Source organism: Azospirillum lipoferum 4B (genome assembly GCF_000283655.1).
In the GTDB taxonomy this organism is placed as follows: Bacteria; Pseudomonadota; Alphaproteobacteria; order Azospirillales; family Azospirillaceae; genus Azospirillum; species Azospirillum lipoferum_C.
Window position 1 is genome coordinate 1,050,907 of the sequence record NC_016622.1, and the last position, 114,124, is coordinate 1,165,030.

At 68.1% G+C, this 114,124-nt stretch carries 97 protein-coding genes and 1 pseudogene (2 of these 98 running past the window's edge); 56 read left to right on the forward strand and 42 right to left on the reverse strand.

Going from position 1 to position 114,124, the window contains the following annotated elements; genetic code table 11:
• Positions 1-844: the 5' portion of a diacylglycerol/lipid kinase family protein gene (locus tag AZOLI_RS04810; RefSeq protein ID WP_014247461.1), read on the reverse strand. The gene continues 50 nt to the left of window position 1, outside the view; the window shows 844 of its 894 coding nt (coding positions 1-844); its start codon is at positions 842-844; its stop codon lies beyond the left edge, outside the window.
• A gap of 307 nt (positions 845-1,151) precedes the next feature.
• On the opposite strand from AZOLI_RS04810, the gene AZOLI_RS04815 reads away from it, so the two are divergent.
• The 7 genes from AZOLI_RS04815 to AZOLI_RS04845 all read left to right on the forward strand — a co-directional run bounded on the left by AZOLI_RS04815 (position 1,152) and on the right by AZOLI_RS04845 (position 8,883).
• Positions 1,152-2,213, forward strand: coding sequence for an enoyl-CoA hydratase/isomerase family protein (locus tag AZOLI_RS04815; protein WP_014247463.1), 1,062 nt, complete (start codon positions 1,152-1,154; stop codon positions 2,211-2,213).
• A gap of 252 nt (positions 2,214-2,465) precedes the next feature.
• Positions 2,466-2,939 carry a MarR family winged helix-turn-helix transcriptional regulator gene (locus AZOLI_RS04820; protein WP_012974024.1) on the forward strand — a complete coding sequence of 158 codons (474 nt, stop codon included), beginning with the start codon at positions 2,466-2,468 and terminating at the stop codon, positions 2,937-2,939.
• A 299-nt stretch (positions 2,940-3,238) separates the two neighbouring features.
• Complete coding sequence (locus tag AZOLI_RS04825) at positions 3,239-4,534, forward strand: cation:proton antiporter (protein ID WP_014247465.1); 1,296 nt, start codon at positions 3,239-3,241, stop codon at positions 4,532-4,534.
• Positions 4,535-4,741: 207 nt separating this feature from the next.
• Positions 4,742-5,971, forward strand: coding sequence for an ABC transporter substrate-binding protein (locus AZOLI_RS04830; RefSeq protein WP_014247466.1), 1,230 nt, complete (start codon positions 4,742-4,744; stop codon positions 5,969-5,971).
• Between the two features lie 109 nt (positions 5,972-6,080).
• Positions 6,081-6,968, forward strand: a complete 888-nt coding sequence (locus tag AZOLI_RS04835) for a branched-chain amino acid ABC transporter permease (RefSeq protein ID WP_044550493.1) — start codon at positions 6,081-6,083, stop codon at positions 6,966-6,968.
• A 4-nt stretch (positions 6,969-6,972) separates the two neighbouring features.
• Positions 6,973-7,977 (forward strand): branched-chain amino acid ABC transporter permease, encoded by a 1,005-nt coding sequence (locus AZOLI_RS04840; RefSeq protein ID WP_014247468.1) that lies wholly within the window; start codon positions 6,973-6,975, stop codon positions 7,975-7,977.
• A gap of 243 nt (positions 7,978-8,220) precedes the next feature.
• Positions 8,221-8,883 carry a phasin family protein gene (locus tag AZOLI_RS04845; RefSeq protein ID WP_014247469.1) on the forward strand — a complete coding sequence of 221 codons (663 nt, stop codon included), beginning with the start codon at positions 8,221-8,223 and terminating at the stop codon, positions 8,881-8,883.
• A gap of 117 nt (positions 8,884-9,000) precedes the next feature.
• Here the strand turns inward: AZOLI_RS04845 and AZOLI_RS04850 are convergent, their stop codons facing one another.
• Together AZOLI_RS04850 and AZOLI_RS04855 are read right to left on the reverse strand one after the other, a co-directional pair.
• A complete protein-coding gene (locus AZOLI_RS04850) occupies positions 9,001-9,840 on the reverse strand; it encodes a 23S rRNA (adenine(2030)-N(6))-methyltransferase RlmJ (protein WP_014247470.1) in 840 nt (279 codons plus the stop codon).
• 93 nt (positions 9,841-9,933) lie between these two features.
• Positions 9,934-10,629 carry a transglycosylase SLT domain-containing protein gene (locus tag AZOLI_RS04855; protein ID WP_014247471.1) on the reverse strand — a complete coding sequence of 232 codons (696 nt, stop codon included), beginning with the start codon at positions 10,627-10,629 and terminating at the stop codon, positions 9,934-9,936.
• 591 nt (positions 10,630-11,220) lie between these two features.
• Here AZOLI_RS04855 and AZOLI_RS04860 point away from each other — a divergent pair.
• Positions 11,221-12,564: a tetratricopeptide repeat protein gene (locus AZOLI_RS04860; RefSeq protein WP_014247473.1), complete on the forward strand. Its 1,344-nt coding sequence runs from the start codon at positions 11,221-11,223 to the stop codon at positions 12,562-12,564.
• Between the two features lie 30 nt (positions 12,565-12,594).
• Here the strand turns inward: AZOLI_RS04860 and AZOLI_RS04865 are convergent, their stop codons facing one another.
• From AZOLI_RS04865 to AZOLI_RS04875, 3 genes are all read right to left on the reverse strand, one after another.
• The gene (locus AZOLI_RS04865; protein ID WP_014247474.1) at positions 12,595-13,770 is read right to left on the reverse strand and encodes a glycosyltransferase family 4 protein; all 1,176 of its coding nucleotides are present in this window, start codon (positions 13,768-13,770) and stop codon (positions 12,595-12,597) included.
• Positions 13,771-13,899: 129 nt separating this feature from the next.
• Positions 13,900-15,435 carry a hypothetical protein gene (locus AZOLI_RS04870; protein WP_014247475.1) on the reverse strand — a complete coding sequence of 512 codons (1,536 nt, stop codon included), beginning with the start codon at positions 15,433-15,435 and terminating at the stop codon, positions 13,900-13,902.
• Between the two features lie 94 nt (positions 15,436-15,529).
• Positions 15,530-15,754 carry an anti-sigma factor family protein gene (locus AZOLI_RS04875; RefSeq protein ID WP_014247476.1) on the reverse strand — a complete coding sequence of 75 codons (225 nt, stop codon included), beginning with the start codon at positions 15,752-15,754 and terminating at the stop codon, positions 15,530-15,532.
• 354 nt (positions 15,755-16,108) lie between these two features.
• On the opposite strand from AZOLI_RS04875, the gene AZOLI_RS04880 reads away from it, so the two are divergent.
• Positions 16,109-16,969: an SDR family oxidoreductase gene (locus tag AZOLI_RS04880; protein ID WP_014247477.1), complete on the forward strand. Its 861-nt coding sequence runs from the start codon at positions 16,109-16,111 to the stop codon at positions 16,967-16,969.
• Between the two features lie 94 nt (positions 16,970-17,063).
• Here the strand turns inward: AZOLI_RS04880 and AZOLI_RS04885 are convergent, their stop codons facing one another.
• The 3 genes from AZOLI_RS04885 to AZOLI_RS04895 all read right to left on the reverse strand — a co-directional run bounded on the left by AZOLI_RS04885 (position 17,064) and on the right by AZOLI_RS04895 (position 18,496).
• Positions 17,064-17,537 carry a sigma-70 family RNA polymerase sigma factor gene (locus tag AZOLI_RS04885; protein ID WP_014247478.1) on the reverse strand — a complete coding sequence of 158 codons (474 nt, stop codon included), beginning with the start codon at positions 17,535-17,537 and terminating at the stop codon, positions 17,064-17,066.
• A 169-nt stretch (positions 17,538-17,706) separates the two neighbouring features.
• Entirely contained in the window at positions 17,707-17,940 is a 234-nt protein-coding gene (locus AZOLI_RS04890; protein ID WP_162487987.1) for a hypothetical protein, read from the reverse strand.
• A gap of 88 nt (positions 17,941-18,028) precedes the next feature.
• A complete protein-coding gene (locus tag AZOLI_RS04895; protein WP_197541523.1) occupies positions 18,029-18,496 on the reverse strand; it encodes a GNAT family N-acetyltransferase in 468 nt (155 codons plus the stop codon).
• Positions 18,497-18,765: 269 nt separating this feature from the next.
• Here AZOLI_RS04895 and AZOLI_RS04900 point away from each other — a divergent pair, with 269 nt between their 5' ends.
• The 6 genes from AZOLI_RS04900 to AZOLI_RS04925 all read left to right on the forward strand — a co-directional run bounded on the left by AZOLI_RS04900 (position 18,766) and on the right by AZOLI_RS04925 (position 27,032).
• Positions 18,766-21,264 (forward strand): glycogen/starch/alpha-glucan phosphorylase, encoded by a 2,499-nt coding sequence (locus AZOLI_RS04900; protein ID WP_014247479.1) that lies wholly within the window; start codon positions 18,766-18,768, stop codon positions 21,262-21,264.
• Positions 21,265-21,656: 392 nt separating this feature from the next.
• On the forward strand, positions 21,657-22,697 hold the full coding sequence (locus AZOLI_RS04905) for an aspartate-semialdehyde dehydrogenase (protein WP_014247480.1): 1,041 nt from the start codon (positions 21,657-21,659) through the stop codon (positions 22,695-22,697).
• Positions 22,698-22,776: 79 nt separating this feature from the next.
• Positions 22,777-23,121 carry a phage tail protein gene (locus AZOLI_RS04910; RefSeq protein ID WP_244442525.1) on the forward strand — a complete coding sequence of 115 codons (345 nt, stop codon included), beginning with the start codon at positions 22,777-22,779 and terminating at the stop codon, positions 23,119-23,121.
• Positions 23,122-23,271: 150 nt separating this feature from the next.
• Positions 23,272-24,879: a peptide chain release factor 3 gene (locus AZOLI_RS04915; RefSeq protein WP_014247482.1), complete on the forward strand. Its 1,608-nt coding sequence runs from the start codon at positions 23,272-23,274 to the stop codon at positions 24,877-24,879.
• Positions 24,880-25,087: 208 nt separating this feature from the next.
• Positions 25,088-26,659 (forward strand): sensor histidine kinase, encoded by a 1,572-nt coding sequence (locus AZOLI_RS04920; protein WP_014247483.1) that lies wholly within the window; start codon positions 25,088-25,090, stop codon positions 26,657-26,659.
• Positions 26,652-27,032 carry a response regulator gene (locus AZOLI_RS04925; protein WP_014247484.1) on the forward strand — a complete coding sequence of 127 codons (381 nt, stop codon included), beginning with the start codon at positions 26,652-26,654 and terminating at the stop codon, positions 27,030-27,032. The genes AZOLI_RS04920 and AZOLI_RS04925 overlap by 8 nt, the downstream gene beginning before the upstream one ends.
• Before the next feature lie 38 nt (positions 27,033-27,070).
• On the opposite strand, the gene AZOLI_RS04930 is transcribed toward AZOLI_RS04925, so the two are convergent.
• From AZOLI_RS04930 to AZOLI_RS04945, 4 genes are all read right to left on the reverse strand, one after another.
• Positions 27,071-27,997 (reverse strand): transglutaminase family protein, encoded by a 927-nt coding sequence (locus AZOLI_RS04930; protein WP_014247485.1) that lies wholly within the window; start codon positions 27,995-27,997, stop codon positions 27,071-27,073.
• A gap of 4 nt (positions 27,998-28,001) precedes the next feature.
• The gene (locus AZOLI_RS04935; RefSeq protein ID WP_244442526.1) at positions 28,002-30,620 is read right to left on the reverse strand and encodes a circularly permuted type 2 ATP-grasp protein; all 2,619 of its coding nucleotides are present in this window, start codon (positions 30,618-30,620) and stop codon (positions 28,002-28,004) included.
• Between the two features lie 201 nt (positions 30,621-30,821).
• The gene (locus AZOLI_RS04940) at positions 30,822-32,861 is read right to left on the reverse strand and encodes a di-heme-cytochrome C peroxidase (protein ID WP_014247487.1); all 2,040 of its coding nucleotides are present in this window, start codon (positions 32,859-32,861) and stop codon (positions 30,822-30,824) included.
• A 182-nt stretch (positions 32,862-33,043) separates the two neighbouring features.
• On the reverse strand, positions 33,044-36,397 hold the full coding sequence (locus tag AZOLI_RS04945; RefSeq protein WP_014247488.1) for a DUF2126 domain-containing protein: 3,354 nt from the start codon (positions 36,395-36,397) through the stop codon (positions 33,044-33,046).
• A 291-nt stretch (positions 36,398-36,688) separates the two neighbouring features.
• Here AZOLI_RS04945 and AZOLI_RS04950 point away from each other — a divergent pair, with 291 nt between their 5' ends.
• Together AZOLI_RS04950 and AZOLI_RS30285 are read left to right on the forward strand one after the other, a co-directional pair.
• Positions 36,689-37,576, forward strand: coding sequence for a hypothetical protein (locus AZOLI_RS04950; protein WP_244442527.1), 888 nt, complete (start codon positions 36,689-36,691; stop codon positions 37,574-37,576).
• Between the two features lie 34 nt (positions 37,577-37,610).
• Complete coding sequence (locus tag AZOLI_RS30285) at positions 37,611-38,489, forward strand: lysozyme inhibitor LprI family protein (RefSeq protein ID WP_014247490.1); 879 nt, start codon at positions 37,611-37,613, stop codon at positions 38,487-38,489.
• 43 nt (positions 38,490-38,532) lie between these two features.
• Here the strand turns inward: AZOLI_RS30285 and AZOLI_RS04965 are convergent, their stop codons facing one another.
• Complete coding sequence (locus AZOLI_RS04965; RefSeq protein ID WP_014247491.1) at positions 38,533-39,312, reverse strand: SDR family oxidoreductase; 780 nt, start codon at positions 39,310-39,312, stop codon at positions 38,533-38,535.
• Between the two features lie 106 nt (positions 39,313-39,418).
• On the opposite strand from AZOLI_RS04965, the gene AZOLI_RS04970 reads away from it, so the two are divergent.
• A complete protein-coding gene (locus AZOLI_RS04970) occupies positions 39,419-40,333 on the forward strand; it encodes a LysR family transcriptional regulator (RefSeq protein WP_014247492.1) in 915 nt (304 codons plus the stop codon).
• An 18-nt stretch (positions 40,334-40,351) separates the two neighbouring features.
• On the opposite strand, the gene AZOLI_RS04975 is transcribed toward AZOLI_RS04970, so the two are convergent.
• Complete coding sequence (locus AZOLI_RS04975) at positions 40,352-41,248, reverse strand: aldose 1-epimerase (RefSeq protein ID WP_014247493.1); 897 nt, start codon at positions 41,246-41,248, stop codon at positions 40,352-40,354.
• A gap of 278 nt (positions 41,249-41,526) precedes the next feature.
• Here AZOLI_RS04975 and AZOLI_RS04980 point away from each other — a divergent pair, with 278 nt between their 5' ends.
• Positions 41,527-44,199, forward strand: coding sequence for a serine/threonine-protein kinase (locus AZOLI_RS04980; RefSeq protein ID WP_162487988.1), 2,673 nt, complete (start codon positions 41,527-41,529; stop codon positions 44,197-44,199).
• Between the two features lie 76 nt (positions 44,200-44,275).
• Here AZOLI_RS04980 and AZOLI_RS04985 read toward each other — a convergent pair whose 3' ends face one another.
• Positions 44,276-44,845, reverse strand: a complete 570-nt coding sequence (locus tag AZOLI_RS04985; protein ID WP_014247496.1) for a peptidylprolyl isomerase — start codon at positions 44,843-44,845, stop codon at positions 44,276-44,278.
• Between the two features lie 188 nt (positions 44,846-45,033).
• On the opposite strand from AZOLI_RS04985, the gene AZOLI_RS04990 reads away from it, so the two are divergent.
• From AZOLI_RS04990 to AZOLI_RS05005, 4 genes are read left to right on the forward strand one after another with little or no spacing between them, the layout of a single operon-like run.
• Complete coding sequence (locus tag AZOLI_RS04990; protein WP_014247497.1) at positions 45,034-46,704, forward strand: YdbH domain-containing protein; 1,671 nt, start codon at positions 45,034-45,036, stop codon at positions 46,702-46,704.
• Positions 46,705-46,712: 8 nt separating this feature from the next.
• A complete protein-coding gene (locus AZOLI_RS04995; protein ID WP_197541524.1) occupies positions 46,713-46,976 on the forward strand; it encodes a YnbE family lipoprotein in 264 nt (87 codons plus the stop codon).
• The gene (locus AZOLI_RS05000) at positions 46,976-47,344 is read left to right on the forward strand and encodes a YdbL family protein (RefSeq protein WP_014247499.1); all 369 of its coding nucleotides are present in this window, start codon (positions 46,976-46,978) and stop codon (positions 47,342-47,344) included. Before AZOLI_RS04995 ends, AZOLI_RS05000 begins: the two co-directional genes overlap by 1 nt.
• A complete protein-coding gene (locus AZOLI_RS05005) occupies positions 47,341-49,362 on the forward strand; it encodes an O-linked N-acetylglucosamine transferase family protein (RefSeq protein ID WP_014247500.1) in 2,022 nt (673 codons plus the stop codon). Before AZOLI_RS05000 ends, AZOLI_RS05005 begins: the two co-directional genes overlap by 4 nt.
• Here the strand turns inward: AZOLI_RS05005 and AZOLI_RS05010 are convergent.
• The 6 genes from AZOLI_RS05010 to AZOLI_RS05035 form a co-directional block, all read right to left on the reverse strand.
• Positions 49,353-50,078, reverse strand: a complete 726-nt coding sequence (locus AZOLI_RS05010; RefSeq protein ID WP_014247501.1) for a hypothetical protein — start codon at positions 50,076-50,078, stop codon at positions 49,353-49,355. The two genes, AZOLI_RS05005 and AZOLI_RS05010, sit on opposite strands and share 10 nt — an antisense overlap.
• A gap of 125 nt (positions 50,079-50,203) precedes the next feature.
• On the reverse strand, positions 50,204-52,570 hold the full coding sequence (locus tag AZOLI_RS05015) for an LPS-assembly protein LptD (RefSeq protein WP_014247502.1): 2,367 nt from the start codon (positions 52,568-52,570) through the stop codon (positions 50,204-50,206).
• Between the two features lie 155 nt (positions 52,571-52,725).
• On the reverse strand, positions 52,726-54,147 hold the full coding sequence (locus AZOLI_RS05020) for a homospermidine synthase (RefSeq protein ID WP_014247503.1): 1,422 nt from the start codon (positions 54,145-54,147) through the stop codon (positions 52,726-52,728).
• 143 nt (positions 54,148-54,290) lie between these two features.
• Positions 54,291-55,574, reverse strand: coding sequence for a type III PLP-dependent enzyme (locus tag AZOLI_RS05025; RefSeq protein WP_014247504.1), 1,284 nt, complete (start codon positions 55,572-55,574; stop codon positions 54,291-54,293).
• Between the two features lie 438 nt (positions 55,575-56,012).
• The gene (locus AZOLI_RS05030) at positions 56,013-56,576 is read right to left on the reverse strand and encodes a 1,2-dihydroxy-3-keto-5-methylthiopentene dioxygenase (protein WP_014247505.1); all 564 of its coding nucleotides are present in this window, start codon (positions 56,574-56,576) and stop codon (positions 56,013-56,015) included.
• 95 nt (positions 56,577-56,671) lie between these two features.
• Positions 56,672-57,892, reverse strand: a complete 1,221-nt coding sequence (locus AZOLI_RS05035; protein ID WP_014247506.1) for an MFS transporter — start codon at positions 57,890-57,892, stop codon at positions 56,672-56,674.
• A gap of 552 nt (positions 57,893-58,444) precedes the next feature.
• Here AZOLI_RS05035 and AZOLI_RS05040 point away from each other — a divergent pair.
• Genes AZOLI_RS05040 through der form a run of 3 tightly spaced genes read left to right on the forward strand, consistent with a single transcriptional unit; the run spans position 58,445 to position 61,917 of the window.
• Positions 58,445-59,089, forward strand: a complete 645-nt coding sequence (locus AZOLI_RS05040; protein WP_014247508.1) for a tetratricopeptide repeat protein — start codon at positions 58,445-58,447, stop codon at positions 59,087-59,089.
• A gap of 9 nt (positions 59,090-59,098) precedes the next feature.
• On the forward strand, positions 59,099-60,481 hold the full coding sequence (locus AZOLI_RS05045; RefSeq protein ID WP_014247509.1) for an outer membrane protein assembly factor BamB family protein: 1,383 nt from the start codon (positions 59,099-59,101) through the stop codon (positions 60,479-60,481).
• A gap of 41 nt (positions 60,482-60,522) precedes the next feature.
• On the forward strand, positions 60,523-61,917 hold the full coding sequence (der, locus tag AZOLI_RS05050; RefSeq protein WP_014247510.1) for a ribosome biogenesis GTPase Der: 1,395 nt from the start codon (positions 60,523-60,525) through the stop codon (positions 61,915-61,917).
• A 307-nt stretch (positions 61,918-62,224) separates the two neighbouring features.
• Here der and AZOLI_RS33150 read toward each other — a convergent pair.
• A pseudogene (locus AZOLI_RS33150) lies at positions 62,225-62,355 on the reverse strand (IS3 family transposase); the annotation flags it as partial.
• A gap of 110 nt (positions 62,356-62,465) precedes the next feature.
• On the opposite strand from AZOLI_RS33150, the gene AZOLI_RS05055 reads away from it, so the two are divergent.
• Genes AZOLI_RS05055 through AZOLI_RS05090 form a run of 8 tightly spaced genes read left to right on the forward strand, consistent with a single transcriptional unit; the run spans position 62,466 to position 68,317 of the window.
• Positions 62,466-63,602, forward strand: coding sequence for a PepSY-associated TM helix domain-containing protein (locus tag AZOLI_RS05055; protein WP_014247512.1), 1,137 nt, complete (start codon positions 62,466-62,468; stop codon positions 63,600-63,602).
• On the forward strand, positions 63,595-64,053 hold the full coding sequence (locus AZOLI_RS05060; RefSeq protein WP_014247513.1) for a hypothetical protein: 459 nt from the start codon (positions 63,595-63,597) through the stop codon (positions 64,051-64,053). Before AZOLI_RS05055 ends, AZOLI_RS05060 begins: the two co-directional genes overlap by 8 nt.
• Complete coding sequence (locus tag AZOLI_RS05065; RefSeq protein WP_014247514.1) at positions 64,050-64,367, forward strand: hypothetical protein; 318 nt, start codon at positions 64,050-64,052, stop codon at positions 64,365-64,367. The genes AZOLI_RS05060 and AZOLI_RS05065 overlap by 4 nt, the downstream gene beginning before the upstream one ends.
• Positions 64,368-64,376: 9 nt before the next feature.
• Entirely contained in the window at positions 64,377-64,928 is a 552-nt protein-coding gene (locus tag AZOLI_RS05070) for a DUF6162 family protein (protein ID WP_014247515.1), read from the forward strand.
• A complete protein-coding gene (locus AZOLI_RS05075; protein WP_014247516.1) occupies positions 64,925-65,845 on the forward strand; it encodes a metal ABC transporter solute-binding protein, Zn/Mn family in 921 nt (306 codons plus the stop codon). The genes AZOLI_RS05070 and AZOLI_RS05075 overlap by 4 nt, the downstream gene beginning before the upstream one ends.
• Positions 65,842-66,570 carry a metal ABC transporter ATP-binding protein gene (locus AZOLI_RS05080; RefSeq protein ID WP_014247517.1) on the forward strand — a complete coding sequence of 243 codons (729 nt, stop codon included), beginning with the start codon at positions 65,842-65,844 and terminating at the stop codon, positions 66,568-66,570. The genes AZOLI_RS05075 and AZOLI_RS05080 overlap by 4 nt, the downstream gene beginning before the upstream one ends.
• The gene (locus tag AZOLI_RS05085) at positions 66,567-67,457 is read left to right on the forward strand and encodes a metal ABC transporter permease (RefSeq protein ID WP_014247518.1); all 891 of its coding nucleotides are present in this window, start codon (positions 66,567-66,569) and stop codon (positions 67,455-67,457) included. The genes AZOLI_RS05080 and AZOLI_RS05085 overlap by 4 nt, the downstream gene beginning before the upstream one ends.
• Positions 67,454-68,317: a metal ABC transporter solute-binding protein, Zn/Mn family gene (locus tag AZOLI_RS05090; protein ID WP_014247519.1), complete on the forward strand. Its 864-nt coding sequence runs from the start codon at positions 67,454-67,456 to the stop codon at positions 68,315-68,317. The genes AZOLI_RS05085 and AZOLI_RS05090 overlap by 4 nt, the downstream gene beginning before the upstream one ends.
• 28 nt (positions 68,318-68,345) lie before the next feature.
• On the opposite strand, the gene AZOLI_RS05095 is transcribed toward AZOLI_RS05090, so the two are convergent.
• From AZOLI_RS05095 to map, 8 genes are all read right to left on the reverse strand, one after another.
• Entirely contained in the window at positions 68,346-70,307 is a 1,962-nt protein-coding gene (locus AZOLI_RS05095) for a MacB family efflux pump subunit (protein ID WP_044549729.1), read from the reverse strand.
• Positions 70,304-71,530, reverse strand: a complete 1,227-nt coding sequence (locus AZOLI_RS05100; protein ID WP_014247521.1) for an efflux RND transporter periplasmic adaptor subunit — start codon at positions 71,528-71,530, stop codon at positions 70,304-70,306. The genes AZOLI_RS05095 and AZOLI_RS05100 overlap by 4 nt, the downstream gene beginning before the upstream one ends.
• Positions 71,524-73,932: a TonB-dependent siderophore receptor gene (locus AZOLI_RS05105; RefSeq protein ID WP_014247522.1), complete on the reverse strand. Its 2,409-nt coding sequence runs from the start codon at positions 73,930-73,932 to the stop codon at positions 71,524-71,526. Before AZOLI_RS05105 ends, AZOLI_RS05100 begins: the two co-directional genes overlap by 7 nt.
• Before the next feature lie 213 nt (positions 73,933-74,145).
• The gene (locus AZOLI_RS05110; RefSeq protein ID WP_014247523.1) at positions 74,146-75,093 is read right to left on the reverse strand and encodes a FecR family protein; all 948 of its coding nucleotides are present in this window, start codon (positions 75,091-75,093) and stop codon (positions 74,146-74,148) included.
• Complete coding sequence (locus AZOLI_RS05115) at positions 75,093-75,599, reverse strand: sigma-70 family RNA polymerase sigma factor (protein WP_014247524.1); 507 nt, start codon at positions 75,597-75,599, stop codon at positions 75,093-75,095. The genes AZOLI_RS05110 and AZOLI_RS05115 overlap by 1 nt, the downstream gene beginning before the upstream one ends.
• Positions 75,600-75,881: 282 nt before the next feature.
• Entirely contained in the window at positions 75,882-76,331 is a 450-nt protein-coding gene (locus tag AZOLI_RS05120) for a cupin domain-containing protein (RefSeq protein WP_014247525.1), read from the reverse strand.
• Positions 76,328-76,915 (reverse strand): NUDIX hydrolase, encoded by a 588-nt coding sequence (locus AZOLI_RS05125; protein WP_014247526.1) that lies wholly within the window; start codon positions 76,913-76,915, stop codon positions 76,328-76,330. The genes AZOLI_RS05120 and AZOLI_RS05125 overlap by 4 nt, the downstream gene beginning before the upstream one ends.
• Positions 76,912-77,721, reverse strand: a complete 810-nt coding sequence (map, locus tag AZOLI_RS05130; protein ID WP_014247527.1) for a type I methionyl aminopeptidase — start codon at positions 77,719-77,721, stop codon at positions 76,912-76,914. Before map ends, AZOLI_RS05125 begins: the two co-directional genes overlap by 4 nt.
• Before the next feature lie 205 nt (positions 77,722-77,926).
• Between map and radA the strand changes: the two genes are divergently transcribed.
• From radA to AZOLI_RS05150, 4 genes are all read left to right on the forward strand, one after another.
• On the forward strand, positions 77,927-79,375 hold the full coding sequence (gene radA, locus AZOLI_RS05135) for a DNA repair protein RadA (RefSeq protein ID WP_014247528.1): 1,449 nt from the start codon (positions 77,927-77,929) through the stop codon (positions 79,373-79,375).
• Between the two features lie 42 nt (positions 79,376-79,417).
• Positions 79,418-80,107 carry a CvpA family protein gene (locus tag AZOLI_RS05140; RefSeq protein ID WP_014247529.1) on the forward strand — a complete coding sequence of 230 codons (690 nt, stop codon included), beginning with the start codon at positions 79,418-79,420 and terminating at the stop codon, positions 80,105-80,107.
• Positions 80,108-80,215: 108 nt separating this feature from the next.
• Positions 80,216-81,664 (forward strand): amidophosphoribosyltransferase, encoded by a 1,449-nt coding sequence (gene purF, locus AZOLI_RS05145; protein WP_014247530.1) that lies wholly within the window; start codon positions 80,216-80,218, stop codon positions 81,662-81,664.
• 81 nt (positions 81,665-81,745) lie between these two features.
• A complete protein-coding gene (locus AZOLI_RS05150) occupies positions 81,746-82,453 on the forward strand; it encodes an SDR family NAD(P)-dependent oxidoreductase (protein ID WP_014247531.1) in 708 nt (235 codons plus the stop codon).
• 70 nt (positions 82,454-82,523) lie between these two features.
• Here AZOLI_RS05150 and AZOLI_RS30995 read toward each other — a convergent pair whose 3' ends face one another.
• The 3 genes from AZOLI_RS30995 to purM form a co-directional block, all read right to left on the reverse strand.
• On the reverse strand, positions 82,524-82,667 hold the full coding sequence (locus AZOLI_RS30995; protein ID WP_014247532.1) for an aa3-type cytochrome c oxidase subunit IV: 144 nt from the start codon (positions 82,665-82,667) through the stop codon (positions 82,524-82,526).
• Between the two features lie 124 nt (positions 82,668-82,791).
• Positions 82,792-83,445 carry a phosphoribosylglycinamide formyltransferase gene (purN, locus tag AZOLI_RS05155; RefSeq protein ID WP_014247533.1) on the reverse strand — a complete coding sequence of 218 codons (654 nt, stop codon included), beginning with the start codon at positions 83,443-83,445 and terminating at the stop codon, positions 82,792-82,794.
• A gap of 22 nt (positions 83,446-83,467) precedes the next feature.
• Positions 83,468-84,529, reverse strand: a complete 1,062-nt coding sequence (gene purM / locus AZOLI_RS05160) for a phosphoribosylformylglycinamidine cyclo-ligase (protein WP_014247534.1) — start codon at positions 84,527-84,529, stop codon at positions 83,468-83,470.
• Positions 84,530-84,626: 97 nt separating this feature from the next.
• Between purM and AZOLI_RS05165 the strand changes: the two genes are divergently transcribed.
• The 7 genes from AZOLI_RS05165 to AZOLI_RS05195 all read left to right on the forward strand — a co-directional run bounded on the left by AZOLI_RS05165 (position 84,627) and on the right by AZOLI_RS05195 (position 92,048).
• A complete protein-coding gene (locus AZOLI_RS05165; RefSeq protein ID WP_014247535.1) occupies positions 84,627-86,039 on the forward strand; it encodes a DUF2066 domain-containing protein in 1,413 nt (470 codons plus the stop codon).
• Complete coding sequence (locus tag AZOLI_RS05170) at positions 86,036-86,596, forward strand: CDP-alcohol phosphatidyltransferase family protein (RefSeq protein WP_014247536.1); 561 nt, start codon at positions 86,036-86,038, stop codon at positions 86,594-86,596. Before AZOLI_RS05165 ends, AZOLI_RS05170 begins: the two co-directional genes overlap by 4 nt.
• Positions 86,593-87,660, forward strand: a complete 1,068-nt coding sequence (locus tag AZOLI_RS05175; protein ID WP_014247537.1) for an AI-2E family transporter — start codon at positions 86,593-86,595, stop codon at positions 87,658-87,660. The genes AZOLI_RS05170 and AZOLI_RS05175 overlap by 4 nt, the downstream gene beginning before the upstream one ends.
• A 13-nt stretch (positions 87,661-87,673) precedes the next feature.
• Positions 87,674-88,396 carry an HdaA/DnaA family protein gene (locus tag AZOLI_RS05180; protein WP_014247538.1) on the forward strand — a complete coding sequence of 241 codons (723 nt, stop codon included), beginning with the start codon at positions 87,674-87,676 and terminating at the stop codon, positions 88,394-88,396.
• 21 nt (positions 88,397-88,417) lie between these two features.
• Positions 88,418-89,197: an SDR family oxidoreductase gene (locus AZOLI_RS05185; protein WP_014247539.1), complete on the forward strand. Its 780-nt coding sequence runs from the start codon at positions 88,418-88,420 to the stop codon at positions 89,195-89,197.
• A 207-nt stretch (positions 89,198-89,404) separates the two neighbouring features.
• Positions 89,405-89,887 carry a MarR family winged helix-turn-helix transcriptional regulator gene (locus tag AZOLI_RS05190; protein WP_014247540.1) on the forward strand — a complete coding sequence of 161 codons (483 nt, stop codon included), beginning with the start codon at positions 89,405-89,407 and terminating at the stop codon, positions 89,885-89,887.
• A gap of 796 nt (positions 89,888-90,683) precedes the next feature.
• Positions 90,684-92,048, forward strand: coding sequence for an ATP-binding protein (locus AZOLI_RS05195; protein WP_014247541.1), 1,365 nt, complete (start codon positions 90,684-90,686; stop codon positions 92,046-92,048).
• A gap of 75 nt (positions 92,049-92,123) precedes the next feature.
• Here AZOLI_RS05195 and hutG read toward each other — a convergent pair whose 3' ends face one another.
• Positions 92,124-92,948 (reverse strand): N-formylglutamate deformylase, encoded by an 825-nt coding sequence (hutG, locus tag AZOLI_RS05200; protein ID WP_014247542.1) that lies wholly within the window; start codon positions 92,946-92,948, stop codon positions 92,124-92,126.
• A 368-nt stretch (positions 92,949-93,316) separates the two neighbouring features.
• Here hutG and AZOLI_RS05205 point away from each other — a divergent pair, with 368 nt between their 5' ends.
• The 5 genes from AZOLI_RS05205 to AZOLI_RS05225 are packed head-to-tail and all read left to right on the forward strand — an operon-like array spanning position 93,317 to position 98,313.
• A complete protein-coding gene (locus AZOLI_RS05205; protein WP_014247543.1) occupies positions 93,317-93,820 on the forward strand; it encodes a hypothetical protein in 504 nt (167 codons plus the stop codon).
• A gap of 31 nt (positions 93,821-93,851) precedes the next feature.
• Positions 93,852-95,075, forward strand: coding sequence for a membrane protein (locus AZOLI_RS05210; protein WP_014247544.1), 1,224 nt, complete (start codon positions 93,852-93,854; stop codon positions 95,073-95,075).
• Between the two features lie 43 nt (positions 95,076-95,118).
• On the forward strand, positions 95,119-96,360 hold the full coding sequence (locus AZOLI_RS05215) for a glycosyltransferase family 4 protein (RefSeq protein ID WP_244442528.1): 1,242 nt from the start codon (positions 95,119-95,121) through the stop codon (positions 96,358-96,360).
• Positions 96,353-97,333, forward strand: coding sequence for a Wzz/FepE/Etk N-terminal domain-containing protein (locus AZOLI_RS05220; RefSeq protein WP_014247546.1), 981 nt, complete (start codon positions 96,353-96,355; stop codon positions 97,331-97,333). Before AZOLI_RS05215 ends, AZOLI_RS05220 begins: the two co-directional genes overlap by 8 nt.
• The gene (locus tag AZOLI_RS05225) at positions 97,330-98,313 is read left to right on the forward strand and encodes a glycosyltransferase family 2 protein (RefSeq protein ID WP_014247547.1); all 984 of its coding nucleotides are present in this window, start codon (positions 97,330-97,332) and stop codon (positions 98,311-98,313) included. Before AZOLI_RS05220 ends, AZOLI_RS05225 begins: the two co-directional genes overlap by 4 nt.
• On the opposite strand, the gene AZOLI_RS05230 is transcribed toward AZOLI_RS05225, so the two are convergent.
• The 3 genes from AZOLI_RS05230 to AZOLI_RS05240 form a co-directional block, all read right to left on the reverse strand.
• Positions 98,223-98,690 carry a helix-turn-helix domain-containing protein gene (locus AZOLI_RS05230; protein ID WP_014247548.1) on the reverse strand — a complete coding sequence of 156 codons (468 nt, stop codon included), beginning with the start codon at positions 98,688-98,690 and terminating at the stop codon, positions 98,223-98,225. The genes AZOLI_RS05225 and AZOLI_RS05230 overlap by 91 nt on opposite strands.
• A gap of 134 nt (positions 98,691-98,824) precedes the next feature.
• Positions 98,825-99,619, reverse strand: a complete 795-nt coding sequence (locus tag AZOLI_RS05235; protein ID WP_014247549.1) for a glycosyltransferase — start codon at positions 99,617-99,619, stop codon at positions 98,825-98,827.
• Entirely contained in the window at positions 99,616-102,462 is a 2,847-nt protein-coding gene (locus AZOLI_RS05240; RefSeq protein ID WP_244442529.1) for an SLBB domain-containing protein, read from the reverse strand. The genes AZOLI_RS05235 and AZOLI_RS05240 overlap by 4 nt, the downstream gene beginning before the upstream one ends.
• 345 nt (positions 102,463-102,807) lie before the next feature.
• On the opposite strand from AZOLI_RS05240, the gene AZOLI_RS05245 reads away from it, so the two are divergent.
• Positions 102,808-103,842: a histone deacetylase family protein gene (locus AZOLI_RS05245; RefSeq protein WP_014247551.1), complete on the forward strand. Its 1,035-nt coding sequence runs from the start codon at positions 102,808-102,810 to the stop codon at positions 103,840-103,842.
• Positions 103,843-103,930: 88 nt separating this feature from the next.
• Positions 103,931-104,566, forward strand: coding sequence for a putative metalloprotease CJM1_0395 family protein (locus AZOLI_RS05250; RefSeq protein WP_014247552.1), 636 nt, complete (start codon positions 103,931-103,933; stop codon positions 104,564-104,566).
• A gap of 30 nt (positions 104,567-104,596) precedes the next feature.
• Here the strand turns inward: AZOLI_RS05250 and aguB are convergent, their stop codons facing one another.
• On the reverse strand, positions 104,597-105,505 hold the full coding sequence (gene aguB / locus AZOLI_RS05255) for an N-carbamoylputrescine amidase (RefSeq protein WP_014247553.1): 909 nt from the start codon (positions 105,503-105,505) through the stop codon (positions 104,597-104,599).
• A gap of 546 nt (positions 105,506-106,051) precedes the next feature.
• Between aguB and AZOLI_RS05260 the strand changes: the two genes are divergently transcribed.
• Positions 106,052-106,567, forward strand: a complete 516-nt coding sequence (locus tag AZOLI_RS05260; RefSeq protein ID WP_014247555.1) for a MarR family winged helix-turn-helix transcriptional regulator — start codon at positions 106,052-106,054, stop codon at positions 106,565-106,567.
• A 45-nt stretch (positions 106,568-106,612) separates the two neighbouring features.
• Here AZOLI_RS05260 and AZOLI_RS05265 read toward each other — a convergent pair whose 3' ends face one another.
• Positions 106,613-107,929, reverse strand: coding sequence for a pentapeptide repeat-containing protein (locus AZOLI_RS05265; protein ID WP_014247556.1), 1,317 nt, complete (start codon positions 107,927-107,929; stop codon positions 106,613-106,615).
• A gap of 177 nt (positions 107,930-108,106) precedes the next feature.
• Here AZOLI_RS05265 and phoU point away from each other — a divergent pair, with 177 nt between their 5' ends.
• Both phoU and AZOLI_RS05275 read left to right on the forward strand, forming a co-directional pair.
• Positions 108,107-108,826: a phosphate signaling complex protein PhoU gene (phoU, locus tag AZOLI_RS05270; RefSeq protein ID WP_014247557.1), complete on the forward strand. Its 720-nt coding sequence runs from the start codon at positions 108,107-108,109 to the stop codon at positions 108,824-108,826.
• A 492-nt stretch (positions 108,827-109,318) separates the two neighbouring features.
• A complete protein-coding gene (locus AZOLI_RS05275; RefSeq protein WP_014247558.1) occupies positions 109,319-111,580 on the forward strand; it encodes an anthranilate synthase in 2,262 nt (753 codons plus the stop codon).
• A 53-nt stretch (positions 111,581-111,633) separates the two neighbouring features.
• Here AZOLI_RS05275 and AZOLI_RS05280 read toward each other — a convergent pair whose 3' ends face one another.
• Positions 111,634-113,010 (reverse strand): ATP-binding protein, encoded by a 1,377-nt coding sequence (locus AZOLI_RS05280; RefSeq protein WP_014247559.1) that lies wholly within the window; start codon positions 113,008-113,010, stop codon positions 111,634-111,636.
• Positions 113,007-113,708 (reverse strand): response regulator, encoded by a 702-nt coding sequence (locus AZOLI_RS05285; protein WP_014247560.1) that lies wholly within the window; start codon positions 113,706-113,708, stop codon positions 113,007-113,009. Before AZOLI_RS05285 ends, AZOLI_RS05280 begins: the two co-directional genes overlap by 4 nt.
• 168 nt (positions 113,709-113,876) lie before the next feature.
• Here AZOLI_RS05285 and AZOLI_RS05290 point away from each other — a divergent pair, with 168 nt between their 5' ends.
• Positions 113,877-114,124 carry the 5' portion of a hypothetical protein gene (locus AZOLI_RS05290; protein WP_014247561.1) on the forward strand. It continues 31 nt past the right edge of the window, so 248 of the gene's 279 nt are visible here — the first part of the coding sequence; the start codon lies at positions 113,877-113,879; the stop codon falls past the right edge of the window.

Sequence of the window (114,124 nt, forward strand, 5' to 3'; positions counted from 1 at the left end):
GCGGCGCGTGCAGCTTCCGGATCTCGCCGTCGTTGACCATCTTCACGCGATGGCGGCGGCTGTGGACCGTCAGGCTGGTGACCGCATAGGTATCGAGCGCCTCGTCCTGCTTCCAGGATCCGGCGACCAGCCGTCCCATCAACCGGAGCATGGCGAAGGCGTTCCGTTCGCGGGCGACATAGACCCCCAATTTTCCGGCATCCAGCGATTGCCGCGTCAGGACCAGACCGAAACCGTCGTCGTAGATATTGTTGGAGACGACCAGGATCGGGGTGCGCATCCGTTTCGGCCCTTCGCCCCAGTCCAGGCGCACATCCAGCAGCGGCAGCTTGTACAGCGTCTTTGCCAGGGCCAGCGCGGCGCCCGGCCATTTCAGCAGCCGGTGCAGCTTGCGCTGGCGTTCCCGCTCCTGCACCACCTGGGGATAGAAGCCGAGGATGGAGCTGTTGGTGTAGGGCTCGCCATTCACCTCGGCGACGTCGATGACGCGGACCCGGCCGGCGGCCAGGGCCTCTGCCGCGGCCTCGAGTTCAAGTGGGATATGAAGATCACGCGCCAAGAGGTTGAGAGTGCCCAGCGGAATCACCCCCAAGGGCTTTTCTGTGGGCAGCGCCAGCTTCACCGCGCTGTGCAGCGTGCCGTCGCCGCCGCCGACCACCACCATCTCGGCGTCCGACTCCAGCACCCGCTGGATCGTCTCCGTGCATTGGGCACCGTCGACGGTGTGCAGGTCCACCTCGGCGCCACGCCGCTCGAAGGCGGCACGGATCGCCTGCCTGGCGCCGTCCAAGGGGCGGTCGACCAGGGAGCCGGCCTGCTGGTTCAGAATGATACCGACCTTCATGGCTGACCGGCCGGGTTGTGAAGCGGCATTGCGTCGAACCTTCTGTGGATCTGCGTCTCGTGGCTGTGTCGATCAGATGAGAGCGTGAGCGCAACGGTCCAAGGGGGGCGAAGTTCCTTAAACGGTCTTGCGGCGGCTTTTGCGAACATCCGGCACCGTATGGCCGATTTGACAGGGGCGCAGGCTCCCGTATCATCTGCGGCGGCCACAAGCTTTGCCCGATGTATCAGGGGATGCATCAGGGGAGGACGGAGCGGGTGGCCCGCCGCCGCCCGATTTCCAACGATAATCGAGAAAATACAAGACGATGAGCGACGCTGCTGAGATTCTGTTCGAACGTCGGGGCGCCATCGGCCTCGTCACGCTCAACCGGCCTAAGGCCCTGAACGCCCTGACGCTGGGCATGATCAGGCTGTTCGATCCGCAGCTGCGGGCCTGGAACGCCGACCCGGAGGTCAAGGCCGTCGTGATCCGCGGCGCGGGCGAAAAGGCCTTCTGTGCCGGCGGCGATGTCGTCAGCCTGTACGAGGCCGGCAAGGCCGCGAAGGAGGGGCGCGGCGACACGACGCCGGTCCGCGCCTTCTTCAGCGAGGAATATGTGCTGAACCGGTTGATCAAGCGGCTGACGAAGCCATATGTCGCGCTGATCGACGGCATTTCCATGGGCGGCGGCGTCGGCCTGTCGGTTCACGGCAGCCACCGCATCGTCACCGAACGCACCCTGTTCGCGATGCCGGAGACGGGCATCGGCCTCTATCCCGATGTCGGCGGCACCTATTTCCTGCCGCGGCTGCCGGGGCAGGTCGGCATCTGGCTGGGCCTGACCGGCGACCGGCTGAAGGCGGCCGACATGCTGGCCATCGGCGCCGCCGACGCCTTCGTGCCGAGCGGCAAGATCGACGCGCTGGTCGACGATCTGGCGGCCGGCGTTCCGGCGGACGAGGCGGTGGCGGCCCATCGCGGCGAAGCCGGCGAGGTGTCGGTGACCGCGATCCGCGCCGCCGTCGACCGCTGCTACGGCTTCGACAGCGTCGAGGCGATCGTCAAGGCGCTGGAGGCCGAGGGGACCGAATGGGCGGCCGGGCAGCTCGCCACGCTGCGCCGCGTCTCGCCGACCAGCCTGAAGGTGACGCTGGCCGCCCTGCGTCGTGGGGCGAAGCTGGACTTCGAGGCGTGCATGGTGCAGGAGCTCCGTCTCAGCCTCGCCTGCCTTGCCGGGGATGACTTCTACGAAGGCATCCGCGCCGTCCTGGTCGACAAGGACAAGAACCCGAAATGGAAGCCGGCCGCCCTGGCAGACGTCGGGCCTTCCGATGTGGAGCGTCATTTCGCCGAGCCTGCGGGCGGCGATCTGGTGTTCCGCGACTGACCGGAAAGGGCGAAAGGAGCGGCCCCGGTGCGGTCTCAGGGGCCATTCCGTTCCGGTTATGCCGGGGTGTCCACCCGGTCGAAAGCAACCGGATGGGAGCGCCCGGCGAAAGGGGCCTGTACAGACGGGTTGTGCCGGACTTTTTCCGGAATTATTAGGATGATTGCCGACGAATGATCGGTTAATCTCGCCTTAAGGTCCCGGTATCGTCCTTGCGCGGGGAACGGCCGGTTTGAGCCAAAGGAGACCGCGGTGCGCAAACCCTATTACGAGAGCATTCTGTTGATCGAGCGGCTTCACCGCCATTTTCTCGAAGTGCTCAAGACCGAGCTCGACCGGCTTGGGATTCAGGACATCAACAACGTTCAGAGCCTGATCCTCTATAACATCGGTGAAGACGAGATGACGGTCGGCGAACTGACCGCGCGCGGCTATTACCTGGGTTCCAACGTCTCCTACAATGTCAAGAAGATGGTCGAGAACGGCTATCTCGGACAGGAGCGCTCTCCGCACGACCGCCGGTCAGTCCGTGTCCGCCTGTCGGAAAAGGGCCTCGACCTGCGCGAAAAGATCAGCGTCATGTTCGAACGTCATCTGGCCGCTCTGGAAAAGGCCGGTTTCAGCGACGAGGAATTGACCAAGGCGAACGAGACCCTGCGCAAGCTGGAACGCTTCTGGTCGGCCTCGCTCGACTACAGCGGCTTTCCGATGACGTCCGCGGCCTGAAACAGGCCGGGTATTCCGATGGCCCCCGCGGTTCCGGCTCCCGCGGGCGGCATCCAGGCACGCCTCCCATCCCTTTGCGCCCCTTTCCGTCGGTCCGGGCGCTTCCTGTCGAAGACCGGCGGGGCGGGGCAGGGAAGCAAAGCCGAACGAGCCGGTATCTTCGCAGTCTTTCCGCAGTGTTCCATTTTTGTCGCTGAACCCATCCGCGCCTTTGCGCGTTGACGGGATCGGGCTCCTGCGCGCCTTGGGCGTCGTCCCGACGGCCGGCGGCGTCGGGGCATGACTGGAACAGGCGGCGCATGTCCTACATCGTTCTCATGGTTGGACTCGGTTTCCTGATCCTGCTGGTGGCCTGGCTGCCGATGGTGCTGAAGGAACTGCCGCTGTCGCTGCCGATCATCTGCGTCGCGCTGGGAGTCGCGGTGTTCAGCCTTCTGCGGCTGGACAACCCGGAGCCGCTGGCCTTTCCGGAGGCGACGGAGAAGCTGACGGAACTGATCGTCATCATCTCGCTGATGGGCGCAGGGCTGAAGCTGGACCGCCGCATCGGCTGGCGGCGCTGGATCATCACATGGCGGCTGCTGGCCATCACCATGCCGCTGTCGATCCTGATGATCGCGCTGATCGGCTGGTACTGGCTGGATTTCCCGCTGGCGGCATCGATCCTGCTGGCAGCGGCGCTGGCGCCCACCGATCCGGTCCTCGCCTCGGACATCCAGGTCGGTCCGCCCCAATCGGGGGAGGAGGACGAGATCCGCTTCAGCCTGACGTCGGAGGCCGGGTTGAACGACGGCCTTGCCTTCCCCTTCGTCCATCTTGCCATCGGTGTCGCCCTGCTGAACGGCAACCCGCCTTGGGAGATGCTGAAGCACTGGGCTCTGCTGGACGTCGTTTGGCGGTTGGCCGCCGGGGTCGGCATCGGCTGGCTGGTCGGGCGGTTTCTCGGCTATGTCACCTTCAGGGTGCCGAATCGGGCCAACCTGTCGCGGACGGGCGACGGCTTCGTGTCGGTCGGGATCACGCTGATCGCCTATGGGGTGACCGAACTGGCCAGCGGCTACGGCTTCGTCGCCGTGTTCGTCGCCGCCGTGGCTCTCCGCGATGCCGAGAGGGACAACGAGTATCACGAGCGGCTGCATGATTTCGTCGAACAGACCGAGCGGCTGATGATGATGCTGATGCTGGTCCTGTTCGGCGGCACGCTGGCCCATGGGCTGATCGATGCGCTGTCCTGGAGTGCGGTCGGTGCCGCGGTGGTGATCCTGTTCCTGGTGCGGCCGGTGGCGGGGGTGGCCGGGCTGGCCGGCGTGCCGATGCCGCTGGGGGAGAAGCTGGCCATCGGCTTTTTCGGCATCCGCGGCATGGGCAGCATCTATTACGTCGCCTACGCCCTCAATGCGGCCGAATTCGACGTGTCGAACGCATTGTGGGCGGTCACCGGGCTGATCGTGCTGCTCTCGATTCTCGTCCATGGCACGACGGTGACGCCGATCATGCGCCGGATCGACCGCCGCCGGCAGGGGCCCGACCCGGCGGCGGCGGTCGCCATACACCCCCGAATGGAAAAAGCGGGTGTTTCGCCCGACCCTCGATGAAATTTGTTTGCGAAACTGAAAATCCGCTTCGCTTACAACGCGATGCCCCTGCATAGTGGCTGTGAAGCAGCGGCGCGGATGGCCTGACGGGTCCGGCAAACCGGAAAGATCGGCCGGCGCGACCGCGCGGGGAGACCGCCTGACGAACCGGTCCGGCAGGTCGACCGAAACCATGCGCAGCGCAACGCTGAGGGGAGGAATTCACGCATGATCGCACGTCTTTTGACCGGTGCCGCCCTGGCCGCCCTGACGATCGGTGTCCTGTCCACGGGACCGGCCAGTGCCCAGCAGGGCAAGCTGACCGGCGACATGGTCAAGATCGGTGTGCTGAACGACCGCTCCGGCCTTTATGCCGATCTCGGCGGCGAGGGGTCGGCGGTCGCCGCGCGCATGGCGGCGGAGGAGTTCGGCAACAAGATCCTTGGCAAGCCGATCCAGATCGTCACCGCCGACCACCAGAACAAGCCCGACATCGGCTCCAACCTCGCCCGCCAGTGGATCGACCAGGACGGGGTCGACGTGATCGTCGACGTGCCGAACTCCGGCGTGGCGCTGGCGGTTCAGGAGGTGACCAGGGAAAAGAAGAAGATCTTCCTGATGGAAGGCCCGGCGACGTCGCGCCTGACCGGCGATGCCTGTTCCCCCACTGGCTTCCATTGGGCCTACGACACCCGCGCGCTGGCGGTCGGCACCGGTCAGGCCATCGTGAAGGAGGGCGGCGACAGCTGGTTCTTCATCACCGCCGACTACGCCTTCGGCCACCAGCTGGAGGCGGATACCTCGGCCGAGGTGAAGAAGGCCGGCGGCAAGGTGACCGGGTCGGTGAAGGCGCCGCTGAACACCGCCGACTTCTCCTCCTTCCTGCTGCAGGCCCAGGCGTCGGGCGCCAAGATCGTCGGGCTTGCCAATGCCGGCGGCGATACCATCACCTCGATCAAGCAGGCGTCGGAATTCGGCCTGACGCAGAGCGGACAACAGAAGCTGGCCGGTCTGCTGATCTTCCTGTCCGACGTGCATGCGCTGGGGCTGCCGGTCGCCCAGGATCTGGTGCTGACCACGGGTTTCTACTGGGACCGTGACGACGAGACCCGGGCCTGGTCCAAGAAGTTCTTCGACCGCCACGGCAAGATGCCGACCATGGTGCAGGCCGGCAGCTATTCCGCCGTGCGCCACTATCTGAAGGCCATCGAGGCCGCCGGCACCGACGACGGACCGACCGTGGCCGCCAAGATGAAGGAGACGCCGGTCAACGACATGTTCGCCAAGAACGGCACCATCCTGCCCAACGGGCGCATGGTCCACGACATGTATCTGGCGCGGGTGAAGAAGCCGTCGGAATCGAAGGGTCCGTGGGACTATTACCAGATCCTGCGCACCATCCCCGGCAAGGAGGCCTTCGCCAGCTTCGAAGAGAGCGGCTGCAAGCTGCCCAAGTAAAGGCATGACCTGAGTAAGACCGTGATGTGATCGGGCGGCATCCCCGCCGCCGCATCGGCCGTCGGGCCGGCGCGGCAGCGGGGTGCCGCAGGGGAGAGCGACGCTTATGATGGGGACGATTTTCGGCATTCCGCCCCAGGCGCTGTTCGGGCAGCTGCTGCTGGGGCTGATCAACGGGTCGTTTTACGCGCTGCTCAGCCTTGGGCTGGCGGTGATCTTCGGCATGCTGAACGTCATCAACTTCGCCCACGGTGCGCTGTACATGATGGGCGCCTTCGTGTCCTGGCTGCTGCTGACCAAGCTCGGCATCGGCTATTGGTGGGCGCTGCTGCTGGCGCCGCTGATCGTCGGGATGTTCGGGGTGGTGTTGGAAAAGACGCTGCTGTCGCGGCTGTACAAGCTGGACCACCTCTATGGCCTGCTGCTGACCTTCGGCCTCGCGCTGATCGTGGAGGGGGCCTTTCGCCACCAGTATGGCGTCTCCGGCCAGCCCTATCCCATTCCCGACGCGCTGAAGGGCGGCCAGAATCTGGGCTTCATGTTCCTGCCCAATTATCGCGGCTGGGTCGTGGTGGCATCGCTGATCGTCTGCCTCAGCACCTGGATCGCCATCGAAAAGACCAAGCTGGGCGCCTATCTGCGCGCGGCGACCGAGAATCCGGTCCTGGTCCAGGCCTTCGGCATCAATGTGCCGCGCATGGTGACGCTGACCTATGCCTTCGGCGTCGCGCTGGCCGGACTGGCCGGCGTGCTGGCGGCGCCTATCTACCAGGTATCGCCGCTGATGGGATCCAACCTGATCATCGTGGTGTTCGCAGTGGTGGTGATCGGCGGCATGGGGTCGATCCTGGGGGCGGTGCTGACCGGCTATGGCCTGGGCCTGCTGGAAGGGCTGACCAAGGTGTTCTACCCGGAAGCCTCCAACATCGTGGTCTTCGTTATCATGGCGGTGGTGCTGATGATCAAGCCCGCGGGCCTGTTCGGACGGGAAAGGTGAGCGTATGAGCCTCCATTCGCAAAGCGGCGGCCGGACGTCCGCCAAGGCTCCCCGTGCCGTCGCACAGGTGTCGGTCCCCGGCAAGGGCCTGACGCTGGGGAGAATCGGTGCGCTGGCGGTGCTCGCCGGCCTGCTGGCGGCCCCCTTCCTGCTCTATCCCGTCTTCCTGATGAAGGTGCTGTGCTTCGCGCTGTTCGCCTGCGCCTTCAACCTGCTGATCGGCTTCGGCGGCCTGCTCAGCTTCGGTCATGCCGCCTTCTTCGGCAGTGCCGCCTATGTCACCGCCCATGCGGTCAAGGTCTGGGGGCTGCCGCCGGAGCTCGGCATTCTGCTGGGCGCCGCGGCCTCGGCCTTTCTGGGGCTGGTGTTCGGCGGCATCGCCATCCGGCGACAGGGCATCTATTTCGCCATGATCACGCTGGCGCTGTCGCAGATGGTGTTCTTCCTGGCGCTGCAGCTTCCCTTCACCCATGGCGAGGACGGCATCCAGGGCGTGCCCCGCGGCACCCTGTTCGGGATCTTCGACCTGAACAACCCGATGGCGATGTACTACACCGTGCTGGCCGTGTTCCTGATCGGCTTCGCCATCATCTGGCGCACGGTCCATTCGCCCTTCGGCCAGGTGCTGAAGGCGATCCGCGAGAACGAGCCGCGGGCGGTGTCGCTCGGCTATCGCACCGACCGCTACAAGCTGGTCGCCTTCGTGCTGTCGGCGACCCTGGCCGGGCTGGCCGGCGGGACCAAGGCCATCGTCTTCCAGCTCGCCAGCCTGACCGACGTGACATGGCAGATGTCGGGCGAGGTGGTGCTGATGACGCTGCTGGGCGGCATGGGCACGCTGTCCGGCCCCGTGATCGGTGCGGCGCTGGTGGTGACGCTGGAAAACTATCTCGCCGCCACCAGCCTGCCGGTGCCGGTGGTGATCGGCTGCATCTTCGTCGTCTGCGTCCTGGTCTTCCGCCGGGGCATCGCCGGCGAAATCCAGGCGAGACTCGGGAAAAAGCACTGATTCGACAATGATGATCGAGGAAGGATACTGGATGATTTAAGAACCGTTTCGAAAGAAAGACGATACGGTTTCGAGGTGTCGAGTACCTCGAAAGAAAGGGTCGTGATTATTATTTTGCGTCCTGGAACGTTCTGCTTTTCGGGTGTTATACAACTCAACGCGTGCGGCGGTGCAGCAAAATGACCGACGCGGGCTTTGGGAAGTGGCGTCCACCCGGACGAACGTATTCGAGGAGCATCCCGCATGGCCACGGACAAAGACATCACGACCACCACGCGTGACACCGCCAACCGTGCGAAGGGCACGGTGGACGAGATGACCCGCGTTGGGGAAACCACCACCCGCCGCGCAGCCGAGGCCGCCCGCTCGATGGGCGAGGAGGCGGCCGAGACCGGCCGGCAGACCGCCGATGCCGGCGCGGAAGCCGGGCAGAAGGCGATGGGCGCCGGTGCCGACATGACCCGCCGCACCGCCGACACCGCCCGTACGGTGATGGGGACGGCCAGCGACGTCGCCGGCCGCACGTCGGAGCAGTTGCAGCGCGCTCTCGGCCTGTCCAAGGAAGCCCAGGGCGAGGTCGCCAGCCAGACGCGCGAGACCATGGACGTCATGGTGCAGTGCGGCGGCGTGCTGGCCGATGGCTGGCAGAATGCCTGGCGCGAATGGATGGGGCTGGCCCAGGACGTCGCCAGCCGCAATGCCGAGGGCATGAACGCGCTGATGCGCAGCCGGACCGTCCCGGATTTCTACGCGGCGCAGAGCCGGATGCTGAAGGACAACATGCAGCTGGTGCTGAGCCGCAGCGTCAAGATTTCCGAGCTGTCGGCGAACACCGCCAGCACCGCCATCGGCAAGCTGAACGCCCGCCTGGAAGGCGCCGCCCAGCAGTCCGAGCGCCGCTTCTGAGCATTCAGCCATCCAAGAGGAACGGTCTCCATCCTGACCTGAACCCCGGCCCGCAAGGACCGGGGTTTTTTCTGCGCCGGATGCCTCTATTGCGACGCCTCCGGCGTCTCTCGACTATCACGCCTCCGGCGTGAGCCAACTCACCGACGCGCCGCCGCCGGTGGAGGGCAGGGTGTCGTGCAGGGCCGGCAGCATGCTCCTCAGCGTCTCGTCCAGCTTCCAGGGTGGATTGACGATCAGCAGGCCGGAGCCGTTCAGGCGCAGGTGGGTGTCCTCGGGGTGCCAGGTCAGCTCGGCAATCAGCACCTTGGGAATGCCGGTCTTCTCCACCGCGTCCTGGAACCGCCAGACCGCTGCCCGTTCCTTGATCGGATACCACAGGGCGAAGATGCCGGTGGACCAGCGGCGATGCGCCAGCGCCAGCCCTTCGGCCATGCGGGCGAACTCGTCCGGCTGCTCGAAGGGCGGATCGATCAGGACGAGTCCGCGCTTTTCCTTGGGCGGCAGATGGGCCTTCAGCGCGGTGTAGGCGTCCGACTGGTGGACGGACACCGCGCGGTCGCCGGTGAACTCCGCCTTCAGGCTGTGGGCGTCGTCGGGATGCAGTTCCACCAGGACCATGCGGTCCTGCGGGCGCAGGGCGGCGCGGGCGATGCGGGGAGAGCCGGGATACCAGCGCAGGGAACCATCCGGGTTCAACGCCTGCACCGCATCCAGATAAGGGGTCAGTCCCGGGTGGGGTGCCGGTCGTCCCCACAGGCGGCCGATGCCGTCGTCGCTTTCCGCGGTCTTGCGGGCCTGCTCGGAGGTCAGGTCGTAGCGGCCGATGCCGGCATGGGTGTCGAGCACGCAGAAGGGCGCCGGCTTGGCGCGCAGATGATCCAGGATCAGCGCCAGGACGGCGTGCTTCATCACGTCGGCCGGGTTGCCGGCGTGGAAGATGTGGCGATAGTTCATGCGCCGGGGTTTACCCGATCACGCCGCTTCGCGCCAGCGGTCATGCCGGCACCATTGTCGATGCGAGGATCGAACGCGCGATTCTGACGCGGATCAGTTGATCGAGGCGACCTGCTGGGCGTTGCGGAAGCTGCGGCGGGTGCCGGGGGCAACGCTGACGGGATCGGTGTCTTCGCAACGGGAGGAGGCGAGCAGCTTGGCGCTCCGCTCATCCAGTTCCGACAGGCTCTGCCAAATCTTGCAGACATAGGCCTGGGCGCGGCGGCCCGAACCGCCGTTGTAGCGGGCAAGAGCGGTCTTCCAGTTGCCTTCCTCGCCATGGAAACGGACCAGAAGCTGGCCGGCGTAGAAGACGTTGTCGCGCGGCTCCACGATCTTTTCCACCGGCTGGAATTCACCGCGGTGCGAGGCGACCGACAGCTGCATGCAGCCGACATAGGTGTTGGAGCGAAGTTGCCCGCGATGGTCGCGAAGGTGCCGGGCGGCGTCGTTGACGTTGCGGGCGTAATAGGGACGGCCCTGCACGCTCATCGCGAAGGGATGCGGCGCACCGTCCTGTCCGCTTTCGACCAGCGCGATGGCCACCAGCATGCCCGACGGAATGCCGAGCTTCTGTTCGGCCTCCACCGCGTGGGTGACGCAGCTTTCCTTGGCGAGCGACGGGGTCGCGGTCTGGGCCTGGGCGGGGATTGCCATCGTCAGCGCCACCAGGGGAGCCGTCAGCAGTCCCGCAGCCAGTGCGAAGCGCCCACCCGCTGTGGCGCATACGCGCTGATTTCGTCCCCGCATCCCAAACCTCCTTCTGCTGTCGCCCCGTGTTCTACGGCGGCTGTTTGACCCCCCGCGCGGGGCCGTTGTTCCGGTCACCGAGTCGCTTACGGCGACCGCCTCCTACCCAGATGTTCGACGCCTCCCAATCGGGCGCCGCGGCCACACTTCCAAAAATTTGATCCATCGTCAACCGCCTTGGGCCCTGGTAATACCACAGCTTTCCTCCGTCGGATGTCACGCAGGGGGCCGGGGCCGACGGCCCAGGCCCTTCGGATTCCGGCATAAGCCTTTGAATCGCCACATTTGCCGGCAAATTCGGAAGGGGTGTCCCCAAGGGCTGACTCCGTCTTCCGTACAGGAGACAAAAAAGGGGCTACTGCGACCGCGTGTCGCCGGAATCACACGTCCAGATGATTTTCGCGACCCCCTTGCGCGGCGCAGCATGTTGGGGCAGTAAACTGCGCCGCCTTGTTTCCCTGGACTCGGGGTTGGCCTGGTTCCAGGTTGCCGCCATAGGCCGAGCGCCGGTGGGTCGCGGCAGGCGGATACCGAGCCTCACCGACCGGGGCATCCGGTCGTGCTGGCCCGACATCAAAGGAAACCTTCCCCTTGTCCGCGGATCCGTCCTTCGGCGGAGCGTCGCCCGCTCCCGATCTCGATCAACTGTTCCGCCTCGGTTACGACCGGCTCTATGCCGGGGATTTCACCGGAGCCGTCCGTGGATTCCAGTTGGCCGCCGTCGGCGATCCGGCGAACGGCGAAGCCTGGGCGGCGCTGGCCGACGCCTGCGGCGGGGCGGGGCTGATGGAACGGACGGCGGCCTGCTATCGGCACGCCGCGATGCTGGACCCCACCAATTGGACATGGCGGCTGATGCTGGCCGACGCCCTGCGGCAGTGCGGCGAAACCGATGCTGCACATGCTATATATAGTGTGCTGGCAGGCGAACGGAGCGATTCGGCGGCGGTGCGACTCGGGCTTGCCCATTGCCTGTCGGCGCGGCGCCGGCATGACGAGGCGCTGGAGGAGTTCCGGGAGGCCGTGGCCCTGCGCCCGAACGACCGCGACGCCGTGCTGGCTCTGGCCGAGGCGCTGACTGTGGCGGGCGATGCGCTGGCGGCGGTGGAACTGCTGCAGCCGCTCGGCCGGCGCCATGAGGACGATGCGACGGTCCATCATGCGCTGGGCCGCTGCTGGCTGGCACTGCGCGAACCGGCGAAGGCGCTGTCCGCGCTCCGCCATGCGCGCGATGCCGCCGAGGGGGACGAGGCCGCGCCGATCGAGCGGCTGATCGCGGCGCTGGAGGCCGGGGAGGGCGCCGACCTGTCGGCGGCCTATGTCCGCGCCCTGTTCGACCGCTATGCCGACCGCTTCGACCAGGATCTCGTCGGCAAGCTCGGCTATGCGGCGCCGGACCTGCTGCGGGCGGCGGTGGACCGGGTAATGCCGGGGGCGGCGGGCCTGCGGATCCTCGATCTCGGCTGCGGCACCGGGCTGGCGGGCGTCACCTTCAAACCGCTGGCAGCGCATCTGGCCGGCGTCGACCTGTCGCCGCGTATGGTGGAAAAGGCCCGCCAGCGAGGGCTTTACGACGAACTCGGTGTCGGCGACGTCGTGGAGGCGATGGAGCGTGCGCCCGGCGGCTGGGACCTGCTGGTCGCTGCCGACGTGCTGGTCTATATCGGCGACCTCGCCCCGGTCTTCGCCGCGGCGGCCCGCGCCCTGCCCACGGGTGGCCGTTTCGCCGCCACGGTGGAGCGCTTGGCGGACGGGTCGGCAGAGGAGTTCTGCCTCGGTGCAACCCGCCGCTACGCCCATGCCGAAGCTTATGTCCGCCGCAGCGCGGAGGAGGCCGGCTTCGCCGTGCGGCTGATGGAACCCTGCGCGCCGCGGCGGGAAAAGGGCGTGCCGGTCGCCGGGTTGCTGTTCGTGGTGGAACGCGCCATCCGGTGATGGGATGGCGCCGATAATGGGATAGCGCCGTCAGGCGCCGCAGGCTTCGACGAAGGACTTGGCGAAGTGCGTCCAGGTCCGTTCGCCCCGGATGAAGGCGAGGGCGCGGTCGGCGCGGCGCTTCGCCTCCTCCCGGTCGGCATGGATCGCCTCCAGATGGGCGACCAGCTCGTTGACCGAGGACTCCTTCCAGCCCTTTCGGCCGCTCTTGTGGAACAGCTGGGTCTGCTTCGTCAGCGGCCAGCAGCGTGGCTCCCCGGCCGGGCCGATCAGGTCGAGATGGCCGGTGTTGGCCGACAGCACCACCGGCACGCCGCAGCCCATCGCCTCCATGGCGACGAGGTTGGTCGCCCCCTCGCACCGGTTGGGGAAGACCGCGGCATGGCAATCCGCCATGATGGCCGCGATGTCGCCCCGGCCGACGAGGCCGAGGTCGATCACCGACCCGGCGGGGAGGCCGTAGCGGGCGGCCCACTCCACCACCTGCAGCCGCCCGTCCGGTCCGATGTTCGGCGGGATGCCGGTCAACTGCGAGTCGGCGATGGTGAAAGCGACCTCCGGCCAGGGGCTTTGCCAGGCGGTGACGAGCAGCGCCTCCGGATGGCGCTGCTGAAAGGCGCGGAAAGCCATCAGCACGATGTCCTGCCCCTTGCGGTATTCCAGCTTCCCGCCTGAAAACACCACGAACCGGTCGCCGAAGCGCCCGGACGGCGGCAGCGGCCGCATCTCCGTCGGGTCTACGCCCTGGAAGGCGAGACCGACCTCGGTGAAGCCCTGCTCCAGCAGGAGGTCGCGGTTGTAGCTGGAATGCACCACGATGCGGTCGAAGGCGCGGGCACGCGCCAGCGCCTCGGCATCGAAATTGGTGTCTTCGAAGGCGATGACGCCGATGTTGCGGTGTCCACGGAACCGGCGGGAAGGCTCTCCAGCCACGAATCCGTTGCCCAGCGCATGCAGGATGTCGGCGTCCGGGATGACGACGACGGTGTCGGCGTAGGGGGCGGCGACCTCCATATAGCGGCGATGCTCGTCCTCCAGCACCTGAAGAGCCGCCCTGTTCTCCAGCCGCAGGCTGTCCATCATGGGCGCGTCGAGCAGAAGGGGGCGCATGCCCTGTGATTCGAGGTACAGCGCTGTATGGACGCCGACCAGCCCCCATCCATGAATCTCGGACAGCGGCCAGGTCAGGGCGAAACGGCGGGTCATGGCGGCCTGCGACAAAAGGGGTGGGAGCGGCAGCCTAGACGCGCAGAAGCATGGGTTGCAACCGGATGTGCACGCAAGGCTTGGAGGTCTCGCGGTATCCGGCCCGTCCGGTTGCGGTGTCCTGCGGCGCTAGATGGCCTGGACGTACCGGCCGGCGTCTGCCGGCAGGCGCCATCGGGCATGGAGTTGCCCCTTGCCATCGAAGCTGCAGGCGATCCATCCCGGACCGTGCAGCAGGCGCCGGCCACCGTCCGCGAAGGGCGGCATCTCGAACCTGTGGGCGGGCAGGGGGTGATCCGGCCGGGTCGCCAGCGGCTCGGCCAGCCGCATATGCCAGCCCGGCCGCGCGGCGGCAGTGGGAGAGGCGGCGAAGCGTGGGGAATAGAGCTGCCACATCTCCAGCCCGCCGCCGCGCAGCACCCCCCGGCCGGCGGCGCCCGACAGGCCGCGCGAGGCGACGGTGATGCGGCAGCCGGTCCGCCGTGAAAAGTCGGCGAAGGTGCGGAGCATGCGTTCCCACTCGGCATGGCGACCCGGCGCGGTCCAGCGATCGCCCGCCCCCCGTCCCAGCCGGCGCCGCAGGGAAGCCGGCAGCATTGCCCCCAGCCGGTCGAGCGCAGCGGCGGGGAGCAGCAGCGGAGCACCACTGACCAGGATCAGGTGACGGCAACCGGCGAAGTGGTCGAGCCAGTCCGGCAGCAGGCTCCAGTCGCGCTCCGACAGGATGCGGCGGGCATTGCGGTCGGTCCACAGGTCGAGCGCCAGCAACCCGGCCTCTCCCATGACGAAGCCTTGTGCCAGGGTTCCGCAGGCGGCCCCCCACAGGCAGTCCGGCGGAGATTCGGCGACGGAACCGGTTTGGAACAGTTGGGCCTGCCGGCGCGTCGCCGCCAGCAACGGGCGCAGGCTGCGCGACGCGGCATCGCCGTCCTCCCGGCCAGCCCAGGCGCCGGCCAGCAGCCGGCCGAGGTCGGACCCGTCCCACATCATCACCGACGGAATCGAGGCCAGCACGGCTGCCGCCGCGGCACCGCTCCAGCCCTGCAGCATCCGGTCGAACCCGGCGGACATCAGCTCCTCCGCCACGCCGGGAAGGGGCGGACCCAGCCGGCGGGAGGCGTCGCCCAGCAGAGAGGCCGCCTGCGGGGCGGCGGCCACCACGGCATCGCCATCGACCTGCCCGCCGGCCTGGATCAGCAGGTGATAGCGGTCGCTGGTATGCCCGGCGAGAAGATCGGGCCAGAGTGCGCGGGGCGGCGCGGCGGACGACGCGGTGGACGGCGGCGGCGCCCCACCATCCGAAGCTTCGGCGCCGTTCTTCGCGCCGGTCATTCCGCTTCCGTACAGAATGGCCATGCGTGGGAATGAATGACGGCCCGGAACGACCACTGTCCATCTGGGGCCGTCGGGGAAGCCATAGGCGACATCGGTGTCGCGCATGCCGCGGGGAACGGCGAAGTCGAAGCGCCAGACATGGCGGCGGCGCCAGACCGTCAGGTGGCGCGGGGGAACCGGCAGGGTGACGCCGTCCACCCGCAGGTCGTCGGGTTCGACCTCCCCGTCCAGAACGAACAGCGCCGACAGCCACCATCGGTCGCGCTGCTCACCACGGAAATACAGGATGGGGCCGAGCAGGATGCTCGGCTCCGCTCGTCTGCGCGCCATGCCTCATCCGTCCGAACCGGCTCCCCCGGGAGGGGGGCGTCACCGCATCCCATAGCGCATGGCGGCGCGGGACGGAGAGGAAAATCGCGAGGGCTCAGCCTTTCCGCTTGCGCAGCAGCTCCAACATGCGGGGCGGGACCTGCTCGCTCAGGACCGGATCGTACAGGCGATGAAGTTCCTCCACATGCTGGCGATGCTGGGCGAGCAGCGCCTTTGCGTCGGGATCGCTCTCGACCACGCTTTCGAATGCCGCGCGCTCCCGTTCGTCGAGGGCGCCGTCCAGATAGGCGTTGATATCGGTCATCGTCACACGCTTCATCTCTGTCGTTCCCGGATGGGTCGCCGGGGTTTCTCCCCTGGGACACGATCAACCGTGACACGTCCGGTGGCTCCGCCGTTTCCGGAAAGATCGGCCGAAAGGACGCCTGCCCCGATCTTATGGGCATGATCCTCGGCCATACCAGTCCGACAAACGGCGCAATCACTGCTCCCTTTCGAGGCGAGCAATCCGGCATCGCCATCCTCTTTCGCGTCGCCCGGCCAAGTAACAGGACGGTATCGCTGATTGTTCCAGCCGGCGACGGGGCGGAACGCGACGCAATCGGGGCTGTTGTGATTGTGCAACGCATCCCGTCCATGCCCCGTCGGGGGTACAGCGAAAGGAGAAACGCCCGTGGCTCAGCAGGAGAGCAGGCAGCCGCCCCAGCACCAGGACAGCCGGCCCGGCCATCAGGCGCCGATGGATCCTCAACCATCCGAAACCCGGCCCGGCTATCGCGGCAGCGGCAAGCTGCGCGACAAGGTGGCGCTGATCACCGGCGGCGACAGCGGCATCGGCCGCGCCATCGCCGTGCTGTACGCCCGCGAAGGCGCCAAGGTCGGCATCCTGTACCTGAACGAGGATGAGGACGCCCGCGAGACCCGCCGGCTGGTCGAGGCGGAGGGCCAGCCCTGCACCATCCTGAGCGGCGACGTCGGCCAGGAGGAAACCTGCCGCAAGGCGGTGGAAAGCATGATCGGCGAGCATGGGCGCATCGACATCCTGATCAACAACGCGGCCGAGCAGCACCCGCAGACGTCGATCGAGGACATCACCGCCGAACAGCTGGAGCGGACCTTCCGCACCAACATCTTCGGCCAGTTCTTCATGGTGAAGGCCGCCCTGCCGCATATGAACGAGGGCGCCTGCATCGTCAACACCACCTCGGTCACCGCCTACAAGGGCAGTCCGGAACTGCTGGACTATTCGGCGACCAAGGGCGCCATCGTCGCCTTCACCCGGTCGCTGTCGATGGCGCTGGCCGACCGCGGCATCCGCGTCAACGCGGTCGCCCCCGGCCCGATCTGGACCCCGCTGATCCCCTCGACCTTCGACGAGGAGAAGGTGGAGAGCTTCGGCGGCAACGTCCCCATGAAGCGGGCCGGCCAACCCGACGAGGTGGCGCCGTGCTTCGTCTTCCTGGCGTCGGACGATTCTTCTTATATGTCGGGCCAGGTCCTGCACCCGAATGGCGGAACGGTGGTGAACGGCTGACGCCCGGCCGTCCCTGTGGTGCCCACGAAAAAATGCCCGCTGCGTCCGTAAGGCGCAGTGGGCGCTTTTCTTCGATGGTGTGTCCCCTCCGGGATCAGGCGGCCATCAGGTTGTTCAGCCGTTCCCGCGCGCGGCACAGGCGGGAGCGGATGGTGCCGATGGAAACGTTCAGCGTTTCCGCGGCCTCCTGATAGGGCCGGCCTTCGATGGCGACCAGTTTGACCACCTTGCGCTGGCTGGGGGTGAGGGTGGAGAAGGCACGGTCGACGTCGCGGAAGACCAGACGCGACATCTGCGCCGCATCGACGGACATGGCGCCGTCCCACAGCTCCACCTTCGTCACATGGCGGTCGCGCTGCAGGTTGTTGAAATGCAGGTTCTTCAGCATGGTGGTCAACCATGCCTGCATATTCGTGCCGGGTTCGAAACGATGCTGCCGCGACAGGGCTCGGGCCAGGCAGTCCTGCAGCAGGTCCTCTGCGGCGTTGGCGTCGCGGGTCAGTTTGCAGGCATAGCGCTGCAGGTTCGGCATGCAGCGGATCAGTTCGTTTTCGAACGAGTACGCCATGGTCATTCTTCCTCCACGGTCTGTTCGTCCCGGCCGGCCGGTTGGGCGGCGGTGCCCTTCTATCGGCGGCGGGGCGCAAAGCAGGGACGGCGTTTGGTGTTCCGGCGCGCGAGCGGGGCGCGGCCGGTTCGAAAGGCTGAGGATCGAAGCTGTTTAAAGTCTTGCGGCGTCAGGCGGCCCGGGGGGATGCCATCTGCCGGCCCGTCATTGCAGTCTGGCCGGCAATCTCTTGGACAAACCCCGGGGCGATCCCTGCGGCAATCCCCGCGGGATGTCGCGGAACGATCCGGTCGGCGGTGGCGTCATTGAGGCGGTCCCGTTGTTGCCCGTCGTTGATCGTGTCGGGAGCTAAACGCGCCATCCGCCGCGGATGTTCCACCGCCGGATTCGGAAAGAGTGACATCGGGGGCAGATCGCGGAGATTTCGGTCGCGGCCCCGCTTGCCGGGTTTACCACCATCGAACGCGCCGTATGGTGCCGGACCGCAACAGTCAGCTTGTGGCCGGCGAAAGCGCCGCGAGCGGCTTTTCCAGGCGCAGTGCCGCCATGTCGTCCTCGTAATAGGCGGGATAGACGGCGAAGCGCCGGTAACCGGCGGCGGTGTAGAGAGCGATGGCCACAGCGTTGTCCGCCCGGACCTCCAACCGTATCCCGGCACAGCCATGGGCCGCCGCGGCATCCTCCAGCGCCGATAGCAGGCGGCGGGCGATTCCACGGCCGCGGCTGTCCGATTCCACGGCGAAGGAGGTGAGGCGGGCAAAGGGCGTTCCGGCGTGGAAGCCCAGCACGCCATAGGCCACCGGCCGGTTCCCGATGTCCGATGGGCAGTCGCCGGACCTGTCGCCCGCTTGGCGCTCGGCCACAAGGACCACACCTTTTGCTTTCAGGATCGCATAGCGGAAGTTGCGCCGTGTCATCCGGTCGGTCGCGAAGCTCTGCTCCTCGATTGCCAGCAGCACGGAAATGTCGGCCGCTGTGGCACGGCGGATGACGATGCATGCTGCATCGCAGTGGACAGGATCGATTTCGTGACGCATCGTTGACGGGAAAAAGGGGAGGGGAAGGGGATACTACTCCCTTTTACCACAGTGAAACGACGGTATGGTCCGCGTGGGGAAAGCTTTGTTTAACCAACAGCGCCGACACTCCACCCCATGTTGGCCCTCTGTTGGAGCGCTGTCCTTCCAGCCGCCTGCTCCCATTGGCCTTTCAAGCAGAAAGTCAGGACATGGACGCTCGGTTTAAATCTCGCGACATCGAACGCCGCAGCCTGGATGTCGACGGCCTGAAACGGTCGTTCCTGGAATGGCTTGTCTATTCGGTCGGCAAGGATGCCCGCGCCGCCACCCGCCGCGACTGGTTCCACAGCGTGGCTCTGGCCGTGCGCGACCGCGTCGTCGACCGCTGGATGGACACGACGCGCAGCTACTACCAGGAAGACGCCAAGCGCGTTTATTACCTGTCCCTGGAATTCCTGATCGGGCGGCTGCTGACCAACAGCCTGTCGAACCTGGGCATCATGGACGAATGCCGTCAGGCGCTCGACCGCCTCGGCCTGTCGATGGACGACGTGGTCGACGCCGAGCCGGACGCCGCGCTCGGCAACGGCGGCCTCGGCCGTCTGGCCGCCTGCTTCCTCGACAGCATGGCCTCGCAGGGGCTGCCCGGCTACGGCTATGGCATCCGCTACGAGTTCGGCTTGTTCGAACAGCGCTTCGAGAACGGCTGGCAGGTCGAGTATCCGGAACAGTGGCTGCAGTTCGGCAACCCGTGGGAATTCGCCCGGCCGGAGGTGCTGTATCCGGTCCAGTTCTATGGCCGTGTCGAGGAGTTCCGCGACAGCGTGGGCGAGCGCGCCTATCGCTGGGTCGATGCCGACCGCGTTCTGGCGATGGCCTATGACACGCCGGTCGTCGGTTATGGCGGCGAGACGATCAACACGCTGCGCCTGTGGTCGGCCCGCGCCACCCGCGACTTCAACTTCGGCCACTTCAACGACGGCGCCTATATGAAGGCGGTCGAGCAGAAGATCCTGTCGGAGAACCTCAGCCGCGTCCTCTACCCCAACGACGCGACGGAGACCGGCAAGGAGCTGCGGCTGAAGCAGGAGTACTTCTTCACCTCCGCCTCGCTGCAGGACATCCTGCGCCGCTATCTGCAGCATCATTCCAGCTTCGAGAACCTGCCCAACAAGGCGGCGATCCAGCTGAACGACACCCATCCGGCCATCGGCATCGCCGAACTGATGCGTCTGCTGGTCGACCAGCATGCGCTGCGCTGGGACGATGCGTGGGACATCACCCGTGCCACCTTCGCCTACACCAACCACACCCTGCTGCCCGAGGCGCTGGAAGCCTGGCCGGTGCGGATGATCGAGCGGGTGCTGCCGCGCCACATGCAGATCATCTATGAGATCAACGCCAAGTTCCTGAACCGCACCAAGGCGCGGGCGGACGGCGACAATGCCAGGCTGTCGCGCCTGTCGCTGATCGACGAGCGCGGCGAGCGCCGCGTGCGCATGGGCAATCTCGCCTTCCTCGGCTCGCACAAGGTCAACGGCGTGTCGGCCCTGCACACCGAGCTGATGAAGCAGACGGTGTTCGCCGATTTCCACCAGGAATTCCCGGACCGCATCAACAACAAGACCAACGGCATCACCCCGCGCCGCTGGCTGAAGCAGGCCAATCCGGCCCTGTCGGAGCTGATCACCACCCGAATCGGCGAGGGCTGGAACTCCGACCTGTCGCAGATCGCGGCGCTACGCGAGAAAGCCGACGACGTGGTGTTCCGCGAGGAGTTCCGCCGGGCCAAGCGCAAGAACAAGAAGCGCCTCGCCGCCTACATCGCCCGTCAGACCGGCGAGGAGGTGCTGGTCGACAGCATCTTCGACGTCCAGGTCAAGCGCATGCACGAGTACAAGCGCCAGCTGCTGAACGTGCTGCACACCATCGCGCTGTACAACGAGATGCGCGACAACCCGACGGTCAGCTGGGTCCCGGTGACCAAGGTGTTCGCCGGCAAGGCGGCGCCCTCCTACCACATGGCCAAGCTGATCATCAAACTGATCAACGACGTAGCCAAGGTGGTGAACCACGATCCGTCGGTGCACGACAACCTGAAGGTCGTGCTGCTGCCGAACTACAACGTCACCGCCGCCGAGATCATCATCCCGGCCGCCGACCTGTCGGAGCAGATCTCCACCGCCGGCATGGAGGCGTCGGGCACCGGCAACATGAAGCTGGCGCTGAACGGTGCGCTGACCATCGGCACGCTGGACGGCGCCAATGTCGAAATCCGCGAGCATGTGGGTGCGGACAACATCTTCATCTTCGGCATGACCGCCGACGAGGTGAACGACCTGCGCGCCAGCGGCGGCTTCAACCCGCGCGAGGTGATCGCGTCTAACCCCAGCCTGAAGCGGGCGCTCGACATGATCTCCACCGGCGCCTTCTCGCCGGACGACCGCAACCGCTACCACCCCATCGTCCAGGCGCTGACCGACGGCGGCGACCATTTCCTGGTGACGGCGGACTTCGCCGACTATTGCCGGGCGCAGGACGCGGCGATGCAGCTGTACCGCGATTCGGAGGAATGGACCCGCAAGGCGATCCTGAACACCGCCAACATGGGCTGGTTCTCGTCCGACCGTACGGTCAACGAGTACGCCCAGGAGATCTGGGACGTACACCCGGTGAAGCCAAGCCATGACGGCGAGGGGTTCCGGTAAGAGCTTTGCCCCCTCCCTAACCCTCCCCCTCTTCGAGGGAGAGGGAACTCCGCCACTCCCGCGCCCAACTCCCTCTCCCGCGAAGCGGGGGAGGGTCGGGGAGGGGGCAAGCGGCGCTGTGGCAACCCCTCAGCCGGCGCTTTACAAGCCCCCTCCATTGGGCTATGACAACCAGCATGAACCGCAAGGCCATCACCACCACTACGACCAAAAAAGCCACTCGCTTCGGCGGGCAGCGTCGTGGTGCGTGCTGATCGGATCGACCAGCGTTTCTTCCACGAGGCAGGCCCCGCCGGACATCGGACGGGGCCTCGTCGTATCCGGGGTCCGCTGTCCGAACGACCGATAGGCCGGTCCGATCAACAGTGCGATAGACAGGACGGAACCCCGACATGAGCAGCAACAACGCCTCCGCTTCCTCCAAGTCCCTCCGCGTCGCCGTGGTCGGCGCCACCGGCGCCGTCGGCCGCGAGATGGTCAAGGTCCTGCACGACCGCAATTTCCCGGTTGCCGAACTCGGCCTGTTCGCCTCCGAGCGGTCCGCCGGCAAGGTGCAGGAGACCCCCTACGGCGCCCTGACCCTGAAGGCCTTCGACGCCGCGGTGGTGAAGGGCTACGACGTTGCCCTGCTGGCGGTGTCGGGCGACTTCGCCAAGGCGCATGCCAAGGATCTGGCCTCGGCCGGCGCGCTGGTGATCGACAACAGCTCGGCCTTCCGCTACGACGCCGACATCCCGCTGATCGTTCCGGAAATCAACGCCCACGTCTTCCGCGAGGCGTACGCCGCCGGTTCGCGCCTGATCGCCAACCCGAACTGCACCACGGCCATCGCCGTCGTTGCGCTCGGCCCGCTGCACAAGGCCTTCGGCATCAAGCGCGCCATCGTCTCCACCTATCAGGCCACCAGCGGCGCCGGTGCCGAGGGCATGGCCGAGCTGGAGGAGCAGACGCGCAACCAGCTGGACGGCAAGCCGGTCACCAACAGCGTGTTCCGCCACCCGATCCCCTTCAACCTGATCCCCCAGATCGACGCCTTCCAGGAGAACGGCTACACGAAGGAGGAGATGAAGGTGACGTGGGAGACGCGGAAGATCATGGAGGTCCCGGACCTGCTGGTCAGCTGCACCGCCGTCCGCATCCCGACCTATCGTGCCCATTCCGAAGCCATCACGCTGGAGACCATCCAGCCGGTCACGCCCGACGCCGCCCGCGCGGTGCTGGCCGATGCCGCCGGCGTGAAGGTGGTGGACGATCCGGCCAACGGCGCCTATCCGATGCCGCTGAACGCCACCGGCCAGTATGACGTCGAGGTCGGCCGCATCCGCAGCAACCTGGTGTTCGGCGACCATGGCCTCGACCTGTTCGTCTGCGGCGACCAGCTGCTGAAGGGCGCTGCCCTGAATGCGGTGCAGATCGCCGAGCTGGCTCTCTGATCGAGTGCATTCTGCGGGGCGGATCGCCGTCCCGCAGAATTTATTGAAATGAATACGCTTGTAACGATTTCCCGGTTGCATGCATTTTATTGCGCGCCTCAAATTCGTCCGACAGGGCTTCGGACCGTCCGGGATAACCCGTGTCGCCGTCGCCATTGCATCCGAACGAGAGGCGATGATGGAATACCTGATCAGCGACATCATTCTGCTTGCCTGCAGCTACGTGCCTGAGAGCTTTCTACCCTGCGACGGCAGCATCGTTCCCATTGCGCAGTATCAGGCGCTCTACTCTCTGATCGGCACGCAATATGGCGGCGACGGCAGGACGACATTCGGTCTGCCGAACCTGAAGGGCAAGGAGCCGCTGCCCACCCTCCACTATGTCATCTGCTACAACGGCTATTATCCGCCGAGGCCCGCCTGACGGACCTGAGCCGGGACCGGACTGGCGGAACGCTCTGGAATCCGCCGGGCGCTGCTGCTATCTAATCGACGGGGGCCGATGGGCGTGTTTCGCCTGCCGGCCCCTTTCGCCGTTCTTACGATCACCTTCTCTTGTCACGGGACCTCGCGCATGTCCGAACTTCAGGACGCCGTCTCCCGCCGTCGGACCTTCGCCATCATCGCGCACCCCGACGCCGGTAAGACCACGCTCACGGAAAAGCTGCTGCTGTTCGGCGGTGCCATCCAGATGGCCGGCGCCGTCAAGGCGCGCGGCGAGCAGCGGCGTGCCAAGTCGGACTGGATGAAGGTGGAGCGCGAGCGCGGCATCTCGGTGACCGCCTCCGTCATGACCTTCGACTATGAGGGGCGCACCTTCAACCTGCTCGACACGCCGGGCCACGAAGATTTCTCGGAGGACACCTACCGCACGCTGACCGCGGTCGACAGCGCGGTGATGGTGATCGACGGCGCCAAGGGCATCGAGGCGCAGACTCTGAAGCTGTTCGAGGTCTGCCGTCTGCGCGACGTGCCGATCATGACCTTCTGCAACAAGATGGACCGCGAGGCGCGCGATCCCTTCGACCTGATCTCGGAGATCGAAAGCGCGCTGGCGCTGGAGGTCACGCCGGCCAGCTGGCCGATCGGCATGGGCCGCGACTTCCTTGGCTGCTACGACCTGATCCGCGACCGGCTGATCCTGATGGACCGCAGCAAGGGCGACGAGATCGACGAGGGCATCGAGTGCAACGGCCTGGACGATCCCCGTCTGGACGAGCTGCTGCCCGCCCACGCCGTCGCCAAGCTGCGCGAAGAGGTGGAGATGGCGCGCGGCCTGATGCCCGCCTTCGACCTGGAGGCCTATCGCGCCGGCCATCTGACGCCGATCTATTTCGGCTCCGCCATCAACAATTTCGGCGTGCGCGAGCTGCTGTCCGGTCTGGCGGAGAACGCGCCGCCGCCGCGTCCGCAGCCGGCCGATCCGCGCACCGTCCAGCCGGACGAGGAGAAGGTCACCGGCTTCGTGTTCAAGGTCCAGGCCAACATGGACCCGAACCACCGCGACCGCATCGCCTTCGTCCGCCTCTGCTCCGGCCGCTACAAGCGCGGCGCCAAGCTGAAGCACATCCGCTCCGGCAAGCTGATGGCGGTGAACAACGCCGTGCTGTTCCTGGCCCGCGACCGCGAGGTGGCGGAAGAGGCATGGCCCGGCGACATCATGGGCATCCCCAACCATGGATCCTTGCGCATCGGCGATACGCTGACGGAGGGCGAGGATTTGCGCTTCACCGGCGTGCCCAGCTTCGCCCCGGAACTGCTGCAGCGCGTCCGCCCCGACGATCCGATGCGGGTAAAGCATCTGCGCAAGGCGCTGGAGCATTTCGCCGAAGAGGGCGCTTCCCAGGTGTTCAAGCCGCTGACCGGCGCCGACTGGGTCGTCGGCGTGGTCGGCCAGCTGCAGTTCGAGGTGCTGGCCTCGCGAATCGAGGCGGAATACGGCATCGCCGCCCGCTTCGAAGGGGCCGGACTGGACGCCGCCCGCTGGGTCGAGACCGACGACAAGACCCAGCTGGAGAAGTTCATCGAGCTGAACCGCTCGGCGCTGGCGGAGGACCATGACGGCGCCCTGGTGTTCCTGGCGCGCAACGCCTGGCACCTGAACCGCGCGCAGGAGGATTTCCCGGCGCTGCGGTTCCTGAAGACGCGCGAACAGAACCGCAAGGTCCACACCGCGGCCTGACGGACAGTGCGATCTGCCTGTCGCCCGCCCTTGGTCGAACCCGGGGGCGGGCTCTCTTTTGTCGAGAGAGATACACACCGGTCTTCCCGGCTTGACGGACGGCTTGACGGCATCGGTCCGGTGACGGAACGTGTGCGAGTGCGCTTAACAGTTTCGACACTTATATAATGGCCTCCGTCGGACGGGCAGGGTCGGAAATGAGGCGGTCATGGCGTTGGGATTGGACGAAATTCTGGACTCCAGCGGCTTTGTTCCGCATGGCGTCTGCCTGCTGTGGCGGCCCGACATTCTGGCGCTGCATGTCGCTTCGGACATGCTCATCGGCCTGTCCTATTTCTCCATCCCGGTGGCTCTGGTCTATTTCGTCATGCGCCGGCGCGACGTCGACTTCGGCTGGATGGCGCTTCTGTTCGCCCTGTTCATCATCGCCTGCGGGAGCACCCATTTCCTGATGGTGTGGACCCTGTGGAACCCCGATTACGTGCTGGAGGGGCTGGTCAAGGCAGTCACCGCCTTTGCGTCACTGGGCACCGCCGCGGCCCTGTGGTGGCTGATGCCGCGCCTTCTCACCCTGCCGAGCCCGAAGCAGCTGGAGGCGACCAACCGCGCGCTGGAGCAGGAGATCGCCATCCGTCGTCAGATGGAAATGCGTTATTCCAGCTTCTTCAACAATCTGGCCGAGTCGCTGTTCATCGTCCAGGTCCTGCCCGATGGCGAGTTCGCCTTCGAGGCGATCAATCCGGCGCTGGCACGGTCGACCGGTCTGGACCCGGAAGGATTGCGTGACCGGCGTGTCACGGATGCGCTTGGGCCGGAAGTGGCCGAATCGATCATCCCCCGCTATACCGCCTGCCGCGACGGCGGCGAGAGCATCGATTACGAAGAGACTCTGCTTCTGCCGATCGGCCTGCGCGTCTTCCACACCATGCTGGTGCCGGTGAAGGATGCCGCCGGCCGTGTCGTGCAGATCCTGGGCAGCAGCCGCGACGTGACCGAGCGCAAGCGCCTGCAGGCCGAGGTGCTTCAGACCTCCAAGCTGGCGACCCTGGGCACGCTGGCCGCGGGCATGGCGCATGAGATGAGCCAGCCGCTGAACGTCATCCGCCTGTGGACGGAGAATATGCTGTCCCGCCTGCGCGACAATCTGCTGGAGCCCCAGCGGGCCGAACGGTCGCTGACCCTGGTGATCGAGCAGACCGACCGCATGGCCAAGCTGATCGACCATGTCCGCAGCTTCGGCCGTCGGGACGGCGGCGGCATGCAGGCCTTCACCCCCGCCCATTGTGTCCAGAACGCGGTGGATCTGGTGCGCCACCAGTATGCTTTGGAAGACATCGAGATCATAGAGAGTGCCACGTCGGCGCAAATGCCGGTAACCGGGCGTCCACTTGAATTGGAACAGGTGATACTCAACCTTTTCTCGAACGCGCGCGATGCTATCATCGCACTTCGTGCAACCGGTGGGGAGGCGGGACACATCATGGTGGCGGTCAGCGACGAGTCCGATGGTCAGAACGTCGCCATCCAGGTGACCGACGATGGCGGCGGCATCGATCCGTCGGTTCTGCCCCAGATCTTCGACCCCTTCTTCACGACCAAGGAGGTCGGCAAGGGATCGGGACTTGGCCTGTCGATCGGCTACGGCATCATCGACGGCATGGGTGGCCGCATCGATGCCCGCAACGTCGATCTGGAGGGGGGGCGCCACGGCGTCCGCTTCACCATAACCCTGCCCAGCCAGCCGGTTTCCTCTTCCGACAGGGAGCTGTCGCATGCCTGATCCATTACACATCCTGATCGCGGAGGACGAGGTTCTCGCGGCGATGGCGCTTGAGGATTTCCTGTCGCTCAAGGGCTTCCGCGTGACCGTCGCCGCCAATGGAGCCGAGGCGCTGGAACGCTACGGCCGCGAGCAGGTGCATGCGCTGGTGACCGACCTGCGCATGCCGCGCATGGACGGCCAGACCCTGATCCGCGAAATCCGCAATCGGGATGCGGCGTTGCCGGTGGTGGTGATGACCGGCTATCTGACGGAGGACAGCGACCTCAAGCATGAGCGCTGGAGGCCCCTGGAAATCCTCAGCAAGCCCGTGAACCCGCGCATCATCTGCGAAACCCTGCACCGCATGCTCGGCCTTCCGCTGGAGGCGTGAGCGGGACGGCCGCGTTCGGCGGTGACTGGCGGCGCGGCTCAGTCTTCCAGCGGTTCGACGTCGACGCTCACGGTCAGGCCGTGACCGGCCCCGCCGACCAGGACGCCGCGGGCCGGGCTGACATCGTCGTAATCGCGGCCCCAGGCGATGGTGATGAAGTCGCGGTTGGCGACGCAGGCATTGGTCGGGCAAATGTCCAGCCAGCCGGCGGCGGCCCCGCACCAGACCGATGCCCAGGCATGGCTGACGTCGGCGCCCACCAGCCGCGGTTGGCCCGGCGGGGGCAGGGTGCGCAGATATCCCGACACATAGCGGGCGGGCAGGCCCATGGCGCGGGCACAGCCGACGGCGATGTGGGCGAAATCCTGACAGACGCCGCGGCGGTTGCGCATCACCGCCGCCAACGGCGTGGCGACCGTCGTCGCGGCGGGGTCGAAGGCGAACTCCCGGTTTATGCGGTTCATCAGGTCGATGGCCGCCGCGACAGCCGGACGGCCGGGGGTATAGCTGACCCGTGCATAGTCCAGCAACTCCGGGCTGGATGCGACCAGAGCGCTGTCGAAGCAGTATTGCGTGATTTCCGCCCCGTCATCCGGTCCGGACAGGCCGCGCAGGCTGTCGCGCACATGGTCCCACGGCGCTGAAGCGCCGGGAGTCAGTGCCGGCGGCTCGAAAACCTCCACTTCGCTTTCGGCGATGACCGAGAAGGTCCGGTGCGGCTCCTGCACGGCGACATAGGTGACGGTGTTCCCGAAGTAATCCACCCGGTCCGACCGCACCGCCGGGACCGGATCGATGGTCAGCAGGCTGCGCCGGATGCGCTGGCGCGGGTGCGGCCGGGCGGTCAGGTGCAGCAGGTGGTGGGAGATCGGCACATCCTCGCCATAGTCGTAGGAGGTGGCGTGGCGCACGCGGTAGCGGGTGGAGGCGCCGCTGCCGCCGGGAAGCGGGGTGGGAGGGGTCATCGGGTCAGGCCGATCGTGCGAAGGCATGGCTGAAATAGGCATGCGCCAGGAAATTCGACACGTCCGGCAGCGACATTGCCAGCGTGTCCAGCAGCGCCCGCAGCGCATCGCCGGAGGCCATCGCCTCGGTCCGCTCCAGCCCGTTGCGGGCGGCGGCGACGATGGCCAGCGCCCCGCCGGTGGGATCGGTGCCGGTGCCGACGCCCTGGCTGGGCAGAGCCCGCATATGCCGGTCCAGTGCAGCAAGCTGGAAGGCAAGGGCGCGGGGGTTCGCCTCCTCGCCCAGCAGCAGGTCGAGAACGGAGCTGCGCTGGACGCTGGTCAGATGGCGGGCGCGGTAGGTCATCACGCTTTCGCCCAGCTCCAGCAGGACCGCCAGGGTGGCCGCCTGCATCGGCTCGTCCAGGCGGTCGAGGTCGGCGACATGGACGCCGCGCATCAGCGCGATCATGTGCAGCGACCGTTCGATGCGCCGCCCGATGTCGAGGAAGCGCCAGCCGGCGCCGCGGGTCATGCTCTCCTGCTCCAGCCCGGAGAAGGCGGCCAGCGTGATCATCACGTCGTCCAGCCGCAGCAGGAGCGACGCCGGGTCCATCCGCCCCTTCGGCGGCTGGGTCTGGCGGTCGATGGCCGACACCACCCGCCACATGTCCATCGACAGGCGGTCGCGCACCGAATAGGCGGTGCGGTGCAGGCGCAGAACCTGTGCGCGCAGGCTGTTGGGGTGGTCCGGGTCGTTCACCGCCGCATGCAGCGCCTCGCGCAGGCCGCGGTTGGCGCCGCTTTCCGTCACCTGCGCCATGTCGGCCGGGATCATCCCGAGCGAGCAGAGCAGGTCGAGCAGCGGGCGGACTTGCAGGGTGGCGCCCGGCATGTTGCTGTCGATCAGCCGGCTCTGCGTCGCGCGCAGCAGGCGCAGCGCCCCCTCCGCCCGTTCGGCATAGCGGCCGAGCCAATAGAGGCCGTCGGCGACGCGGCTGGGCAGGTCGTTGGCGGATGGGCGGGCGCCGCTGGCCGTCGGCTCCGTCGCCAGGGCCGGCCGTGGCTGGGCGGACGAGACATCGGCGCGCCGCGGCGCCAGGATCCAGGTGTCCTTGCTGCCGCCGCCGCTCTGCATCGACACCACCAGCCGGCCGGACTCGCTCGACACGCGGGTCAGCCCGCCGGGCATGACGGCATAGCCGCCGCTGGGGGTGGCGCAGAGGAAGACGCGCAGCACCAGCGGGCGCGGCTGCAGCCGTCCGTCCTGCCAGACCGGGGCGGTGGACAGCGCCATCTGTTCCTGCGCCACGAAATACCAGGGACGGCGCTTGATCCGCTCGATCAGCGCCGACCGCTCGGCGGCCGACAGCTGGGCGCCGAAGATCGGCTCGAAGGACAGGGAGGGGAAGGCCGGCTTGACGACCAGACCGTCGAGATGGTCGATGACGTAGGCGCGCTCGGCATCGTTGCCGCACCACCAGCTGGCGACGCCGGGCAGCCGCAGCTCCTCCCCCAGCAGATGGCGGCAGAGCGTCGGCAGCGACGATTTCATCGCCATCGATTCCATCAGGCCGGAGCCCAGCGCGTTCGCCATCACCACATTGCCGGCGCGCACCGCCTCGATCAGCCCGGCCACGCCCAGCGAACTGTCGGCGCGCAGTTCCAGCGGATCGGCGAAGTCGGCGTCGAGCCGGCGCAGGATCACGTCGACCTGTTCCAGCCCCGACAGGGTCTTCAGGAACACCGTCCGGTCGCGCACCGTCAGGTCCGCCCCCTCGACCAGGGTCAGGCCGAGATAGCGGGCGAGATAGACATGCTCGAAATAGGTCTCGTTGTAGGGGCCGGGGGTCAGCAGGACCACGCGCGGCAGGCTGCGGGCGCCGCCGGTTCCGTTCGCCCGCGGCGCCAGCGACAGCAGCGTTTCCTTGAAGGTGTCGAAGAAGCCGGTCAGCCGTTCCACCTGGCAATGGCGGAAGCTGTCGGGCAGCACCTTGGCGATCACCGCGCGGTTTTCCAGCGCATAGCCGCTGCCGCTCGGCGCCTGGGTGCGGTCGGACAGCACCCACCAGCGCCCGTCCGGCGCGCGGGCGAGGTCGACGGCGTAGAAATGCAGGTGGACGTCGTTGGGCACGCGGATGCCGTGGACGGCGCGGCGGAATCCGGGGTCGGCATGGATCACCGACGGCGGCAGCCGGCCGTAGCGGGTCAGCGTCTGCGGTCCATAGATGTCGGTCAGGATGGCGTTCAGCAGCGAGGCGCGCTGGATCAGCCCCGATTCGATGGCCTTCCATTCATGCGCCGGCAGCAGCAGCGGCATCATGTCGAGCGGCCAGGGCCGCTCCATCCCGTTGGGATCGCCGTAGATGTTGTAGGTGACGCCGTTCTGGTGCAGCAGCCGCCGCGCCTCCTCCCACCGCTCCGCCATCTGGTCGGAGTCGAGGGGACCCAGCGTGCTCATGAAGGTCTGCCAGTGCGGCCGCAGCCGGCCCTGGCCGGTCACCATCTCGTCATAGACCTGGCCGGAGCCATAGCCGATGGCATCGGCCTCGCCGAACAGCGACCCCTGTGTGAAGGGAACCGGCGGCATCCCCGACGGGACCACGGACGCCGGCGCGCGGAAAGGCTGATCGGGCTTGGACAAGGTCTGACTGATGCTTTTTGCCTATGAACGGAGCAACAGTCTGAACGTCCGCGTGCTGCGATGCAAGGCTGGCGGCCGGCGAACCAATCCGAAAGAGGAAAGAGTTCGCAATCGGACGGCCCGCCTCCGCCTAAAAAAAAGCCGGAGCGCCGCGAAAAGCGACGCTCCGGCTTGCCGGATGTTGCGGAAAACCGCCGGGTATCAGAGCGTCTTCAGGTATTCCAGCAGCTGCCAGCGCTGCGCGTCGGTCAGGCCGGCACCGAACTCGTGGCCGGTGTTGCGGTTGCCCGGCTTCGTCGCGTCATAGACGAAGCTGGCGCCCGCCGCCGAGGAATCCACGCCGACCTTGACCGGGTCGATGGAGGTGCTGCCCATGCGGAAGGTCGCCGACCGCTTGGATGCCGGCAGCAGCATCTCATACAGGTTGGGGACCGATCCGTTGTGCATGTAGGGCGCCGTCGCCCACACGCCGTCCAGCGGACGGGCCTTGTAGGCCAGCAGCATCTTGATGGTGCCGGCCAGCGCTTCCTCGTCGGAGCTGGCGCTGCCGGAGGTGGACGCCTTGGCGGGAGCGGCGGCGGCCTTCGCCGCGCTGCCGCCGGCCGGGACGGCGCCGACGGTCGGCTTGGTCTGGCCGCGGCCGGTCAGGGCGGCGATCACCTTCTGGTGGTCGGCCGTCTGCTTGGCGCCCGGCTTCACGAAGGGCGTGGTGTCGAGCGTGCCGCCCTTCGCCTGCGATTCCGCCGACCAGCCGGCGGGGGCGCTGGCGGTCAGCCAGGGCGCCGGGGCATCGTCGCCCTTCAGCAGGTCGAGCAGCAGGCCCGGCTCGCGCACCAGATCGCCGAGGATGGCGCCGATCACCGCGTTGGACAGCAGGTTGGCGGCGAGATCCGGGTTCTTCAGCGGCTTGCCGCCGAGCAGCTGCGGCGGCATGGCGACGTTGGCGATGGCGCCGGTGTCGACCTGACGGCACAGCGCATCGACCGCCATCTTCGGATCGGCGTCATAGTTGACGGTGATCATCTTGGCGGCGACGGCGGCATCGACGCCCTTGGTGCAGATGGTGCCGAAGGCCGCGATGACCGCCTTGGCGTTGTCCGGCTGCGCCCAGTTGAACAGCGGCACCATCTGGATGGGGGCGGTGGTATAGGTCTCGCCGCGCGGCAGGATGGCGTGGCAGCTCTCGCAGTTTTCCTTGTAGATCGGCTCGCCGGCCGCGGCCTTGACGATGTCGACGTTGCCGGCGAGGCTGTCCGGCCACACCGGCGACCGCAGCTTGCGCAGCTGGTTTTCCATGTCGACCAGATTGCGGCCGCGGACCGTGGACTTGTAATAGTAATGGGCGGCGTCGGCCGGCGGCTTCAGCGTCACCTTGCCGAACACGCCCAGCACCTCGCCGGCATTGCGGCCCAGAGCGTCGAAGGCGGTGGCGTTCGGCAGCAGGCCGTTCCACTGCACCCGCGGCTGGTGCGGCGCATCCCACAGGTAAGGATAGCTGACCGGCGCGTTGGGGGCGCGGTTGTTCTTCGGCAGGTTCAGGTCGATCGCCGACACGCGGTTGAAGATCATGCCGAAGGCGTCGGTGCGCATCGGCCCCCAGGGCGTGTCCGGGGTGCTGGCGGCGACGAATTCGGCGAAGGAGCGGTCGAAGTCCTTCAGCGCGTTGTACAGCGCCAGCTTCTGCTGGTCGGTGGCGTTGGCGCCCAGCACGCGGGTGGCGAAGGGCTGGAAGGCGGCGTCGCTGGTCACGGTGGTGTGGACCGCGTTGCTCAGCCCGCTGATGAAGCCATAGAGGTCGCCGGTGGTGACCGCGCCGTCGATGCGCATGGTCTTGCCGTTCACCGTCACGTCGCCGGTGTGGCAGGCGGCACAGGTCATGCCGAACCATTCGGTCTTGTCGGGATCGGTGTCCTTGACGAAGCCGACCGGCAGCAGATCGGGGTTCCAGGTGGCCGACGTGTTGGCGGGATAGCCGTAGCGGGGGATGCTCTTGACGAAGGGCTGCTTGGTCTGCGGATCCTCCAGCGCCATGAACCAGTCATAGCGCATGATCTGCGAGCCCTGGGTGGTGGTGTAGTACCACTGGCGGGCTTCCTGCGACCAGCCCTGGTCCAGATACCACAGACCGTTGACCTCGGTCGGCGGCTTGACCGGCACGGGGCGGGGCGGCTTGGGCGGCTCGGCGCAGGAGGCAAGCAGCAGCGCGGAGGCGGCCAGGGTCGCGTAAACGGGGGTTTTCATCCCGGTTGTTCCCTTATCGGTGGCGTGGCGCGTGGGCCTTCGACCGATGAGGGTAATTCCGATAATCGTAATACGGGTAGTGCTATCGCGTTATGACGCTGAAAAATGGATGACTGACCGGTCATGGTGAAGCGCCCTCTCCCGTCCCGGGAGAGGGCGTATGTCACCAGCGGCGATGGGCTTCAACCCCGCCGCAGATCCAGCGTCATCGGGAATTGCGGGTTGCGTTCCTCCGCCGGGACGTCCATCGGGCCGGGGGTGTGGCCGAAGGGGAAGAAGCGGGCCAGACGGCGCCCCTCCGCCTCGTTGGCGTTGACCGGGAAGGTCTCGTAGTTGCGGCCGCCCGGATGCATGACGTGATAGGTGCAGCCGCCGATCGACCGGCCGGCCCAGCTGTCGAGGATGTCGAAGATCAGCGGGGTGTGGACCGGGATCGTCGGGTGCAGGCAGGACGGCGGTTGCCACGCACGATAGCGCACGCCGCCGACGAACTCGCCCTCCACCCCGGTCGGGATCAGCGGCACGCGCCGGCCGTTGCAGGTGATGACGTGGCGGGCGTCGATCAGGCCGCTGACGCGCACCTGCACCCGCTCCACCGAGCTGTCGACATAGCGCACCGTGCCGCCGCCGCCCGGCTCCTCGCCCAGCACATGCCAGGGCTCCAGCGCCATGCGCAGTTCCATGGTGATGCCGCGCTGGCTGACATGGCCGTAGACCGGGAAGCGGAAGTTGAAGTGCGGCGCGAACCAGCCGTCCTCCAGCGGATAGCCGTGGTCGCGCAGATCCTGCAGCACGTCGGCCATGTCCTGCTGGACGAAATGCGGCAGCATGAAGCGGTCGTGCAGGTCGGTGCCCCAGCGCACCAGCCGGCCCTTGTAGGGATGCTTCCAGAAGCGCGCGACCAGCGCCCGCATCAGAAGCTGCTGGGTCAGGCTCATCTCCGCGTGCGGCGGCATCTCGAAGGCGCGGAATTCGACAAGGCCGAGGCGGCCGGTGGAGCTGTCCGGCGAATAGAGCTTGTCGATGCAGAACTCCGCCCGGTGGGTGTTGCCCTGCACGTCGACCAGCAGGTTGCGCAGCACCCGGTCGACCAGCCAGGGCGGGCAGTTGCCGCTCGCCGCCGCCTGATCGATCTGGTTGAAAGCGATTTCCAGCTCATAGAGCTGGTCGTCGCGCGCCTCGTCAACGCGCGGGGCCTGGCTGGTCGGGCCGATGAACAGGCCGGAGAAGACGTAGGACAGGGCAGGGTGGTTCTGCCAGTAGGTGATGAGGCTGCGCAGCAGGTCGGGCCGGCGCAGGAAGGGGCTGTCGGCCGCGGTGGCGCCGCCCATCACCACATGGTTGCCGCCGCCGGTGCCGCAATGGCGCCCGTCGATCATGAACTTCTCCGCCCCCAGGCGGGACTGGCGGGCATCCTCGTAGAGCGCGATGGTGTTGCGCACCAGATCGTCCCAGCTGTGGGCGGGGTGGATGTTCACCTCGATCACGCCGGGATCGGGAGTGACGGCCAGCGAGTTCAGGCGCGGGTCCTTCGGCGGCTGATAGCCTTCGATGACCACCGGCATCTCAAGCTCGACCGCCGTCGCCTCGATCTCCGCCAGCATCGCCAGATAGTCCTCCAGCGTGCTCATCGGCGGCATGAACAGGTGCAGGCGCCCGTTGCGCGCCTCGCAGCTCAGGGCGGTGCGCACCACCCACCAGGCCGACTTGCCTTCTTCCGGCAGTTCATCGCGGATTTCTGCCATGATGCGCTGGCGCTGGGCGATCCGCTTGTCGGTGTGGACGCCGCGGTCGGACTCCTGGACGGCGCCGCGGATCTCCTGCCGGCGCTGCACCGGATGAGGGGGAAGCGGGCCGCGATCCTCGAACGGGTCGGTCTCCCAGGCATAGGGGTAGTCGGACTTCGACACCCAGGGCAGCGAGCCCAGCGGCAGGCGGTAGCCGACCGGGCTGTCGCCGGGGATCAGCAGCAGCTTCTCCTGGCGCAGCGGCCATGTGCTGGACAGCCAGACCGGCCCCTGCTGGGTCATGCGGCGGTTGATCGGCATGACGAAGCCCACAGGCTCGTTGAGGCCGCGGGTGAAGACGCGGGTCAGCCGCTCCCGCTCCTCCTTGTCGTCGAGCCTGCTGTTCAGCGGATCGACATTGATGGGAAGCTGCGACTCCTTGCGCAGGTAATGCCAGGGATCCTCATAGGCGCCGAGCACGAGATTGGGGTCGAGGCCCAGCCGCTTCGCCAGCGCCATCAGGAACACGCCGGCATCCTGTGCGGTGTGGCCGTAATCGGTATCCTCGCGCGCCAGCAGGTCGCTGTTGGCCCACAGAGCCTCGCCGTCGCGGCGCCAGTAGAGCGTCATCGCCCAGCGCGGCAGCGATTCGCCGGGATACCATTTGCCCTGGCCGAAATGCAGCAGGCCGCCGGGGGCGAAGCGGGCCATCAGCCGGTGGATCAGGTCGGCGGCCATTTTCCGCTTTTGCGGACCCAGCGCCGCGGTGTTCCATTCCGCGCCGTCCATGTCGTCGATGGAGACGAAGGTCGGCTCCCCGCCCATGGTCAGGCGGACGTCCCCGGTCTTCAGATCCTCGTCCACCCGATGGCCCAGCGCCTCGATCGCCGCCCATTGCTCGGCCGTATAGGGCTTGGTGACGCGCGGCGCCTCGTAGATGCGGGTGACCGACATCTCATGGCCGAACTCTACCTCCGCCTCGTCGACGAGGCCCGAAATGGGGGCGGCGGAGGAGGCGTCGGGCGTGCAGGCCAGCGGAATGTGCCCCTCGCCCGCCAGCAGGCCGGAGGTGGGGTCCAGCCCGACCCAGCCGGCGCCGGGCAGGAACACCTCGGTCCAGGCATGCAGGTCGGTGAAGTCGCTTTCCGGACCGGAGGGGCCGTCCAGCGCCTTCTGATCGGCGGTCAGCTGGATCAGGTAGCCGGAGACGAAACGGGCGGCGAGGCCAAGGTTGCGCAGGATCTGCACCAGCAGCCAGGCCGAATCGCGGCAGGATCCGGTGCGCTTGGTCAGCGTTTCCGCACAGGTCTGGATGCCCGGCTCCATCCGGATGACATAGCCGATGTCCTGCTGAAGCCGTTGGTTCACCGCGACCAGGAAATCGATGGTCGGTGTCTTCTCGCGCGGGATGTTCTTGAGGTAGGCGGCCAGTTCCGGCCCCGGTTCCTCCGTCTCCAGATAGGGGCGCAGCTCGCGCTGCAGCCAGTCGTCGTAGGCGAAGGGGATATGGCTCGCCTTCTCTTCCAGGAAGAAGTCGAAGGGGTTGATCGCGGCGATTTCGGCGACCAGATCGACCTCGACGATGAACTCGCGCGTCTTTTCCGGGAAGACGAAGCGGGCCTGGAAGTTGGACTGCGGATCCTGCTGCCAGTTCAGGAAATGCTGCTTCGGCGTGACCTTCAGCGAATAGCTGAGGATCGGCGTCCGGCAATGGGGCGCCGGGCGAAGGCGGATGATCTGCGGGCCGAGGGACACCGGCCTGTCGTAGCGATAGATCGTCTTGTGATTCAGCGCGACGTGGATCGCCATGGAAAACCCCGCCTCATGCCTGTTCGATGATGGTCGCGCCCCGGTTTGCTCCGGGGTCGCCGCTGCAACGGTAACACCGAAAAATCCGGCCCGACAGGGCGGCTCGGCACCGATCCTACCGCAGTTGCGAAAAAGTCACGAAGTTGCCGATGACGTGCGCTGCGGCTTTCTTCCGTTCGCGTTACCCTTTATATCCTAATCGGATGGGGTATCGCTGCGGTGGGGTCTCGCGTTTGGATGGTGTCGGTGGCGGCTTCTTCGATATTGGGCGGCAACCGTGGGGCGGATGGCATGGGCGACGCGGGCAATAGCGGCGCCGGACGTGGCGTCGTTACCGGGAAGTATTTCAATTTCAAGCCGCTGCCTCCGCCGGCGGATATATTGGGCAACCCGCTGGTCGTGCCCAACCTGCCGACGCACAAGCTGCCGAAGGAGACGTTCGGCAGCCGGATGAAGCGTTTCCTTGCCCGGCTGAACCTGGGCAGCCAATCGGCGGAGACCCGGCTGCGCTGGAAGCTGTACGACACCATCCAGGCGACCATGGCGTCGCTGTCGCCCGCCGTGACGCTGGTGGCGGAAAAGCGGGCGCCGGCGAAGCAGAAGAAGCTGTCGGTCCCGGTGGTCGTCGTGCGCCATCCCTATCACCTGCGCCATGTGTTCGAGATGCTGCCGAGCATCCCCGATGCGCTGGCGCCTGAGCGGCATTTCATCGAACTGCTGATGACCCGCGCGCTGAAGCGGTATGGCGAGCAGATGGCCCTGATGAAGGGCAGCGCCTTTTCCTTCGAGCATGAGGCGCGGGAGTATTTCTTCGCGGGCTTCAAGCTGGAAAAGCAGATCAAGAAGGTCAACAGTCCGGACGAGCGCTTCGCGGCACTGCAGGCGATCCACACGAACTACTTCCATGGCCGGAATTATTATTACTTCGCGCTGCTGAGACGGGAAAAGCTTGCGCCCGACAACAAGCTGTTCATGCTGTTCGCCCGTGCTGTGTACTTCATGGCGCGGATCGATTGGAACGGCGAGCTGTTGGAGAAGCCGAACCCGCGCGCGCTGCCCAGCCGCGACGACATGCTGTTTTTCGTGGAGCGTGACAAGTCGGTCGTGACGCGCTATCGCACCGACCAGGATTTCCAGCGTCAGGTCAAAGCCGTGCTGGAAGCCTTCCCCGCCTCGTGACGTCCTGCTTCATCATTACCCAAGGTTTCCTGCCATGCGTGCCCTGTCCCTGGTGAGCGGTCTTCTGGCCGCCGGCTCCAAGCTCGCGGTTCTGGCGCTTGCGGTTCTGGCGCTCGCGGTTCCGGCGGCGGCTCCGGCCCTGGCTGAGACGCCGGTCCCGGAGGCTGCGGCGGCGGACTGCGATGCGGCAGGGACGCCGTCGGCGCAACTGCTGTGCCGCGACGCCGGCTTGGTGGCCGCCGGCGAGGCGATGGAGGCGGCGCTGGCGGCGCTGGGCGCAACCACCGACGACACCGGACGGGCGGCGATCGAGGCGGGCCAGACCGTCTGGCGGGCACGGCGTGACGATGCCTGCCCGGTGACGGCCGCCGACCTTGCCGATGCCAAGGCGACCAAGTCCCGCACCGACTGCCTGCTGCGCGTCACCCGGCAGCGCACCGCGGCGCTGGAGTCGGAACGTCAGGCGCGGTCCCATCCGGTCGCCGATCTGCCTCTGGCCGTCACCGGAGCGGCCGCACCGCGGTTCGTGGCGCCGCAGACGCCGGTGCCGCCGGTCAACCGCAAGGCGACGCTGGCGGCCTTGGCCGGGCGCTGGGCCAAGGCCGATCCGAACGACCGCACCGCCATCGACGACTGCCGCACGTCCTATCTGGAGATCGGTGCCGACCGGACCCTGTCCGCCGTGGATGCGCGGGTGCCCCAGTTCCCGCTGACCGGCCGGTTGCCGGCCGATGGCGATCCGGTGGAGCAGGTGCCGGTGCAGCCCCTGCAGCCGGAAGGAGCCACGGAAGACGCGCCTGCGCCGTTGGCCACCCTGCGGCTGCTGCCCGCCGATTCGGCGCGCTTCGACCGGCTGATCCTGCGCATGGCGGCACCCGCCACCTTCGCGGCGGAATTCGTCCGCTGCCGATAGGGGAATCGGCAACGGCCGAAGCGCTTCTGCCGCCGCTCGCGCTTTACGCGGTGGGAATGGTGCCGCCGTCGACGACGTATTCGGTGCCGGTAACGGTCGCGGCCCGATCGGAGGCGAGGAAGGCGATCAGGTTGGCGACGTCCGCCGGCTTCGATGGTCTGCCGATGGGAATCCCGCCGAGCGAGTCCATGATGATCCGCTTGCCGCCCTCATAGTCGGTGCCGGCCTCCTTCGCGAGCCGCTCCGCCAACCGTACCGCCGCCTCGGTTTCGATCCAGCCGGGCGAAACGCGCACCACGCGCACGCCCTTGGGCGAGACCTCCTTCGAAAGGCTCTTGCTGTAGGTCGAGAGCGCGGCCTTCGCGGCGGCATAGGCCGTCGTCGACTCCGGCAACGGCAGCGCGCGCTGGATGGAGGTGACATGGATGACCACGCCATGACCCTGCGCCACCATCGCCGGCACGAGTTCTCGGTCGAGCCGGATGGCGGGCATCAGGTTGAGATCCAGCTCCTTGCGCCACTCCGCGTCGCTCAGCGCCGCGAAGCCGCCCGCCGGAGCGGATGAGCCGCCCAGCATGTGGACGATGATATCGACCCCGCCCAGACGCTCACGCACCGTGGCCGCCAGAGTGGCGCACCCCTCCGCGGTCGTCAGGTCCGCGGAGACGAACATCCCGTCGTCGAGGCTGTCCGGACGGGACCGGGCTGCGGTCAGCACACGGGCGCCGAGGTCGCGAAACAGCGCGACGGTGGCCGCACCCGCGCCGCGCGTGCCCGAAGTGACGAGCGCTCGCTTGCCGTCGAGGCTGATGAAGGGGCTCATGGATCGGTCTTCCTGATCGGGATTGCTCTGTCCCGCAAAGGTAGGCCTGGACGCACGTTCCGATAATCGGGATAAAACAGGATGCGGAATTCCGAAAGGTGGGACAATGAAGCGGGCCGACCTGAACGATCTGGATGCGGTCATCGCCATTGCGCGACGGAGCTCGTTTCGCGCGGCGGCGCTCGATCTGGGAATGTCGACGACCGCGCTCAGCAACGCCATCGGAAAGCTCGAAGCGGGTCTCGGCGTCCGCCTGTTCCACCGCACGACGCGGAGCGTCTCGCTCACCGATGCCGGCCGGGTATTCGTCGAGCAGGTCGGTCCGGCATTGCAGGATGTTCATGGCGCCCTGGAAGCCGTGCGGTCGCAGCAGACAACTCCATCAGGCACGCTGCGCATCAATGCCTTCGCCGCGGCGGCGCGTGAAATCCTTTCGCCGCTGGTGCTGGAGTTCCTGCGCCGTCATCCGCAGGTGCATGTCGACCTCGTCACCGAAGGGCGTCTGGTGGATATCGTCGAGGATGGTTTCGATCTCGGTGTACGGGTGGCCGATCTCGTTCCCAGCGACATGATCGCGATTTCCCTGGGTCGCCCGCAGCGCTATGCCGTCGTCGGGTTGCCGGCCTATTTCGCGACGCACGACCGGCCGCGCGTGCCGCCTGACCTGCTCAATCACCCCTGCATCCGTGTCCGCCTGCCGAACGGCGCCCTTTTCCGGTGGCAGTTCGAGAAGGATGGGCAATCGGCGCAGATCGACGTCGATGGGCCGATCACCCTGGACGAGGCCAGTCTGGCGCGAATCGCCGTCCTCGAAGGTGTGGGCATCGGCTTCTTCATGGAGTCGGACGTGCGGGCCGACATCGAGGCGGGCCGTCTCGTTCGCGTGCTCGAGGACTGGACGCCGCCGCGTTCCCAGCTCTGCCTCTACTATTCCGGACGGCGCAACCCGTCGGCCGCCTTCAGGGCCTTCATCGGCCTCGCCCGCGAACTCGGCGCAAAGGGCGGTCCCCCAGGGTCGTGATAACTCGGTTCGCGATGTCTAGATGCGCGATACGAGGAAGCGCACGGTCATCGACAGCCGTTCTCCCGCCGGCAGGGCGATGACGCCGGCATCCGCCTCCTGCGGGCGGTTCAGCGCGTCGGTCATGTGGGTGACCGGCTCCAGGCACAGATAGGGCTCGCCCGGCGGGGCATAGACGATCAGATGGCCGGCCGGCCCGTCGGCGATCATGGTCAGGCGCAGCCGCTCTTGCGGGCGGTCCAGCGTCGCCGTGCCCGACCAGCCGGTGAAGCCGTTGTCCAGCGCGGCATGGTCCATGTCGATGCCGTGGCGGAAATCCCAGGCGGCGGGCAGGGGGCGGCGGCGGGACGGCAGGATGGTGTCATCATTGTCCCAGACCGCACGGACATCGGCGGTGACGATGCTGCCCGGCGACTTGGCGAAATAGGGATGCAGCCCCAGCCCGGCCGGCATGTCGCCGTCGGACTCGTTGATCAGGTCGAGGGTGACGGTCAGCCCCTCGCCGTCGAGCGCCACGGTCTGGGTCGCGCGGTAGCTCCAGGGCCAGTCGCCGGCGCGGTGGGCGAAGCCCATGCGGAGCGCATCCTCGGCCGCCGCCTCGACGGTCCAGGGGGTCGACCAGCCATGGCCGTGGATGCGGTGCGGCGAACCGGGATCGGTGGCGAGCTGGACCTCCCGTCCCTTGAAGACGAAGCGGCCGCCGCTGATGCGGTTGGAAAAGGGGACCAGCGGAAAGCAGGCCATGTCCGGGGCGAAATCGCCGGCCAGCGCAGGGTCCGAGGCGCGCCGGAACAGATCGACCGGACCGGTCGCGGTCGACAGGCTCCAACTCGCCAGCGAACCGCCGATGTGCGGAGTCGCCGTGAGCGTCATGGCCCTGTGCCGCAACGCGATGATGGCGCCGGTCCGGATCATGCGTTTCTCCCATCTTCAGCGTCGCGACTTTTATCGCACATGCGAAGACCGAAGGGAACGGCCGCCGCCGATGACGCAACGCTGACATAGTTTCTGTGTGTTTGTCGAAAAATGCGGGTATCGTACACCCCTCCTTTACCCTCCACCGGTGACGATGGGGGCAAATCGGGTCGGTGCAGCCGCGGATGTCAACGCGGGGAGCGCCCTGTTGTTGCAGATCGCCCTGCGTCCTCAGGCCTCGGGGGGCATCTGCCGGGTATCTGCAGGAAAGGTCGGGAGTGTCCAGTTCACCGCTCAGCCGCGCGATGCCGTCACCCCAGGCCGCCATGGGCTCGCTCGACGAGGCGGAACTGTGCGGTGCGCTGGCGGATTACCATGCGCTGCCGGCGCGGATGGTGATCGGCGTCGTGCTGCGTCCGTATCTCGACCCGCTGTGCCTGACGCCCACCGAACTGATCCATCTCGCAAAGCCGCTGAAATCCTGCCTGGAACAGGGGACGGTGGTGGAGGCGGCGATCACCAAGGTCGCCGCCGTGCAGGCCCGAGCGCCGGGGCAGGAGCAGCAGAGACGCCGTCAGGCCATCCGCAGCGCGGTGGATGAGAGCTGGGCCAGGGCGCGCACCGCCCAGGCCGCCTTTGCCGCCATGCCGCGCGGACGCCGGCCGGTGGACTGGCTGCTGTCGCAGGGAACCGCGACGCCGACCGGCGACGCCGACTATGACCTGCGGGTGGCGGTTGCCCTGGAACTGGTGGAGATCAAGAGCTGGGGCGGCAAACTGGACCGGCTGCTGGAACTGCACCAGTGGGACCGGGACGAACGGCTGGCCGCCGCGATCGATGGGGTGATCGGCGATATCCTGGCCTCCACCGCCGCAGGGGGGGAACTCTTCGGTGCCAACCTGCTGCCCGGAACCCTGCTGTCCACCCTGTGCGACATGCTGTTCGGCCGCATCGGCATGGAGGCCATGGGGCCGAATCGCATCGGCGTGCTGAATGCCCTGTTCCGCCAGGGCAAGCTGCCGATGGCGAAAGCCGCCGTGCTGGACCGCATCCGCCGGCAGTTGAAGGCGCCCCAGCCGCTGGGCCGCGGCGCCTTCGACCAGGAGGCGGAGTTTCTGAAGACGCTGGCCGGGCATCTGCTGAGCCGCGACGGGCTGATCGGCGGGGCGGCGATGGCCGATGCGCTGACCGTGCGCTATTCGCGCCGGCTGGAGCAGGGCGGGGCCAGCGCCTATCGCCGTTCCATCGTCGGGCTCAGCGAAGGGCAGCCGGACCTGCTCTGCCGCATCCACTATCTCACCCGCGTCGCCGCCACTCCTGCCGGGGAACGACACGCGGACGAAATCCTCGCATCGCTGGACGCCGCGGTCGGCAACGAGCTGCTGATCGAGAACATGCTGGTGCAGACGCCGGACACGGCGCTGCTGGAGCGCGACGTCGCCCGCGCGCTGGCGGCCATCCGTTCCGCCCCGCTGCCGGCCGATGCCTGCGAACGGATCGCCGCCCGTGCCGAACGGTCCGTCGACGAGTATGTGAAGACCGGCCAACTGGCCGCCCGGCTGAAGCAGGTGGAGCCGGTGCTGCGCCGCCGCACCATCCGGCTGGCGGAGGTCGCCTGCTCCGGTCTGATCCGCGAGGACGGCGCCCTGCCTCTGATGCGCCAGCACATTTTGGAGATCGTCCGCCAACCGCAGTTCCAGGCGGAGATCGCCCAACCGGACAGCGACGTCGCCCAGGCGGAGGTGCGCCGGCTGCTGCATCTGCTCGACCGCCTGCGTCAGATGGCCACCGCGCCCGCCCCGCCGCCGACACCGGTTCCGGTTCCGGTTCCGGTTTCGGCGGCGCATCGTGCCGGTCCGCGCAGTGCGGACACCGTTTGCAACCCCTCCGCCGCAATGCCTGCCGCCATTCCTCCGGCGGGCCGGGCATCGGCGGATACGGTTATGATCGGCGCGCCGACGCCCGCGGCCGCCCCGGTGGCATCGGACGGGCTGTGCCCGAACTGCTACACGGCCCGCATGCCGTCCGGTCCCTGCACCGCCTGCGGCTTTCCCGTGAAGTCCGACAACCGGCCGGGGGTGCATCTGGTGCCCGGCACGCTTCTGCATGGCCGCTACCGCGCCGGGCGGGTGCTGGGGCAGGGCGGTTTCGGAGCCACCTATCTGGGTTGGGACGACCGGCTGCGGGTGAAGGTCGCGATCAAGGAGTATTATCCGGCCAACCTGATCGCGCGAGTTCCAAACGCCGCCGCCGTCTCCCCCTTTTCCGACGAGCATGCGGAGACCTTTGCCGACGGTCTCGCCAAATTCCTGGAGGAGGCGCGGACCTTGGCCCGCCTGCGCGACGTGCGCGAGATCGTCGGCGTCCAGGACTTCTTCGAGGAGAACGGCACCGCCTATCTGGTGATGGAACTGCTGGAAGGCCGGACCATGAAGAGGTATCTGGCCGATTCCGGCGGCCGGATCGACGTGAAGCGGACGCTGTCGGTGGTGACGCCCATCGCGAAGGCGCTGCAGGCCATCCACGAGCAGGGTCTGATCCACCGCGACGTCAGCCCGGACAACATTTTCCTGACCAATGGCGGGGAACGGAAGCTGCTGGACTTCGGCGCGGCGCGGCAAACGGCGAAGCCCGCCAACGGTCTGACCGTGATCCTGAAGCCGGGCTATGCCCCGCCGGAGCAATATTCGAACGAAGGGCGCCAGGGTCCCTGGTCGGACGTCTATGCGTTGTGCGCCACCATCTATCTGGCGCTGACCGGCCGCACCCCGCCGGACGCCACCGCCCGCTTCATGAACGACAAGGTGCCGCGCCCCTCCGAACTCGGGGTGGCGCTGCCGCCGGGATTCGAGAAGGTGCTGATGTCCGGGCTGGCCATGCGCTGGCAGGACCGGCCGCAGTCGATGAAGGATCTGCTGCGTGGGATGACCTTGGCGTTGGCCGGTGGCTGAGAGCGTCGTGACGCGGGCATGAAAAAGGGGACCGGCGCACCCGGTCCCCTTTTCCCGATCCGCTGCGACGATGCCGTTACTTGGCGTCGGCGGCGACCTGCATCTTGACGATCTTGTCCGGCTCGGTGACCTGACCGTTGCGGGACTGGCTGCCCTTCTTGATCATGTCCACGAACTCCATGCCCTCGACCACGCGGCCCCAGACCGTATACTGGCGGTCCAGGAAGTTGGACGGCGCGAAGCAGATGAAGAACTGGCTGTCGGCGCTGTCGGGATCCTGCGCGCGGGCCATCGACAGGGTGCCGCGGATGTGCGGCGCGCTGGAGAACTCGGCCTTCAGCTTCTTGCCGGAGCCGCCCATGCCGGTGCCGGTCGGGTCGCCGGTCTGGGCCATGAAGCCGTCGATGACGCGGTGGAAGACGACGCCGTTGTAGAAGCCCTGGCGGGTCAGTTCCTTGATGCGGGCGACGTGGTTCGGCGCCAGGTCGGGCCGCAGTTCGATCACCACGCGACCATCCTTGAGGTCGAGGTAAATGGTGTTTTCCGGATCCAAGGCCTTCGCCTCCCCTTGCGAGACTGTAAAGAACGAGACAGTGAAGATTGTGGCGAACAAGGCCGCCAGCAACGCGCGGGTCCACCGCTTCATGCGAAACACTCCGATGAGCCGAAATCCGCGCCCCGGACCATAGGGGAAAAGCTGGGGAATGCAAAGCCGCGCTGGCGAGGGGGGACGATCCGCCAAAAGTCACGGATGACGGACTCTTGTCCGGGTGTTCATCGCGGCAGGGACATGGCAAGCCATCTGCATCGCATGACGCGGGGAGGGGACGGCGGGTGAGGCTGGGACGGGCGATAGCGGGAACGGCGGCGGTTGCGATGACGCTGGGTGTCGTCGGCCTTGGCGGTGCCATTCTGGCCGGACCCACCCTGATCGGCGGGGTGGCGACGGAGTTGCTGCGCGACTCCGGCTTCGCCGGGGCGGAGGTCACCGTCACCGGATTGCGGATCGCCGATGGCTGGGACGGGCTGCGGCTGGAGTTCACCGCCGGCAGCGGGCCGCTGGAGGCCGCGGCCCCGACGCTGGACCTGCCGATGGCCGGCCGTGTCACCCTGTCCGGCGCGCTGCGGGTGGGGATGGATGGCGGGATGCTGACCGTCAGCCCCGACGGCTGCCTGCCTGCCGTTGTTGAGAAGCTGACGATCAGCGGCCAGACGCTGGTCCTCCCGCAGGAAGCAACCGTCTGCGCCGCGCCGCAGGGGCCGCTGCTGCGCTGGTCGCCGTCGCTGATGACCATCGCTGCGGAGGTGAAGGCCCCGCGGCTCGACGCACCGGCCAGCGGCCTGCGTGCCGACCAATTGGCGCTGCGGCTGGGGCAGGATGGGAACGGTCGGCAGGCGGACGCCACCGTCGCCAAGCTGACCAACACCGCCAAGCCGGCGCCGGTCGTGCCGCTCGCCGTCACCCTCCGTGCCGTCCAGGAGGGGGAACAGCCCTGGTCCATCGCCGGCACGGCGAAGGATGCGCAGGGCCTGCTGTCCGTCACCCTGGCCGGCGATTACGACCAGACCGCCGGCACCGGCCGGGTGGAGGCGGTGGCGAAACCGGTCGCGCTTGCGCCGGACGGGCCGGGATTGGCCGCCCTTTCGCCGCTGGCGGCGAGCTTTCTTCAGAAGGCGTCCGGCACCCTGTCGGGCAAGGCGACAATCGCCTGGGATGCCAAGGGCATGACCACGGCCGGGCAGGCGGCGGTGAGGGGGCTGGCCGGCGTCGCCGGGCCGGTGACCGTCGCCGGTGTGACCGGAACGGTGGCCTTGGCAAGCCTGTCTCCGCCGGTGATCCCGGCTGGACAGAGGCTGTCCATCGGCCTGCTCGACGTCGGCGTTCCTCTGACCGACGGCACCCTGCTGTTCGGCTATGGGCGCGACGGGCGGCTGGACGTCGGCCGCGCGGAATGGCGCTGGGCCGGCGGTACGCTGCGCGCCGATCCGTTCAAGCTGGCGCCCGCCGCACCCAAGGGAACCGTCACCCTGCATGCGGATGGAATCGACGCGGCCAAGTTGCTGGATCTGATCGCCGTCGACGGGCTGGAGGCGAGCGGCAAGCTGGCCGGCACCCTGCCGGTGGTCTTCGCCGACGATACGGTGACGCTGAACGGCGGCGTTCTGGAGTCCGCCGCGCCCGGCACCCTGCGCTACGATCCCGCCAACCCGCCCGCCGCGCTGAAGGGGGTGGAGGGAAGCCCGACCGCCATGCTGATGGGCGCGCTGACCGATTTCCGTTACGACAGCCTGCGGATCACCATCGACGGGCAGGCCGGCGGGGAACTCAGCGCCGGCCTGTCGCTGCGCGGCGCCAACCCGTCATTCTACGATGGCTATCCGGTTGCGCTTAACCTTAAGCTGTCCGGCGCGCTCGACCGGATTCTGCGCCAGAACCTCGACGTCTATCGGCTCCCCGACACGCTGCGGGACCGCATGACCGGCTCCGACCAGAAGGACCCCTGATCGCCACCATGGTAACCAAATTCCCATCCACCCATCTTATGGCCGCGCGCCCCACGGCCGCCCTGCTGTTGTCCCTCGCGGCGGCGGCCTGTGCCCCAACGGTCAAGATCGAAGCGCCCGACAAGCCCATCGAGATCAACCTGAACGTTCGCATCGAGCAGGAGGTGCGGGTCAAGCTGGAACGCGACGTCGACGACGCCATCCGCAACGACCCAGCCCTGTTCGGCCTGCCCGCGGACTCTTTGCCCTCTCCTGCGAAGGGGAAACAGTGATGACGACCCATCCCATCACCCGCCGCCGCTTCAACCGGCTGGCGCTGACCGCCATGGCCGCCGGGCTGCTGGCCTCCGCCCTGCCGTCGCTTGCCTTCGCACAGGATGCGCTGGCCGCCGCCAAGGCCGCCGGCCAGATCGGCGAGCGTCCGGACGGGCTGGTCGGCGCCGTTCCCGGCGCCCCCGCATCGGCCCAGGCGCTGGCCGAGCAGGTGAACGCCCAGCGGCTCGCCCGCTATCGCGAGATCGCCAAGGGCAACGGCACTGCGCTCGACAAGGTCCAGGCCGTCGCCGGGCAGCAGCTGATCGAGCGGACCCCCGCCGGCCAGTTCGTGATGACCGCCGCCGGACAGTGGCAGCGGAAGTGAGCGACGCGGCCACCGTCGCCGACCTGCGCCGCCGTCTGTCCGGCAAGCCCGGTGACGGCGCGCTGCAGGCCGCCCTGTTCGCTGCGCTCGACGCGGCAAGGCAGGCCGGCACGCCGGAGGAGGCGGTCGCCCGCTCCAACTTCGGCGAGGCGCTGCGGCGCCAGGGCCGGCTGGCGGAGGCAGAGGCCCATCACCGCAAGGCGCTGGCGTGGCTGCCCGATTTCGGCGGCAACCATTTCAACTGGGGCGTGACCCTGCAGGCGCTCGGCCGTTCGGCAGAGGCGGTGACGGCCTATGGCGAGGCCGCGCTGCTTATGCCGCGCTTCGCCCCGGCGCCTTGCAACCAGGGGGTCCTGCTGCGCGAACTCGGCCGGCTGGACGAGGCGGATGCGGCGCTGCGCCGGGCGCTGGAGCTGGACCCGATGCTGGTGCCGGCGCGGCTTGCCCTGGCGGCTCTGCACCGCGACCGTGGCGACCTGGACCGCGCCATTGCCGGATTCCGCGCCTGCCTGTGTCTGCGGCCCGATCTGGCGGAAGGGCAGGCGAACCTCGCCTTGTCCCTGAAGGAGCGCGGGCAGCGTGGCGGAGCGAAGGACGATGCCGCCAGCGTGGCGGGATTCGAGCGTGCCCTGTGCATCGGCCTGCCCGATCCCGGCGGGGTGCTGGCCCAGCTGATTCAGCAGCGCCGTCACCTCTGCCGCTGGGATGGGCTGGAGGCGCTGTCGGTTCGGCTGGTGGGATTGGTGCGGGAGGGGCGGACCCGGCAGGTTCATCCCTGGATCTTCCTCGGCGAAGGGGCGGGGCCGGAGTTGGAGCGGGCCTGCGCCGAGCGCTACGCCGCCTGGAAGACCCGCGGCATCGAGCCGGTTTTCCCGAATCGCACCGGCCGCGGCGACAGGCTGCGCATCGGCTATCTGTCCGCCGACTATCATGAGCACGCCACCGCGGTGCTGATCGCCGAACTGGTGGAGCGGCACGACCGCGGGCGGTTCGAGATCGTCGGCTGCTCCTACGGTCCCGACGATGGCGGGCCAATGCGCCGTCGGCTGGCAGCGGGATTCGACCGCTTCCTCGACCTGTCCGCCCTGACCGACGAGGCGGCGGCGCAGGCGATCCATGGGGCGGGAATCGATATCCTGGTCGACCTGAAGGGGCACACCCAGGGCGTCCGGCCCGGCATCGCCGCCCGCCGGCCGGCGCCGGTGCAGGCGCAATGGCTGGGCTATCCGGGAACGACGGGAAGTCCGACCATCGACTATGTCATCGCCGATCCGGTGGTGGCGCCGGCCGACCATCGGCGCTTCTACAGCGAGCGCATCGTCCATCTGCCCGACAGCTATCAGCCCAACGACCGCAAGCGCAGCATCGGGCCGGTGCCCAGCCGCGCCGACTGCGGCCTGCCGGCGGACGCTGTGGTCTTCTGCGCCTTCAACGCGCCCTACAAGATCGGGCCGGAGCTGTTCGGCCGCTGGTGCCGCATCCTGCAACGGGTGCCGGGATCGGTCCTGTGGCTGCTGGAAGGACCGGCGGAGGTGGCGGTCAACCTGCGCCGTGCCGCGGCGGAGCGGGGAATCGCGGCGGAGCGGCTGGTCTTCGCCCCCCGGCTGCCCGGCCCCGCCCATCTGGCGCGGCACCGGCTGGCCGACCTCTTCCTCGATTCGAGCCCGGTCGGCGCCCACACCACCGCGAGCGATGCATTGTGGGCCGGGCTGCCGGTGTTGACGGTGCCGGGCCATTCCTTCGCCGGGCGGGTCGCCGCCAGCCTGCTGCATGCCGTCGGTCTGCCGGAATCGGCCGTGCCGGATTGGGACGCCTATGAGGCGACCGCGCAGCGTCTGGCCGAACGGCCGGCGGAGCTTGCAGGACTGAAACGGCGGTTGGAGGAAGGGCGCGCGACCGCCCCGCTGTTCGATACCGACCGTTTCGCCCGCTCCATCGAGGCCGCCTACCTCGCCATGTGGGAAATCCACGCGGCGGGCGGACCGCCGCGCGGCTTCGCGGTTGCGGCTCAGGGATAGGTGCAGCGGTCGGCGGTGACCTCCACGAAGGAGCGCTGGGAGGCGGCGAAGGTGAAGCGGTATTCGCTGTTGTCGACCACCAGCGACTGGTGCAGCGGCAGCACGCCGGTGACCGTCGCGGTCTTGCCGCCGATGCCGGTGATGCGGATGGTCACCGGCTGTCCCGGATCGAACCAGCTTTCGGCATTGCCCTGCGCGTTGTGGGCGGACTGGCCTTCGCCGGTGACGGTCACGGTGCCGTTGCCGAAGGTCACGCCGCGCGCACCGCCCTTCAGCAGCGGGGTGCTCAGCGTGAAGCGCTTGGTGTCGGCCGGCTGGCAGTTGCGCTGAACCTGGGCCTGGGAAATCACGAAGGACAGGCGGTTGGCGTCAATCCCGCTCTTCAGCCGCTCCGACACCAGCTGCGTCAGTTTGGCGAGCTCGCCGGTCGGCACCTCCCGCTGCAGGCGGCCTTCCAGCTCGGCGGCGCGCGCCTCCGCCGTGCGGGCGGCGTGCTGCATCTGGGTGGCCAGCAGTTCCAGCTCCGCCTTCTGGCGCGACAGGGTGGCGATCTCCTCCCGCAGGGTGACGTCGCGGCCCTTCAGCTGCTCGATCCCCATCTGGTAGGAGAAGAGCCCGACGCCGAGGACCAGCGCGGCCAGCAGCAGGAACTTGATCGCGCCGGCCCGCATGCGTTTGCGATACCGTCTTTCGTAGTCGTAACGTCCCAGGGTCATGATGTCGGTCGCGGCGGGCTGTCTCGTCGGGCGATATGGCTAACGGCAACGGCCAAGGGATGCAACCCCTTGGCCGTCCATTTTGCCGTGATGCCTTGTCGCTGCCAGCTATCGGCGCGCCGATTCTACTGGTTGGCCGAGCCGCCGCCCAGGAAGCTTGCGTTCAGGCCCGGGCTCTTGAACTCGCCGACATTCTTGAAGACCAGACGGAAGAAGATGGTGTTGCCGTCCTGCTCGCCGGTGGTGCTGACCGTGTAGTCGCGGCGGGCGATCGTCTGGAAGATCAGGCATTCGTCGGCATAGGACAGAACCGCCAGGCTGGAGCGTGGACCGGGCTGCGGTTCCATCGCCTGGCTGTGGCTGATGCCGATGCTCCAATAATTGCTGAACTGCGACGACAGGCCGAACGACGCCTGTTCCACCCGGTCGCGGGTGACCGCGGTGCGCGACGTGGTCTGGTCGACATAGGTGTAGGAGGTGGACAGCCGCAGGAGGGGCACGCCGGCCGACGCGTTCAGCGAATGGCGGCGGGGCCGGAGCGTCTCATGGTCGATGCGGAAGCCGTAATTCACATCCAGCCAGTCGGCCGGCTGCAGGTCCAGGCGGCCGACATAGTCGGACACGCTGTCCTCCAGGCCGGACCCGCCGGTGAAGCCGGCATTGCTGTCCGTCAGGCGGCGGCTCTGGCCCAGGAACAGGCTGGCCGATCCCTGGGTGTTGCCGTAGATCGCCGTGCGCAGGCCGTAGGTGATGCGCATGCCGTCGTCCAGCCGGTCGATGCCGGTGAAGCGGTTCGGCTGCAGCAGGTTCACGTCGTCGAATTCGATGTCCAGGCTGTCCTCGTTCGGGAAAACCCGGCCGTTCGGCAGCTTGGGCGCGAAGGTCATCTGGCCGATCGGCTCGATCAGCTGGGACGAGTTTTCTCCATAGCGGACGAAGGGATAGCGGACGGTCGCCTGTCCCTGCGGGAAGAAACGGAAGCGGCTGACGTTGTCGTCCCCGCGCGTGGTCGGATTGGCGGAGTTGAACTGCTGCGCCGTATAGCCGGCGACCAGCACGCTGCCCGACAGGGTGGTCACGAAGCCGGCGTTGGAGACGATGTTGCGCTCCCACCCCGGCTGAACGACGACGCGCTGGGTGTCAGGCCCGGCATTCTGGAAGCGCGAGACGCCCAGCAGGCTGGTGTCCAGCGACCAGCGGCCGCCGAACAGGCTTCCCGGCTCGCCCAGCGCATTGTACTGCGCATAGGGCAGGGCGACCGGTTCGGGAATGGTATTCCCGTAACGCATGTCCTGGAAGCTGTAGCCGGTGATCGCCGCATAGTTCCGGCCGCGGAAGCCTTCCACATAGGCCTTGCTGGTCAGATAGTCCTCGCGGAAATCGTAATAGCGCCGCAGGAAGGTCGGATCGCTCGTACGCTTGATGTCGAAGCCGGCGCGCCAGGTCTCGTCGATGTCGAACAGGCCGCGCGCGGCGACGTAGCCGCGGTTGCGCGTCTCCTTCGGCGCCGTGTTGCTGTTGCCGCCGTCGCCGCGGGTGATGGCGCCTTCCAGCTCCAGCCGGCCGTTCTCGAAACGCTTGCGGTACTGGCCACCCAGCAGCGGCCCCTGCTGCGAATAGTAATGCAGGTCGAAGGTTGCGTCCTGGTCCGGCCCAATGTCCCAGTAATAGTGGGTCTTGAGGATGGCGCCCAAATTCGAGTTGTTGCCGAAGGACGGGGTCAGGAAGCCGCTCTTGCGGTCGACCGACGGATCGGGATGCGACAGGTAGGGCGTGTAGGCGACGGGGATCCCGAAGATCTCCATCGTCGCGTCGCGGTAGCGGACCTCGTGCTCCTCGTTGTCGTGCACGATGCGCACGGCGCGGATCTGCCACAGCGGCGGACGGGTGGGGTCCTCCTTGCAGAGGTCGCAGGGGCTGTAGACGCCGCGGTTGACGCGCGTCAGCCGGCCCTCGCGCCGCTCGCCCTCGGTGCCGGCCATCCGGCCGTTGTCGGTCATCAGGACGCGGATGTTCTCGATGAACACGTCCTTCAGGTCATCGGTCAGTTCGGCGTAATCGGCGAAGACGATGTCTCCCGACGGCTCCACCAGCCGGATCTTGCCGGTGGCGGTGACGACCTTGGTCTTCTGGTTGTAGGTGATCTTGTCGGCGCGGACGCTGCGCTTGCCCTGCGCCAGCTCGACATTGCCGCTGGCGGTGACGAGGCTGTTCACCTCGTCGAAGGTGACCTGGTCGGCTGTGAGCAGCACCGGGTCCTGCTTCTGCGCCGTTCCGTTCGCCGGTCCATTGGCGCTTCCCTGTCCGGCGGTGGCCGGCTTCGTTCCGGGAACCGGTGTGGCCGGCGACTGGGCCTGCGCCATGTCGGTGAAGGCCAGATCCACGGCGGCGACCCCGCACGCCACCATCAGCCCGACGATGCCGGAGCGCAGGAGGGGATTGGCGGCGGTCGGAGCTTTGGCGCGGGCGCGCCGGGAGACGTGCTTGGGCATGTCGGAACGATTGGGGGAAGCGAAAGCCCAAGTCAACGGTTTCAAGACCCCACCGCGGGCAATGTCACCGTGTCGCCGCCCGCCCTGTGGCAGCAACGCCGCAGCCCCCGCCGCCGCAGCGGCGGCAGGAGCCGCGGGACTTCATCCAACCTGTCTCAAACGACCCGGAAGTTCTTGAACTGCCACGGATCGTCCTCGTCGATGTCCTCCGGGAACAGGGTGTTGCGGTCCTGCAGGGGCGTCCAGTCGCCATAGGCGCCGACCACCTCGCCCAGATAGGGGGCGGCGATGTCGAGCACCCGGCGGAAGTCGACCTCGTCCGGTTCCACCACGCCCCGAGTCGGGTTCTCCAGCGTCCAGACGATGCCGCCCAGAACGGTGGAGGTCACCTGCATCGACGTGGCGTTGTTGTAGGGGGCCAGCGACCGCGCCGTGTCGATGTCGAGCCGCGAGCCGTACCAGTAGGCGCCCTTGGGATGGCCCATCAGCAGCACGCCCAGCTCGTCCATTCCGCCGGTGATCTCGTGCATCATCAGCCGCTGTTCGGCCTGCATGTTGTAGTTCTTGCCGACCAGTTCGTGCAGCGACATCACCGCGTCGTCGCAGGGATGATAGGCATAGTGGCAGGTCGGCCGATAGACGACCTTGCCGCCCTCGCGCACCGTGAAATAGTCGGAGATCGAGATCGCCTCGCTGTGGGTGATGAGGAAGCCGTGGAACGGTCCCTCAAGCGGGGTCCAGGTGCGCACGCGGGTGGCGGCACCCGGCCGCATCAGGTAGATGGCGGAATCGCAGCCGAACTCGTGGCGGCGGCCGTCGGGCGGCAGCGCCTTCTCATGCGTGCCCCAGCCGAGTTCGGCCGGCTGGCAGCCCTCGCCGACGAAGCCGTCGATCGACCAGGTGTTGACGAACTCGCCGATCTGCTTGGGCTGGTTCGACACCTGGGTGTCGCGTTCCGCCACATGGATGGTCTTGATGCCCAGCTTCTGCGCCAGCCGTCCCCAGCCGTCGCGGTCGGCCGGGATGTCGGTCTCGACCCCGGTGTCGGCGGCGATGTTCAGCAGGGCCTGCTTGACGAAATGCGACACCAGACCCGGATTCGCCCCATGGGTGATCAGCGCGGTCGGGCCGCCTTCGAAGCGGCTGCGCAACGCCAGCGCCGTTTCGCGCAGCGCGTAGTTGGAGCGCAGCGACGGCGACAGGCTGGAATCGGTGTAGCCGCCCGCCCACGGTTCGGTGCAGGTGTCGGTGTAGAAGGCGCCGACCCGCTGGCAGAACTCGATCAGCGCGACCGACGAGACGTCGACCGACAGGTTGACCAGGAAATCGCCCTTGTCGATCAGCGGCTTCAGGATCTGGAAGAAATTGTCGTTGTCGAGCGGGTTGTTGTGGAAGGCGACGCCGTAATGCTCGGCCTCCTCGCGCCCGCGCTCCTCGGCGGTGACGATGGTGATTCGGTCGGCGGTAAGTCCGTCGATGTGACGCAGAAGCAGCGGCAAGACACCCTGTCCGATCGAACCGAATCCAACGATGACCATACGGCCTGTGAACGTGCAGAGCTTCGTGTCCAGGGCCATGATTTTTTGTCTCCCCGAGGTAGTTTAGGCCAACGACATGGTCCGGCGCATCCGCCCACTTCGGAGAAGTGGCTGCGGAACGCGCCGGACCGGTGAATGTTACGGATGTCTTTACGCTTTATCCACAGATTCCGGCGGCGTAATCAGGCTGCGCAGGAGCGCAATTGATAGCCGGGAGTGGCAAGCAGCGGCGCGTCCGACACTTCGACGACGCGAGCCTGGTCGAAACCGTTGAAGGCGGTGCGCAGGCAGGACCCATAGGCACCGAGCTGACCCAGCTCGATCCAGTCGCCGGCCTTGACGTCGGCCGGCAGATGGAAGGGGCCGTTCATCTTGTCGGCGCTGTCGCAGGTCGGGCCGTAGAAGCTGAAGGCCGCATCCTCGGCATCGGACATCGCCTCGAACGGGCGGATCAGCCGCGCCGGGAAGCGGAAGCCCGGCACGCCGGCATCCGACAGGGCGCCATAGACGCCGTCGTTGATGAACAGCTCGTCGCCGCGCCGCTTCACCACCTGCACCACCAGCGATACGCCGGGGGCGACCAGGGCGCGGCCCGGCTCGCACCACAGGCGGCAATGCGGCGGCAGGTCGATGGATGCGACGCCGCGGGCGATGGCGGCCATGAAGTCGCCGAGCGGCGGCGGGGTGACGCCCGGATAGGACACCGGGAACCCTCCGCCGACGTCCAGCACGTCGATGGCAACGCCGCTCTCGGCGATGACGTAGCCGGCCAGCGCGATGGCGCGCTCATAGGCCGACGGATCGAGCATCTGCGAGCCGACATGGAAGGACAGCCCGACCTTGAGCGCCGCGGCGCGGGCGGCGCGCAGCAGCTCCACCGCATCGGTCATGGCGGCGCCGAACTTGCCGGACAGGTCGTAGACGGCGTTGCCCTTCGGCAGAGCCAGACGCACGACGAGGCCGAGGTCGGCGGCGTTGTCCGTCTCCTCCAGGATCTTCTCCAGCTCCTCGCGGCTGTCGAGCACGAAGTCGCGGACGCCATACTGACGATAGGCGTTGCGGATCGCCTGACGGCCCTTGACCGGGTGCATGTAATGCAGGACGGCATCGGGGAACATCTGGCGGATCAGGCGGATCTCGCCGGGGGAGGCCACGTCGAAATGGCGCACGCCGCCGGCCCACAGGGCACGCAGCACCGCGGGTTCCGGGTTGCACTTCACGGCATAGAGCACGTCGCCGCCGCGGGCGACGGAGTCCGTCGCCTCGGCGAAGGCGGCCAGGAAGCTGCCGGCGGTGTCGGCCAGCACGCCGGGGCGGATGCAGTGCATCGGCTCTTCCGGGCGGTGCAGGGCGACGGCCTGCGCCACCGTCGAACGGCGGCCGGTGGACAGCGAAACGGCGCTGCTGTCGTTCAGGCCGACGCGGCGCAGCGGGGTGACGGCGGAACGGGAACGCAGGAAACCCATGGCGCACTCCTATCCCCGGACGGCGGCGTGCAAACCGGCCCGGTGAGCAGACGGCAATCCCCGGCCGCACCACGATCCGGCCAGCACAAAGCTGTGGCGCGGGTGATGCAGCGGAATCGGCGATCGATCGGATTTTGGTAAGGGGGGAGACGGAAAAAGCCGGTGCGAGCAGCGGCCCCGGGCTGTGAAGCTCCAGGCAACAGCGCGTCGTTTACCGGCTAAAGGGTTACCGTCTCACAGCCCCACCGTGGGCAGCGTACATACTGACCTCCCTCTCGGGACCGACCCACTGGAATGGCCGGTTCTTCCAAAAAGGACGCGGTACGTCGTAGCATAACCACAGAGGGCCATAGGCACGTGCGGGTGCGTCGTGCCAATTGATTTACGCTAATCCGGCGGCGATTCAAGTGAAATTTTTGGGGCGCGAATAAGGCGGAGTCAGGCCGCGTCCACCGTCGCCGGTTCGAACAGGGGGAAGCGTGCGGCGATGGTGTCGCCGGTCGGGCTGGCGATCCAGCCGTCCGGCCGCGTAAAGAAGCGGATGGTGGTGAAGCGGGGGCGCGGCCCCATGTCGAACCAGTGCGGCGTGCCGGCGGGGATGCTCAGCAGGTCACCCGCCTCGCACACCACGCGCAAGACCCTGCGGTCGAGATGGATGTAGAAGGCGCCGGCCCCTTCGACGAAGAATCGCGCCTCGTCCTCGTCATGGGTGTGCTCGTCCAGGAATTTGGCGCGCAGGGCTGCCACGCCCTCGGTTGCCGGCGTGACCCGCACCACGTCGACGGCGCGGAAGCGGCGCGCCGCCTTCAACGCCTCGACCGGCTGGGCGTAGGCCGCCAGCACCGCCTCGCCGTCGGCGGAGGCGGGCAGGGGGGTGTCGGCAGTCCAGCGTTCGAACATGATGCCGACATGGGCCAGATGCCCGGCCATCAAATCAGGGTCGGACGTGCTCAATTCCGGCCGCCGGGCGTCGTTCTCCAGATAGACGGTCAGGTGACTCAATGCGCTCACTCCTGCCGAACCGACATACACAGCCTGAAGCGATGCCGGTCCCGACGCAATAAGCGGAACTGCAAGCGCGACCCTTCGCCGCGCGATCAGCGGCTGCGTTGGAGCGCCGCGGTCACTGCGACCGCTATGACCAGCAGCAGCCCGACGAAGGCCGCCACCCCGGTCCAGCCGTGATCGTGCCAGAACAGCCCGCCCAGCGTGCCGGCCAGCGTGGAACCCAGATAATAACAGAACAGATAGATGGACGAGGCCTGCCCGCGCGCCACCGTGGCCCGGCGGCCGATCCAGGCCGACACGATGGAATGGGCGCCGAAGAAGGCGAAGGTGAACAGGGCGATTCCGGGGGCGATGGCGAACAGGCTGTCGAATTCCAGCAGGACCAGCCCGCCCACCATCAGCGCCACCGCCGTCGCCAGGGTGCGGTTCGACCCGAAGCGGCCCGACCAGCCGCCGAACAGCGGCGAACTGACGACGCCGAAGCTGTAGACCAGGAACACCGCGCCGACCACCGCCGGCCGCAGTTCGAACGGCGGCTCGCTGAGGCGGAAGCCGATGTAGTTGAAGACGGTGACGAAGCCGCCCATCAGCAGGAAGCCGAGCGAGAACAGCCCGAGCAGGGCCGGATCGGTCAGCAGCCCGCGCCAGGCCCGCACCAACGCCTTCAGCCCGGCGGCGCGGCGGACGAAATGGCGCGACGGCGGCAGGGCCAACCAGACGGTGACCGCTGCGGCCACCGCCAGCGCGCCCACCACCCCGACCGCCAGCCTCCAGGTGCCGAGATCGGTGACGATGGCGGTCAGGACGCGGCCGGACATGCCGCCGATGGCGGTTCCGCCGATATAGAGCCCCATGGCGACGCCGGCCGATTTCGGATCGACCTCTTCGGAGACATAGGCCATGGCGACGGCGGGCAGTCCGCTCAGCGCCAGCCCTTCCAGCGCCCGCACCGCCAGGAAGCCGTGCCAGTCCGGCATCAGCGCGCCGACGATGCCCAGCAGCCCGGCGGCGAGCAGGGCCGCCACCATCACCGGCTTGCGCCCGATCCCGTCGGAGATGGCGCCCGCCACCAGAAGCGCGCCCGCCAGCAGGCCGGTGGTCAGCGACAGCGACAGGCTGGATTCCGCCGGCGTCACCCCGAACTCGCGCACGAAGTCGGGCAGCAGCGGCTGGACGCAATAGAGGGTCGCGAAGGTGGAGAAGCCGGCGACGAACAGGATGCGGCTGGCGCGGCGATAGGCGGGGGTGCCGGCCTGCAGGTAGCCGGTTTCCGCATCGGCCTGGGCACCGGTCTCGATCTCGTCGCGCACGCGCTGGGCTCCATGGTCGCTGCTCGCGCCGGCTGCTGCAGCGCAGCAGCGACATTGCCCTGTAGGGCACCTCCCTTCCAACAGCCACCGCGGCGCAGCGGCCATGCCGTTCGTGCAGGTCCTTATCAGGAGCGGTTCCGCCGCGCAGGGGAATCGGGTGAACGGTTCATGAGATGATGAGGCCGATCAGGAGGTCATCGTCTCAAGCGGCGAGCTTTCTTCGGACGCGCAGAGAGTCCTTTCCCGGTGCTCTTCTGCGCAGGCTCTGGGCCATGTGCTTCATGGCGGTGACGTTGGCGGGGGCGCAGGTCAGGGCGGCGACCCGGGTCGCATCGATTCGGAACTCCGACACGTTGTCACGCACTCCTTCACCCGATTGCCCTGTTGCGGGAGAGGGAGGCTCTTGACCCGACGGGTTGCCCGATGCTATCCGCCCCTCTTGATCTTGCGGAGCCATCCGTCCGGGGAGCCGGCCGGCTGGGTTCCGTTCGACCCGCGCCGCCATCCGGGCTGTGCGCGACGCCGCCACCGCAAGGACGCCACCGCAGCGCCATGAGCGATATTTTCCGCGAAGTCGACGAGGATCTGCGCCGGGACCGCGCGGAGCACCTTTTCAAGAAGTATGGCGGCGCCATGATCGCCGCCGTCGTCCTGATCGTCGCTGGCACCGGCGGCTACAGCTTCTGGCGCCACTGGCAGGCGCAGAAGAAGGAAGAACAGACCGCGGCCCTGGTCACCGCCATCGCGCAGAGCGCGCAGGGGCCGGAGAAGGGGGTGGAGGCGCTGGCCGCCTTCGCCGGCTCCGCCAACCCCAGCCTCGCCGCCATCGCCCAGTTCAATGCCGCTGCCCTGATGATCCGCCAGGGCAAGCCGGCGGAGGCCGCGACCGTCTATGACGGCATCGCCGGCAACGGCTCCGTCCCCGCCGAATACCGCGACCTCGCCACCCTGCTGGCGGTGATGCAGCGCACCGACGGCGGCGACCCAGCGCAGCTGACGGCGAAGCTGCAGCCGCTGACCGCCGACGGCAGCCCCTGGCGCTTCACGGCGCGCGAGCTGACGGCGGTGCTGGCGGTGCGTGCCGGCGACACGGAAAAGGCCCGCACGCTCTTCAAGCAGCTGGCGGACGACCAACAGGCTCCGTCGGGCGTGCGCAGCCGCGCCGCCGATCTCGCCTCCCTCTACGGCAAGGGCTGACCCAAGGCCATGACGACCCAACAGGCGAACTCCCGCAAGACGGCGGGCACCAAGTCCCGCAACATCCGCCGCACCGCGCTGCTGTCCGCGTCGCTGCTTGCCGTGTTCCTCGGCGGGTGCGACACGATCGACAGCTGGATGGGCAAGACGCCCGATCCGCCGCTGCCCGGCAAGCGCGTCGCCGTCCTGCAGCGCGAGCGCAAGGTGGAGCCGGATGCGCAGCTGGCCGCCGTTGCCGTCACCGTGCCCCCGGCGGTCGCCAACGCCGCCTGGGCGCAGCCGGGCGGCACGCCGGATCATGTCGTCGGCAATCTCGCCCTGTCGGCCAATCCGTCCGATGCATGGCGCGCCGACATCGGTTCGGGGTCCAGCAGCTCGCGTGCGCTGCTCGGCACGCCGGTGATCGCCGATGGGCGCATCTTCGCCATGGACGCCGATTCGCATGTCTCAGCCCTGAACGAGCGCAGCGGCCAGTCGCTGTGGCGCGTCGACACCCGGCCGGAGAACGAGCGCGGCGGCGCCACCGGCGGCGGCGTCGCCTATGCCGACGGTCGCGTCTATGCCGCCACCGGCTTCGCCGAAGTGCTGTCGCTCGATGCCGGCAGCGGCAAGGTTCTGTGGCGCAAGCGCATCGCCGGCCCGGTTCGCGGCGCCCCGACCGTCGCCGGTGGACGCGTGATGGTCATCACGCTCGACAACCAGACCATCGCGCTGTCGACGGACGACGGTTCCGTACAGTGGTCGCACCAGGGCATCCTGGAGACAGCCGGCCTGCTCGGCGCCGCCAGCCCGGCCGTCACCGGCACGCTGGTCGTCGCCCCCTATTCCTCGGGCGAGCTGTTCGGCCTGCGTCCGGAAAACGGCCGCGTCGCCTGGCAGGAGAGCCTCGCCGCCATCCGCCGCACCGGCCAGCTCAGCAATCTGGCCGACATCCGCGGCCTGCCGGTGGTCGACCGCGGCACCGTCTACGCCATCGGCCATTCCGGCCGCATGGTCGCCGTCGACGAGCGCATCGGCGCCCGGATCTGGGAAACCGAGATCGGCGGCGTCAACACCCCGTGGCTGGCCGGCGACTATCTGTTCACCGTCACCAACGACCAGGAAGTCGTCGCGGTGGCCCGCCAGAACGGCAAGATCCGTTGGGTGTCGCCGCTCGCCCGCTTCAAGGATCCCGAAGACAAGACCGGCCCGATCGTCTGGTCCGGTCCGGTGATGGCGGGCAACCGTCTGTGGGTCGCCGGGTCGAACGGCCAGCTGCTGGGCTTGTCGCCCTCGGATGGCAAGGTGGAGGTGACGCGGTCGCTGCCCACCGGTTCCTACTTGTCTCCGGTCGTTGCCAACAACACTCTTTATGTGCTGTGCGACAACGGAACGCTGGTCGCGTTCCGCTGATCGCGGATTTCCTCCGTCTGTTGTGAAAGGCCTTTGGCCCCATGTCGTTCACCGTGGTCCTCGTCGGTCGGCCGAATGTCGGCAAATCGACCCTCTTCAACCGTCTGGCCGGCAAGAAGCTGGCCCTGGTGGACGATACGCCGGGCGTCACCCGTGACTGGCGCTCGGCCCCGGCCCATGTCGGCGGCCTGTCCTTCACGGTGGTCGATACCGCCGGCCTGGAAGATGTGACCGACGACAGCCTGGAGGCGCGCATGCGCCGCCAGACCGAGCAGGCGCTCGCCCGCGCCGACGTCGCGCTGTTCATCATCGACGCCCGCGCCGGCATCACGCCGCTGGACCGCCATTTCGCCAACCTGCTGCGCCGGGGTAAGACTCCGGTGCTGCTGGTCGCCAACAAGACCGAGGGCAAGGCCAGCCAGCCCGGCATGTTCGAGTCCTACGAACTCGGCCTGGGCGATCCGATTCCGCTGTCCGCCGAGCATGGCGAGGGCATGGCCGATCTGGTCGAGGCGCTGCTGCCCTACGCCCCGTCCGAGGACGAGCCCAAGGCGGAGGAGGTTGACGACGGCTTCGATCCCAGCATCCCCATCGGCGACCAGCCGGAGCCGGAGGAGGATCGCAGCAAGCCGATCCAGATCGCCATCGTCGGCCGCCCCAATGTCGGCAAGTCGACCCTGCTGAACAGCCTGCTCGGCGAGGAGCGCGTGCTGACCGGCCCGGAGGCCGGCATGACCCGCGATGCCATCGCCGTCGATTGGGAATGGCGCGATCGCCGTTTCAAGCTGGTCGATACCGCCGGCATGCGCCGCCGTGCCCGCGTCGACGAGAAGGTCGAAAAGCTGGCGGTTGCGGACAGCCTGCGCGTCATCCGCATGGCGAATGTCGTGGTGCTGGTCGTCGATGCCGGCGCCATCCTGGACAAGCAGGATTTGACCATCGCCCGGCTGGTGATCTCCGAGGGCCGTGCCCTGGTGATCGCCGTCAACAAGTGGGACACGGTCGACGACCGCGCCATGGCCCTGCGTCAGGTCGAGGACAAGCTGGAAGCCTCGCTCGGCTACATCAAGGGCGTGAAGGTCGTCACCATCTCCGCGCTGAAGGGCCACAAGCTCGACACGCTGCTGGACGGGGTGCTGGAGACCTACACCGTCTGGAACCGCCGCATCCCGACGGCGCAGCTGAACCGCTGGATCGAAGGTGTGCTGGATCACCATCCGCCGCCCCTGGTGGAAGGCCGCCGGGTGAAGATCCGCTATGTCACCCAGGTGAAGTCCCGCCCGCCGACCTTCGCCCTGTTCGTCAACAAGCCGCTGGACCTGCCGGAAAGCTACCAGCGCTATCTGACCGGCCATCTGCGCGAGAGCTTCGACATGCCCGGCGTGCCGGTGCGGCTGCTGCTGCGCAAGGGCAAGAATCCGTACGCGGAGGATTGAGGGGGGCAGGGGGCGCCGGCTTACCGTGCCCCCATTCTCCCCATTCTCCCCATGCTTCGCATGGGTTCGCTCCTGCCTGAGTTGGTCCCCTTTTCCCGGACAGATTTGCGGCTTGGACAAGCTTGGTTCAGGTCCGCGTGATGCCGCCAGTCCGATCCGGTCCGATGGGCCTTGTTCGGCCTCGTTCGAGATTATGCCGCCGAGCGCCGAGCGCCGAGCGCCGAGCGCCGAGTGCCGAGTGCGGGCGGGCGGCGTTGTAACAATCGATCCAACGGCGGCGCCCCTCCATCGACATCCGAATGCCGGCCGACAGGCGCGGACGCTCCGGCTCGCTCATCTCCCGGCTCCGGTCGACGCTGATCGACGGAGGCCTTGCGCAAGAAAGTCGCGTTCCACGACCAACCGGCCGATCACCGCGTGCAGCTTTCCCACCTCGCCAACGTCACGGCAGACGGCTTTTTGAGAATTATTCGCACTCGACCGTGAGGCGATGGCCCAGTTCGTTCGTCTCAAGAGTCGGAGCGGCCGTTTCTGCGGAAGAGGATGAGATGAGCGTTGGCAAGTCGCGCACGCGGCTGTGGTTCCTGTGGCACTCCTGGCTGGCGATGCCGATCTGGGCCTTCCTGTTCTTCGTCTGCCTGACCGGGACAATCGCCGTGGTCAGCACGGAGATCATGTGGCTGGTCAATCCCGCGATGCGAGCTTCGGGCGGGGGAGAGCCGCTGCCGGCCAGCGCACTGATTGCCGCCGCGGAAGCCGCGGCGCCGGGCGGCCGGGCGAATTCGCTGGATTGGGGCGGCTCCCACATGGCGGTCGGCGTGCAGATGGCGATGCCCGACGGAACCTTCGCCACCGCCTGGGTGAATCCCGTCAGCGGCGCGGTGCAGGGCATGTCCGCCGGCAACTCGTTCCGCATGTTCTTCCGCGCGCTGCACGGCTGGCTGCTGACCTTCCCCGTGGGCTGGTATCTGGTGACTCTCCTGGCGATACCGCTCCTCGGCTCGCTGATCACCGGGCTGGTGGTCTACAAGCGGTTCTGGAAGTCCTTCTACCAGCCGCGCATCCGCTGGCGGCAGGCGCCGCGGGTGATGTGGGGCGATCTGCACCGGGTCGCCGGAACCTGGTCGATCTGGTTCATCGCCGTCATTTCCGTCACCAGCCTGTGGTTCCTGATCTACATGATGCTGTTCCATCTCGGGATGGGGCTCGGCGGCGGGAAGCCGCCGGTGCTGCTGGCGCGCGACCGGATCCCGGTTGCGGCGACGGCGCCGAAACCGGATGTGGACGCAATCCTGTCTGCCGCCGCCGCCGCCTTGCCCGACATGAGGGTGCGGTTTCTCTGGCTGCCCGGCACAGCCTACGATCCGGCGACGGTGGGCGGCTCCAGCGGGCAGGTGCCGCTGCTTCCCGACTATGTCCGGGTGGATCCCTTCACCGCCGAGGTGATCGCCATCGAGGGCGGAACGGGCGGCGGCTCCGCCATCGAGCTGACCCGCACCATCATGCGCGCCCTGCACACCGGCGATTTCGGCGGCCTGCCGGTCAAGCTGGTCTGGTTCGCCTTCGGCCTGCTGATGACCACGCTGGTCTTCAGCGGAATGCTGATCTGGATGAAGCGGACCGCCCGCGCCACGGTCGAGGCGGTGCGGAGCCTGCGCATGGCGGAGGGATCGTCCAATGCCTAGGTTCTGGCGACGCGGCCGGTTCCACCTCAGCGCGCTGATGCTGCTGGTGCCGCTGCCCTTCCTGCCCGACTATTTCAGCCCGAAGCCGATCTTCGTCCCGCCCGAGATCCGGCGCGACCTCGCCGTCGGAGACTTCTCCGTCACGCTGGCCACCTATGACGAGGCGCCGGGCCGGATGCCGACCGGGGAGCGGATGAAGGCGTACCGGATCCATGTCCGCCCCGCCGACATCGACCGGATTCGCGGGATCTTCCTGCGCGTCGGCAAGCCGCGCAGCCTGCGCACCGCGGGCACGCTGGCCTTCGGCAATCCCTACGAGCGCGAGGCCGAGGTGACCGTGCCGGACGAGCTGGCCGGGCGGGAGGAGCTGTGGGTGACCGTCGAGGACTGGAGCGGCGGGATGCATCAGGCGTCGCTGCCGCTGGGCGAGATTTTCGGAGGAAGGCGATGAGGTTCCCGCATGTGTCCGCCCTGGCGGGCCTGGTCACGCTGTGCGCCGCCGGCATGGCGGAGGCGCATTACCCGATCTGCGAATGCCATATGGTGGAGGGCGACACGGTGCAATGCACCGGCGGATTCTCGGACGGGTCGAAAGCGCCCGGCGTCGTTCTCGATGTCATCGCCTATGACGAGCAGGTCCTGGTCAAGGGCCGGCTTGGCCCGGATTCCACCCTATCCTTCCCTCGCCCTGCGCAGGACTTCTACGTCCTGTTCGACGCCGGCCCCGGCCATACGGTCGAGATCGAGCACACGGCCATCAAGTAAGGCAACCCCATGCATCGTCAGATCGTGCGCCGGGCGGGGGCCGAGCGCGAAACCCTGTGGGTCCTGCTGGCCGCCGGCGCCATTCTCGGTTCCGCCATTCTGGTCGTCGGACTGCGCGCCGCTCCGGATGCGGAAGCCCCGCTGGCCACCCACCTCATCGACTCCCGGACCGGCCTGACGATCGCCGAGCAAGGCCTCTATGCCGATCTCAAGGCGGCGGGCGAGGAGATCGCCGCCATGCGCAAGGCCGATGACCGCGCTCCGACGCCGGAAGCGCTGGCCGCCGAGTCCCTGCCGCCCTTCGCCGCCGACCCCAGCGCTGCGGCGCGCGGCGGGCATGCCTGGACTCTCGCGGAAACCGGACAGGGGATCGCCTATGCCGGCGTCTCCGCCGCTCCGGAGCTGGCCGGTTCCCTTCTCTTGCGGCTGGACGGCCATGGCGCCGAAATCTGGCTGAAGCGTGCCGCCGAAACCCCGCCCGTTCCGCCGGAGGACGCGGCGCTGACCGCCGCCGGCTGGAAGCGGATCGTCTCCACCTTCACCGCCGGGGTCACCCGATGAGCATCCTTCCGAACCGCCGCCTGATCCTGGCCGGCGCCCTGGCAGCCATGGCCGCGCCCGCAGGCGCCTTCGCCGCTCCCACCGCGCGCCGGCGCTTCGGCGTCACCCTGCACCCCTACTATTCCTATGTCGCCAACATCGTCGGCGATGCGGCCGAGGTGGTGCCGATCATTCCGGCCGGCTTCAACCCGCACGCCTACGAACCGCGCCCGGAGGACATCCGGCGCATCGGCGGGCTGGACGCCATCGTGCTGAACGGCATCGGCCACGACGATTTCGCTGGGCGGATGATCGCCGCCTCGTCGAAGCCGTCGTTGCCGGTGGTCGAGGCCAACACCGACGTGCCGCTCCTGCCCGCCGCCGGCACGGCGGCGCGGGCGGCGGGGAAGGTGGTCAACCCGCACAGCTTCCTGTCCATCACCAACTCGATCCTTCAGGTTTCGACCATCGCCCGCGAACTGGGGCGGCTGGACCCGGACAACGCCGCTGCCTACACGGCCAACGCCCGCGCCTATTCCCGCCGCCTTCGCCAGCTGCGTGCCGACGCGCTGGCGAAGCTGGCGACGGCGGGAACCGCCAGCCTGCGCGTCGCCACCATCCATGGTGCCTACGACTACCTGCTGCGGGAGTTCGGGCTGGAGGTCTCCGCCGTCGTGGAACCCGCCCACGGCATCGAGCCCAGCCCGGCCCAGCTTGCCGAAACCATCGCGACGATGCGCAAGCTCGACGTGCAGGTGATCTTCTCGGAACTGAACTTCCCCAGCGCCTATGTGGAGACCATCCGGCGCGAGACCGGCATCCGGCTCTATGCCTTCTCCCACATCTCGCATGGCGAATATGCACCCGACCTGTTCGAGCGCGAGATGGCGCGGAACCTCGATACGCTGGTCCTGGCAATGGCCGAGGCGGCGCCGTGACCGGGCCGGCCATCCTGTTCGACAGCGTGGAGCTGACGCTGGGCCGTACCGCGATCCTGGACGGGGTGTCCCTTCGCGTCGCGGCCGGAGCCGTGCATGCGGTGGTCGGCCCCAACGGCGGCGGCAAGTCGTCTTTGATTCGCGCCCTGCTCGGGCAGGCGCCGCACCGCGGCACCATCCGGCTCGACTGGCCGGGCGACGGGCCGGGAACGGTCGCCTATGTGCCGCAGTCGGTCGAGTTCGACCGTGGCCTGCCGCTGACGGTGGAGGATTTCCTGGCCGTGCTGTGCCAGCGCCGCCCCGCCTTTCTCGGACCGGACCGGCGCATCGGCTATGGCGAGGCGCTGGCCCGCGTCGGGATGGCGGACAAGTCCCGCCGACGCTTCGGCGCCCTGTCGGGCGGCGAGCGGCAGCGCGTGCTGCTTGCCCAGGCGCTGATCCCGTCGCCGGACCTCCTTGTCCTCGACGAGCCGATGACCGCGCTCGACGAGGCGGGGATCGCCATCTTCGAAACGCTGCTGGCCGATCTTTCCGCCGCTGGAACCACCGTGCTGTGGGTCGAGCACGATCTGGCCCAGGTGCGCCGGCTGGCGACGCGGGCGACCGGGCTGAACCGGCGCGTGCTGTTCGACGGCCCCCCCGTGGAGACGCTGTCGCCGGAACGGGTGTTCGACCTGTTCTCGGCGCTTCCCCGCCGCACGGCTGCCGACAGGATCGCATCATGAATTTCGAGACGGTGCGCGCCCTGCTGCAGGGCTGGGCCGAAGCCGGGCTGTTGCCCGCCGGGTTGGCCCATGGTTTTCTCGTCAACGCGTTGCTGTCCGGGTTGGTCGTCGGTCCCGTCCTCGGCGGGCTCGGCACGCTGGTGGTGACCAAGCGGCTGGCCTTCTTCTCCGAAGCGGTCGGCCATGCCGCGCTGACCGGCGTCGCCATCGGAATCCTGGTGGGAGAGCCCTATACCGGCCCTTATGCCAGCCTGTTCGGCTATTGCCTGCTGTTCGCCCTGCTGGTGAATTACACGCGCAACCGCAGCAACCTGACCGCCGACACGCTGATCGGCGTCTTCCTGTCGGTGTCGCTGGCGCTGGGCGCCAGCCTTCTGCTGATCCTGGCCAGCCGGGTCAACATCCACATCCTGGAGAATGTGCTGTTCGGATCGGTGCTGACGGTGGACGACCGCGACCTCACCGTGCTGCTGGCGGTGGCCGCAGGAGTGACCGCGCTGATGCTGCCGCTGTTCAACCGGCTGCTGCTGGCCAGCTTCAACCCGGCGCTGGCGCGGGTGCGCGGCGTGCCGGTGAAGGGGCTGGACTATCTGTTCATCGTGCTGGTGACGGTGGTCACGGTCGCGTCCGTGAAGATCATCGGCGCCATCCTGGTGGGAGCGCTGCTGGTCATTCCCGCCGCGGCGGCGCGGGTCGTCGCCTCGTCGCTGCGTGGGTTTTTTCTGCTGTCCGTCGCCTTCGCCAGCGTGGCGGCGGTGGCCGGAATCCTGCTGCCCGTGCAGTTCGCCCTGCCGATTCCGTCGGGCGGCGCCATCATCCTGGCGGCGGGGGTGCTGTTCCTGGGCGCGCTGCTGGCGCGCCTGTTCATGAAGGGGGAAGAGGGATGAAGCGCGTCACGCTCGCGGCGCTCCTGCTGCTGTCCACGATGGCTGGGGCCTCCGCCGAGACGGTGCTGGCCGGGCATCCCGTCACCGCCGGGCTGGCCCGGGCGCTGACGAAGGGCACCGCGGTGGTGGTGGAGGCGGTGGTTCCGCCGGCCATTCCCATGGGGCGCCAACACGCCTTCCTGAGCGGGCGCGGCGGTGCGATGCTGGCGGAGGCCGCCGGCAAGGCCGACGCGGTGCTGACCCTGCGCTCCGCCTGGGCGGAGGATCCGCTCTACCCGCTGGCGCGGCGGGCCAACATCCGCCTGATCGAGATCGACGCCGCCCGTCCGGTCGACGGCGCCCTGCCGGGGATCGCGGTCAATGACGGCACCGCCTTTCCCTGGCTGGGCATCGCCAATGCCGGGCGGATGGCCGACATCCTGGCCGCCGACCTGCGGCGCCTGTACCCGGAATCGGCCGTCGCCATCGACGCGAATCTCGCCGTCCTCAAGCGTGGGCTGCTGATGGTGTCGTCCAGCTCGGCGAAAGCCTTCGCCGTTCTGCCGGACCCGTCGGCGGCGGCGCTGTCCGACCGCTTCGCCACGCTGGCCGCCGACCTGGGGCTGGATTTGCGCCGGGTCTGGACCGGCGACGACCGAGATTGGACGCCGGACCGTCTGGCCGAACTCACCGCCACCCTGAAGGCCGAAGCCATTCCCGTCGTGCTGCACCACCGCCAGCCGGCGCCGGAGATCGTCCGGGCGGTGACCGACGGCGGCGCCCGGCTGGTGGTTCTGGACAGTCTGGAGAGCGGTCCGCCGGCGGAGATGGACATGGCGCTGTTGCGGATCGCGGAACAGGTGGAGGCGGGGCTGCGCTGAGCGGCCCCCCCACCCCTCAGTCCGCCCGTCAGTCGCTTGCCAGCGCCGTCACCGGATCGAGACGCGCGGCCCGGCGGGCGGGCATCAGGCCGAAGACGATGCCGGTCAGCACGGCGGACGTCACCGCACCGGCGATTGCAGTCGCCGTGAAGACGACCGGCATCGCCAGAACCCCGACGACGGCACCGCCGGCCAAACCCAGCGCCACCCCGGCCAGCCCGCCCAGCCCGGCCACCAGCGCCGCCTCCATCAGGAACTGCCGCTCGATGTCGGCGGCACGGGCGCCGACGGCCATGCGGATGCCGATCTCGCGCGTCCGCTCGGTCACGCTCACCAGCATGATGTTCATGACCCCGATGCCGCCGACCAGCAGCGTGATGACCGCGGCGCAGCCGAGCAGCAGCGTCATGGTGTCCTGGGTCTCCTCCGCGGCCTGGATGCGCGCGGTCACGTCGTGGATCTGGAAATCCTCCTGGCCGTGACGCTTGGAGAGCAGCGCGTGGATGGCCTCGCGGGTTTGGCCGATCCGTCCGACGTCGTGCACCGAAACCAGGATCATCTCGAGATCCGGCTTGCCGATCAGGCGCTGAACGCCGGTGGACAGCGGCACGAACACCCAGTCGTCGGTGCTCTGGTTCCCGGTCAGGTCGCCCTTCTGCGCCATCACGCCGGTCACCAGGAACGGAATGTTGTTCACCAGCACATGCTTGCCCAGCGGTGTCTCCCCGCGTGGGAACAGCCGTTCGGCCACGCTGTGGCCTAGAACCGCCACCGCCGCTCCCGCCCGTTCGTCGGCGCCGGTGAAGAAGGTTCCCTTGGCGACCGGCCAGCGGTGGGTCAGCGGCAGCGACGCCGAGGTCGCCAGCCCTTCCGTCCGGAGGTCGATGTTGCCGTGGCGGACCATCACCGGCATGGCGAGGAAGGGCATCACGCTTTCGACATTGGGCAATCGCAGGATCGCCTCGCCGTCCGCCTCGGTCAGCGGCGTCGCCGGCAGGCGGGGATCGCCGCTGCCCGCCAGGACGAAGACCAGATTGACTCCCAGCGCGCCGACCCGTGCCATCACCGCCTGCTTGGCGCCCTCGCCGATGGCGAGCAGGGCGATGACCGAAGCCACGCCGATGACGATGCCCAGCAGGGTCAGCGCCGTCCGGAAGCCGTTGGCCGCCAGGGAGCGCAGGGCGGCCGACAGCGCCTCCGCCGCGTCCATCCACAGCGAGGCGCCGCCGGCCCCGCGTGCCGGCGGGGTAGGGGAGGCGTGAGCCGGCGGTTCGGCGGGCAACTGGGCAGGCGGCTGTATTGAATGGCCGCTGTCGGCGACGATCCGGCCGTCGCGCATCTCGATCACCCGGCCGGCAGCCTCGGCGATCTTGTGGTCGTGGGTGATGAGGATCACCGTCCGTCCGGCGGCCGACAGCTCGCGCAGCAGGGCCATGACCTCCGCCCCGCTCGCGCTGTCGAGCGCGCCGGTCGGCTCGTCGGCGAGGATCACCGGGGCGTCGTTCATCAATGCCCTTGCGATGGACACGCGCTGTTGCTGGCCGCCCGAAAGCTGGTTGGGGCGGTGATGGAGCCGCTCCGCCAGCCCCAGGCGGCCGAGCAACTCCGCGGCGCGGCTCTCGCGCAACGCGGCGGGCAGGCCGGAGTAGCGGCCTGGCAATTCGACATTCTCCTGCGCCGTCGTGCCGGGAATCAGGTGGTATTGCTGGAAGACGAAGCCGAACCCGTCACGCCGCAGCGCTGCCCGGTCGTCGCCCTCCAGCGCCGTCACGTCCTGCCCGCCGATGCGGTAGCGTCCGGAGGTCGGCCGGTCCAGTCCGCCGATGATGTTCATCAGGGTCGATTTGCCGGACCCGGAACTGCCGACGATGGCGACGAACTCCCCCGCCTCGATGCTGAGGGAAACTCCGCGCAGCACCTCGACCGCCACCCCGCCGTCACCGCCATAGGTCTTGCGGATGTCCTCCAGAACGAGAAGCGGCCCGCTCACAGCCGGAACCCGATTTTGGGCGGGCGGCCGTCGTCGGTCTTCCACCCCACCACGATCCGTTCGCCTTCGGCCAGCCCGTCCAGGATCTGGGCGTTGAAGCGGTCGCGCACCCCGACGCGGACCTCACGGGTCTCGATGGCACCGCCGTTGCCGATCAGTGTGACTCTGTGCCGTTCCTCCGCCCCGCCGGTCGGAGCCAGCGCGGCGACCGGAATGGTCAAGGCGTCCCTCGCCGCGGCGGCCAGGAAGAATACCTGGGCGGTCATGTCCGGGCGCAAATCCCCCTCATGGTTGGAGACTTCGAACAGTGCGGTGTAGAGCACGACGCTGTTGGCCGACCCGCCGCTCCCGGACGGGGGCGAGCTGCCGCCGGTCCCCGACGCGGCCGGCTTGAGCGGGGCGGGCAGAATCTGTTGCAGGCGCGCCGTCCAGCGCCTTCCCGGATGGCCGAGCGTGGTGAAATAGAGCGGCATGCCGTCGGTCAGGCGCGTCACGTCGGCCTCCGACACCTGGGTCCACACCGTCATGGCCGACAGGTCGGCGATGCGCATCAGGACCGGCGCCTCGTAGGTCGAATTGATGGTCTGCCCCTGGCGCGCGTCCACGGCGATCAGCGTGCCGCTCATCGGCGCATAGATGCGGGTGTAGCCGAGCTGCGCCTCGTCGGCCTGGAGGGTCGAGTCCGTCTGGCGGATCTGCGCCTGCGTGGCCTCCACCTGGGCGGCGGCGATGTGCGCCTCCATGCGGGCCTGATCGTAGGCCTCGCCGCGCCCCGCCCCGCTGTTCCGCAGCGATGCCTGGCGGGCAAGCTGGGCCTCGGCGAAGGCCGCCCGCGCCCGCTGCTCCGTCAGAAGGGCGGTCAGGCGGGCGCGTTCGGCGCGCCCGGCCTCGACCTTGGCCTGCTGCAGGGCAGGGTCGATTTCGGCGAGCAGATCGCCGGCGCGGACCATCTGCCCGACCGTCACATGCAGCCGCGTCAACTGGCCGGACACCTGGGCGCCGACATCGACATAAGCGCGTGGCTGGATCTTGCCGATCGCCGTCACCGTGTCCTCGACCGTGCCGCGACCGACCACCGCAACCTCCGCCGAGGCGGCGGGATCGGCCGGGCGCAGCAGGGCGGCGGAGGCCAGCCCGCCGAGCACCAGCGCCGCCGCCGCGAGGCCGCGCCGCCGCCGCCCGGTGCCGGACGACCTTGCCGCCCGCCGCCCCGTCGTCACCATGTCGCCCGCAGGGACAGCAGGACGTTGCGCGGCTCGCCGTAATAGCCGGAGACGTCGATGCTGCTCATGTATTTCTTGTCGAGCAGGTTGTTGACGTTCAGGGTTGCCGAAACCTTGTCGGTGATCTCATAGCGTGCCATCAGATCGACCACCGCATAGCCTTCGCGGTCGTACCTTTCGGTGCCGGTCCCGGTGTAGACGTCGCCTTCCCATTTGACGTTGCCGCCCACCGTCAGACGGTTCCAGGCGCCCGGCAGGCGATAGGTGGTGAACAGCTTGAAGCTGTCGCGCGGCACATAGGTCATCAGCCGCTGACCGTCGGCATTCTTGACGGAGGAATGGCTGTAACCGCCGCCGACCTGCCAGCCGGTCATCACCTCGCCGCCGACTTCCATCTCGAAGCCCCGGCTTTCGGCCCCCTTGACCGCGCGGTAGGCCTGCGCGCCGGACGGGGTGAAGCGTCCGGGATCGACCTCGCCAAGATTGTTCTGCTTGATCAGGAACACGGCGGCGCTGGCGTTCAGGGCGCCGCCGAAGAACTCCGCCTTCACGCCGGCCTCGTAGGCATCGCCGTCCAGCGGGTCGAGGGACCGGCCGCTGGCGTCCTTGTAATCCTGCGGCTTGAAGATGCTGGTGTAGCTGGCATAGACCGACCAGATGTCGGTCAGGTCGAGCACGACCCCCGCATAGGGCGTCAGAACGCCGTTCTCCGACCGCTTGCTGTAGGTTCCCTCCGCCCCGTTCGGGTGGCTCTCCTCGATCTGCTCCCACCGGCTGATGCGGCTGCCGAGGATGACCGACAGGGCGTCGGTCGGGCGCAGGCGGGTGGCGGCATAGGCGGCCATCTGCCGTTCGTCGGTCTGCGACCAGCCGGTCGGATTGAGCGTCGGCCGGGCGATGTTGCCGTTCCAGGTGAAGTAGTTGGAGATCGAGGGATCGTAGCCGTCGATGAACCACAGCGGGTGGTCGGCCCCGTCCCGCTTGGCGTAATAGCCGCTGACGCCGGCCATCAGGTCGTGCCGCCGTCCGAACAGGTCGAAGCCGCCGCTCACGTCGGCGCTGACCGTGGTCTGCTGCAGGCTCGACAGCCAGCGGCCGGCCCATACGCTCATGCCGGTGCCGTCGCGGTTCAGGCTGCCGCCGGTGCCGAAGCCGAGCAGGCTGTCATATTCGCGCTTGTTGTGTTCAAGGTTCAGCGTTGCCGTCCAGCCGTCCCCGAAGCGGTGCTTCAGCTCGCTGAAAACCGTCAGGTTGTTGTGCATGTGGTACGCCCAATCCGCACCACTGTTGTAGGAACGGGGCAGGTCGGTCTTCGTCCCGTCGGCATAGAACAGCGGGAAGCCGGCATTGGAGGCATGGTCGGAACGGTGCTTCTGATATTCGACGCCGACCGTCCAGGTGGTGTCCTCGGTGACATCGGCCTCCAGAACGCCGTACAGGACCCTCTTGTGCTCTTCCAGGCGGTCGATGAAGCTGTCGTTGTCCTGATAGGCGCCGACGATGCGTCCGCGCAGCCGGCCATTCTCGGTCAGCGGACCCGACAGGTCGGCTTCGCCGCGGCGGCGGTTCCAGGATCCGACCTGCGCTTCGGCATAGCCCTGGACGGCCGATGTCGGGCGCTTGCGGACCAGATTGACCGAGGCCGACGGCTCGCCGACACCATTCAGAAGGCCGGACGCGCCGCGCACCACCTCGACCCGGTCGAACACCGCCATGTCGGAAAGGGAATCGTCGAAACCATAGACGGTCGAGCGCGGGATTCCGTTAACCTGATAGTTGGAAACCACGAATCCGCGCGAGAAGACCTCGTTTCCGTCGCTGCCCATTGCGCCGCGCTGCATCCGGGTGACGCCCACCGTCTGCTCGAGCACGTCGCGGATCTCGTTCAGCCCCTGGTCGTCCATGCGCTGGCGGGTCATCACGCTGACCGACTGCGGCGTCTCTCGCGGGGTCAGGTCGAGCTTGGTGGCGCTGCTGCTGACGCCGCCGGCGTAGGAGCCGGTATCCTCGCTGCGGCCGGGATCGCGGGACAGAGCCCCTTGCACGGTCACCGGATCGAGAACCGCTGCCCCGCCGGTCTGGGCCGGCAGCTTCTCCAGCGTCACCGTTTCCGGATCGACGAAGCGCGCGATCAGTCCGGTGCCCGCCAGCAGGCGGGCCAGTGCGTCCTTCGGTGCAAGGGTGCCGGTCACACCCGGCGAGGAGACGCCCTGCGCGATCTCCGATGGGTAGAGAATCTGAAAGCCGGTGGCCTGCCCGTAGGCGGCGAGCACGCCCGGCAGCGGTCCGGCGGCAATGGCGAAGGTGACGGTCCGCCCCTGTTGGGCCACCTGCACCGACGCAGCCCCGGTCTCCATAGGGGCCGCCAGGGCACCGTGCAGCGCGGTCGATCCCAGCAGCATGCCCAACAGTGCGGGTGTCCACCCAACCCGCAAGAATTTTCCACGCACCCCGATTGCCCGCGCCGACTGCCCCCGCATCCGGCGCCCCCCACCATTGATCATCACCACATACCCCGTCGTTCTGCGAATGAGTTGCATTCTCTTCGATGCAAGCCATGACGATGGCCGACCGGGGGATCCTCACCTCGATTTGAAAAAAATCAGACGAACCGGTTAGGCGGAACGAATGATCACCAGACCGGGAAATGGGCGCGACATGCGCAGGGGGAGCATGCGGAGAATGGCATTCAACGCCGCGTCCGGTCGGCTGATGTCCACGCTGCCGTCGAAGCGCAGGCCGGCGAGCGGGCGGTCCCACAGCACGATGCGGTCGGGATGGTAGCGGTTGAGGTCGGCGATCACCGCGTCGAGCGGCTGTGCCTGAAAGACCAGACGGCCCTGCCGCCAAGCGTTTTCCACCGCCAAGCCCTGGTTCAGCAGCGGGCTGGGGCCATCGGGGCCGTAGGACCGGCTTTGCCCCGCGGCGATTGTCAGGGGAGACGCGGTGCCGGCGGTCAGGCTGGCCGTTCCGGCCTCCACCGCCACCACGACGGAGTCCGGACAGCGATGCACCACGAAGCTTGCGTTGACGGTGGAGACGTGTCCGTTGGCGCACGTCACGACGAAAGGGCGATCCGGGTTGGGGGCGGCAACGAAATGCGCCCGCCCCTCGGTCAGGCGGATCCGCCGTTCCTCGGCTGTGAAATCGATGGACAGCGTGCTGGCCGCGTCCAGAGTGATGACCGAGCCGTCGGCGAGCGCCATCGTCCGCCGTTCGCCGATGCCGGTCTTCACATCGCCCGGCCAACCGGTCAGCACGACCGCGCCGCCCAGCGCCGCTGCGCAGGCCGCCGCCCCGCCCGCCGCGCCGAAGGCCAGCAAACGGCGCCGCGTCGTGACCGTCCGGCGGTTCTTGCGCGGATCGGGCACCCGGTCCAGATCGCCCCACACCCCGGCCAGCCGGTCATATTCACGCCGGTGCGCCGGGTCCTGCGCCAGCCAATGGGCGAGCGCTTGGCGATCTGCCGGGCCGACGTCCCCGGACTTCAGACGAACGAACCAGGCCAGCGCCGCGTCGCGCGGATCGTCCGGTAAGGCAGGCTGCTCTCGGTTCCGTTCCATCAGAGCTCCAGCCGGTCACGGCAATGGGCCAAGGCCTTCATGACATGCTTCTCCACCATGCTGCGCGAGATGCCGAGGCGGGCGGCAATGTCGGCATGGCTCAAGCCGTCGAATTTGTGAAGCAGAAACACTTCCCGGCAGCGCGGCGGCAGTTCGGCGAGCGCCCCGCTCAACCGCTCCATCCGTTGCTTGTGCTCCAGGGCGGTTTCGGCGTCCGGCTCGTCCAGCGGCTGGTCGAGCCCCAGTTCCGCCGGGGCGAAGCGCCGTCCCCGACGGGTTTCCGCGCGCATGCGGTCCAACGCGATATTGTCGGCCATGCGGTACAGGTAGGAACGCGGATTGTCGATGTCCGGCAGCGCCGTCAGGCTACGCAGGCGCAGATAGGTGTCCTGCACGACATCCTCGGCCAGGCAAAGCGACCCCAGGCGTCGAGCCAGATGGCCCGTCATCTCCTCGTAATGGTCGAGCAACAGACCCAGCAGGGACGACCGGTCTCTTTCAGCCATGACCTCGGCAACACCCGTTCCCAATCCGTGAGCGTCATTCCTAACCACGTATGCGAATCATTCGCAATCGATAGATCGACATGAGAGGAAAACTTTGCTGCGAAGAGGTGAGGGGAGGGGCGGCGGCGAACGTCCTATCGTCAACCTCCTTTCAATCCACAGCACAGGGATCCGTGCCTCACCGGCGCTGCGGGATGTCGGTGCGAGAATGAGGGGCTGGTGATGGCGTGAGGTGACATGGTGGACGGCCCATTCATCACATCACCACAGGGGCAATGCGCACTACGCTGTCGGCGGCTCCCACCCTTCCGGTGCCATCCTGAAGCCGGCGAACTCGAAGGCCGGCGCGACGGTGCAACTCACAAGCGACCAGCCGTCCGGCCCGTCGGCCAAGCTCCGCGCCGCCTGCCAGGCTCCGACCGGCACCACCGCCTGCGGCCGTTCGCCGCCCGCGATGTCCATCCCCAGCCGGCAGCGCTCGACCGCACTGCCCTCCTCGTAGACCGACAACTCCAGCGGCGCCCCACCGTGCCAGAGCCAGATCTCCACGGCATCAACGGTATGCCAATGCGAACGCTCACCCGCCCGCAACAGGAAATAGATCGCCGTCACCGCCCCGCGCCCGCCATCCGCCGGCGCCCGGTAGGTCTCGACGTAACAGCCGCCTTCCGGATGCGGCTGCAGCCCCAGCAGGTCGATCAGCCGCTCGGCGGTCATTGCGTGGCCGGTCATCGGACGCTCCGAGCAGCCATGCCCAGCCCCTCGCGCAGCTCCGGCATCAGCATCGCTCCCAGCATGGCGATCACCGGCAGCACCGCATAGTCGCCGCGGGCCGCCGCATCGATCAGGTCGCGGGTGCTGTGCAGTTCGATCCGCATGTCCTCGAGGTCGCCATGATCGGGTTCCGCCACCTTGCGGGCGCCCCTGGCGTGGAACATGTGGCAGGTGCTGCCCTTGGAATTCGCCCCGACCACGAAGCCGCCCAGCGCCGTCCAATCGTCGGCGGCATAGCCGGTCTCCTCCAGCAGCTCGCGCTTGGCGGCGGCCAGCGGGTCCTCGCCGGGGTCGATGGCGCCGGCCGGGAAGGTCAGGCTGACGCGCCGGGCCCCATGCTTGTAGGTGCGCAGCATCACGACCCGGCCGTCGTCGGTCTCGACATACATCAGCGCGAAGTCGGGCTGGTCCAGCTGATAGAAGTTCTCCACGGTCCGCCCGTCCGGCAGTTGCACCGTCTCTGCCCGCACCTTCAGGTAGGGGCTGGCGTCCAGCAGGTCGCGGCTGCCCAGCACTTCCCAGGGCTTCTGCTCATCGCTCATGCGGCGCTTCCATAGGGCGGCTGTGTGTAGCCGGCGGGGGAGAGGGTGAAGATCTCGCAGCCATCCTCGGTGATGCCGATCTGGTGCTCGAACTGCGCCGACAGTGAACGGTCGCGGGTGACCGTGGTCCAGCCGTCGGACAGGATCTTCACCTCGTGCCGGCCGGCGTTGATCATCGGCTCGACCGTGAAGACCATGCCGGGGCGCAGCTCCACACCGGTGCCGGGCTTGCCGAAATGGTCCACATGCGGCGCGTCGTGGAAGACCTGCCCGATGCCGTGCCCGCCGAAGTCGCGCACCACCGAACAGCGCGCCGCCTCCGCCATCGTCTGGATGGCATGGCCGATGTCGCCCAGATGGTTGCCGGGCTTGGCCTGGGCGATGCCGGCCATCATGCAGCGCCAGGTCAGGTCGACCAGCTTGCGCGCCTTCACGCCGATCTTCTCGCCGACGAAATACATGCGGCTGCTGTCGCCATACCAGCCGTCCAGGATCACGGTGACGTCGATGTTGACGATGTCGCCTTCGACCAGCTTCTTGTCGTCGCTGGGGATGCCGTGGTTGACGACATGGTTGGGCGAAATGCAGCTGCAGGCCGGATAGCCGTGATAGCCAAGGGTCGCCGGAATGCCGCCGCGGTCGCGCTGGAACTCCTCGATCAGCTTGTCGAGCCGGCCGGTGCTGACGCCCGGCGTCACGAAGGGCGTGATGTAATCCAGCGTCTCGGCGGCCAGACGTCCGGCCTTCCGCAGCGCCTCGAATCCTTCCGCGCCATGCAGGACGATTCGCTTGCCTTCCTTGTCCATCAGACCGTCATCCGTCACTTAAATCCTCTTTTCCTCTTCGAACCCCTTCTCCCGCTCCGGAAGATGGGTCCGCTCAAAAGCGCGCAACAAGCTATCACGCCGCCGGTCTGAAAAAAGCCCCTGCAATCCACCCCTGCAAGCATAGGATTCGGCGGATCGGCTTGCTATATGTGGCGGGCCTTATCCCCATCGGACTACCAGACCTTTGGCGAAGCCCACCACCCGATATGTCTGCCAGGCCTGCGGCGCCTCCTTCCCCAAATGGGCGGGCAAGTGCGACGCCTGCGGTGAATGGAACAGCCTCGTCGAAGAGGCCGCACCCGACAGCGCGCCCAAGGGGCTGGGGTCGGCCCGTGGCCGCCGCATCGACTTCGTCGGCCTGCATGGCTCCACCGAGGCGCCGCCGCGGCGCATGACCGGCATCGCCGAGTTCGACCGCGTGTGCGGCGGCGGGCTGGTTCCCGGCTCGGCCATCCTGATCGGCGGCGATCCCGGCATCGGCAAATCCACCCTTCTGCTCCAGGCGATGGCCCGGCTGTCGCAGGACCACCGCTGCGCCTATGTCTCGGGCGAGGAGGCGGTGGACCAAGTGCGGCTGCGCGCCCAGCGCCTGGGCTGCGCCTCGGCTCCGGTGGATCTGGCCTCGGCCACCAGCGTGCGCGACATCGTCGCTTCGCTGGACGACGCCAAGGGGCCGGAGGTGATCGTCATCGATTCGATCCAGACCATGTATATGGACAATCTGGACAGCGCCCCCGGCACCGTCGCCCAGGTCCGCGCCAGCGCGCAGGAGCTGATCCGCGTCGCCAAGCGGCGCGGCGTCGTCCTGCTGCTGGTCGGCCATGTGACCAAGGAAGGCATGATCGCCGGTCCCCGCGTGCTGGAGCACATGGTGGACACCGTCCTCTATTTCGAAGGCGAACGCGGTCACCAGTTCCGCATCCTGCGCGCGGTGAAGAACCGCTTCGGCCCGACCGACGAGATCGGCGTGTTCGAGATGGGCGACAGTGGCCTCGGCGAGGTCGCCAACCCGTCCGCCCTGTTCCTTGCCGAGCGGCGCGGCGATGTGTCGGGCGCCGCCGTCTTCGCCGGGATGGAGGGCACCCGCCCCGTCCTGGTCGAGGTGCAGGCGCTGGTCGCCCCATCGCCGCTCGGCACGCCACGCCGCGCGGTGGTCGGCTGGGACTCCGCCCGCCTCGCCATGGTGCTGGCGGTGCTGGAGGCGCGCTGCGGCGTGCAGATCGGCGCCAACGACGTCTACCTGAACGTGGCCGGCGGGTTGCGTATCACCGAACCGGCCGCTGACCTTGCGGTCGCCGCGGCACTCGTCTCTTCGCTGACCGGGGAGCCTGTTCCGGCCGACGCGGTGGTGTTCGGCGAGATCGGCCTGTCCGGCGAGGTCCGCGCCGTCGGCCAGAGCGACACGAGGTTGAAGGAGGCGGCGAAGCTCGGCTTCTCCTCCGCCATCTTCCCGGCGCGGCGGACCGGCAAGAAGGGCAGCCGCGGCGACAACGGCCTGAAGACGGTGGAACTCCAGCAACTCGGCGAGTTGATGCCGCTGTTCCAGTCCCAGGGCTCCGCCGGTCGGCCACCCTCCCGTCGGCAACACGACGACAACGACACGCGCCGCTGGCGCGATGACGAGTTCATCTGACGCCAACTCAACAATCGCCATTCCAATAATCGGCACAGGGCCATGGACAACCTTCCCGTCAATCCGGTGGACATCGTCGTCATCGCCGTCCTGCTTCTGGCGGCGCTGCTCGCCTTCAGCCGCGGCATGGTTGCCGAGGTGGTGTCGGTCGCCGCCTGGGCCGGCGCCGCGGTGATCACGCTCTACGCGCTGCCCCATGTCCTTCCCTATGCGCAGATCTACATCCGGTTCGAGATGCTGGCCTATGCCGCTTCCGCGGTCGGGGTGTTCATCATCGCGCTGATCGTGCTGTCGCTTCTGGGCCGCAGCCTGTCGCGCGGGGTGCAGGCCTCTGCCCTGTCGGCGCTGGACCGCACGCTGGGCTTCGCCTTCGGGCTGGTGAAGGGCGGGGTTCTGGTGTCCATCGCCTACCTGTTCTTCCTGTGGCTGGTGCCCAACCCGGCGGAACAGCCGGTCTGGCTGAAGGAGGCGAAGACCCGTCCCTTCCTGGCGATGGGGGCGGAGACGCTCTACGGCTTCGTGCCGGAAAATCTGCGCAGGGAAGGGCTGGGCCAGATGGACATGGCGCGCGACCGCGCCCGTCAGGCGATGGAGGCCAAGCAGGCGCTCGACCGCCTGTCGACGCCGGTGCCCAGCTCCGCGAAGACCGGGGGTGCGCAGGCACCAGATACCGGTTATAAGGAGCGCGATCGCGCCGAAGCAGACAGGCTGTTTCAGAACAACGCCCGCTGAGCTTGACCGCTCGGTTTCGGCGCTATCGACGTTTGTGGACCGTGATTCTATTCCGTTGCATGTGCTGACGCGCGCCGACGGCGCCTCTTGGACGAAGGACTTCTGGTGATGCTGACGACGCATCCGTTCGACGACGACAAGCTGCGCGAAGAGTGCGGCGTGTTCGGCATCTACGGCAACCCGCAGGCGGGCGCCATCACGGCGCTGGGCCTGCACGCCCTGCAGCACCGCGGGCAGGAGGCGGCGGGTATCGTCAGCTTCGACGGCGGCCGTTTCCACCTCCAGCACACGCTGGGACTGGTCGGCGACCATTTCAGCTCCGAAGCGATCATCGCCAAGCTGAAGGGCGCCAGCGCCATCGGCCATGTGCGCTATGCCACCACCGGCGACACCTCGATCCGCAACGTCCAGCCGCTCTATGCCGATTTCGAGTTCGGCGGCTTCGCGCTGGCCCACAACGGCAACCTGACCAACGCGCAGACCCTGCGCCGCCAGCTGGTCCGCCGCGGCTGCCTGTTCCAGTCCTCCACCGACACCGAGGTGATCGTCCACCTGATGGCGACCGCCCGCGGCGGTTCGCCGGTGGATCGCCTGATCGAGGCGGTCCGGCAGGTCGAGGGCGCCTTCTCCCTGGTGGCGCTGACCTCCAAGGAAGTGATCGGCGTGCGTGACGCGCTCGGCGTCCGTCCGCTGGTGCTGGGCAAGCTGGGCGACACCTATATCCTGGCGAGCGAGACCTGCGCCTTCGACATCGTCGGCGCCGATTATGTCCGCGACGTCGAGCCGGGCGAGATGATCGTCATCGACGGTGACGGCATGCACAGCCTGCGCCCGTTCCAGCCGCAGCAGCGCCGCCTGTGCATCTTCGAATACATCTATTTCGCCCGTCCCGACAGCGTGATGGAGGGCACCTCCGTCTACGAGGCGCGCCAGCGCATCGGCCGTGAACTGGCCCGCGAGGCCGGCGTCCCCGCCGACGTGATCGTGCCGGTTCCCGACAGCGGCGTGCCCGCGGCGTTGGGCTATGCCCAGGAAGCCGGCGTTCCCTTCGACCTCGGCATCATCCGCAACCATTATGTCGGCCGCACCTTCATCGAGCCGACCGACCAGATCCGCCATCTCGGCGTGAAGTTGAAGCACAACGCCAACCGCGCGATGATCGAGGGCAAGCGCGTCGTGCTGGTCGACGACAGCATCGTCCGCGGAACCACGTCGAAGAAGATCGTCGAGATGGTGCGCGCCGCCGGGGCCAAGGAGGTGCATATGCGCATCTCCAGCCCGCCGACCTCGCACCCCTGCTTCTACGGCATCGACACGCCGGAGCAGGGCAAGCTGCTGGCCCACCGCATGACGGTGGAGCAGATGCGAGACTTCATCCAGGCCGACAGCCTTGCCTTCATCTCGCTCGACGGCCTCTATCGGGCGATGGGCGAGGAGAAGCGCGATCCGGCCAACCTCGGCTATTGCGATGCCTGCTTTACCGGCGATTACCCGATCCCGCTGACCGACGCGCTGGAAAGTCCATCGGCAGAGGCGAACGTCCCGGTCCGCGCCTGACCTGAAAAAAACCCTCTCCCATCGCGGGAGAGGGTTTTTCATATGTGAACGAACAATAATTCCAGGAAACGAGTCGTCCCCATGTCCCGTCTCTCCGGCCGCATCGCCCTCGTCACCGGTGCCTCGCGCGGCATCGGCGCCGCCGTCGCCAAGCGCTTTGCCGCCGAAGGCGCCCATCTGGTCCTGGTCGCCCGCACCGTCGGCGGGCTGGAGGAGACCGACGATGCCATCCAGAAGATCTCCGGCCAGTCGGCGACCCTGGTGCCGATGGATCTGCGCGACTACGACAAGATCGATCAACTCGGCCATGCGCTTTATGAGCGCTTCGGCAAGCTGGACGTGGTCGTCGGCAATGCCGGCGCGCTGGAGGCGCTCGGCCCGGTCGCACAGTATGATCCCAAGCTGTGGTCGCGGGTGATGGACCTGAACGTGACGGCGAACTATCGTCTGATCCGTTCGATGGATCCGCTCCTGCGCGCGTCGGGCACCGGTCGCGCCATCTTCGTCACCTCGGCCGCCGCAAAGGCTCCGCAGCATTACTGGATGCCCTACGGCGCCAGCAAGGCGGCGCTGGAAATGATCGTGAAGACCTATGCGATGGAGGTCGCCGGATCCAGCGTGCGCGTCAACCTGATCGATCCGGGCGTGGTCGCGACCAAGCTGCGCACCCAGGCTTTCCCTGGCGAGGATCCGAAGAAGATCACCCAGCCGGATCAGGTGACCGAGCGATTCGTGGAACTGGCCGAGGCCGGCTGCACGAAGCACGGCGAACTGGTTCTGGCGCAGTAATCATACCCGATCCTTCCCCGCGGCCGGCAGACGCCGGGCGGGGAAGGGGAGGGCTTCCGACCTTCCCCGTCTACAGGGTGAAGATCGCCAGCAGAACCAGCACCGCGATGACGCCGGCGATGCTGTACTTCATGAATTTGGTGAAGGCGATCCAGGTCGCCTGATGGGTACGTACGGTCTCTTCACTGACCGGGTTGGGACTCACGGCCGCCATATCGATCAACCCTCCAACTGTTTCTTTTGTCCGCAATTCTGACGCAGACGTACGGAAACGCAACAGATTCCGAGCGGAACCGTCAACCATGCCGGAAGGATAGGGGCCGGAAGGGAGAACCCGCCTAAAGGGGCGGGTTGAGAACGGTCGCCAGTTCAGGCACCGGGCCGTCGATCCGTACCAGATCGCCGTCGACGCGGGCGCGCCCCTCCGCGATCAGGCGGACGGCATGGGGATAGAGCTTGTGCTCCGCCTCCAGCACGCGGTCGGCCAGACGGTGCGCGTCGTCGCCGGGCAGGACCGGAACCGCGGCCTGGGCGATGATCGGACCATCGTCCATCGCCGGACGGACATGATGGACGGTGCAGCCATGGAAACGGACGCCGGTGGCCAGCGCCCGCTCATGGGTGTCCAGGCCCTTGAAGGAGGGCAGCAGGGACGGGTGGATGTTGATGAGCGCGTCCTGCCAGCGCCCGACGAACCAGGGCGACAGCAGGCGCATGAAGCCGGCGAGGCAGACCAACTCGACGCCGGCCTCCCGCAGCCGGACGTCCATGGCCGCCTCAAAGGCGGGCTTGTCGCCGGGATAGTCGCGGTGGCTGACCACCGCGGTGGCGATCCCGGCTGTGGAGGCGCGCTCAAGGCCAAAGGCGTCGGCCTTGTTGGACAGCACCAGCGCGATCTCGGCCGGGAAATCCGGCGCGGCGCAGGCGTCGATCAACGCCTGGAGATTGCTGCCGCGCCCCGATATCAGGACGCCGATCTTCAACTTGCTCATCGAACTATCCTTGAGGCGTCCCTTACGCGGTCCAGGCCGCGTCCATGCCATTGACGGTCACGCGGGCGTCGCCGTCCTTCAGGGCGGTGACGGTGCCGACGGTGTAGACCGTCTCGCCGCACTCGCGCAGGATGCCGATGGCCTCGTCCGCCTTGTCGGCCGGAACCACGACGACCATGCCGAGGCCGACGTTGAAGGTGCGCGCCATCTCGTAGGAAGCGATGCCGCCGGTCTTCATCAGCCAGGAGAAGACGGGGGGCAGCGCCCAGGTCGAGGCGTCGAGCACCACGCCCAGCCCGTCGGGCAGGACACGCGGAATGTTCTCGATCAGGCCGCCGCCGGTGATGTGGGCCATGGCACGGACCGTGCCGGCGCGCACCGCCTTCAGCGTGCTCTTCACATAGATGCGGGTCGGCGTCAGCAGGGCCTCGCCCAGCGTCTTCGACTCGTCCCACGGGCAGGCGGCGTCATAGCCGAGCCCCGACTTCTCCACCAGCTTGCGCACCAGCGAATAGCCGTTGGAATGCACGCCGGTGGACGCAAGGCCGAGGACCACGTCACCCGCCTGGACGGCGGAACCGGTCAGGGCATGCTGGCGTTCCACAGCACCGACGGAGAATCCTGCGAGGTCGTAATCGCCTTCGGAATACATGCCCGGCATCTCGGCGGTCTCGCCGCCGACCAGCGCGCAGCCGGCCTGACGGCAGCCTTCGGCGATGCCGGCGACGATGTCGCGGCCGGCGGCCACGTCGAGCTTGCCGGTGGCATAGTAATCCAGGAACAGCAGCGGCTCGGCGCCCTGGACCACCAGATCGTTGACGCACATGGCGACGAGGTCGATACCGACGGTGTCGTGACGGTTGGCGAGAATCGCCACCTTCAGCTTGGTGCCGACGCCGTCGGTCGTCGCGACCAGGAGCGGATCCTGGTAGCCGGCGGCGCGCAGGTCGAACAGGGCGCCGAAGCCGCCCAGGCCCGCGTCGGAGCCGGAACGCGCCGTGGAGCGGGCAAGGGGCTTGATCGCTTCGACAAGCGCGTTGCCCGCATCGATGTCCACACCGGCCTGCTTGTAGGCGTCGGACATGTTATAGGACTGGGTGCTGATGGTATCCTCGCTTGGGCTGAGCTATATACCGGGCCTTGGGCTCGGGCCGAACATACTCGAATCGGAAGGCTTTGCAATGCTCCACCGCCGCCGCGCGCCGCTCCTCGCCGGTCTTGCTGCCATGTCCACCGCTCTGGTCCTGACCATGACCGGGCCGTCGGGCGCGCAGACCGGCTCCCCGCCGCCGGCCGCCGCCAATGCTGCCGCCCCTGCCGCCGCCAATGCTGCCATGCCGTCCGCCTCCGACCCCTTCGCGGTCTCCGGCGTCCGGGTCGACATCAACGGCAGCAACCCGACCACGGTCCGCGATCAGGCGATCCGCGAGGCGCAGGCCAAGGCCTGGGCGGAGCTCTACCGCCGCCTCGTCCCCGGCGGCACCCCGCCGCGCCTGTCGGACAATGAGATCGCCAAGCTGGTCCAGGGCTTCGAGATCGACGATGAAAAGGTGTCGGCCAGCCGCTATGTCGGCGCCATCACCGTGCGGTTCCGTCCCAATGCGGTGCGCGACGCGCTCGGCCAGAGCGGCGGCGCCACCCAGTATGTCGAGCCGCCGGCGCGCCCCTTCGTCGTCCTGCCGGTGACCCAGAGCGAAGGGCGCATCATCCTGTGGCAGGACCGCACCCCCTGGCGCGCGGCATGGGAAGCACGGCAGCCCGCCGCGTCCCTGGTTCCGCTGGTGCTGCCGGATGGTGAACTGTCCGACGCCCAGGCGATCAGCGGCGAGGATGCGGTCGCCGGCAATGCCGAGGCGCTGGGCCGCATCGCCCAGGCCTACAAGGCCGGCGGGGTCGTGGTCGCCCGCACCGATCTGCCGGCCAACGGCCCGGATCCGGCACGCGGCATGACGGTGGATGTCACCCGCTACGGGCTGGACGGCACACGCGACAATCAGGTCGTGCAGGTGAAGGGCGGCAGCAGCGCCGACGACGTGCTGACCCGCGCGGTCGCGGCGGTCGGCAGCCAGCTGGACGAGTCCTGGCGGCGCGAGCACACCACCGCGACCGGTCCGGAGCAGAACACCCTGGTCCGCATTCCGTTGTCGGCGGTGAACGACTGGGTAGAGACGCGCAAGCGGCTTTCCTCCGTCAATGCGGTGACCCGGACCAACCTCATCTCCATCAGCCGCAGTGAGGCGCTGATCACCCTGACCCATCGCGGCGATCCCGAGCAGCTGGCCCAGGCGCTTGCCCGCCAGGATCTGGGCCTTGCGCGCACGGCCGCGGCGGCGCCTGCCGGTTTTCCGGCCGCCAATCCCGGCGCGCCGCTGCCGGTTCCCGCCGCCGACTGGCAGCTGACGCTGCTGCCGCGCGGGTCGGGTGCCGCATCGGCCGGCGCCGTTCCGTCCTCCGCTTCGCCGGTTGCTTCCCCGATCTCGGCCTCTCCGACCTCGCTGGCGCCGTCGGCGCCGCTCGACGCCGGCGCGCCAGTCGGCACGCTGGGCGCGCCACCGCGCAATCTGGGAACGCTGCCGGCCAAGAGCCTGCCGTGAGCGTTCCGAACATCATCACCTTTCTGCGCATCCTGGCGGTACCGGCCGCGATGTACATGATCCTGACCGGCAGGATGGAGTGGGCCTTTGCCCTCTTCGTCGCCGCCGGCCTGTCCGATGCGCTGGACGGCGCCATCGCCCGCATGTTCCGGGCGCGCACGGTGCTGGGCGGCTATCTCGATCCGCTGGCCGACAAGGCGCTGATCGTCGGCGTGTACGTCGCGCTGGCCTGGGTCGGTGCGATCCCGTTGTGGCTGGCGATGATGGTGATCTTCCGCGACATCATGATCATCGGCGGCGTCATCCTGCTGTTCACGCTGAAGGAGACGCTGGCGATGCAACCGCTCTACATCAGCAAGGTGAACACGGTCGTCCAGATCGCGCTTGCTGCCGCGGTGCTGGCGCCGCCGGCATTGGGCCTGCCGGAGATTCATCTGTACGGGTGGGAAGTGGTCGATGTGCTGGTGTACGCCTGTACGGTGACCACCGTGCTGTCCGGCCTGCTGTACGCGCGGCGCGGCGCCCTGCTGTTCAACCGGCTCGGCGGTGTTCCATGACCGCGGCCAAGCAGCTCCGCTTCTGGCTGATCGGGCTAGGGCTGTTTGTCCTTGCCCTGTGGTTGCTGGCCGGCATGCTCCTGCCCTTCGTGGTCGGGCTGGCCATCGCCTATTTGCTCGACCCGCTGGTCGACCGGCTGGAGGCGGCGCGGCTGCCGCGCTGGCTCGGTACCACGTTGGTGTTGCTGGGATTCCTGCTGGTCCTGGTGCTGATGTCGCTGCTTCTCGTGCCGTTGGTGCAGGGGCAGATCTCTCATCTGCTGGAGGTGCTGCCGACCTACGCCACCCTGGTGAAGGAGCGGCTGATCCCGGCGCTCGACCGCTTCATCCACCGGCTTCCGGCCGACGATGTGGAGCGGCTGCGCGCCGCCGCCGGCAATTACGCAGGCGAGGTGGCGGGGATGGTGGGACGCATCGTCTCACACATCCTGTCGGGCGGGCTGGCGGTGTTCGACATCGTCACCCTGATGTTCATCACCCCCATCGTCGCCTTCTATCTGATGCGCGACTGGGACGTGATGGTGGGGAAGGTCGATTCGTGGCTGCCGCGCCAGCATGCCGAGACCGTGCGCGAGCAGGCGCGCGAGGTGAACATGACCCTGTCCGGCTTCGTGCGCGGGCAGGCGATGGTCTGCCTCGTGCTGGGCGTCTTCTATGCGCTGGCGCTGTCGGCGGCCGGGCTGGATTTCGGGCTGGTGATCGGCCTGATGGCCGGGATTCTGTCCTTCATTCCCTATGTCGGCAGCCTGTTCGGCTTCGTCGCCAGCACCGGGCTCGCCCTGCTGCAGTTCGACGAGCTCTGGCGGGTCGCCGTCGTGGTCGGCATCTTCCTGTTCGGGCAGGCGGTGGAGGGCAATGTCCTGACGCCGAAGCTGGTCGGCGACAAGGTTGGGCTGCATGCGGTCTGGGTGATGTTCGCCCTGCTGGCCGGCGGCAGCCTGTTCGGATTCGTCGGCGTTCTGCTGGCGGTTCCGGTGGCTGCGGTGATCGGCGTGTTGACCCGCTTCGCATTGCGACAGTATCTCTCAAGCCCGTACTACCGCGGCACCGACGCGGAACGCTGATGGGTGTGTCCGCATGAGCTTGCCGGCGCAGATACCGCTCGACCTCGGGCACCGGACGGCGATGGGCTGCGAGGACTTCCTCGTGGCGTCCAGCAATGCCGACGCGGTGGCGTGGCTCGACCGCTGGCCGTCCTGGCCGGCTCCGGCGCTGACCCTGTTCGGACCGGCCGGCTGCGGCAAGACCCATCTGTCCCAGGTCTGGCGCGCCCGCAGCCATGCCGTCATCACAAGGGGCGAGTTGCTCGACTCGGGCGTGGTGCCGGCGCTGCTGGAGCCCGCCAATGCGGTGGTGGTCGAGGATGCCGACGCGGTGTCCGGCAGGCCGGAGCGGGAAGAGGCGCTGTTCCACCTCTACAATCTTGCCCGCGAGCAGCATGGCCATCTGCTTTTGCTGTCGCGCAAGGCGCCGTCGCGCTGGCGCACGCGGCTGGCCGACCTGCGGTCCCGCATCAAGGGGGCGCCGGCGGTCGAGGTTCGTCCGCCCGACGACGCGCTGCTTGCCGCCGTGCTGGTGAAGCTGTTCGCCGACCGGCAATTGCGACCGGGGCTGGAGGTCATCACCTATCTGCTGGCACGGATGGAGCGGTCGCTCGACTTCGCCCGCCGGCTGGTGGCGGCACTGGACCACGCCTCGCTCGCCGCCCATCGCGGGGTGACCGTGCCACTGGCGCGCGAGGTCCTTTCGGAACTGCAACGGACGGAACCGCAACGATCCGGTTCCAAAACGACCCGCTGAGAACATAAGGAAGGGACGAGCATGGATCTGGGTATCGCCGGCCGCCGCGCCATCGTCTGCGCCGCCAGCAAGGGGCTGGGCCGTGCCTGCGCCTTCGCGCTGGCCCGCGAGGGCGTGCATGTCACCCTGACCGCCCGCAGCGCCGATGCGCTGGAGGCCACGGCGGAGGAAATCCGCAAGGCGACCGGCGTCACCGTGACGACCGCCCCCGGCGACATCACGACGGAAGAGGGACGGGCCGCGGCACTCGCCGCCTGTCCGGAGCCGGACATCCTGGTCAACAATGCCGGCGGGCCGCCGCCCGGCGATTTCCACGACTGGGACCGCGAGGACTGGATCCGCGCGCTGGACGCCAACATGCTGGCGCCGATCTTCCTGATCAAGGCGACGGTGGACGGGATGATCGCCCGCCGCTTCGGGCGGATCGTCAACATCACCTCGGCCGCGGTGCGGGCACCGATTCCGATCCTCGGTTTGTCGAACGGTGCGCGCAGCGGGCTGACCGGATTCGTCGCCGGCCTGTCGCGCCAGACGGTGAAGCACAACGTCACCATCAACAACCTGCTGCCCGGCCCGTTCGAGACCGACCGCCTGCGCAAGACCATGGAGGGCGGAGCCAAGGCCGCCGGCCGCAGCATCGACGAAGAGATGGACCTCCGCCGCAAGGGAAACCCCGCCGGGCGATTCGGGGATCCGGAGGAGTTCGGGGCAGCCTGTGCCTTCCTCTGCGCGGCGAGTTCCGGTTTCATGACCGGCCAGAACATCCTTTTGGACGGCGGAGCCTATCCGGGCACCATGTAAAGGGGCGGTCGAGGGACGGGAAAGCCCCCGCGTCTCAAGTTTGTCCCTCCAATTCGCATCAAAATCCGCCCATCGTCACAGGCCATTAAGAAACGACCGCGGGAAGGGGGCTTCGGCACCGCTTCCCCGGTCCGCCGGTTCGCAAGCGCGGCGGTGCCGCAGAGACCGGACAACGGCTGAAAAGCCACTGGCACAGGAACGATGAGCATGCAGCAGAGCGTGGCGGTCCCCGCGGTCTACACCGACCTTGGCCGCGTCATGGAAAGCATCACCCGCCGCTTCCTCGACGTGCTTCGGATGGAGCTGGCCCGGATCGGCGTGACCGACCTCAGCCCGACGCAGGCCCTGATGCTGCTGCACATCGGCACCGAGGAACTGTCGGTCCGCGATCTGCTGGAGCGCGGCTATTACCTGGGCTCCAACGCCTCCTACAATCTGAAGCATCTGGTGGAAGCCGGCTATGTCGACCGCAGCCCGTCACTGCGCGACCGGCGGGCCGCGCGGCTCAAGCTGTCGGAACAGGGGCTGGCCACCTGCGAGGCGCTGAAGAAGCTGGAAGCGGCGCGGGCCGACAGCCTGCTGCGCAGCGACAGCGACGGCGCCGATTTCGAGACCACCTACCGCACGCTGCGGCGGCTGGAGCGCGCCTGGACCGACCTGATCCGCTACGACGACGCCGATCCGGCCTGAATTCCGGCTGGAAATTTTCGAGCGTCCGACACGTAATCTTATACTCACCTACCTGTTCGATCTGTGTCCGGAAGGGAACAATCGGGCTCATAACGGGAACATAGGCAGAACTATGCGGTTGCCGTTCGGCGTCCGTTCTGGTAGCCATACTGGAACAAGACGCGAACAATGGAGGTTGGCATGTCGGTTCTGGCTTTCCTGCGTGAATGCATGACCCTCGCCCTGTTCCTCGCCGTGCTCTATGGCTGGGCAACGGTCGGGCCGATTCTGATCGGCTGAGCGGGCCTATGGCGTCGGGGCGGCAGCCCCGTCGGAAGAGGTCCCCGAACGAGGGATGCCGCGTCGGTATTATATCCGAAATCCCAGCCCACCCCGGCCGGCACAGCGCTTACATCGTGAACACGCGGAACCGTTCCTGGCCCGACAGAGAAGCCGAAAGGGGAACGGCTCCGCGAACGCCGACAACGCGTGGGGATTGGGACGGATGCGGAATTTCTTTCGGAAGCGTCGCTCGGCCGCTGTGGCGGACGAACGGATGCCGGCGGCTGGCGGTGCGGGTCTCGGCGGTAGCGGACTTGGTGGCGGCCCGGCCGGCAGCGGCCTTGCTGGAAACGGTCCCTCCGGCAGTGGAATGGGCATGACCGGACCGGGAATGTCTGGGCCGGGGATCTCAGGCCCTGGGCCTGCCGCCGCCAACTTCCCCAATACACCCGGATTCTCCCGGCCCGGCGGGACGCTCCTGCGTCCGGTCGACGGGGGGCATGGCGGAGGACTGGGACGCGGCGGGTTCGAGGCGATGCGCGGTCCCGCAGCACCGCGTCAGCCCGACATCATCGACAACGACGCCACCGGCGACCGCCGCGGCCACATGTTCCCGCAGCCCGGCGGGCGCGACGCAGAAAGCGAGCACGACCTGCCGCGCTTCACCATGTCGGTCAACGGCGGCTATCGCGGCGGCATGGGCGCCAACGCGCCCGCCATGCTGAAGGGCCTGACGCCGGAGCTGAACGGCCTGCTGCGCGAAGCCTTCACCCCGACCCGGCCGAAGCAGCAGTTGAACGGGCTGTTCATCGGCCGCAACGACACGCTCCGCCGCATCATCTCGGCAATCGAGGAGGAGAGGGCGCATGTCATCCTGTATGGCGACCGCGGCCGCGGCAAGACCTCCGTCGCCAATGCGATCGAGAAGATCGCCGGGCAGGCCGGCTATCTGTCGTTGAAGCTGACCTGCAGCGGCGAACTGAGCTTCGAGGACATCTTCAGGCACTTCCTGAAGAAGATTCCTTCCACCTATTACCGCTCCGCGCTCGACAACCCGTTCGCGGCCCGTCGCAACTTCGCCAGCCTGAACGAGCTGCTGCCGGACGGCACCTTCAGCGTCACCGAACTGAACGAGGTGCTGGCTGGCATCCACGCCACCCATGTGTTGCTGATCCTGGACGAGTACGACCGCGTCCTGGACGAGGATTTCCGCAACAAGCTGGCGGAGCTGTTCAAGAACCTGACCGACAGCTCGATCCCCGTCACCCTGCTGGTGGTCGGCGTCGCCGAGAATCTGGACCAGTTGCTGGGCAAGCATCCGTCGATCCAGCGGTCGCTGGTGCCGGTGCATCTGCCGCTGATGACCGATCAGGAGATCGGCCGGCTGATCCAGGCCGGTGCCCAGAATGCCGGGATCGAGTTCGCGCCCGACGTGGTGCGGCGGATCGCCGAGTTCGTGCGCGGGCTGCCTTACTACGCCCAGCTTCTCGGCCTGCATGCGGCGCGCAGCGCCGTCAGCCGCGGCAGCAAGCTGGTGGAGCGGCCGGATCTGGCCTATGCCGTCGCCCGCTGCCTGCAGGAGGCCGAGCGCGGCATCGTCGAGAGCTATGCCCGCGCGCTGGCCGCCGACCGCCGTGCGGAGCTGGAGGACGCGCTGCTGGCCGCCGCCCTGTGCCCGGCGGATGCCTATGGCGTGTTCGACCCCGACGATCTGGCGGGCGAAAGCGGCGAGTTGCCGAGTGCCGCGACGCTGGACCTGCTGAAACGCCTGACCCGCGAGGACCATGGCGGCGTCCTGGCCCCGATGGTGGAGCCGGGCCTGGAACGGTACCGCTTCCGCAATCAGATGATGCGTCAGTACGTCCTGATGCGTCAGGCGAGCGAGCGCGGCCAGATCTGATCCATCCCCGATCAGGCCGTCCTTCGGCCCTTCCCCGGCAACGGGGGAGGGCCACTCTTTTTCAGGGGAGCCGCGTTACAGATAGGCGGCGCGGCGTCTGCCGGTGGCCTTCTGCCACGACCATTCGACGACCGCGCTCATCAGCCGCTCCAGCCCCGGCTTCACCTCGGCCGCCAGATCGGGGCGGAACCGGTAGGGAGCATCCTCGTCCATATAGGTGGACTGGGTCAGCTCCAGCTGGATGGCGTGGATGTTCTCGTCCGGCTTGCCGTAGCTGCGGATGATGTAGCCGCCGCGCATGCGGCCGTTCAATGCGGCAGAGTAACGTTCCGATGCCGAAAGGACATTCATCAGACGGGCGACCAGCGGCTGTGCGGCGCTGCTGCCGTCGCCGGTCCCCAGGTTGAAGTCGGGCAGGGTGCCGTCGAAGAAGCGCGGAACCCGGCTGCGCACGGAATGGGCGTCGAACAGCACCGCGACCCCGAAGCGGTCGCGCAGGGCGCGCAGCTCGCTGTGCAGCTGGTCGTGATAGGGGCGCCAGTAGGCGCCGACCCGCCGTTCGATCTCCGTCCGGTCGGGCTCGTGGCCGGGGCGATAGATCGGCGCACGGTCGAAGCTGGTCAGCGGGCAGAGTTCCGTCGGATCGAGGCCGGGCTGGGCGACGAGACCGTTGGGATCGCGGTTCAGGTCCACCACGTAGCGCGAACAGAGCGCTGTCAGGAAACCGATTCCGAGCGCAGGGGCGAAATGATACAACCGGTCAAGGTGCCGGTCGACATCGGGCTGCGCCAGCCCGTGTTCCGTCATCGTCGCGGCGATGTCCGGTGGAATCAGGGTCCCGACATGCGGAATGCTGAGCAGGACCGGCGTTTCGCCTGGCTGGAAGCGGAAGGTTTCCATGGCTCGTCTCGTTACGGGAACGGCTGGCTCAGGGCTGTGTGCAGTGCGGCAGCGACAGCCGGTGGACTATGGGGCGCGTTGCCGTATTCCGTCAAACACATTGCGTTTTATTGAAACCTGCGGTGACGGCGCACAAGGTGACCCTGTCCTTCCGAACCGCATTCCCTACCAACGCGCACCGAATTGGCCGTTGACCGGACGCTCGACTTGCCGGACACTCCCGCGAAATCGGCGACCGCCCGGCAGAAGGCGGCGCCCAGCACCGGATCGAGCTGTCCCCCGGCGACCGGACCGAAGACTTCCAAAACACACGGCGCCCCGATTTCGCAGCCCCGGTGACGAAGCAACGCAGCAGGGGAGAAGCGACCATGAACACCGCCACCCGTCTTGGCGCGGCCATGCCCGGCCGGCGCCAGATCTTGTTGCCGCTCGCGCTGGCACCCGTCGCCGGCTGGGCGGTATGGGCCGCCGGCACAGCCGATGCGCCCAGCCACCCCGCCGGACCCTTCCACCTGCCGCTGGACGAGACCACGGCGCTGTGGCGCGACCTCGGCGCGGTCCGGCTGGGGGGCCTTGCCGGCGATCCGCAGTTTCCGGTCAAGGTCTCCGCCCTGGACGGCCGTACCGTCACCGTCCGCGGCTTCATGGTTCCGCTGACCGGCGGCACCGCCCACAACCGCTTCATCCTGTCCGCCAATCCGATGGGCTGCCCCGCCTGCGAAAGCCCCGGACCGGCCGGCATGATGCATGTCCACTCCTCCATCGCCTTACCCTCCACCAGGGAACCGGTGACGCTGACCGGCACCCTGCGCCTGCGTCCGCAGGAAGGGCTCTTCTACCGGTTGGATCGCGCCGAACAGCGCTGGGCCTGACCCGCAAGGCCGCTACGCCGCCGGTGCGGCGGTGACGGCGGCGACCGGGCTTCCCCTGGCTTCGGCGGCGGCCATGGCGGCGGCACTGCTGCTGTATGGCGGCGTCAGCGTTCCGGCGCCGCCGTCCCTGCGCTGGGGCGAGGCCGCCATCGGCCTGCTGATCCTGCTGTCCATCGGCTGGAGACGGCCCCTGATGGTGGCGACCGGCCATGCCCTGCGCGACTCGGGCGATGCGGCCTGGATGCCCGTTGCGGTCGCCGCGCTGGGCTGGCTGCTGTGGGTGCCGCTGCTGCGTGGGGCGTCGCTGGGCTGGGAGGCGGCGGACATCCTGCGCGACGTGGTGCCGCTGTTCTATCTGTTCCTGCCCGTGCTGCTGGTTCCCGCGTTGCGGCGCGCCGGCGCCTGGGCTGTGCGCCTTCTGGCCGGCGGGCTGGCGCTTGCCGGGCTGCTGCTGGCCTTGCGCTGGTGGAAGCAGGCGGATTGGGGGTTCGGTGCCGTCGGCACGCGGGCGATGGCGGATGGGGGTTCCTATCTGCTGAATGCCCCATCGGTGCTGTTCGCCGCGGTGGCGTTGCCGGCGCTGGCGCTTTCGCTGGCGGCGGCCGGGGGATCGTTCAGGCGCTGGATCCCGGCACTCGCCTGCGCCGCCGGGGGAGCGCTCTGCCTCGGCGCCCTGGCGGGGGCCGTCCACCGCACCGCCCTGGGGCTGGCGGCGCTGTCGCTGGCGATGGTCGCCCTGTGGTGGGTGCGGCGGCGCCCCTGGCTGGCGGTGCCGCTGCTGCTGGCGGCCGGCTTCGTCGTCCTGCCCGCCGGGGATGCGCTGGTCGGGGCCTGGCAACAGGTGGCGGAGAAGACCCGGCTGACCGGGGCCAACACGCGCTGGGAGGAAGCGGCGGCGGTGATCGACCATGCCGTCTCGTCGCCCTGGGCCCTGCTGTTCGGCGATGGGTGGGGAGCGCGGATCGCGAATCCGGCCGTCGGTGGATGGCGGGTCAGCTACACCCACACGCTGGTCAGCTACAGCCTGTTGAAGACCGGGCTTCTGGGCATGCTGGCGCTTGCAGCCTATCTGTGCGCCCTGGTCCGTCCCTGGCGCCGCCTGCTGGCCGAGGATCCGCCGCTGGCCATGGCGGTGGTGCCGCCACTGCTCATGGCGCTCTGCCTCCATACCAGTTTCAAGTATCTCGACACCGGCGTCATCCTGTCGCTGATGCTTTTGGCGTCCGAACTCAGGAAAGGGTTGTCCGAGCCATAGAGCGCAAGCATACTTTCGCGTGCAATTCAGGCTTTGGTGCGCTGTGACGCTCGGCAGACCTTCCATCCTGTTCGTCAATCGGGTGTTCCCGCCGGACCGCGGGGCGACCGGGCGTTGCCTTCACGATCTGGCGACCCGTATGGCGGCTGCGGGCTGGCGGGTCACGGTGGTCGCGGATGGCGCGGAGTCGCGCGTCGATTCGCCGGCGGGCATCGCGCTCCATCGGACCGGCGGCAATGTGCCGGAAGGGGAGCGGCCGGACGCCCGCGCGTATCTCGACTCGCTGTGCCGACTGACCGGCCTCGCCCTGCGCCTGCCGCGCCACGACGTGGTGGTGACGATGACCGACCCGCCGATGCTGGCGCTTGCCGGGCCGATGTTGGCTGCACGCCACGGCGCGGCATCGCTGCACTGGTGCCAGGATCTCTATCCGGATCTGCTGCCGGTGCTGGGGGTGCGCATGCCGTCGATTCTCCGCCGGCTCGCCGGGCGGGGCATAGCCCGGGCATTGCGCCGTCACGACGGTGTGATCGCAATCGGACGCTGCATGCGCGACCGGATCGCGGCCATGGGCGTGAAGGGGGAGCGGCTGTGCCTTCTGCCCAACTGGCCCGATCCCGTCATCCGCCCTCTGCCAAAGCCGGGGAACGGATTCCGCAACTTGCCGGGGGGCTTGGAAGGTGAAAGCCGCTTTCTGGTCGCCTATTCCGGCACGCTCGGCCTCGCCCACCCGATGGACGGCGTGGTGGAGGCGGCGGCACGGCTGCAGGACAGCGACCCGACCATCCTGTTCCTGCTGATCGGGGAGGGGCGGGGATTCGCCGCGGTGGAGGGGGAGGCGCGTCGCCGTGGCCTGCGCAACCTGCGGCGCATACCCTGGCAGCCGGCCGACCGGCTGGCGGAGAGCCTGTCGACCGCCGACCTGCATCTCGTGACGATGCACCCGGCGGCGGAAGGGATGCTGGTGCCGAGCAAGCTGGTCGGCGTCCAGGCGGTGGGGCGCCCCTGCCTGTTCCTGGGGCCACGGGGGAGCGAAGCCGCCGCGCGGGTCGGCGGCTGCGGACTCGTCATCGATCCGTTCGACGGTGCTGCCATCGCCGATGCGGTCCGCTCCTATGCCGCCGATCCGCTGCGTTGCGCGGCAGAGGGCGCGCACGCCGCCCGCCAATCCGCCGCCTGGACGGCCGACGGCGCGGCAACCGCCTTCGCCGCTATCGCCGAACGCCTGCTGCCGGCGCGGCGGATCACCCCGCCGATGATCGCAAGGCCACTGCACAATGCCTGACGGCGCGCTGACTCACCCCGACGCCATGACGCTGCGGCTCCCCATGACGGATGGGGGGGGCGATCTCCGCCGCCTTGTGCGCATCCTGCGGCAGGGCTGGCGCTGGCTTCTGGCCGGTGGGTTCGGCGGCATCGCGCTTGCGGTCTGCGCGCTGTGGCTGGTTACGCCGGCCTATACGGCGGCGATGGTGATCGGCCCGACCGCACGGGTCGGGTCCGCCGCCATGGGTGCGCGCGTGCCGACGCTGAGCGGACGCGACTCCGCCGCGATGGCCGAGCCGGGTGCCGGCGACGAATCGCTGTCCGACTTCGCCCGCTATCTGGAACTGTTCGGTTCCGGCCCGGTGGCGGAACAGCTGGCGCGCGATCCCAGGCCGCTGCAGGCCCTGTTCCCGGACCGCTGGGACGCGGAGACGCAACGCTGGCGCCCTCCCCTGGGAGTGATTCCGGCGGTGAAGCGCACGCTGCTGGCGCTGGTCGGCCGGCAGGATTGGGTGGAACCGGACGGGGAGCGGGTGGCACGCGCCCTGCGCGACCGGCTGGTGATCGACATGCTGCGCTCGGGACCGATGCGGCGGATCACCCTGCGCCATTCCGACCGTGCCACGGCGCTCGACCTGCTGGGCCGCGTCGCCGCCGCCACCGACGCCCATTTGCGGGCGGAGGCGGCACGGCGCAGCGCCGCCCAGATCGCCCACATCAAGGACCGGCTGGGTGCCGTCACCGTGGCCGAGCACCGGCAGGCCTTGAGCGACCTGCTGCTGGACCAGGAGCGCGTGGCGATGATGATCGGGGTCGATCTGCCCTTCGCCGCCGACATGATCCAGCCGCCCGGCGCCGCCGCCCTGCCGGACTGGCCGAATCCGGCGGTGGTGGTGCCGCTGGCGGGACTGGCCGGTTTGATCGCCGCCTGCTTCTGCCTCTCCGCCCGCCATGCCCTGCGGGATGGATGCGCGGGGGAGGCGGCGCGATGACCCGGATTCCCGTTTCCGTCGTGGTGATGACCCGCAACGAGGCTGTGAACCTCGGCCCTTGCCTGATGGCGCTGACCCGCTTTGCCGAGTGCTTCGTGGTCGACAGCGGCAGCGACGACGGGACGCCGGACATCGCCCGATCCTGTGGCGCGAAACTGGTGCGTTTCACCTGGAACGGCCGCTATCCCAAGAAGAAGCAATGGTGTCTGGACAATCTGCCGCTGGCCCATGACTGGGTGCTGTTCGTCGATGCGGACGAACGGCCGACCGTGGCATTGATCGAGGAGATCGTCGGTCTGATGGCGGGCAGTCCGCGCCATTCCGCCTATTGGATCGATGGCCGTCCGGTCCTGCGCGGCCGGGTTTTGCGCTTCGGCTGCTGGAACCGCAAGCTGGCTCTGCTCCACCGCCGCCAAGTCCGCTTTCCCGATCAGCCGGACCTGGATGTCGCCGCCATGTGGGAGGTGGAGGGCCATTACCAGCCGCTGGTCGCCGGCACGACGGGACGGCTGCGGCACCCGATGGACCATGGCGATGCCAAGCCGCCGTCAGCCTGGTTCGACCGGCACAACCGCTATTCCGACTGGGAGGCGGCCTTGCGTGCCGACGGCCGGATGGAGCGGTTGATCGATGGCGAGCCCGCCGATGGCGGCTTCTGGCGCCGGCGAACGCTGAAGCGATTGTTTCAGCGCCTGCCCGGCCGTCCGCTCTGGGCCTTCCTGCATGCCTATGTGCTGCGCCTGGGCGTCCTAGACGGCACAGCGGGGCTGGATCACGCGTTGGGACGCGCGTTCTATTATTGGCAGGTCGGGCTCAAGATGCGGGCTGCCGTTCAGGCTCAGGCTTCCGCCGCGCGCCTTCCGTCGGGCCGCTCATCTTCGCCGAGCGCTTATTCCTCGACCAGTGCGATGCGGTCGCCGCCCAGCGCCTTCAGCAGGTCGAAGGTGCGCTTGCGCACGCCCGGATCCTCGATCCGGTAATAGGCACGGACCAGCTCCAGCGTTTCACGGCGGGCCATCGATTCGAACTCGTCGGTCTCGCTCGGGCTTTCGGCCGGCGCCTCGGCGGTGAGCTGGTCGGGCGACGGCATGTCGTCGAAGAAGTAGCTGACCGGCACGCCAAGAACCTGGGAAAGGTTGTAGAGGCGGCTGGCGCTGATGCGGTTGGAGCCGCGCTCGTATTTCTGCAGCTGCTGGAAGGTGATCCCGACCGCCTCGCCCAGCTTCTCCTGGCTCAGGCCGAGCAGGGTGCGGCGAAGCCGCAGGCGGGCACCGACATGAATGTCGATGGGGTTGGGACCTTCGCCGCGGCGCGACAGAGTGTGGGCGGGGGCGAGTTTGGTCTTGGTCGCGCTCATAAGTCGTACCTCGAAGGGAAAGCCAGAGGGAAGGCGCCGCGAGAATGCTTAGTTCAGAAAGTAAATTCTATGCAACCATTTGTGCGCATCAACGGTCCGTTTGGGTGGATGTGGGAAGCCACACGCGAAAGACATTAAGTTTCCGGGCATCGGAAACGTAATTTCGCGTAAGCCGTGGGAAAAAGTTGACGCCCTGCCAGTGCGACTCGCTGCAACGCGGTGATCGCCGCCGCAAACAGCGGGCGCTGGCCCAACTGCATGCGCCGAATCGCTTCCTGTTCACGCCGGCCGGTGGCGGCATCGCGCTGAGACAGGCCACCGGGGGCGAACAGACAGATGGGCCACCGCAGCCGGATAGCCGGTCCGCGACCCAGGGCGCCAAGCGTGAAGGCATAGTCGGCCGCGATCCTGAAAGCGGGGTCGAAACGAAGCCTTGCCAGGGCAGGTACGCTGTAGATCATGGCCTGATGATGCGTGAACATGCCGAAAGCCGCCCAGCGGTGGGACCGCGCGCGCTTCAACAGGATACGTCCGTCGCTCTGCCGCTCCAGCGCATCGCCGTAAAGGAGGGCGGCGCCGGGATGGCGGCCGATCGCCTGCAGCAACCGCATGGCGCTGTCCGCCGCGGCCAGCCGGTCGCCGGCATTCAGGAACAGCACATGGCTGAATCCGAGGCGCCGGGCGGCATCGAGCCCATCGTTCATCGCCGCATAGAGCCCCCGATCCAGGGCGGACCGCCACCAGACCGTTTGGTCGGCATGGTCCGCCAGCCATTCGGCGGTGCCGTCGGTGGAGCCGCCGTCGGCGACCAGCCAGGCGACCTGCGGTCCCAACTGCCCCTTCAGGCTGTCATGGGTATCGATCAGGCCGGCGCGGTCGTTACGAACCACCGTCAGAATGGCGAGGCGGAGAGGGGATACCTTGCTCATCGCGCGATCACCGAAACGGAAGCGGCGGTGATGGCAAGCTGGCTCAGGATGTTGCCGAAGGTCTTGGCGACGTCGAGCCCATCGAAGGGCCGCGGGTCGCGCGGCACCACCAGCATGGAGCCGGGCGGTATCGTTTCCACCCGATGGTTCCAGGAGGACAAGGCCAGACTACGCGCCCTGCCGTCGGGCAGGATCAGGAAGCTGCGTCCGGTATCGGCATCACGGGTCGGACCTCCTGCCTCGCTCAGGTAATCCTCCGCGCTCTTGCCGCTGACGAACTGGGCGGCGGTGGGGTGCAGGACCTCGCCGGCGACCGCGACGGTCAGCGGCCGCTTGGGGATCACGATGCGGTCGTCGGGTTCCAGCAGCGGATCCAACTCGGGCCGTGTGCGCAGGACCGCAGGATCCGCCTCCACCACCACGCGGCCCAGCGGTTCCGCACCGCGAAGCTGGGCGGCGAGCTGCCGCGCCAGCGCGACATTTTCCGCCTTCACCGGCTCGCCCTTTTCCACTTCCAGGGCCAGCGTGCGTTCCAGTTCCCGCGCCTGACGCTGGAACTGCTCCTTCTCGCGGCGGCGCTCGCTCTCGCGGGTCAGGACGGCTCCGGCCGGATAGGCGTCTTCCAGCAGGCCGCCGGCCCGTGCGATCAGGGAGGACAGCGTCTCGCCGCGCCCGATATCGTAGCGGCCGGGCCGGCGCACCGCCCCATCGATGGCGACCGCACGCGACTCGAGCGCCTGTGGCCGCGGATTGACCCGCAACGCGTCGCCGGGACCGGCCATGCGCGTGCCGTCGCGCCCGAGATCGACGATGCTGCGGCTGCCGGTCACTGCCGTGAGCTCCGCTGCGGCCGGATCGGCATCGGCCGACAGCCCGCCCGCGACGGCGACCAGTGCGGACAGCGGCGTGCGGTCGGCGACCGGATAGCCGCCGGGATCGCGTACCGCGCCGCGCACCTGCACCGTCCGCTCGCCGATCAGCGCGACGATGGCGGGATCGAGCAGTGCGGCCAGCATCGGCGGTTCGTCCGCCGCCTCGGCCTCGGCCGATTCGGCGGAGGTCGCATTTGTGCCGGCATCGGTGGGTTTGACCAGACTGCGGATATCCTCCGCGGCGAACAGGTGGATGCGGTCGCCGTCGGCAAGTCCACGGTCGGCACGCCCGGCAGCGACCTCCTGCGGCGAGAAGGGCAGATAGACACGGGTCAGGCTGCGCCGGTCGTAACGCTCGACGATCCCCAGCAGCGGATAGACATCGCGCTTCAGGGCTTTCCCCTCCGCCAGCGCGCCGCGCAAGGTCGTTCCCGCCGTCAGGCGGCGCGTGCCGGGACGGCGGACATGGCCGATCAGCTCGTATTGCGGTGCATCCGATTCGACGATTGTCTCGCCGGCGCCGCCCTTCTCTGGGGTGGCGGCGCCAGCGACCGGATAGAAGCCCGGGCGCGGCACGCCGGACAGGCGAAGCACCGCATGGCGGAGCGCCAGGGGAAGCAGGTCGGGCACGGCGGCGAACAGTGGCGGGCAAGGCATGCGCGCGCCGGTCAGCCCGGCAGCGGCGCGTGCCTGCGGGCCGGTGGCGAGCGGTCCATCCGGTTCGGCGGCAAGGCTGCGGGCCAGCGCGACCAGACCGGGGCAGGCGCCCTCCGGCGGTTGCCGCTCCCCGCGAAGCAAGGCCAGCACCGGCTCCGCGGTCAGGAAATCGATGTCGCTCGCCCCGAGCACATGGAGGATATCGCCCTCGGCCAACCTGCGGCGGTCGCGCCCGTTCAGCACGGCGGAGAGATCGACCGGGTGGAGGGTTCGCGATCCCGTGGCCGAGTTGCCGGTGGCCGAGTCGCCGGTCTCCAATGCCGCGAACGGCAGATAGGGGGCGGGCCGCAGATCGCTGCGGGAGAGCAGTCCGCCAATGGTCCCGGACTGCGGAAGGGCGCGCGGGCCGGGGCGCAGGACATGTCCCTCCAGCCGCACCTCGTCGCGGCGGTCTTCGCGCAACGGGGCGAACAGCAGCAGGTCGCCGTCGCCGAACCGGCGGGTATTGGCGTCCGCGATCTCCTCGGTGGTTTCCTCGCCGGATGGACCGATGCCGAAGCGCAGCAGCCGGGCGCGGCCGGGTCGCAACGCCCCGCCGGCCAGATCGCGCAATTCGGCGGCCGACAGCTGACCGCCGCCGGGAGGCAGCTCATAGATGCCCGGCCTCCTGACCGGACCGGCGATGCCGACCGTGGCGCCCAGTGGCGGAACGAACAGGCGGTCGCCGTCGCGCAACGGCCGATCGGCATTGCCGGCCTCCCCGGCCAACTGCAGGGCATACAGGTCCACGGCGATGCTGCCGCCTGCGCGCATCAGGCGGATGGCACGCAGGCTGCCGCTCCGCTCCACGCCGCCGGCCGCCGACAGGGCGTCGAGAGCGGTGGCGAAGGCGCTGACCTCCTGCCGGCCCGGGTTCCGCACGGCACCGGTGACCACCACGCCGATCCGCCGAACCTCCGCCAGGGTCGCGAAAGCTTCGGTGTTGGGCCAGGTGGCGGCAACCGCGGCGGCAAGTTCCCGCCGGAGGGCGTCCAGCGACAGGCCCGCGGCGGTGACCGGGCGGAGGTCATCCACCACCAGCTGGCCGTTGCGGTCGATGGCGAAGCGTTTGCTGAACGACTTCTGGCCGCGCAGAGTCACCGTCACGGCATCGCCGGTGTTCAGCACATAGTCGCCCTGAACCGCACCCGGTGCGCTTTCGTCGGTGACTGCCGAAACGCGGGCGGGGGCGAACAGGTCATAGCCGAACTGACGCAGCGGTTCGCCGGCGCGGGCGGAAAAGGCGGCTTCCAGAGCTGAGGCGGAGGGCGGCAAAAGACCATCGCTTCGCGTCGGCCCGGCGGCCAACACGGCGAACGCCCACAGCAAAGGCACCGTCCCCGGCGCCAAACGGGCGAATATCCTGCACGCAGCAGACAGCATCGATGTCAAATATCCGGCCATTCACCCGCTTTCGGCGAGCAAAAATTGATGAACACTATCGAATGCATTCGACCGGAAGGCAATGGTCAGCATCCAGGGCGCCATGCAAAAGGGCGGCATCCGTGCGCATGGGGGTGAGGCTATCATGCGCCGTCCGCCCGCCGCGCTGCCGCGGCGGGACGGTGGAGCGGCCAAGCACCGGCAATGGACGCCGGAAAACACAAGGATGCCAGTGGCGTGATCGTCATCCACAGCGAAGAGCACCGGCTGCAGGCCGGACGGTCCGAACTCAACGACGGCCAGCTCGTCCCCTGTTACGAGAAGCCGGCGCGCGCCGACATCGTGCGGGCGCGGATCGAGGCGGTTGGGCTGGGACCCATCGTCGAACCCACCCGTCACGGCCTGGCTCCGCTGGAGCGGGTGCATGACGCCGGCTATCTCGGCTTCCTCCAGACCGCCTGGGACGAGTGGGTGGAGGAGCATGGCGCCGACATCGATGCGCTGCCGCTGAACTGGGTGGCGCCGGGCATGTCGCGGCGGCGGGTGCCGCGGTCCATCGACGGGCGACTCGGCTTCTATTCCTTCGATGCCGGGACACCGATCACCGCCGGCACCTGGCGGGCGGCGACCGCCGCGGCGGACAGCGCGCTGACCGGCACCGACCGGCTGCGGGCCGGCGACCGCAGCGCCTTCGCACTCTGCCGGCCGCCGGGCCACCATGCCGGGCATGCGTTCTACGGCGGCTACTGCTTCCTGAACAATGCGGCCGTCGCGGCGCAGTCCTTGCGCGACGGCGGGGCCGCGCGGGTGGCGGTGCTGGACGTCGATTACCATCACGGCAACGGCACGCAGGAGATCTTCTGGGAACGCGGCGACGTGCTGTTCGTGTCGATCCACGCCGACCCGCTCGACGAGTTCCCCTATTTCTGCGGTCATGCCGACGAGACCGGCGCCGGGGCGGGCGAGGGGGCGAACCTGAACCTGACGCTGCCCTGGGGCACCGACTGGACGGGCTACTCCCAGGCGCTGGCCGCGGCGGCAGCGCGAATCCGGGGGTTCGGGGCCGACGCGCTGGTGCTGTCGCTGGGCGCGGACACCTATGGCGGCGATCCGATCTCCCGCTTCCGGCTGCTGTCGGAGGATTTCCTGCGCATGGGGTCCGCCATCGCCGGCATCGGTCTGCCGACGCTGTTCGTGCTGGAAGGCGGCTATGCCGTCGACGATCTCGGCGTGAACGTCGCCAATGTGCTGACCGGCTTCGAGCAGGGGTGAGCGGAACCTGAGAGGACGAGTCGGTCTTTCCGTTGCCGGTGCGGCCGATTCGTCCTAAATTGAATGGAGAACCGGACCCTTCTCGAGGATGTGGGCGGTGGCCGCCGACCTATCCATCTCCAGCCTGTCCATCGGGACCTATGCCACTCCGCGCAGCCAGCCGGCGCGGGGGGAGGGCAGGAGCGCGTCCGGCGCCAAGGACGGCGGTGGGTCCGCCGGGCCGACCGACACGGTCGCGCTGTCCGACGCCGCCCAGCAGCAGGTCCAGAAGCTAAAGCAGGTCGACGCGAATGTCCGCCAGCATGAGGCGGCGCATCAGGCGGCCGGCGGCAGCCATGCCGGCGGCGCGTCCTTCACCTACACGCGCGGGCCGGACGGCAAGAACTACGCCACCGGGGGCGAGGTTCCGATCGACGTCAGCACCGAGTCGGAGCCGGCCGCAACCATCGCCAAGATGGAGCAGGTGAAAGCGGCTGCCCTCGCCCCGTCCGATCCGTCGCCGCAGGACATGAGAGTTGCCGCCCAAGCCGATGCTGCGAAGCTGAAGGCTCAGGCGGAACTGCGCCGGCAAGGCGGAGAAGGACAAGGTGGAGAGGGGCAAGGTGGAGAAGGGCAGGGGCGAGAGCGGCAGAGCGCGGACTCCCCGGCCGGACGTGCCGCCGCGGCCTACGGAGCGGCACAGTCCCTGGGCTATGCCCAGTCGGGCAGGGGGCTGACGGTCTGACGTGGGGCGGCGATGGGGCCGCCGCGACGCTCAGCGCCGCGGCGTCGTTTCTCCATCCAGGGTCAGCAGCGCGCCGTACAGGTCCGGACGGCGGTCGCGGAAGACGCCCCAGGAGGCGCGCTGGGCGGCGATGCGGTCGAGGTCGAAGGTCGCGGTCAGCACCGTCCGGCTTTCGCGGTCGGCCTGCGCCACGATCTCGCCCTGCGGCCCGGCGATGAAGGACGAGCCGTAGAAGGTCAGCGCGCAGCTTTCCCCCTGTTCCACCCCGACGCGGTTGGAAGCGACGAGCGGCATCAGGTTGGCGCCGGCATGGCCCTGCATCACCCGGGTCCAATGACCCTGGCTGTCGATGGAGGAGTCCTGCGGCTCCGATCCGATGGCGGTCGGGTAGAGCAGGATTTCCGCCCCCTTCAGCGCCATGATCCGGGCGGTTTCCGGAAACCACTGGTCCCAGCAGATGGCGCAGCCGACGGTGGCGTAGCGGGTCCTGAACACCGGGATGCCGGTGTCGCCGGGGCTGAAATAGAACTTCTCCTGATAGCCCGGTCCGTCCGGGATGTGGGACTTGCGATAGATGCCCAGCAGGCTGCCGTCGGCATCCACCATTGCCACCGAGTTGTAATAGGCGTTGCGCGCCTTTTCGAAGAAGCTGACGGGGATCACCACCGACAGCTCGCGCGCCAGCGACTGCATCCGTCCGATCACCGGATGGCCTTCGGCCGGTGCGGCGAGGTCGAACAGCGACTGCTTCTGATCCTTGCAGAAATAAGGGGTCTCGAACAGTTCCTGCGGCAGGATGATCTGCGCGCCCTTTGCAGCAGCCTCCCGAATCAGCGATTCGACGCCGTCGACGTTGGCGGCACGGTCCCAGCTGCAGGCCATCTGGGTGGCGGCGACGGTGACGGTACGGGACGGGGGGACGGTCGGCGAAGCGGTCATTGCGGTCGCTGGCTCCTGTTGCGGCAAGTGACTGTGGAGAGTGACACCTGTGTGACCAAAGGTCGCGGCGGATACAAGCGGCAGCGTTGGGCTCTGCTGGATTTTAGCGAAATGTTCACATTTCACCGGCTCGACGACACGATTTACCAAATAAAAACGGCCCAAAAGGTAATCTTCGCGACCTGCATCATATGCGGATATGGCGGGCAGCGCTTGATCCGAAAAGAACGCTTCCACACAAGGCGGCTATGCACCGTATCGGTGCCACTGTTCTGCTTAAGCTGGATGGAAACTGCCGAACCCTTGACGGACATATCATTGCATGCCTGCGACCGATGGCTGCGCAATTGATTTGCGCTTTGCACACAGCACGTTATGATTGGATGACGCAGCCAGGACCATTCGTGTCAAGGTGGTATCACCTGGAAGGCATGGATCCGACCGACGCTTTGCCGCCAGGTACCCTCACGGGCAACCGCCCGGCGCTTGCACCCGGTGGGCGGGAATGGTTGTTGGATTGGTAACGACGGCAGAGAGATTGTCGGTATGGAGGCGTCTGTCAAGGGGTGGGAGCCGGAGCGCCCCGACGGTTCGGAGGATGCGGCCGGTTCGGCCGACGGTGCTTTATCGTTCGTCGTCCGTGACGTGAACCGCGCATTCGCCCGCGCTCTGCAGACGCGCATCGCACGATCGGGCGTCAGCATGGGGCAATGGTTCTTCCTGCGCGCCCTGTGGGAGGAGGACGGCCTGACCCAACGCGAACTCAGCCACCGCGTCGGCATGATGGAGCCGACCACCGTCACCGCCGTCAACGTGATGGAAGGGCAGGGTCTGGTCCAGCGCGTGCGCAACAGCCACGACCGCCGCAAGATGAACATCTTCCTGACCGACAAGGGCCGGGCGCTTCGCGATTCGATGATGCCCAGCGCGTCGGAAATCGCTCAGCTCGCCATTCAGGGCATCACGCCGGACGAGCTGGATCTGACGCTGGACGTGCTGCGCCGGGTCGGCGCAAACCTCAACGCCGCAGCGGCGTCCGCCCGCGACGGCGAGGACGAGTGAACCGGGCGGCCTTCCGCCGCCCTTTTCGATAGACGTAAAGCGACCTCAATCGTCGTCCGGGTCGGGCGGCGGCGGCAGGCTGGCGCCGGTCAGATTCGCTCCGGTGAACTTGGCGTCACGGATATTCGCGTCGCTCAGGATCGCGCCGGTCAGGTTGGCATTGGCGAAATCGCAGCCCGACAGGTTGGCTCCGCGCAGATTGGTGCGGACGCAGGACGCGTCGGTCAGCCGCGCGCCCGTCAGGTTCGCCGCCCACAGCCGTCCGGTCGGCTGACCGTCCGGCCCCTTGATGTCGACCCAGCCGATGCCGGCCCCGTCCAGCCGCACCCCATCCATGTTGGCGCCGCGCAGATTGGCGCCGTCCAGGATTGCGCCGCCGAGGTCGGCGCCGGCCAGCACCGCTTCGGAGATGTCGCACATGATCAGCAACGCCTCGCGCAGCTTGGCGCCGCTGAGGTTGGCGCGCTTCAGATTGGCACCGGACAGATTTACGCCAGACAGATCGATGTGGCTGAGATCGGCGCCGGCCAAATCGGCCCGCGCACCCATCGTGCCGTTGGTGTTGATCCAGGTGTAATGGCTGTGCAGGGCCTGCTGGATCTGGACGGAGAAATTGTCGGCCGACCGCGCCAGATTGGCGCCGGTGGTGTCGGCCCCGGCCAGATCGGCACCTTCCAGCTTGGCACCCTGCAGGTCGGCATTGCGCAGGTTGGCGCCGGCCAGCATCGCGCCGGTGAGGTTGGCGTCGCGCAGAACGGCACCCTGCAGGTTCACGCCCGACAGGTTGCTGCCGCGCAGATCGGCGCGGGCGAGGTTGCAGCTTTTCATGCTGGCCCGCATCAGCGTGGCGCCGGTCAGCAGCGCGCCCTCGCAATCGGCACCGTTCATCGACACGTCGGTCAGGTCCGCACCCGACAGGTTGGCGTTGTTCAGCGACGCGTCGTCGAAATCGGTGCCCGACAGGTCGGATCGGACGAAATCCAGCCCCTTGCCGCCCTTGCTTCCGCCCGGCCCGCCATAGAGCAGGGCGCCGCCGCGCAGGTCGGCCTCCTTCAGAATGGCGCGCTTCATCTTGGCGCCGCGCATGTGGGCGCCGCGCAGGTCGGCACGGTACAGGTTGCAGCCGGACAGATCGGCCTTGGTCAGATGGGCGGCGAACAGATCCGCGGTGCTGAGATTGGCGTTGGACAGGTCGCAGTGGGACAGGTTGGCACCTGACAGTTTGCCCTGCGCCAGATTGACGCCGGAGAGGTTTGAGCCTTCCATGTTCGCCATGGTCAGGTTGGCGCGCGAGCCGCCCGACTTGTTTTTCAGCCAGCGCTCGTGCTTCTCCAGCACGGCAACCAACTCGTGCGGTGTCATCGGCCCTGTCCGGTCTGTCTGATTGCGTGGTCCATCGATAGACCAGTGTCCTAAAATAATCTATGCCAAAGGTTAAGGCCGCTTTCAGTGCGTGAACGGCTTGGCGCGGCGGCGCCCGCGCCCCATCTCGGGGACGTCGGGCACCGGACCGCCTGTCATAGCAAGGAGTTGGGGATCATGTCGGGTGGACACACGCTTGCGGCGTTCGACACCGAATTGGCGGAGCTGCGGACCGCCATCGACCGTATGGGCGAGCTGGTGGAGCGGCAGGTCGGGCTTGCGCTCGATTCGCTGGCCGGTCCGGACGCCGATATCGCGGGCGAGGTACTGAAGGGCGACGCCGAGATCGACCATCTGGAGATGGAGGTGGAGGCGATGACCGTCCGCATGCTGGCTCTGCGCCAGCCGATGGCCAAGGACCTGCGCGAGATCGTCGCGGCGTTGAAGATCGCCTCCAACCTGGAACGGATGGGCGATTTCGCCGGCTCCGTCGCCAAGCGGGCGGTCACGCTCTCCACCCTGCCGGTGGCGCCGCCGGTCGCCTCGCTGGTCCGGATGGGCCGCATGGTCCAGGCGATGATCGGCGACATGCGCCGCGCCTACACCGAACAGAACGCCGATCTGGCCGCTTCCGTCCGCGATTGCGACGGGGAGGTCGATGCCGCCTATACCGCGCTGTTCCGCGAATTCCTGACCTACATGATGGAAACGCCGGCCCAGATCACCGGCTGCACCCATCTGCTGTTCGCCGCCAAGTCGATCGAGCGAATCGGCGACCATGCCACCAACGTGGCGGAGAACATCAGCTTCCTGGTCAAGGGCCGCCTGCCCTCGGACGAGCGCCGCAAGGAGGACCTCAGCAGCTACGCCGTCGCTCCGCCGCCGGAACAGGCGTGAACAAAGCCCCTCTCCCCTTGCGGGGCGGGATCGGCCAAACGCCAACGGCGTTTTGCCGACCCGCGGGTTGGGGTGAGGGGGCAAAAATCGTTAGTTTCCAACGGTCTGCGACCGGCTACACCCCTCATCCCAACCCTTCTCCCGCAAGGGGAGAAGGGCTTCCAGCAGCGCAACGCCGTCACTCGAATTCCCAAATGCAATTGCCCTGGAGGCATGAACGCCGGGGCTTGACAGCCGGCCGCGGCTTGTGGTGCGCTTGTGGACATGACCAAGTCCTCGCCCCTCCTGTCGCAGCATTGGTGGTGGCCCGTCTCCAACGGGCCGGCCTGGCGACGCGTGTGAACGTGGATTGACGACAAAAGGCCGCCCGGTGCATCCGGAGCGGCCTTTTTTCCTGACCCGGCAGCGGGTCATCCGACGGAAAGACGGACAGGCAGGCGGAAGCACCGTGCGGCGTCACCAGCAAGACGCCCGAACCGGAGCCCCGCCGCCATGACGCCCTCCCATCTCTTTCCCTCCCACATCTTCCTGGCCGATCCCGCTTTTCTCGACCCGTTCGCCACCACGACCGGGGGCGGGCTGGAAGTGTGCCGCACCGGTGAGCCGGTGGGGATCGCAGATGCACTCGAAACGCTCGCCACGGCGCTGGACGAGCGGCGCGGCCTGCTGCTGTCCGGCGGGGTGGAGGCACCCGGCCGCTACCGTCGCCAAGCGATGGGCTTCGTCGACCCGCCCCTGTCGGTGACCGCCCGCGGCCGAACGGTGCGGATCGACGCGCTGAATCCGCGCGGCCGCCTTCTGCTGCCCGCCATCGCCAGCGCACTCGACGGGCATGAGGCGCTGGCCGGGCTGGAGGTGACGGCCGGCCGCATCACCGCACTCGTCCGCCGGCCGACGGGCGTCTTTGCGGAGGAGGAGCGCAGCCGCCAGCCATCGGTCTTCAGCGTGCTGCGGGCGTCGATGGCGCTGTTCGCCTGCGCGGACGAGCCGTTCCTGGGCCTCTACGGCGCCTTCGGCTACGACCTCGCCTTCCAGTTCGAACCGATCCGGCGCCGGCTGGAGCGGCCGGACGACCAGCGCGATCTCGTGCTGTACCTGCCCGACCGGCTGCTGGTCGTCGACCACGGCGCCGGGGTGGCCCGCCGCTTCGCTTACGAGTTCGTGGTGGACGGCACGTCCACCGAGGGGGTTGCCGGCGGCGGCCGGACCCATGCCTACCGCCCCGACACCAACGCCGCCGCGGGGTGCGACCATGTGCCCGGCGAGTACCAGCAGGCGGTGCGGGCGGCGAAGGAGGCCTTCCGCCGCGGCGACCTGTTCGAGGTGGTTCCCGGCCAGACCTTTGCCGAGCCCTGCGCCGACAGCCCCTCCACCGTCTTCCGCCGCCTGCGTGCCGCCAATCCCGCCCCCTACGAGGCGCTGATCAATCTGGGTGATGGCGAGTTCCTGGTCGCCGCCAGCCCGGAGATGTATGTCCGCGTCGGCACCGGTCCCATGGCCGGGCGGGTGGAGACCTGTCCGATCTCCGGCACGGTGGCGCGCGGTGCCGACGCGCTGGGCGACGCGGCACAGATCCTGACGCTGCTGAACTCCGCCAAGGACGCGGCGGAGCTGACCATGTGCACCGACGTCGACCGCAACGACAAGGCGCGGGTGTGCGAGCCCGGCTCGGTCCGGGTGGTCGGCCGGCGGATGATCGAGCTGTACTCTCGCCTGATCCACACGGTCGACCATGTGGAAGGACGGCTGCGCGACGGATTCGATGCGCTGGACGCCTTCCTCTCCCACAGCTGGGCGGTCACGGTGACCGGAGCGCCGAAGCGCTGGGCCATGCAGTTCCTGGAGGACACCGAACGGTCGCCGCGCCGCTGGTATGGCGGAGCCTTCGGCCGCATCGGCTTCGACGGCGGGATGGACACCGGCCTGACGCTGCGCACCATCCGCATGAAGGACGGGGTCGCCTTCGTCCGTGCCGGCGCGACGCTGCTGTCCGACAGCGACCCGGAGGCGGAAGATGCCGAATGCCGCCTGAAGGCCTCCGCCTTCCTCGACGCTGTGCGGGGGAAGGGAGCGTCGCCGAAGCTGGCGCTGGTTGCCGCCGCGGCATCCTCCGCCGCCCGGCGGAGCGGGGAGGGGCGGCGGGTGCTGCTGGTCGACCATGACGACAGCTTCGTCCACACGCTGGCCGATTATTTCCGCCGGACCGGGGCGATGGTGACGACTCTGCGCCACGGCCATGCGCGGGCGGCGCTGCGGGACGACCCGCCCGACCTGCTGGTGCTGTCGCCTGGGCCCGGACGTCCTGAGGACTTCGACGTCGGCGGCAGCGTACGAACGGCCTTGGAGCTCGGCGTTCCGGTATTCGGGGTCTGCCTGGGTCTGCAGGGGATGGCGGAAAGCTTCGGCGCGACGTTGGACCGCTTGCCGGAGCCGATGCACGGCAAGGCCTCCTCCCTGATCCACCAGGGCTGCGGGCTGTTCGAGGGACTGCCGCAGGGAATGCGGGTCGGCCGTTACCATTCGCTGGTCGCAAAGCGCGACAGCCTGCCGCCTGACCTGCGCGTCACGGCCGAGACGGAGGACGGAACCGTGATGGCGATCGAGCACCGGACGCTGCCGCTGGCCGCCGTGCAGTTCCATCCCGAATCGATCCTGACGCTCGACGGCGGCCATGGGCTGGCGCTGATCGACACCGTGATGGCGACGCTGGCGACGCGCGGCGGCAGGCTGCCGGAACGGGAGGAGGCGGCCTGAGAGGGGACACCGGGGGAACGTGGCGCGCTGCCCGCTCCCCCGGCTGCACGCGGTCACACCGGCAGCCGGATCACCGCGCGCAGGCCGCCATAGGGGCTGTCGTCCAGCGTGATGTCGCCGCCATGGCTGCGCGCCACGTCGCGGGCGATGGTCAGCCCCAGGCCCGAACCGCCGGTGTCCAGGTTGCGGCTGCTGTCGACGCGGAAGAAGGGCTTGAACACGTCTTCGCGCAGATAGGGCGGGATGCCGGGGCCGTCGTCGTCGACGGTGATCTCGATCACCCCCTCCTTCCGTTCGGCCTTGACCCAGGCGGTGCCGGCATGGCGACCGGCATTGACCAGAAGGTTGGCGATGCAGCGGCGGACCGCGTTGGGCCGCAACGGCAGGAGCAGCCCCTCCGGCGCCGACAGCGTCACCTCCGTCCCGTCGCGCCGGGCGCCGGAGGCGACCTCGTTCAGAAGCCGGGTCAGGTCGGTCGGCTGCACCGCCTCGGTCCCTTCGCCGCGGGCGAAGGCAAGATAGCCCTCGATCATCTGCTCCATCTCGGCGACGTCGGCCTTCAGCTCCTCCACCTCGGGGTCGAGGTCGGGATGCTCGATCATGTCCAGCGCCAGCTTCATCCGGGTCAGCGGGGTGCGCAGGTCGTGGCTGACGCCGGCCAGCATCTCCGTCCGCTGGTTCATCTGGCGCTGGATGCGTTCGCGCATCAGCAGGAAGGCGGAGGCCGCCTGCCGCACCTCCGTCGCCCCTTCCATCTTGAAGTTGGAGACGTCGCGGCCCTTGCCCAGCGCGTCGGCGGCGATGGCCAGCCGCTTGATCGGGCGGATCTGGTTGCGCATGAACAGGATCGCCACGGCGAACAGCACCACGGCCGACCCGACCATCCACAGGATGAAGATGTAGCTGGTCGGCGTGAACAGGCGGCGTTCCGGCGACATCACCGACAGGACCCCGTCGGCCATCTGCACCCGGATCTCGTACCATTCCCGCGCGACGCGGGTGTTGATGGCGAAGGGGCGGCCGATCCGTTCATCCAGCGCCTTGCCGAGCGTGCGTTCCAGCAGGCCGCTCAACTGGCGGCGCCGATCCGGCAGGAGCTGCCCCGGCTCCACCGTCACGATCAGATCGGTGGTGCGGGCTATGGTGGCCAGCGTCCAGTCACGCCCTTCCTGCGACGGGTCGTGCTCGATCATGGCGATCACGGTGGCGATGTCGCCGGCCACGGCATAGGCCAGACGGTTGGTCACCGTGTCCCAATGGCGGTCGTAGAAGATCCAGGTCGCCACCGCCTGGGCCAGGATCACCGGCGTGACGATGATCAGCAGCGTCCGGCCGAACAGGGTGCGCGGCAGGAACCGCTTCAGGAACGGCGTGCGCCGCCGCCGTTCGGCCCGCCGGGCCGCGACCGTCCGCTCCGATGCCGCCGTCAAGGATCGGGCCTCAGCACATACCCCTCGCCGCGGACGGTGTGGAGATAGCGCGGCTCGCGCGGGTCGGCCTCGATCTTGCGGCGAAGGCGGGTGACCTGGACGTCGACGGTGCGGGCGTTGCCGGCGACCTTGCTGCGCTCCGTCAGCTCCTCGCGCGTGAAGGTGACGCCGGGGGAGGCGGCGAGGATGCGCAGAAGGCTCGCCTCCGCCGTGGTCAGGCGGATCACTTCGTCGCCTTGGCGCAGTTCGTCCCGGTCGGGCAGATAGGTCAGGGGGCCGAGCCTAACCGGCACGGCGGGCGGTGCCGCCGGTTCCGGCGCGCGCGCGGCCTGCCGGCGCAGGATGGAGTTGATGCGCAGCAGAAGTTCGCGCGGGTTGAAGGGCTTGGCGAGATAGTCGTCGGCCCCGGCCTCCAGCCCGGCGATGCGGTCGTCCGGCTCGTCGCGGGCGGTCAGCAGCAGGATCGGCAGATCGCGCTCGCGCCGCAGCGACTCGGTCAGCGACAGCCCGGATTCGCCCGGCATCATGATGTCGAGCACCAGCAGGTCGAAGGCCAGCCCGCCCAGTTGCGCGCGGGCATCCGCGGCGTCACGCGCGGTGCTGACCAGAAAGCCGTTGCCGGCAAGATACTTGCGCAGAAGCTCGCGCAGGCGGGTGTCGTCGTCGACGACCAGGATATGAGGCTGATCTTCGGTCATGGCGCGACTATAACGCGTGTCCCCGCAATCGACATAGTGGCACCATGTGGGAGGCTACGTGGGTGAGCATGGCGGGCAGTCGTGTAAGCGGTTGGCCGTTTTGCCCCCGTTCCGTGTTACCCTCCATATGTCCTTCTCAGAGGACCGAGAGACACAGGAGCGATCACGATGGCCTACGACCACAGGTCCAACGACCCCCGGGACCTGGACGCCCAAGACCTCGCCGAAATGACCCGCAACTTCCTTGCGAAGGGCGGCAACATCGTTCAATGCCCGCCGGGCGCTTCCGAAAACGTGGTGTACCGCAAGGGCGGCTTCCGCCGCCGCACCCCCAATGACGCCAAGGCCGCCGCCGACAAGCCGGCGGACACCAACAGCGCGGAGGCCGGCGCCAAGGATGCCGGCCCGGCAGCGCC

What these genes read in the sequence shown, in the direction of transcription:
- AZOLI_RS04815 (WP_014247463.1), top strand. Translation starts at nt 1,152, where the DNA reads ATGAGCGACGCTGCTGAGATTCTGTTCGAACGTCGGGGCGCCATCGGC.
- AZOLI_RS04825 (WP_014247465.1), top strand. Translation starts at nt 3,239, where the DNA reads ATGTCCTACATCGTTCTCATGGTTGGACTCGGTTTCCTGATCCTGCTG.
- AZOLI_RS04830 (WP_014247466.1), top strand. Translation starts at nt 4,742, where the DNA reads ATGATCGCACGTCTTTTGACCGGTGCCGCCCTGGCCGCCCTGACGATC.
- AZOLI_RS04835 (WP_044550493.1), top strand. Translation starts at nt 6,081, where the DNA reads ATGGGGACGATTTTCGGCATTCCGCCCCAGGCGCTGTTCGGGCAGCTG.
- AZOLI_RS04840 (WP_014247468.1), top strand. Translation starts at nt 6,973, where the DNA reads ATGAGCCTCCATTCGCAAAGCGGCGGCCGGACGTCCGCCAAGGCTCCC.
- AZOLI_RS04845 (WP_014247469.1), top strand. Translation starts at nt 8,221, where the DNA reads ATGGCCACGGACAAAGACATCACGACCACCACGCGTGACACCGCCAAC.
- AZOLI_RS04850 (WP_014247470.1), bottom strand. Translation starts at nt 9,840, where the DNA reads ATGAACTATCGCCACATCTTCCACGCCGGCAACCCGGCCGACGTGATG.
- AZOLI_RS04855 (WP_014247471.1), bottom strand. Translation starts at nt 10,629, where the DNA reads ATGCGGGGACGAAATCAGCGCGTATGCGCCACAGCGGGTGGGCGCTTC.
- AZOLI_RS04865 (WP_014247474.1), bottom strand. Translation starts at nt 13,770, where the DNA reads ATGACCCGCCGTTTCGCCCTGACCTGGCCGCTGTCCGAGATTCATGGA.
- AZOLI_RS04870 (WP_014247475.1), bottom strand. Translation starts at nt 15,435, where the DNA reads ATGGCGCGCAGACGAGCGGAGCCGAGCATCCTGCTCGGCCCCATCCTG.
- AZOLI_RS04875 (WP_014247476.1), bottom strand. Translation starts at nt 15,754, where the DNA reads ATGAAGCGTGTGACGATGACCGATATCAACGCCTATCTGGACGGCGCC.
- AZOLI_RS04885 (WP_014247478.1), bottom strand. Translation starts at nt 17,537, where the DNA reads ATGGCGTACTCGTTCGAAAACGAACTGATCCGCTGCATGCCGAACCTG.
- AZOLI_RS04890 (WP_162487987.1), bottom strand. Translation starts at nt 17,940, where the DNA reads ATGTCACTCTTTCCGAATCCGGCGGTGGAACATCCGCGGCGGATGGCG.
- AZOLI_RS04900 (WP_014247479.1), top strand. Translation starts at nt 18,766, where the DNA reads ATGGACGCTCGGTTTAAATCTCGCGACATCGAACGCCGCAGCCTGGAT.
- AZOLI_RS04905 (WP_014247480.1), top strand. Translation starts at nt 21,657, where the DNA reads ATGAGCAGCAACAACGCCTCCGCTTCCTCCAAGTCCCTCCGCGTCGCC.
- AZOLI_RS04910 (WP_244442525.1), top strand. Translation starts at nt 22,777, where the DNA reads ATGCATTTTATTGCGCGCCTCAAATTCGTCCGACAGGGCTTCGGACCG.
- AZOLI_RS04915 (WP_014247482.1), top strand. Translation starts at nt 23,272, where the DNA reads ATGTCCGAACTTCAGGACGCCGTCTCCCGCCGTCGGACCTTCGCCATC.
- AZOLI_RS04920 (WP_014247483.1), top strand. Translation starts at nt 25,088, where the DNA reads ATGGCGTTGGGATTGGACGAAATTCTGGACTCCAGCGGCTTTGTTCCG.
- AZOLI_RS04925 (WP_014247484.1), top strand. Translation starts at nt 26,652, where the DNA reads ATGCCTGATCCATTACACATCCTGATCGCGGAGGACGAGGTTCTCGCG.
- AZOLI_RS04930 (WP_014247485.1), bottom strand. Translation starts at nt 27,997, where the DNA reads ATGACCCCTCCCACCCCGCTTCCCGGCGGCAGCGGCGCCTCCACCCGC.
- AZOLI_RS04940 (WP_014247487.1), bottom strand. Translation starts at nt 32,861, where the DNA reads ATGAAAACCCCCGTTTACGCGACCCTGGCCGCCTCCGCGCTGCTGCTT.
- AZOLI_RS04945 (WP_014247488.1), bottom strand. Translation starts at nt 36,397, where the DNA reads ATGGCGATCCACGTCGCGCTGAATCACAAGACGATCTATCGCTACGAC.
- AZOLI_RS04950 (WP_244442527.1), top strand. Translation starts at nt 36,689, where the DNA reads ATGGGCGACGCGGGCAATAGCGGCGCCGGACGTGGCGTCGTTACCGGG.
- AZOLI_RS30285 (WP_014247490.1), top strand. Translation starts at nt 37,611, where the DNA reads ATGCGTGCCCTGTCCCTGGTGAGCGGTCTTCTGGCCGCCGGCTCCAAG.
- AZOLI_RS04965 (WP_014247491.1), bottom strand. Translation starts at nt 39,312, where the DNA reads ATGAGCCCCTTCATCAGCCTCGACGGCAAGCGAGCGCTCGTCACTTCG.
- AZOLI_RS04970 (WP_014247492.1), top strand. Translation starts at nt 39,419, where the DNA reads ATGAAGCGGGCCGACCTGAACGATCTGGATGCGGTCATCGCCATTGCG.
- AZOLI_RS04975 (WP_014247493.1), bottom strand. Translation starts at nt 41,248, where the DNA reads ATGATCCGGACCGGCGCCATCATCGCGTTGCGGCACAGGGCCATGACG.
- AZOLI_RS04985 (WP_014247496.1), bottom strand. Translation starts at nt 44,845, where the DNA reads ATGAAGCGGTGGACCCGCGCGTTGCTGGCGGCCTTGTTCGCCACAATC.
- AZOLI_RS04995 (WP_197541524.1), top strand. Translation starts at nt 46,713, where the DNA reads ATGGTAACCAAATTCCCATCCACCCATCTTATGGCCGCGCGCCCCACG.
- AZOLI_RS05000 (WP_014247499.1), top strand. Translation starts at nt 46,976, where the DNA reads ATGACGACCCATCCCATCACCCGCCGCCGCTTCAACCGGCTGGCGCTG.
- AZOLI_RS05010 (WP_014247501.1), bottom strand. Translation starts at nt 50,078, where the DNA reads ATGACCCTGGGACGTTACGACTACGAAAGACGGTATCGCAAACGCATG.
- AZOLI_RS05015 (WP_014247502.1), bottom strand. Translation starts at nt 52,570, where the DNA reads ATGCCCAAGCACGTCTCCCGGCGCGCCCGCGCCAAAGCTCCGACCGCC.
- AZOLI_RS05020 (WP_014247503.1), bottom strand. Translation starts at nt 54,147, where the DNA reads ATGGCCCTGGACACGAAGCTCTGCACGTTCACAGGCCGTATGGTCATC.
- AZOLI_RS05025 (WP_014247504.1), bottom strand. Translation starts at nt 55,574, where the DNA reads ATGGGTTTCCTGCGTTCCCGTTCCGCCGTCACCCCGCTGCGCCGCGTC.
- AZOLI_RS05040 (WP_014247508.1), top strand. Translation starts at nt 58,445, where the DNA reads ATGAGCGATATTTTCCGCGAAGTCGACGAGGATCTGCGCCGGGACCGC.
- AZOLI_RS05045 (WP_014247509.1), top strand. Translation starts at nt 59,099, where the DNA reads ATGACGACCCAACAGGCGAACTCCCGCAAGACGGCGGGCACCAAGTCC.
- der (WP_014247510.1), top strand. Translation starts at nt 60,523, where the DNA reads ATGTCGTTCACCGTGGTCCTCGTCGGTCGGCCGAATGTCGGCAAATCG.
- AZOLI_RS05055 (WP_014247512.1), top strand. Translation starts at nt 62,466, where the DNA reads ATGAGCGTTGGCAAGTCGCGCACGCGGCTGTGGTTCCTGTGGCACTCC.
- AZOLI_RS05060 (WP_014247513.1), top strand. Translation starts at nt 63,595, where the DNA reads ATGCCTAGGTTCTGGCGACGCGGCCGGTTCCACCTCAGCGCGCTGATG.
- AZOLI_RS05065 (WP_014247514.1), top strand. Translation starts at nt 64,050, where the DNA reads ATGAGGTTCCCGCATGTGTCCGCCCTGGCGGGCCTGGTCACGCTGTGC.
- AZOLI_RS05070 (WP_014247515.1), top strand. Translation starts at nt 64,377, where the DNA reads ATGCATCGTCAGATCGTGCGCCGGGCGGGGGCCGAGCGCGAAACCCTG.
- AZOLI_RS05075 (WP_014247516.1), top strand. Translation starts at nt 64,925, where the DNA reads ATGAGCATCCTTCCGAACCGCCGCCTGATCCTGGCCGGCGCCCTGGCA.
- AZOLI_RS05085 (WP_014247518.1), top strand. Translation starts at nt 66,567, where the DNA reads ATGAATTTCGAGACGGTGCGCGCCCTGCTGCAGGGCTGGGCCGAAGCC.
- AZOLI_RS05090 (WP_014247519.1), top strand. Translation starts at nt 67,454, where the DNA reads ATGAAGCGCGTCACGCTCGCGGCGCTCCTGCTGCTGTCCACGATGGCT.
- AZOLI_RS05100 (WP_014247521.1), bottom strand. Translation starts at nt 71,530, where the DNA reads ATGGTGACGACGGGGCGGCGGGCGGCAAGGTCGTCCGGCACCGGGCGG.
- AZOLI_RS05105 (WP_014247522.1), bottom strand. Translation starts at nt 73,932, where the DNA reads ATGCTGCTGGGATCGACCGCGCTGCACGGTGCCCTGGCGGCCCCTATG.
- AZOLI_RS05110 (WP_014247523.1), bottom strand. Translation starts at nt 75,093, where the DNA reads ATGGAACGGAACCGAGAGCAGCCTGCCTTACCGGACGATCCGCGCGAC.
- AZOLI_RS05115 (WP_014247524.1), bottom strand. Translation starts at nt 75,599, where the DNA reads ATGGCTGAAAGAGACCGGTCGTCCCTGCTGGGTCTGTTGCTCGACCAT.
- AZOLI_RS05120 (WP_014247525.1), bottom strand. Translation starts at nt 76,331, where the DNA reads ATGACCGGCCACGCAATGACCGCCGAGCGGCTGATCGACCTGCTGGGG.
- AZOLI_RS05125 (WP_014247526.1), bottom strand. Translation starts at nt 76,915, where the DNA reads ATGAGCGATGAGCAGAAGCCCTGGGAAGTGCTGGGCAGCCGCGACCTG.
- map (WP_014247527.1), bottom strand. Translation starts at nt 77,721, where the DNA reads ATGGACAAGGAAGGCAAGCGAATCGTCCTGCATGGCGCGGAAGGATTC.
- AZOLI_RS05140 (WP_014247529.1), top strand. Translation starts at nt 79,418, where the DNA reads ATGGACAACCTTCCCGTCAATCCGGTGGACATCGTCGTCATCGCCGTC.
- purF (WP_014247530.1), top strand. Translation starts at nt 80,216, where the DNA reads ATGCTGACGACGCATCCGTTCGACGACGACAAGCTGCGCGAAGAGTGC.
- AZOLI_RS05150 (WP_014247531.1), top strand. Translation starts at nt 81,746, where the DNA reads ATGTCCCGTCTCTCCGGCCGCATCGCCCTCGTCACCGGTGCCTCGCGC.
- AZOLI_RS30995 (WP_014247532.1), bottom strand. Translation starts at nt 82,667, where the DNA reads ATGGCGGCCGTGAGTCCCAACCCGGTCAGTGAAGAGACCGTACGTACC.
- purN (WP_014247533.1), bottom strand. Translation starts at nt 83,445, where the DNA reads ATGAGCAAGTTGAAGATCGGCGTCCTGATATCGGGGCGCGGCAGCAAT.
- purM (WP_014247534.1), bottom strand. Translation starts at nt 84,529, where the DNA reads ATGTCCGACGCCTACAAGCAGGCCGGTGTGGACATCGATGCGGGCAAC.
- AZOLI_RS05165 (WP_014247535.1), top strand. Translation starts at nt 84,627, where the DNA reads ATGCTCCACCGCCGCCGCGCGCCGCTCCTCGCCGGTCTTGCTGCCATG.
- AZOLI_RS05175 (WP_014247537.1), top strand. Translation starts at nt 86,593, where the DNA reads ATGACCGCGGCCAAGCAGCTCCGCTTCTGGCTGATCGGGCTAGGGCTG.
- AZOLI_RS05180 (WP_014247538.1), top strand. Translation starts at nt 87,674, where the DNA reads ATGAGCTTGCCGGCGCAGATACCGCTCGACCTCGGGCACCGGACGGCG.
- AZOLI_RS05185 (WP_014247539.1), top strand. Translation starts at nt 88,418, where the DNA reads ATGGATCTGGGTATCGCCGGCCGCCGCGCCATCGTCTGCGCCGCCAGC.
- AZOLI_RS05190 (WP_014247540.1), top strand. Translation starts at nt 89,405, where the DNA reads ATGCAGCAGAGCGTGGCGGTCCCCGCGGTCTACACCGACCTTGGCCGC.
- AZOLI_RS05195 (WP_014247541.1), top strand. Translation starts at nt 90,684, where the DNA reads ATGCGCGGTCCCGCAGCACCGCGTCAGCCCGACATCATCGACAACGAC.
- hutG (WP_014247542.1), bottom strand. Translation starts at nt 92,948, where the DNA reads ATGGAAACCTTCCGCTTCCAGCCAGGCGAAACGCCGGTCCTGCTCAGC.
- AZOLI_RS05205 (WP_014247543.1), top strand. Translation starts at nt 93,317, where the DNA reads ATGAACACCGCCACCCGTCTTGGCGCGGCCATGCCCGGCCGGCGCCAG.
- AZOLI_RS05220 (WP_014247546.1), top strand. Translation starts at nt 96,353, where the DNA reads ATGCCTGACGGCGCGCTGACTCACCCCGACGCCATGACGCTGCGGCTC.
- AZOLI_RS05225 (WP_014247547.1), top strand. Translation starts at nt 97,330, where the DNA reads ATGACCCGGATTCCCGTTTCCGTCGTGGTGATGACCCGCAACGAGGCT.
- AZOLI_RS05230 (WP_014247548.1), bottom strand. Translation starts at nt 98,690, where the DNA reads ATGAGCGCGACCAAGACCAAACTCGCCCCCGCCCACACTCTGTCGCGC.
- AZOLI_RS05235 (WP_014247549.1), bottom strand. Translation starts at nt 99,619, where the DNA reads ATGAGCAAGGTATCCCCTCTCCGCCTCGCCATTCTGACGGTGGTTCGT.
- AZOLI_RS05250 (WP_014247552.1), top strand. Translation starts at nt 103,931, where the DNA reads ATGTGGGCGGTGGCCGCCGACCTATCCATCTCCAGCCTGTCCATCGGG.
- aguB (WP_014247553.1), bottom strand. Translation starts at nt 105,505, where the DNA reads ATGACCGCTTCGCCGACCGTCCCCCCGTCCCGTACCGTCACCGTCGCC.
- AZOLI_RS05260 (WP_014247555.1), top strand. Translation starts at nt 106,052, where the DNA reads ATGGAGGCGTCTGTCAAGGGGTGGGAGCCGGAGCGCCCCGACGGTTCG.
- AZOLI_RS05265 (WP_014247556.1), bottom strand. Translation starts at nt 107,929, where the DNA reads ATGACACCGCACGAGTTGGTTGCCGTGCTGGAGAAGCACGAGCGCTGG.
- phoU (WP_014247557.1), top strand. Translation starts at nt 108,107, where the DNA reads ATGTCGGGTGGACACACGCTTGCGGCGTTCGACACCGAATTGGCGGAG.
- AZOLI_RS05275 (WP_014247558.1), top strand. Translation starts at nt 109,319, where the DNA reads ATGACGCCCTCCCATCTCTTTCCCTCCCACATCTTCCTGGCCGATCCC.
- AZOLI_RS05285 (WP_014247560.1), bottom strand. Translation starts at nt 113,708, where the DNA reads ATGACCGAAGATCAGCCTCATATCCTGGTCGTCGACGACGACACCCGC.